The 114749-nt window shown below is 67.9% G+C and carries 96 protein-coding genes and 1 pseudogene (1 of these 97 only partly in view); 41 read left to right on the top strand and 56 right to left on the bottom strand.

Features of this window, described 5'->3' with window-relative positions:
• The 3 genes from F0U60_RS02185 to F0U60_RS02175 all read left to right on the top strand — a co-directional run.
• Window positions 1–1414: the 3' portion of a lamin tail domain-containing protein gene (locus F0U60_RS02185; RefSeq protein WP_395813407.1), read on the top strand. The gene continues 290 nt to the left of window position 1, outside the view; the window shows 1414 of its 1704 coding nt (coding positions 291–1704); its start codon lies off the left edge, out of view; it ends in the stop codon at window positions 1412–1414.
• A gap of 188 nt (window positions 1415–1602) precedes the next feature.
• Window positions 1603–2391 (top strand): crotonase/enoyl-CoA hydratase family protein, encoded by a 789-nt coding sequence (locus tag F0U60_RS02180; protein ID WP_395813405.1) that lies wholly within the window; start codon window positions 1603–1605, stop codon window positions 2389–2391.
• A gap of 310 nt (window positions 2392–2701) precedes the next feature.
• Window positions 2702–3388: a hypothetical protein gene (locus tag F0U60_RS02175; RefSeq protein WP_395813403.1), complete on the top strand. Its 687-nt coding sequence runs from the start codon at window positions 2702–2704 to the stop codon at window positions 3386–3388.
• A 16-nt stretch (window positions 3389–3404) separates the two neighbouring features.
• Here the strand turns inward: F0U60_RS02175 and F0U60_RS02170 are convergent, their stop codons facing one another.
• The 3 genes from F0U60_RS02170 to F0U60_RS02160 all read right to left on the bottom strand — a co-directional run bounded on the left by F0U60_RS02170 (window position 3405) and on the right by F0U60_RS02160 (window position 6238).
• The gene (locus F0U60_RS02170) at window positions 3405–3773 is read right to left on the bottom strand and encodes a hypothetical protein (protein ID WP_395813401.1); all 369 of its coding nucleotides are present in this window, start codon (window positions 3771–3773) and stop codon (window positions 3405–3407) included.
• Window positions 3774–3902: 129 nt separating this feature from the next.
• Window positions 3903–4535, bottom strand: a complete 633-nt coding sequence (locus F0U60_RS02165) for a hypothetical protein (RefSeq protein ID WP_395813399.1) — start codon at window positions 4533–4535, stop codon at window positions 3903–3905.
• Window positions 4536–4546: 11 nt separating this feature from the next.
• Window positions 4547–6238, bottom strand: coding sequence for a hypothetical protein (locus tag F0U60_RS02160; RefSeq protein ID WP_395813397.1), 1692 nt, complete (start codon window positions 6236–6238; stop codon window positions 4547–4549).
• Between the two features lie 155 nt (window positions 6239–6393).
• Here F0U60_RS02160 and F0U60_RS02155 point away from each other — a divergent pair, with 155 nt between their 5' ends.
• Window positions 6394–6990: a hypothetical protein gene (locus F0U60_RS02155; RefSeq protein WP_395813395.1), complete on the top strand. Its 597-nt coding sequence runs from the start codon at window positions 6394–6396 to the stop codon at window positions 6988–6990.
• A gap of 8 nt (window positions 6991–6998) precedes the next feature.
• Here F0U60_RS02155 and F0U60_RS02150 read toward each other — a convergent pair whose 3' ends face one another.
• The gene (locus F0U60_RS02150) at window positions 6999–7886 is read right to left on the bottom strand and encodes an EamA family transporter (RefSeq protein WP_395813393.1); all 888 of its coding nucleotides are present in this window, start codon (window positions 7884–7886) and stop codon (window positions 6999–7001) included.
• A gap of 139 nt (window positions 7887–8025) precedes the next feature.
• Here F0U60_RS02150 and F0U60_RS02145 point away from each other — a divergent pair, with 139 nt between their 5' ends.
• From F0U60_RS02145 to F0U60_RS02110, 8 genes are all read left to right on the top strand, one after another.
• Window positions 8026–8619, top strand: coding sequence for a hypothetical protein (locus tag F0U60_RS02145; protein WP_395813391.1), 594 nt, complete (start codon window positions 8026–8028; stop codon window positions 8617–8619).
• Between the two features lie 105 nt (window positions 8620–8724).
• A complete protein-coding gene (locus tag F0U60_RS02140) occupies window positions 8725–9117 on the top strand; it encodes a BlaI/MecI/CopY family transcriptional regulator (RefSeq protein WP_395813389.1) in 393 nt (130 codons plus the stop codon).
• Entirely contained in the window at window positions 9114–11162 is a 2049-nt protein-coding gene (locus F0U60_RS02135; protein WP_395813387.1) for a M56 family metallopeptidase, read from the top strand. Before F0U60_RS02140 ends, F0U60_RS02135 begins: the two co-directional genes overlap by 4 nt.
• A gap of 114 nt (window positions 11163–11276) precedes the next feature.
• Window positions 11277–12158 carry a 4-hydroxy-3-methylbut-2-enyl diphosphate reductase gene (locus F0U60_RS02130; protein ID WP_395813385.1) on the top strand — a complete coding sequence of 294 codons (882 nt, stop codon included), beginning with the start codon at window positions 11277–11279 and terminating at the stop codon, window positions 12156–12158.
• A 33-nt stretch (window positions 12159–12191) separates the two neighbouring features.
• A complete protein-coding gene (locus F0U60_RS02125) occupies window positions 12192–14759 on the top strand; it encodes a DUF5916 domain-containing protein (RefSeq protein WP_395813383.1) in 2568 nt (855 codons plus the stop codon).
• A gap of 157 nt (window positions 14760–14916) precedes the next feature.
• Window positions 14917–15906 carry a Ppx/GppA phosphatase family protein gene (locus F0U60_RS02120; RefSeq protein ID WP_395813381.1) on the top strand — a complete coding sequence of 330 codons (990 nt, stop codon included), beginning with the start codon at window positions 14917–14919 and terminating at the stop codon, window positions 15904–15906.
• 154 nt (window positions 15907–16060) lie between these two features.
• Complete coding sequence (locus F0U60_RS02115; protein ID WP_395813379.1) at window positions 16061–17716, top strand: hypothetical protein; 1656 nt, start codon at window positions 16061–16063, stop codon at window positions 17714–17716.
• An 8-nt stretch (window positions 17717–17724) separates the two neighbouring features.
• On the top strand, window positions 17725–18378 hold the full coding sequence (locus tag F0U60_RS02110; protein ID WP_395813377.1) for a hypothetical protein: 654 nt from the start codon (window positions 17725–17727) through the stop codon (window positions 18376–18378).
• Between the two features lie 12 nt (window positions 18379–18390).
• Here the strand turns inward: F0U60_RS02110 and F0U60_RS02105 are convergent, their stop codons facing one another.
• Window positions 18391–20169, bottom strand: coding sequence for a DUF885 domain-containing protein (locus F0U60_RS02105; RefSeq protein ID WP_395813375.1), 1779 nt, complete (start codon window positions 20167–20169; stop codon window positions 18391–18393).
• 274 nt (window positions 20170–20443) lie between these two features.
• Here F0U60_RS02105 and F0U60_RS02100 point away from each other — a divergent pair, with 274 nt between their 5' ends.
• Window positions 20444–23152 (top strand): AsmA family protein, encoded by a 2709-nt coding sequence (locus F0U60_RS02100; protein ID WP_395813373.1) that lies wholly within the window; start codon window positions 20444–20446, stop codon window positions 23150–23152.
• 69 nt (window positions 23153–23221) lie between these two features.
• Here F0U60_RS02100 and F0U60_RS02095 read toward each other — a convergent pair whose 3' ends face one another.
• From F0U60_RS02095 to F0U60_RS02080, 4 genes are all read right to left on the bottom strand, one after another.
• Entirely contained in the window at window positions 23222–23860 is a 639-nt protein-coding gene (locus F0U60_RS02095; RefSeq protein WP_395813371.1) for a hypothetical protein, read from the bottom strand.
• A 235-nt stretch (window positions 23861–24095) separates the two neighbouring features.
• Window positions 24096–25088 carry a glutathione S-transferase family protein gene (locus tag F0U60_RS02090; RefSeq protein ID WP_395825930.1) on the bottom strand — a complete coding sequence of 331 codons (993 nt, stop codon included), beginning with the start codon at window positions 25086–25088 and terminating at the stop codon, window positions 24096–24098.
• A 205-nt stretch (window positions 25089–25293) separates the two neighbouring features.
• Window positions 25294–26112, bottom strand: coding sequence for a hypothetical protein (locus tag F0U60_RS02085; protein WP_395813369.1), 819 nt, complete (start codon window positions 26110–26112; stop codon window positions 25294–25296).
• An 87-nt stretch (window positions 26113–26199) separates the two neighbouring features.
• Entirely contained in the window at window positions 26200–26991 is a 792-nt protein-coding gene (locus tag F0U60_RS02080; protein WP_395813367.1) for a hypothetical protein, read from the bottom strand.
• 180 nt (window positions 26992–27171) lie between these two features.
• Here F0U60_RS02080 and F0U60_RS02075 point away from each other — a divergent pair, with 180 nt between their 5' ends.
• Window positions 27172–29064 (top strand): glycoside hydrolase family 5 protein, encoded by a 1893-nt coding sequence (locus F0U60_RS02075; protein ID WP_395813365.1) that lies wholly within the window; start codon window positions 27172–27174, stop codon window positions 29062–29064.
• A gap of 124 nt (window positions 29065–29188) precedes the next feature.
• Here the strand turns inward: F0U60_RS02075 and F0U60_RS02070 are convergent, their stop codons facing one another.
• The 3 genes from F0U60_RS02070 to F0U60_RS02060 all read right to left on the bottom strand — a co-directional run bounded on the left by F0U60_RS02070 (window position 29189) and on the right by F0U60_RS02060 (window position 31602).
• Entirely contained in the window at window positions 29189–29944 is a 756-nt protein-coding gene (locus tag F0U60_RS02070; RefSeq protein ID WP_395813363.1) for a DUF5953 family protein, read from the bottom strand.
• Window positions 29941–30339 (bottom strand): DUF6310 domain-containing protein, encoded by a 399-nt coding sequence (locus tag F0U60_RS02065; RefSeq protein WP_395813361.1) that lies wholly within the window; start codon window positions 30337–30339, stop codon window positions 29941–29943. The genes F0U60_RS02070 and F0U60_RS02065 overlap by 4 nt, the downstream gene beginning before the upstream one ends.
• Window positions 30340–31032: 693 nt before the next feature.
• On the bottom strand, window positions 31033–31602 hold the full coding sequence (locus F0U60_RS02060; protein ID WP_395813359.1) for a sensor histidine kinase: 570 nt from the start codon (window positions 31600–31602) through the stop codon (window positions 31033–31035).
• Window positions 31603–31768: 166 nt separating this feature from the next.
• Between F0U60_RS02060 and F0U60_RS02055 the strand changes: the two genes are divergently transcribed.
• Both F0U60_RS02055 and F0U60_RS02050 read left to right on the top strand, forming a co-directional pair.
• Entirely contained in the window at window positions 31769–32614 is an 846-nt protein-coding gene (locus F0U60_RS02055; protein WP_395813357.1) for a hypothetical protein, read from the top strand.
• Window positions 32614–33516, top strand: a complete 903-nt coding sequence (locus F0U60_RS02050; protein ID WP_395813355.1) for a DUF3396 domain-containing protein — start codon at window positions 32614–32616, stop codon at window positions 33514–33516. Before F0U60_RS02055 ends, F0U60_RS02050 begins: the two co-directional genes overlap by 1 nt.
• Window positions 33517–33689: 173 nt before the next feature.
• On the opposite strand, the gene F0U60_RS02045 is transcribed toward F0U60_RS02050, so the two are convergent.
• Window positions 33690–36059, bottom strand: coding sequence for an ATP-binding protein (locus F0U60_RS02045; RefSeq protein WP_395813353.1), 2370 nt, complete (start codon window positions 36057–36059; stop codon window positions 33690–33692).
• Window positions 36060–36234: 175 nt separating this feature from the next.
• Between F0U60_RS02045 and F0U60_RS02040 the strand changes: the two genes are divergently transcribed.
• Together F0U60_RS02040 and F0U60_RS02035 are read left to right on the top strand one after the other, a co-directional pair.
• Window positions 36235–37689: an ABC transporter substrate-binding protein/permease gene (locus tag F0U60_RS02040; protein WP_395813351.1), complete on the top strand. Its 1455-nt coding sequence runs from the start codon at window positions 36235–36237 to the stop codon at window positions 37687–37689.
• Window positions 37686–38474 (top strand): amino acid ABC transporter ATP-binding protein, encoded by a 789-nt coding sequence (locus tag F0U60_RS02035; protein WP_395813349.1) that lies wholly within the window; start codon window positions 37686–37688, stop codon window positions 38472–38474. The genes F0U60_RS02040 and F0U60_RS02035 overlap by 4 nt, the downstream gene beginning before the upstream one ends.
• Here the strand turns inward: F0U60_RS02035 and F0U60_RS02030 are convergent, their stop codons facing one another.
• Together F0U60_RS02030 and F0U60_RS02025 are read right to left on the bottom strand one after the other, a co-directional pair.
• Entirely contained in the window at window positions 38475–42578 is a 4104-nt protein-coding gene (locus F0U60_RS02030) for a protein kinase (protein WP_395813347.1), read from the bottom strand.
• 182 nt (window positions 42579–42760) lie between these two features.
• The gene (locus F0U60_RS02025) at window positions 42761–46861 is read right to left on the bottom strand and encodes a protein kinase (protein ID WP_395813345.1); all 4101 of its coding nucleotides are present in this window, start codon (window positions 46859–46861) and stop codon (window positions 42761–42763) included.
• A gap of 337 nt (window positions 46862–47198) precedes the next feature.
• On the opposite strand from F0U60_RS02025, the gene F0U60_RS02020 reads away from it, so the two are divergent.
• The 7 genes and pseudogenes from F0U60_RS02020 (at window position 47199) to F0U60_RS01990 (ending at window position 55158) form a co-directional block, all read left to right on the top strand.
• Window positions 47199–48476, top strand: coding sequence for an FAD-dependent oxidoreductase (locus F0U60_RS02020; protein ID WP_395813342.1), 1278 nt, complete (start codon window positions 47199–47201; stop codon window positions 48474–48476).
• Between the two features lie 13 nt (window positions 48477–48489).
• A complete protein-coding gene (locus F0U60_RS02015; protein ID WP_395813340.1) occupies window positions 48490–49842 on the top strand; it encodes a sigma-54 interaction domain-containing protein in 1353 nt (450 codons plus the stop codon).
• 144 nt (window positions 49843–49986) lie between these two features.
• Window positions 49987–50685 carry an MBL fold metallo-hydrolase gene (locus F0U60_RS02010; protein ID WP_395813338.1) on the top strand — a complete coding sequence of 233 codons (699 nt, stop codon included), beginning with the start codon at window positions 49987–49989 and terminating at the stop codon, window positions 50683–50685.
• 28 nt (window positions 50686–50713) lie between these two features.
• Complete coding sequence (locus F0U60_RS02005; protein WP_395813336.1) at window positions 50714–51334, top strand: rhodanese-like domain-containing protein; 621 nt, start codon at window positions 50714–50716, stop codon at window positions 51332–51334.
• Entirely contained in the window at window positions 51331–52287 is a 957-nt protein-coding gene (locus tag F0U60_RS02000; RefSeq protein WP_395813334.1) for a sulfite exporter TauE/SafE family protein, read from the top strand. Before F0U60_RS02005 ends, F0U60_RS02000 begins: the two co-directional genes overlap by 4 nt.
• Window positions 52226–52473: pseudogene (locus F0U60_RS01995) on the top strand (DUF3703 domain-containing protein). The gene F0U60_RS02000 and the pseudogene F0U60_RS01995 overlap by 62 nt, the downstream one beginning before the upstream one ends.
• A gap of 72 nt (window positions 52474–52545) precedes the next feature.
• Window positions 52546–55158, top strand: coding sequence for a GAF domain-containing protein (locus tag F0U60_RS01990; protein WP_395813332.1), 2613 nt, complete (start codon window positions 52546–52548; stop codon window positions 55156–55158).
• Between the two features lie 2 nt (window positions 55159–55160).
• Here F0U60_RS01990 and F0U60_RS01985 read toward each other — a convergent pair whose 3' ends face one another.
• Window positions 55161–56801 carry a methyl-accepting chemotaxis protein gene (locus tag F0U60_RS01985; RefSeq protein WP_395813330.1) on the bottom strand — a complete coding sequence of 547 codons (1641 nt, stop codon included), beginning with the start codon at window positions 56799–56801 and terminating at the stop codon, window positions 55161–55163.
• A 279-nt stretch (window positions 56802–57080) separates the two neighbouring features.
• On the opposite strand from F0U60_RS01985, the gene F0U60_RS01980 reads away from it, so the two are divergent.
• The 3 genes from F0U60_RS01980 to F0U60_RS01970 all read left to right on the top strand — a co-directional run bounded on the left by F0U60_RS01980 (window position 57081) and on the right by F0U60_RS01970 (window position 59791).
• Window positions 57081–57821, top strand: a complete 741-nt coding sequence (locus tag F0U60_RS01980) for a GNAT family N-acetyltransferase (protein WP_395813328.1) — start codon at window positions 57081–57083, stop codon at window positions 57819–57821.
• 3 nt (window positions 57822–57824) lie between these two features.
• A complete protein-coding gene (locus F0U60_RS01975; protein WP_395813326.1) occupies window positions 57825–59219 on the top strand; it encodes a sigma-54-dependent transcriptional regulator in 1395 nt (464 codons plus the stop codon).
• A 125-nt stretch (window positions 59220–59344) separates the two neighbouring features.
• Window positions 59345–59791 (top strand): helix-turn-helix domain-containing protein, encoded by a 447-nt coding sequence (locus F0U60_RS01970; RefSeq protein WP_395813324.1) that lies wholly within the window; start codon window positions 59345–59347, stop codon window positions 59789–59791.
• Between the two features lie 246 nt (window positions 59792–60037).
• Here F0U60_RS01970 and F0U60_RS01965 read toward each other — a convergent pair whose 3' ends face one another.
• The 19 genes from F0U60_RS01965 to F0U60_RS01875 all read right to left on the bottom strand — a co-directional run bounded on the left by F0U60_RS01965 (window position 60038) and on the right by F0U60_RS01875 (window position 77465).
• Window positions 60038–60715 (bottom strand): hypothetical protein, encoded by a 678-nt coding sequence (locus tag F0U60_RS01965; protein WP_395813322.1) that lies wholly within the window; start codon window positions 60713–60715, stop codon window positions 60038–60040.
• A 169-nt stretch (window positions 60716–60884) separates the two neighbouring features.
• On the bottom strand, window positions 60885–62726 hold the full coding sequence (locus tag F0U60_RS01960) for an ATP-binding protein (protein WP_395813320.1): 1842 nt from the start codon (window positions 62724–62726) through the stop codon (window positions 60885–60887).
• Window positions 62723–63880 (bottom strand): sensor protein KdpD, encoded by a 1158-nt coding sequence (locus F0U60_RS01955; protein WP_395813318.1) that lies wholly within the window; start codon window positions 63878–63880, stop codon window positions 62723–62725. The genes F0U60_RS01960 and F0U60_RS01955 overlap by 4 nt, the downstream gene beginning before the upstream one ends.
• Complete coding sequence (kdpC, locus tag F0U60_RS01950) at window positions 63880–64494, bottom strand: potassium-transporting ATPase subunit KdpC (RefSeq protein ID WP_395813316.1); 615 nt, start codon at window positions 64492–64494, stop codon at window positions 63880–63882. The genes F0U60_RS01955 and kdpC overlap by 1 nt, the downstream gene beginning before the upstream one ends.
• A gap of 14 nt (window positions 64495–64508) precedes the next feature.
• Window positions 64509–66569, bottom strand: a complete 2061-nt coding sequence (gene kdpB, locus F0U60_RS01945; RefSeq protein ID WP_395813314.1) for a potassium-transporting ATPase subunit KdpB — start codon at window positions 66567–66569, stop codon at window positions 64509–64511.
• 2 nt (window positions 66570–66571) lie between these two features.
• Entirely contained in the window at window positions 66572–68293 is a 1722-nt protein-coding gene (gene kdpA / locus F0U60_RS01940) for a potassium-transporting ATPase subunit KdpA (RefSeq protein WP_395813312.1), read from the bottom strand.
• A 10-nt stretch (window positions 68294–68303) separates the two neighbouring features.
• A complete protein-coding gene (kdpF, locus tag F0U60_RS01935) occupies window positions 68304–68393 on the bottom strand; it encodes a K(+)-transporting ATPase subunit F (RefSeq protein WP_203409167.1) in 90 nt (29 codons plus the stop codon).
• 113 nt (window positions 68394–68506) lie between these two features.
• Window positions 68507–68719 (bottom strand): hypothetical protein, encoded by a 213-nt coding sequence (locus tag F0U60_RS01930; RefSeq protein ID WP_395813310.1) that lies wholly within the window; start codon window positions 68717–68719, stop codon window positions 68507–68509.
• Window positions 68720–68925: 206 nt separating this feature from the next.
• A complete protein-coding gene (locus F0U60_RS01925) occupies window positions 68926–69435 on the bottom strand; it encodes a PTS sugar transporter subunit IIA (RefSeq protein WP_395813308.1) in 510 nt (169 codons plus the stop codon).
• A 223-nt stretch (window positions 69436–69658) separates the two neighbouring features.
• Entirely contained in the window at window positions 69659–70390 is a 732-nt protein-coding gene (locus F0U60_RS01920; protein WP_395813306.1) for a M90 family metallopeptidase, read from the bottom strand.
• 15 nt (window positions 70391–70405) lie between these two features.
• Complete coding sequence (locus F0U60_RS01915; RefSeq protein WP_395813304.1) at window positions 70406–70945, bottom strand: imm11 family protein; 540 nt, start codon at window positions 70943–70945, stop codon at window positions 70406–70408.
• 35 nt (window positions 70946–70980) lie between these two features.
• Entirely contained in the window at window positions 70981–72324 is a 1344-nt protein-coding gene (locus F0U60_RS01910) for an AHH domain-containing protein (protein WP_395813302.1), read from the bottom strand.
• A gap of 66 nt (window positions 72325–72390) precedes the next feature.
• Window positions 72391–72936, bottom strand: a complete 546-nt coding sequence (locus F0U60_RS01905; protein ID WP_395813300.1) for a DUF6232 family protein — start codon at window positions 72934–72936, stop codon at window positions 72391–72393.
• Complete coding sequence (locus F0U60_RS01900) at window positions 72933–73313, bottom strand: DNA-binding response regulator (protein ID WP_395813298.1); 381 nt, start codon at window positions 73311–73313, stop codon at window positions 72933–72935. The genes F0U60_RS01905 and F0U60_RS01900 overlap by 4 nt, the downstream gene beginning before the upstream one ends.
• 264 nt (window positions 73314–73577) lie before the next feature.
• Window positions 73578–75878 (bottom strand): right-handed parallel beta-helix repeat-containing protein, encoded by a 2301-nt coding sequence (locus F0U60_RS01895; RefSeq protein ID WP_395813296.1) that lies wholly within the window; start codon window positions 75876–75878, stop codon window positions 73578–73580.
• 83 nt (window positions 75879–75961) lie between these two features.
• Window positions 75962–76480, bottom strand: a complete 519-nt coding sequence (locus tag F0U60_RS01890) for a hypothetical protein (protein WP_395813294.1) — start codon at window positions 76478–76480, stop codon at window positions 75962–75964.
• A gap of 192 nt (window positions 76481–76672) precedes the next feature.
• Complete coding sequence (locus F0U60_RS01885; RefSeq protein WP_395813292.1) at window positions 76673–76885, bottom strand: hypothetical protein; 213 nt, start codon at window positions 76883–76885, stop codon at window positions 76673–76675.
• A 107-nt stretch (window positions 76886–76992) separates the two neighbouring features.
• Window positions 76993–77322, bottom strand: a complete 330-nt coding sequence (locus tag F0U60_RS01880) for a hypothetical protein (protein ID WP_395813290.1) — start codon at window positions 77320–77322, stop codon at window positions 76993–76995.
• On the bottom strand, window positions 77322–77465 hold the full coding sequence (locus tag F0U60_RS01875; RefSeq protein WP_395813288.1) for a hypothetical protein: 144 nt from the start codon (window positions 77463–77465) through the stop codon (window positions 77322–77324). Before F0U60_RS01875 ends, F0U60_RS01880 begins: the two co-directional genes overlap by 1 nt.
• Window positions 77466–77644: 179 nt before the next feature.
• Here F0U60_RS01875 and F0U60_RS01870 point away from each other — a divergent pair, with 179 nt between their 5' ends.
• Complete coding sequence (locus tag F0U60_RS01870; protein WP_395813286.1) at window positions 77645–78430, top strand: SIR2 family NAD-dependent protein deacylase; 786 nt, start codon at window positions 77645–77647, stop codon at window positions 78428–78430.
• Here the strand turns inward: F0U60_RS01870 and F0U60_RS01865 are convergent.
• The 8 genes from F0U60_RS01865 to F0U60_RS01830 all read right to left on the bottom strand — a co-directional run bounded on the left by F0U60_RS01865 (window position 78427) and on the right by F0U60_RS01830 (window position 86149).
• Window positions 78427–78714: a hypothetical protein gene (locus tag F0U60_RS01865; protein ID WP_395813284.1), complete on the bottom strand. Its 288-nt coding sequence runs from the start codon at window positions 78712–78714 to the stop codon at window positions 78427–78429. The two genes, F0U60_RS01870 and F0U60_RS01865, sit on opposite strands and share 4 nt — an antisense overlap.
• A 150-nt stretch (window positions 78715–78864) precedes the next feature.
• The gene (locus tag F0U60_RS01860; RefSeq protein WP_395813282.1) at window positions 78865–80211 is read right to left on the bottom strand and encodes an FG-GAP repeat domain-containing protein; all 1347 of its coding nucleotides are present in this window, start codon (window positions 80209–80211) and stop codon (window positions 78865–78867) included.
• Window positions 80212–80264: 53 nt separating this feature from the next.
• Window positions 80265–81635 (bottom strand): sigma-54-dependent transcriptional regulator, encoded by a 1371-nt coding sequence (locus F0U60_RS01855; protein WP_395813280.1) that lies wholly within the window; start codon window positions 81633–81635, stop codon window positions 80265–80267.
• Window positions 81625–83757 (bottom strand): nitrogen regulation protein NR(II), encoded by a 2133-nt coding sequence (locus F0U60_RS01850; protein WP_395813278.1) that lies wholly within the window; start codon window positions 83755–83757, stop codon window positions 81625–81627. The genes F0U60_RS01855 and F0U60_RS01850 overlap by 11 nt, the downstream gene beginning before the upstream one ends.
• 85 nt (window positions 83758–83842) lie before the next feature.
• The gene (locus tag F0U60_RS01845; protein WP_395813276.1) at window positions 83843–84250 is read right to left on the bottom strand and encodes a hypothetical protein; all 408 of its coding nucleotides are present in this window, start codon (window positions 84248–84250) and stop codon (window positions 83843–83845) included.
• A gap of 10 nt (window positions 84251–84260) precedes the next feature.
• Window positions 84261–84608 (bottom strand): helix-turn-helix transcriptional regulator, encoded by a 348-nt coding sequence (locus tag F0U60_RS01840; protein ID WP_395813274.1) that lies wholly within the window; start codon window positions 84606–84608, stop codon window positions 84261–84263.
• Between the two features lie 330 nt (window positions 84609–84938).
• The gene (locus tag F0U60_RS01835) at window positions 84939–85352 is read right to left on the bottom strand and encodes a hypothetical protein (RefSeq protein WP_395813272.1); all 414 of its coding nucleotides are present in this window, start codon (window positions 85350–85352) and stop codon (window positions 84939–84941) included.
• Window positions 85353–85363: 11 nt separating this feature from the next.
• Window positions 85364–86149: an alpha/beta fold hydrolase gene (locus F0U60_RS01830; RefSeq protein WP_395813270.1), complete on the bottom strand. Its 786-nt coding sequence runs from the start codon at window positions 86147–86149 to the stop codon at window positions 85364–85366.
• A 428-nt stretch (window positions 86150–86577) separates the two neighbouring features.
• Here F0U60_RS01830 and F0U60_RS01825 point away from each other — a divergent pair, with 428 nt between their 5' ends.
• Both F0U60_RS01825 and F0U60_RS01820 read left to right on the top strand, forming a co-directional pair.
• The gene (locus F0U60_RS01825) at window positions 86578–88953 is read left to right on the top strand and encodes an alpha-amylase family glycosyl hydrolase (RefSeq protein WP_395813268.1); all 2376 of its coding nucleotides are present in this window, start codon (window positions 86578–86580) and stop codon (window positions 88951–88953) included.
• Between the two features lie 248 nt (window positions 88954–89201).
• Window positions 89202–90317 carry an N-acetylmuramoyl-L-alanine amidase gene (locus F0U60_RS01820; RefSeq protein WP_395813266.1) on the top strand — a complete coding sequence of 372 codons (1116 nt, stop codon included), beginning with the start codon at window positions 89202–89204 and terminating at the stop codon, window positions 90315–90317.
• On the opposite strand, the gene F0U60_RS01815 is transcribed toward F0U60_RS01820, so the two are convergent.
• The 3 genes from F0U60_RS01815 to F0U60_RS01805 all read right to left on the bottom strand — a co-directional run bounded on the left by F0U60_RS01815 (window position 90310) and on the right by F0U60_RS01805 (window position 95338).
• On the bottom strand, window positions 90310–91662 hold the full coding sequence (locus tag F0U60_RS01815; RefSeq protein WP_395813264.1) for a hypothetical protein: 1353 nt from the start codon (window positions 91660–91662) through the stop codon (window positions 90310–90312). The two genes, F0U60_RS01820 and F0U60_RS01815, sit on opposite strands and share 8 nt — an antisense overlap.
• On the bottom strand, window positions 91659–93635 hold the full coding sequence (locus tag F0U60_RS01810; protein ID WP_395813262.1) for a hypothetical protein: 1977 nt from the start codon (window positions 93633–93635) through the stop codon (window positions 91659–91661). The genes F0U60_RS01815 and F0U60_RS01810 overlap by 4 nt, the downstream gene beginning before the upstream one ends.
• Before the next feature lie 383 nt (window positions 93636–94018).
• Complete coding sequence (locus tag F0U60_RS01805; protein WP_395813260.1) at window positions 94019–95338, bottom strand: DUF4032 domain-containing protein; 1320 nt, start codon at window positions 95336–95338, stop codon at window positions 94019–94021.
• Between the two features lie 123 nt (window positions 95339–95461).
• Between F0U60_RS01805 and F0U60_RS01800 the strand changes: the two genes are divergently transcribed.
• Together F0U60_RS01800 and F0U60_RS01795 are read left to right on the top strand one after the other, a co-directional pair.
• Window positions 95462–96223, top strand: coding sequence for an SDR family oxidoreductase (locus F0U60_RS01800; protein ID WP_395813258.1), 762 nt, complete (start codon window positions 95462–95464; stop codon window positions 96221–96223).
• A 5-nt stretch (window positions 96224–96228) separates the two neighbouring features.
• The gene (locus tag F0U60_RS01795; RefSeq protein WP_395813256.1) at window positions 96229–96885 is read left to right on the top strand and encodes a DNA methyltransferase; all 657 of its coding nucleotides are present in this window, start codon (window positions 96229–96231) and stop codon (window positions 96883–96885) included.
• Here the strand turns inward: F0U60_RS01795 and F0U60_RS01790 are convergent.
• On the bottom strand, window positions 96878–97780 hold the full coding sequence (locus tag F0U60_RS01790) for an alpha/beta fold hydrolase (RefSeq protein ID WP_395813254.1): 903 nt from the start codon (window positions 97778–97780) through the stop codon (window positions 96878–96880). The genes F0U60_RS01795 and F0U60_RS01790 overlap by 8 nt on opposite strands.
• Window positions 97777–98679, bottom strand: a complete 903-nt coding sequence (locus F0U60_RS01785) for a halocarboxylic acid dehydrogenase DehI family protein (RefSeq protein ID WP_395813252.1) — start codon at window positions 98677–98679, stop codon at window positions 97777–97779. Before F0U60_RS01785 ends, F0U60_RS01790 begins: the two co-directional genes overlap by 4 nt.
• A 595-nt stretch (window positions 98680–99274) precedes the next feature.
• Here F0U60_RS01785 and F0U60_RS01780 point away from each other — a divergent pair.
• On the top strand, window positions 99275–100636 hold the full coding sequence (locus F0U60_RS01780; RefSeq protein ID WP_395813250.1) for a multicopper oxidase family protein: 1362 nt from the start codon (window positions 99275–99277) through the stop codon (window positions 100634–100636).
• A 73-nt stretch (window positions 100637–100709) separates the two neighbouring features.
• On the opposite strand, the gene F0U60_RS01775 is transcribed toward F0U60_RS01780, so the two are convergent.
• The 7 genes from F0U60_RS01775 to F0U60_RS01745 form a co-directional block, all read right to left on the bottom strand.
• Window positions 100710–102032, bottom strand: coding sequence for an aspartate kinase (locus F0U60_RS01775; RefSeq protein WP_395813248.1), 1323 nt, complete (start codon window positions 102030–102032; stop codon window positions 100710–100712).
• Window positions 102029–102916 carry a class I fructose-bisphosphate aldolase gene (locus F0U60_RS01770; RefSeq protein WP_395813246.1) on the bottom strand — a complete coding sequence of 296 codons (888 nt, stop codon included), beginning with the start codon at window positions 102914–102916 and terminating at the stop codon, window positions 102029–102031. Before F0U60_RS01770 ends, F0U60_RS01775 begins: the two co-directional genes overlap by 4 nt.
• Window positions 102917–102967: 51 nt before the next feature.
• Window positions 102968–104215, bottom strand: a complete 1248-nt coding sequence (locus F0U60_RS01765; RefSeq protein ID WP_395813244.1) for a 3-dehydroquinate synthase II — start codon at window positions 104213–104215, stop codon at window positions 102968–102970.
• A 94-nt stretch (window positions 104216–104309) separates the two neighbouring features.
• Entirely contained in the window at window positions 104310–105533 is a 1224-nt protein-coding gene (locus F0U60_RS01760) for a phenylacetate--CoA ligase family protein (RefSeq protein ID WP_395813242.1), read from the bottom strand.
• 25 nt (window positions 105534–105558) lie between these two features.
• Entirely contained in the window at window positions 105559–106311 is a 753-nt protein-coding gene (locus F0U60_RS01755) for an amidohydrolase family protein (protein WP_395813240.1), read from the bottom strand.
• Window positions 106312–106339: 28 nt separating this feature from the next.
• A complete protein-coding gene (locus F0U60_RS01750) occupies window positions 106340–107647 on the bottom strand; it encodes a phenylacetate--CoA ligase family protein (protein ID WP_395813238.1) in 1308 nt (435 codons plus the stop codon).
• Between the two features lie 185 nt (window positions 107648–107832).
• Window positions 107833–108540, bottom strand: coding sequence for a Coq4 family protein (locus tag F0U60_RS01745; RefSeq protein ID WP_395813236.1), 708 nt, complete (start codon window positions 108538–108540; stop codon window positions 107833–107835).
• 281 nt (window positions 108541–108821) lie between these two features.
• On the opposite strand from F0U60_RS01745, the gene aroQ reads away from it, so the two are divergent.
• From aroQ to F0U60_RS01710, 7 genes are all read left to right on the top strand, one after another.
• A complete protein-coding gene (gene aroQ, locus F0U60_RS01740) occupies window positions 108822–109277 on the top strand; it encodes a type II 3-dehydroquinate dehydratase (protein ID WP_395813234.1) in 456 nt (151 codons plus the stop codon).
• Window positions 109278–109468: 191 nt separating this feature from the next.
• On the top strand, window positions 109469–110374 hold the full coding sequence (locus F0U60_RS01735) for a Dyp-type peroxidase (RefSeq protein ID WP_395813232.1): 906 nt from the start codon (window positions 109469–109471) through the stop codon (window positions 110372–110374).
• Complete coding sequence (locus tag F0U60_RS01730) at window positions 110349–110708, top strand: hypothetical protein (RefSeq protein WP_395813230.1); 360 nt, start codon at window positions 110349–110351, stop codon at window positions 110706–110708. Before F0U60_RS01735 ends, F0U60_RS01730 begins: the two co-directional genes overlap by 26 nt.
• Before the next feature lie 74 nt (window positions 110709–110782).
• On the top strand, window positions 110783–111097 hold the full coding sequence (locus F0U60_RS01725; protein WP_395813228.1) for a hypothetical protein: 315 nt from the start codon (window positions 110783–110785) through the stop codon (window positions 111095–111097).
• Window positions 111094–112446, top strand: coding sequence for a sensor histidine kinase (locus tag F0U60_RS01720; RefSeq protein WP_395813226.1), 1353 nt, complete (start codon window positions 111094–111096; stop codon window positions 112444–112446). Before F0U60_RS01725 ends, F0U60_RS01720 begins: the two co-directional genes overlap by 4 nt.
• Window positions 112443–113171: a hypothetical protein gene (locus F0U60_RS01715; protein WP_395813224.1), complete on the top strand. Its 729-nt coding sequence runs from the start codon at window positions 112443–112445 to the stop codon at window positions 113169–113171. The genes F0U60_RS01720 and F0U60_RS01715 overlap by 4 nt, the downstream gene beginning before the upstream one ends.
• A 78-nt stretch (window positions 113172–113249) precedes the next feature.
• The gene (locus F0U60_RS01710; RefSeq protein WP_395813222.1) at window positions 113250–113708 is read left to right on the top strand and encodes a hypothetical protein; all 459 of its coding nucleotides are present in this window, start codon (window positions 113250–113252) and stop codon (window positions 113706–113708) included.
• Between the two features lie 19 nt (window positions 113709–113727).
• Here F0U60_RS01710 and F0U60_RS01705 read toward each other — a convergent pair whose 3' ends face one another.
• Window positions 113728–114441 (bottom strand): alpha/beta hydrolase, encoded by a 714-nt coding sequence (locus F0U60_RS01705; RefSeq protein ID WP_395813220.1) that lies wholly within the window; start codon window positions 114439–114441, stop codon window positions 113728–113730.
• Window positions 114442–114749 lie beyond the last annotated feature (308 nt).

Below are 114749 nucleotides of genomic sequence, written 5' to 3'. Positions count from 1 at the left end.
CATTCGGGGCTTCGTGGACACCGCGTTCGGCACGAGCTTCTCGTACTACCGCGAGGCCGGCGCGCAGATTCCGAACGGCATCATCAGCCGCTACCCCATCATCGCCGCGGGCGAGTGGGACGACACGCAGGTGAGCAACCGGGACTTCGCGTGGGCGCGCATCGACGTGCCGGGCCCGAAGGACCTCTGGGTCATCAGCGTGCACCTGCTCACCACGAGCAGCACCGTGCGCAACACGGAGGCGACCAACCTGGTCAACTTCATCAAGGCCAACGTCCCGGCGGGCGACTACCTGGCCATCGGCGGTGACTTCAACACCAGCAGCCGCACCGAGTCCTGCTTCACCACCTTCTCCCAGGTGGTGTCCACGGCCAGCCCCTACCCGGCGGATCGCAACGGCAACACCAACACCAACGCGGGCCGCTCCAGCCCGTACGACCACGTCCTCGTGGACAGCGACCTGCGCGCCTACCAGACGGCGGTGGTCATCGGCGCGAGCTCGTTCAGCGCGGGCCTCGTGGCGGACACGCGCGTGTACTCGCCCATCTCGGAGCTCTCCCCGGCGCTGAGCACGGACAGCGGCGCCACCAACATGCAGCACATGGCCATCGTGAAGGACTTCCTCATCCCGTCGGACACCACCACCACGGGCATCACGGTGACCTCGCCCAACGGCGGCGAGAGCTGGGCGGGCGGTAGCACCCACGCCATCACCTGGACGGCCTCGGGCGTGACGAACGTGAAGGTGGAGTACACGCTCAACGGCTCCACCTGGACCACCCTCACCTCCAGCACCTCTGCCTCCACGGGCAGCTACACCTGGACGGTGCCGAGCAGCGCCACCACCACCGCCCGAGTCCGCGTGAGCGATGCCTCCAACTCCGCCACCACCGACACGAGCAACGCGGCCTTCACCATCACCACCTCCGGAGGAGGAGGTACCGCCGCGCAGGTGTTCATCAACGAGGTTCTCGCCAACGAGGCGGGCTCGGACGTGAACGGCGAGTTCATCGAGCTCGTCAACTCGGGAGGCACGACCGCGGACCTCTCCGGCTGGACGGTGTCCGACAGCACGGGCGTGCGCCACACCTTCGCGAGCGGAACCACCCTGGGCGCGGGCGCGGCGATCGTCGTGTTCGGTGCCTCCTCGGGCATTCCCTCGGGCGTGAGCAACGCGGTGGCCTGCTCCACGGGCACACTCGCCCTGGGCAACAGCGGTGACACCGTGACGCTGAAGAACCCGGCGGGGACGACGGTGGATACCACCACCTATACCTCGTCGCTCGCTGGCACGGACGGCGTGTCGATGAACCGCAGCCCGGATGCCACCAGCGGCGGCACCTTCGTGCTGCACACCACGCTCTCGAGCCTGTCGAGCTCACCGGGTAAGCGCGTCAGCGGCTCCGCGTTCTGAGCCGCTGAGCCATGAGGCAGGAGGCCGGTCTCTGCCGAGAACCGAGACCGGCCCCCTCGCAGAGTCTCCTCCGGGCTCGGTTTTCCACAACTTGTCCGACTGTCGGACAGGTTGGAGAAAAGTGCGGCCGGAGGGCAGCGGGGAGGGGCGAAGATGGGCCTCCCTTCGTCTGACCCGGGAGACGACCCATGGAAACGACAGATCCCCGCATCACCCTCGACGTGCGTGGCCCTCTCGCCCTCATCGGCATCAACCGCCCCGAGAAGCGCAACGCCTTCGACCTCGCGATGCTCCGCGCCTTCTCCGCGGCGATGACGAGCGCGGACCGCCACCCCGACGTGCGCTGCATGGTTGTCCTCGCCCAGGGGGACCACTTCTCCGCCGGCCTGGACCTGGCCAACGTGGCACCTGCGCTCTCCAGCGGCCAGTCACTCTACCCGGAAGGCGCCATCGACCCGTGGGCCGTTCATGGCGCGGTGCGAAGCAAGCCGCTCGTCGTCGCGGTGCAGGGCCTGTGTCTCACGCTCTCCATCGAGCTCATCCTCGCGGCGGACATCACCGTCGCCGCGGAGGACGCGCGCTTCGGACAGATTGAAATCAAGCGCGGCATCTTCCCCTTCGGCGGCGCCACCCTGCGCTTCCCCCAGGTGGCCGGCTGGGGCAACGCCATGCGCTGGCTGCTCACTGGCGACGAGTTCGACGCGCGCGAGGCCTACCGCATCGGGCTCGTCCAGGATGTCGTCCCCCCCGGACAGCAGCGCGAGCGCGCCCTGGCCCTCGCGGAGACCGTGGCGAAACAGGCGCCCCTGGGCGTGCAGGCGACACTCGCCTCGGCCCGGCAGACGCTGACCGAAGGCCCCGAGGCCGCCGCGCGGGCCCTGCTGCCCAAGCTGATGGAGCTCTCCACCACGGAGGATGCGCGCGAGGGTGTCCTCTCCTTCGTCGAGCGCCGAGAGGCCCGCTTCACCGGACGTTGAGGGGTGCTCATCGCCGTCAGGTTCTCATCAATGAGGGGCCGGGTGTCCGTTGGAGAGGACACACCCGAGCCAGGGGAACAGGTGTCACTTCGAGGACGCGGACCCACCGTGCAGCGCCCAGGTTGGTTGCTCCCCAGGAGGTGTCATGGGCACCCGGTCCTTGTCTCCAGCTCCATCTCTTCCGAGTCCCCTGACGGTCTCCTCCCCGGACGTGCCGGTCGCGGTCCAGGTCAGGCCGGCCCCAAGAGGGGGCTTCGGCCCGTTCGCTGCCCTCGCGAGCGCGTTCCTCGGCGTGCTGAGGAACCTCGGGATGGCCGTGAAGTGCCTCATGTTCGGGCTCGCGGGGCTCCTCGTGGGGAGATTCGCTCGAGGCGGGCGGAACCTGCGGCGCGCGGTGATGAAGCTCGTGCAGGTGCCCCTGGACGTGCTGCTGGGTCTGGTGGGACGAGTGCTGAGCGGACTGCAGACACCGCTCGGCCTGGAGCCCAAGGGATGCGAGCTCAGCACGAAGCAGCTCGCGGAGCTGCGCAAGGTGTTTGGTGACGGCCTCGACTACGAGCGGGTGCGCCTCAAGGTCGGAAGGCTGGGACTGCTCGGGCTGCCGGGCCGCTCCTTCGTGCTCGGCAATACGCTCTATGTGCCTCGAGACCTTCCCCGGTCGGCTGCCGGTGCGCTCCTGCTCCCCATGCACCTGCTGGTTCGCGGCATGGGACACGTGTGGCAATACCAGACGGGCGGCACGGACCTGGTGTGCGAGACCCTGTGGGCCCGGTGGTTCGGAGACGGCTCCGACTGGCGCACGGCACTAGACGAGGGCCAGAGCTGGCGCGAGCTGGATCCCGAGCAGCAGGCCCGGTTCCTCCAGATGGCTTACGCCCGCTCGGGCTATTTCCTGGCACCGGGCCAGCGGTTCGTCGATGAGGACACCGGCGTGGACTACACGAAGCAGCTCGAGGCCGCGCTCGAGCAGGTCCGCACGAGGCGGGGAGCCCCGTGAGCCACGAGGGAGCCGCCTACTTCGACGTCTTGGGCCGACTCCTGTCCTCGCTCCTGGCGCGCAGCTCGGAGTTCAGGGGCCGCACCGTGCGCAGGCCCGCCGTCGCTGTCAGCCGCGTGATGACCTGTCCGGGCGTGGCCGTGTCCTCCTCCTGCAGGCGCCGGTCGATTCGCTGCTCGATGTCCTCACGCATGCGCCGAGCCTCGACGAGCGCCGCTTCGATGTGCTCGCGCACCTGCACGGAATGCTCGTCCGCGGCAGCGCTGCGATACGGGGCAGTGTCTCGGCGCACCGCGATGCGCCCAGCGGCTCCTCCCGTCGTGCGGCGCCGCCTCACCACCGTCCGCTTTGCCTTCCCCGTTCCTTCCTTCCGCTTGTCCGCCATCCGAGCCTCCTGAAGCACAATCCACCTCCCTCGAAGGTGGGGCGTGCACTCGTGGGCAGGAAGTCCCCCTCCCAGTGCAGTCTCCCTGCGGCCAAGCAGACAATCGTCACGCGCGCCGCCCGCCTCTTCTCACGCGAGGATGCAGTCGAATTTCTCGATGACGGCGCGGATCTCTTCGAGAGAGGCCTCGAGCCGTTCAGCGAGAACGGGGGCGTAGTAGGTCAGTGCCCGGGTCTGAGGCGGATGGGTGTGGAGATCATCCACGATGACGTCACCGACGAGACCCGGCCACTTGACGCTGCGCAGCTCGGGGGCTCGCCCGATGGGATCGAGGATGGTGAAGCAGGGCCACTTGGGAAAGCGAAGGGTGGATGGGTCAGAGCCCATGATGCGACAGGCATCCATCCGGGCCTCGGAGAAGTCGCAGTCCTCGATGGAGCCGTGCTGATACCACGGGTCACTCCCATATTCGGGCCAGTGCCCAAAGTCGCACCCCGTCAGCCGCCCCTTGAAGCGGCAGCCCTTCAGGTAGGCAGATACCCAGCACTGATGGTTCTTCAACTCCTGTTTCACCTCGAAGGTGCAGTCGATGAACCGTGCCTGCTTGATGATGAGGCGACTCGCGGGCACCTTCAGGACGATGGTGCAGTGACGCAGGGTCAGGCCGGTGCTGAGAAAATAGAGCGAGTTCTTGTCGGTCAGCTCCAGCCGCTCGTTTTCAATCTCCTGGTTCTTGAAGATGACGTTCTCGAGCCACGCCATGACCGTCCCACTTAGAAGATGATCATCCGGAAGAACTCGCCCGCCATGCGCCTGCCATGCCGTGCCAGGTTCGATTCGCTGCCGGAGAGAATCTCGTACTTATAGCCGCCTGGCGACAGGTCAACCACATCTACACCCTGGTGATTGAATCGAAGGGGCCCGTCGAACTGTTCTTTCAGCCTGGCATGCACGTAGCGCCCGCGGGCCTCACGCTCCAACAGCCGCGCCAGCCAGTACTCACCCTTCTTCCGAGCCTCACCAATGGCCTGCTTTTCGGCACCAGAGAGCCTGTGGAGTCCCCACTCATTCGCGATCTTGGTAACGGCATCCTGAAGCATATCCCCCACTTTGTCCTCGGAAGGGATATCCGCAGCCGACTTGCCACGTGGCAGGTGCCAGCGTTGGCCGTCGCTGAGTTCCACCTGCCGGTTGCCACCTCGATGACGAATGACAGTTTCGTAAGAGCGGCCCCCGGAGGTCGTTCCCGCCCCCGTGCCCTGCCTCTTCTTGAGCATTACCACGGCCAGGGGACCCCGCGGTGAGGTGGTCACCGTTTCCACAGCCGCCACCGCCTTGACCAGGGCCCCCTCCGTCGCGAACGCCGTCTCCACGACCTCCACGCGCTCCATGACGGCGGCGCCGCCCTGAGCCTCGAACCGAGCTCCCGCGAGGTTGAAGCCCGGAAGCGACTTCACCCGCGAGGCCACCTGTCCCAGCGTGTGCCCGCTGAGTGTGGCCACTGCGAGAATCATGGCCCGCGCCGCGTCCTCACCCAGGAGCTTCCCAAATTCATCCCCCGCCGCGCGCAGCTCTTCAAAGGTGCTGGCGTGGTGCGCCGTGTCGGCCAGGCGGGCCCACCCGTCCATCAGCCCGTACACCGTCTGGAGGCCTAGCCACCCCATGAGGATGAGAGTCAGCGTGGCGGCCAAGGCCTTGGTCGTCGGCTCGGGCACCACCCACATCATGCAGTAGAGCGCCACCGTCCAGACGACCAGGGACACGAGGGCTCGCACGTCCAGCAGCTCGCGCCCCAGGGCCTCGCGCGTCTCATCGAGCACGGTGCCAAAGGCCAATGCCAGAGCAAGCGTGCGCCGATCGTCGGTGCGCAGGTAGTGCCCGTCGTCCAGCAGTCCCAGACAGTCTCCGCCGCCCTGGTGCGCACACCACTTGAGGTACTTCTCCTTCAAGGCTTCATCCGCCTCGGGCATGAGGCGAACCGGGCCGTCCTGCTTCTGTGGCACGAGGGTGTAGCCTTCGCCCCGGTACGTCTCCAGGCTCCAGTCACCCGTGCTCGCGACCGTCTCGACGTCCTGTGGCGGCAGCTGCAAAAGACTCAGCAGCTCGCGGGCGGCCTCCTTGGGAGTCCTCCGCGCCAGGCGCACGTCGCGCGAGAGGAGGAGAAAGGCCCGCTGGAACTCGGCCTTGTGGATGGGCACGGGCCGGGTGGCGACGACGCCGGGCGCCATGAAGTCCACGACGTATACGGTGGCGGATTCGAGGCCGAGCTCCGCCGTGACAGCCACATGCGCTTTCGGTGCCGATGGGGGCGTGAGCGAGTTGTCGTGGGAACCCACGAGGAAGCTGCCCCGTGGGGCGCCTGTGGCACACGCAGACTGGAGGAAGAGGACGAGGAGAAACCAGCCGCCCAACAGGGGTCGCAGCCGTGCGCCAGGTGGGCGCGGACCAACAAGACGGGTGGACACAGCACACCTCCGGAAGTGCTACGGGCGAGCGGTGGATGGAACCAAATGCAGTCACATCAGTGGATTGCAGCCATACTGACGAGCGAGAGTTTTCCAAAAGATGTAAGTCAGTTCCCTCGCGCCGAGCATGGGCCATCCCGGTGTAACGTTTGCCCATGCCCCGCCAAACCTCGTTCGTCCTTGTGCTCGCATTCGCAGCCATCACCGGCACCTCTTCCTGCGCACCACCCGACAGCCCTCCGGCTCCCTCGGATCCCCGGTTGTGCAACGGACCGCTCGGCACTCGGGCTCAGCTCACGACGCCCATCGGGGCCACCGAGGGCCCGAGGATCGACGAGCCGCTCGAGTGCAACAAGGGAAGCAACGGCATGGACAAGGGCGCCTATATCCGCATCCATGGACACGGGACGCGCCGGATCGTCATGACAAACGCGGCCGGCAAGCAGACCTGCGTGCCTCCACGCGGGGCAAAGTCAGACGTCTGCCCCGAGGTCCCCGCCCATGAAGTGGCCGAGGAGATCAAGAAACGGCTCCAGGCTCGCGGAATCGTGGTCAACGGCATCGGCGAGGGTGTGTGCGCTCAGCCTCTCGGGGATGATGACGAAGCCTGGGACTACTCGGTCGGCATCACGGACTGGAAGGATGCCGACGCCGCCGTCGCCATCGTCGACGAGGTGCTCCGAACGTGGGGCATCGGCGACTCCTTCGGAATCTCCGTGTGGGGAATGAGCTGTGACTACGTGCTCTACTGAGGACCCACTCAGGTCTCCACGGGCGGAGGCACTCGGCGCGCGGTGAATGCAGCACCCGCGGACGCGGCACTCACGAACACCAGCGCCAGCCACTGCGTCACCGTGAGCTGCTCGCGCAGGAACACCAGGCCAGCGAGCGCCGCGACCGCTGGCTCCAGGCTCATCAGGATGCTGAAGGTGCGGCTTGGCAGGACGCGCAGCGCCATCATCTCCAGCGTGTACGGCACCGCGCTGGAGAGGAGCGCCACGGCCAGGCCCGCTGCGAACAGCGCAGGCGTGAGGCGCACCACGAGTCCCTCCGCAAACGAGAAGGGCAGCACCGTCAGAGCCCCGAACAGCATTCCCGTCGCGACGCTCTGCCCTCCCGGGAACACCCTGGACACACGCCCGCCGAGCACGATGTACGCCGCCCAGCACGCCCCCGCGAAGAGCGCCAGCAGAACCCCCAGGAGATCAAGCGAGCCCACACCCCCGCGCCACGGAGCGATGAGGGCAATGCCCACCGCCGCGAGCACCACCCACAGAAAGTCAGAGGCGCGTCGCGACCCGAACACCGCGAGCGCCAGCGGCCCCACAAACTCCAGCGTAACGGCCAGCCCCAGCGGGATGCGCTCGAGCGCCTTGTAGAAGCTCAGGTTCATCGTGCCGAGCACCACCCCGTACGGGATAACCGCAACCCACTGCGCACGCGTGAGTCGCGCGAACGGCGGACGGAACACCGCGAGCAGCATGAGCGCAGACAGCCCGATGCGCAGACCCGCCGTGCCCGCCGAGCCGAGCACTGGGAACAACTCCTTCGCGAAGGCCGCGCCGCCCTGCACGCTCACGACGGCCAAGAGCACCGCGGGGATGGGAGGCAGGATCAGCGGACGACGGACCGAGGAGGCTTCACTCATGCGCGCACCCTAACCGCCCGGTGACGCCGAATGCAGTCACATCGGTTGATTGCAGCGAGACTGACGAGCACTGGTTCACTGGACGTAGCTCAGCTTAAGCGCGGGCTGTGCGCGCGCTGTCCCGGTGTAGCGTCCGGCCATGCTCCGACAAACCCCCTTCGTCCTCGTCCTCGCCGTCACCACCGTCGCCGGCATGTCTTCCTGCGCATCCGTCAGCAATCGGAGTCCCAACAAGGACCCGCTGTGCGACGGGCCGCTCGGCACTCGGGCACAGCTCACCACCCCCATCGGGGCCGCCCAGGGTCCGAGGATTGATGAGCCGCTCGCATGCACCAAGGGAGGCAGCGGCATGGACCGCGGCGCCTATATCCGCATCCACGGCAACGGAACGCGCCGGCTCGTCATGGAGACCGCAGCCGGCGAGCAGCTCTGTGTGCCTCCACCCCAGGCCGCGCCAGACGTCTGCCCCCAGGTCCCCGCCGATGCGGTGGCCTCGGAGATTTCAAAGCGGCTCCAGGCGCGCGGAATCAACGTCAACGGGATGGGCGCGGGCGTGTGCGCTCAGCCTGTCGGGCAGGACTTCGACACCTGGAACTACTCGGTCGGCATCACGAACTGGAAGGATGCCGATGCCGCCGTCGCCATCGTCGACGAGGTGCTCCGCGAGGGGGGCATCGGCCACCACTTCGGTATTTCCGTGCGGGGAATCGACTGCACCGCTGTCCCCCTCTAACGGCGGCCTGTCCGTCCAGGGCCCGACCCATCTACGAAGCCCTTCGTTGACATCTACGAATCGCTTCGTATATTTCTCCCATCGAAGCTGACGGGAGGGAGAGCGATGAGTGAACCGAAGCTGCCGCGTCCCACGGACGCGGAGCTGGGCATCCTGCAGGTGCTGTGGGAGCGAGGCCCGAGCACGGTACGCGAGGTGCACGAGGCCCTGAACAAGGGCTCCGAAGGCACCGGCTACACCACGGTGCTCAAGCTGATGCAAATCATGACCGACAAGGGGCTCGTGCAGCGCGACGAGTCCCAGCGGGCGCACGTGTACACCGCGCGAGCCACGCAGCAGAAGACACAGCGGCAGCTCGTGACGGACCTGCTGGACCGAGCGTTCGGCGGCTCGCCCGCTCAGCTCGCCATGCAGGCGTTGTCGACGAAGAAGGCCTCGGCGGAGGAGCTCGCCGAGCTGCGCAAGCTGCTGGACACCCTTGAGGAGGAGAAGCCATGAGCGAAGCCGTGTCGCAGTCCCTGGGCTGGGCGTTGCTGCATCTCCTCTGGCAGGGCGCACTCGTGGCGGCGGCGCTGGCTGTAGCGCTGCGCGTGCTCGACCGTCGCGCGGCGTCCGTGCGCTACCTGCTGGCCTGTGGCGCACTGGCGCTGATGCTCGTGCTGCCCGCGCTCACCGGCTGGCAGCACTACACCTCTCTCCAGAAGGCGGAGCCACTCCCCGAGGCTCCCGCTCCGGTGATGACCCACACCCAGGAGGCGATGATCGCTCCCCTCCCCGCGCTGAAGCCGGAGACCCCGCGCGCCTTCGAGCCCACGCCCGTGTGGGAGCGGGCATTGTCGCGGGTGGGCGAGCACATGCACTGGTTGGTGCTCGCATGGGGACTGGGCGTGGCGGTGTCGTCGCTGCGGCTGCTCTCTGGGTGGCTGAAGCTGCGCCGCCTGGTGCGTGAGGCCGAGCCCGCCCCCTCCGAGTGGCAGGAGGCGCTGGAAATGCTGTCCGAGCGCCTGGGCCTGACGCGCTCGGTGCGGCTGCTGCGCTCGGCGGCGCTGGACGTGCCCGCGGCGGTGGGTTGGCTGCGGCCTGTGGTGCTGCTGCCTGTAACGGCACTCACCGGGCTGTCGGCGCGCCAGCTCGAGATGGTGCTGGCTCACGAGCTGGCCCACATCCGCCGCCACGACTTCGTGGTGAACCTGGTGCAGACGCTGGTGGAGACACTCCTCTTCTACCACCCGGCGGTGTGGTGGATGTCGCGCGTCATCCGCGTCGAGCGCGAGCACTGCTGCGACGACATCGCCGTGGGCACGAGCGGCAACGCGGTCTCCTATGCTCGCGCCCTCACCGCGCTGGAGTCCCTGCGCGTGATGCCCCTCGAGTCAGCGAGCCCGGCGATGTCCGCCCTCGGTGGCTCGCTCACGGATCGCGTCCGTCGGCTGGTGGTCGCGCCCGCGGCACGCTGCTCCTCACGGTGGGTGGCGGGCGCCTCGGTCGTCACGCTGATGAGCGGCGCGGCGGTGGCGGCGCCCCTGGCGGCCCTCGTCCTCCCCGAGCATCCCGCGGCCTTGGCCGAGGCTCCCGCGCCCCTGGCGCCCCCGAGCCCTCCGCAGGCGGCCGCAGGCCCCGCCTCCCTCCCTGTTTTCGAGCAGGAGGTGGCCAACCTGGCCCAAGGCGTCGCCGCCACCGTGGTGCCGAGCGTCCTGTCCGCGCTCTCCGCCCAGGGCCCGGTGATGATGCGGGAGCTCCTCGCCCAGGCTCCCGCGCCCGCTCCGGTTCCGGTTCCCGTGCCGAAGCCGGTGAGCGCCGGCAAGCAGGACTCCGCCGACAAGGACGAGGACAACACCCGTGTGGGCGACAAGCCGCTCTCGGTGGATCAGCTCGTCGCGCTCAAGGTGGCCCGTGTCACCCCGGAGCGCGTGAAGGAGCTGGAGTCGCTCGGCTACGAGCCCACGGTGGAGAACCTGGTGCAGTTCGGCCACGCCCAGGTGACGCCCGAGTTCGCCAAGGAGATGACGGGCCTGCTGGGCCGCAAGCCCACCGCCGACGAGCTGGTGCAGATGCGGCACCTCGGCGTGACGACCGAGCGCGTAAAGGCACTCGAGGCGGCCGGGTACGGCAAGCTCTCCGCGGATGAGCTCACGCAGGCGGCGGCGCTCGGCGTGGATGAGCGCTTCATCAACGAGCTGAAGGGTGCCGGCTACGACAAGCTGCCCTTCGACGACCTCATCGAGCTGCGCGCCCTCGGGGTGAATGGCACGTTCGTCCAGGGGCTGAAGGCCGCGGGCTACGACAAGCTCCCGGCGGACGAGCTGGTGCAGTTCAAGGCGCTCGGCGTGACTCCGGAGTACCTCCGCTCGCTGCGCGAGGCCGGGCTGGACAAGCTCCCCGCGGATGACGTGGTGCAGCTGCGCGCGCTCGGCGTGAGCGCGGACTTCATCCGCAAGCTGCGCGATGAGGGACTGGACAAGCTCTCCGTCGATGAGCTCGTCCGTCTGCGTAGCAGTGGCGTGGACGCGGACTTCATCCGCGAGCTGCGCAAGAAGCAGTAACCCGCCGTTCCCCTCCCCTCACCTTCCACGGGCCCACGGCCGCGCTTCCCGCGCGCGCCGCCGGGCCCCCTTTTGCCCGAAGCAACCCGAAGTGCCTCGTCAGGAGCCTGAACCATGCGAATCCCCAGGAATCCCTTTCCTCTCTTCGCCGCCGTGCTGCTGTGGACCCTCTCCGCGCTGGCCGCCTCGCCAAACACCGGCACGTGGACGGCCACGGCGCGCGAGGACACGCTGAATCTGAGCTTCCGCTTCGAGGAGCGCAGCCAGATGGGCATCACCGTTCCTCGCTCCGCCTTCCAGGGGTTGAACACCGCGGACGGCGCGAACACGAAGTTCCAGCTCGTGCGCGAGGCGGGCACGCTGAACTTCGAGGGCCGCTTCTCCGGCGGCGAGGGCGCGGGCCACTATCAGTTCGCCCCCAATGCCGCGTACCTCCAGGAGATGGCGAAGCTCGGGTACACGGAGATTTCTCTGCTCGAGCAGTTTCAGTTCGCCATCTTCGACGTGGGGCCGGCCCGGGTGAAGGCGTTGGCGGAGCTCGGCTATACGAAGCTGTCAGACGACCAGTTGCTCCAGGTGGCCATCTTCCAGGTGACGCCCGAGCACATCCGCGCGATGAGGGCGGCCGGCTACGACAAGCTCACGATGGACGAGCTCGTCGCCTCGCGCATCCACGGAGTGACGCCCGAGCACATCCGCGAGCTCGCCGGGTTGGGCTACCGCAAGCTGTCCTTCGACGAGCTGCTGTCCACGCGCATCCACCGCATCACCCCTCAGTTCATCAGCGAGGCGAAGGGCCTGGGCCTGGGCGAGCTCTCCCTGGAAGACCTGATGACGATGCGCATCCACCGCGTCACCCCCGAGTACGTCCGGGAAATCCGGGAGGCCGGCTACCCGGACGTCACGCTGAAGCAGCTCGTGGAGATGCGCATCCACGCAATCGACGCGGACTACGTTCGTTCTCTCTCTAGGAATAAGAATACGCGCGGGAAGTAATAGCGGTTCGACGCACCGGAGGGGGTCTCTCACATGCCGCGGGAATGGACGCTGATCACGGGAGTCGTGTGGGCGGGGATCGCGTCGGCGGCCGTCGAGGGACCGGGCCGCAACCAGTTCCTCCACGCAGCGCGGACAAACGGGCCGGTGGTGGTGGACGGCCGGCTGGACGAGGACACGTGGGCAAAGGCCCCCGTCTTCGATGGCTTCGTGCAGCGCTTCCCGGACGCGGGAAAGGCCCCCAGCGAGCGCACCGAGCTGCGCGTCCTCCACGATGACCGCAACCTCTACGTCGCCATCACCAGCCACGACTCCGAGCCCGCGCTCCTCAACCGCAACCTGGGGCGCCGGGACAGCGATCCGTACTCGGACCGGGTGAAGGTGCTGGTGGATCCAACGCATGATCACCGCACGGCCTACGTCTTCACGGTGAACGCGGGAGGGGTGCAGTCGGACGGCCTGTACTACGACGATCGCAACTACACCACGGACTGGGACGGGGTGTGGGACGCGGCGGTGGGCAGTACCGACAAGGGCTGGGTGGCGGAGCTCGCCATTCCCCTGTCGCTGCTGCGCTTCCCCGAGGCGCCCGTGCAGACGTGGGGCTTCTCGGTGCGGCGGGACATCGCGCGCCGCAACGAGGAGCTGGAGACGGTGCTCAACCCGCGCACCAGCAACGCGGTGGTGTCGCGCCTGGGGCACCTGACGGGCCTGGAGAACCTGAGGCCCCAGCGAGCGGTGGAGCTGGTGCCGTACCTGGCGGCGCGCACGCTGGCCCGGCCGCAGTTCTCCGACGCGGCGCGACCCTGGCCGCGACTGATGGATCCGTCGATGGACCTGGGGTTGGACTTCCGCATGGCCCTCACCAGCAACCTGGCACTGACGGGCACGCTCAACCCGGACTTCGGCCAGGTAGAGGCGGACGAGCTCATCCTCAACCTGTCCACCTTCGAGACCTTCTTCCCGGAGAAACGCACCTTCTTCACGCAGGGAATGGAGCTGTTCAACCAGGTGGGCGGGGAAGGGATGCCGCAGACACTCTTCTACTCGCGGCGCATCGGGCTGGGGACGCCCATCCTCGGGGCGGCGAAGCTGACAGGCACGGTGGCCGAGGGCGTGGAGGTGGGCCTGCTGGACGCGGTCGTCACCGGCCCCTGGCAACGGGACGCGGACGAGGCGCGGCCGGACCGGAACGTGAGCCTGTACCTGACACGTCCGCTGCACCTGGGCCCCAACGACGCGCTGCCCACGGAGCCGGAGGTGCCCATGAACTACCTGGCGGCGGTGGTGCGCGGGAAGGTGGGCGCGAGCTCACGCGTGGGGGGCATGGTGACGATGGCCACGCCCCTCGTCGGTGGCTGCTCGCGGGAGGACGCGGCGCTCGACGAGGACAAGCAACCGGCGCCGTGCCTGGCCCGGGGCGGAAACGCCGCGGCGGTGGACTTCGACCTGAAGACGGCGGACGGGAAGTACGGGTTGATGGGGCAGCTGGACGGCTCGCAGGTGGTGGGAGGCCTGCCCGAGCGCACCCTGCGGGATGGCACCGTGCTGCGCCGGGGGGACACGGGCTTCGGCGGCTACGTGCGAGCGGGGAAGTACGGCGGCGAGGGCTTCCGCTGGGACGTGGGCTACGACTTCACCTCGCCCCGGCTGGACCTCAACCCCAGCGGCTTCCTGCGCACGCAGAACGAGCACGCGCCACGCGCCGCGCTGCGCTACCAGCGCCCCAATGGCCTGGGGCCGCTGAAGTCCTACTCCGCCAACCTCTCCGGAGGCACGCGGTGGACGACGGATGGACGAGGCCTCGATCGGGGAAGTTGGATCAACTTCAACACGGTCGCGCAGCTGCCGAGCTTCGACTACGTCGGACTGGAGACGGGTGCGAACCTCGGCGGTTGGAATGTGCGCGAGTTGGAGGGCTCGGGCGTTCCGCTGGAGAACGAGAACATGGCCTTCCTGGCGCTCATCGTGGAGAGCAATGAGAACCGGCCGGTGTCAGCGGGAGGCTACGTGTTGGCGGCGCGCCACTTCCAGGCGGGCCCGGTGGCGCCGTCCTGGGGGTGGACAGCGGACCTGTATGGGACGGTGCGGCCCCACCCGGCGCTGGAGACGCGACTGGAGCTGCTCCTGGATCGCACCACCACCGCGCCGCGCTTCATCGAGGACCTGGGTGACAACCGCTTCCTACTGAGCCCGCTGCTGTCGGACACGCTGTCGCTGACGCTGCGGCAGCAGTGGGTGGTGACCCCAAGGCTGACGCTCCAGGCCTACGCGCAGCTCTTCACGGCCTATGGCACCTACGGCACGTATTACGAGGGCATGTCCGACGTGAGGCACTCGCCCATCCGCTTCGCCAGCCTGGTACCGGTGGAACACGAGAACACAGACGACTTCCACGACGTGGGGCTGAACCTGAACGTGGTGCTGCGCTGGGAGTACCGGCTGGGCTCGACGCTGTACGTGGTGTACACGCATGGGCAGCAGCGCCTGCCAGTAGCGGACGGCGTGCGGCCTCCGCGCACGCTGATGCCCCACGGACTGCTGGCGGGCGCCGCCCAGGACGCGCTGATGTTGAAGTGGTCCTGGTACTGGGGCGCATGAACCCGGCTGGACGAAGGGCAGGCAGCGCGGCGCGTCGGGTTGCGAGTGTGAAAACTTTTGGTGAACAGACGCGTCATGTCACGGCGTCGTCACATGACCTGCCTAGGTTGGCATGAGTGCGGCGTGGTCCACCTCGCAACCGATGAGCGCGTCAACCATGGCACCTTCGACCTCTCAGTCCGTCCTCGCCGCCATCGACGTGGGAACCAATGCCGTCCGCCTGGAGCTGGCCCGGCCTGTCGATGGCGCTCTGGAGAGATTGCACAAGGAGCGTGACCCGATCCGCCCGGGAGAAGGCGTCTTCACCAGCGGGAGGATGCCGCGGGAGACGGCGGACCGACTGGTGTCCACGTTGCGGCGCTACGCGGTGCTGTGCCAACGGCACGAGGCTCGGGTGCGAGCGGTGGCCACCAGCGCCATGCGGGATGCCAAGAACCAGGCGGAAGTCATCCAGCGAGTCCACAACGAGACGGGGCTGCACCTGGAGGTCGTGAGCGGCGAGGAGGAGGCGCGCCTCATCTGCCTGGGCGTGCTGCACCGTACGCCGGCGCGGACGCGCTCGCTGCTGGTGGACATGGGCGGAGGCTCTACGGAGGTGGCCGTCGCCACCGGGGAGCGACCCGAGGAGCTGTGGAGCCTGCCGTTGGGCGCGGTGCGGCTGACGGAGCTCTTCGAGACCTCCGGAACAGTGTCGCCCGAGCGGCTGCGACTGATGCGCGGCTACGTGGAGGAGGCGCTGCGCGAGGAGCTCCCCAAGAACATCCCCCAGCTGCCCCGGTTGGCGCTGGGCTCCTCTGGCACCATCAAGGCCGTGGTGGGCTTCGCGGCCAGCCGGGGCGGCTCGCACGCGTCCGTGAACCAGCTTACGCGCGCGGTGGAGCTGCTGGCGGTGATGACGCCGGAAGAACGGCACGAGCACTTCGAGCCCCGGCGCGCGGACATCATCGTCGCGGGCGCCACCCTCCTCGAGTGCGTGCTCCGACACCTGGGCGTGGAGAGCGTCATCGCCGTCAAGCAGGGCCTGCGCAAGGGCATCCTCGTGGACCTGCTCTACCGACAGGACGCAGCGAACGACGCCACCCCGCTGACGGGCGCGGTGCTGGCCACGAACCAGCGCCTCGCCTTCAACGAGAAGCACGCGCGTTGATGCACGCGTGAGGCCCCACGGCCTCAGCTCCACCGGCCTCCGGCAGCACTCTTCGCGGACTTGTCCAACAGTTGGACAAGTTGCTGAAGAGCGAGCCCGGAGGGTGCCTGCGCTCGACTGAGTCCTGGCAGGCTGGCACGACATGAGACGGGGAATGGCGCGAACCGCGGGGTGCATCTGCATCCTGGCCCTGGTGCTCCAGGCCTGTGCAACGACGGGAGCAATGGACGCCCTCGACTCCGAGGAGGACGTTCCCGCGAGCGCGGAAAGGGAGGACCTGCGTCCACAGTGGGAGTCACGCAACGCGGAGGCGGACACAGAAGCGCGCCAGGCTGAGGCCTCGGCGGCCCTGTCGAGCATGCGCGGAGTGCTCGGCCAGGTTGAGGAAGCAGGGGTTGAGCTGACCTTCCGCTTCTGGGCGCAGAACGGAGCCCTGACGCTGCTCTCCTGGAAGCGCGGAGCCGGAGAGGCAGACCTCACCAAGAAGGTGGACTCGTTCATCCCGGGTTTCGAGGGCCACCTGCCCACCTACGTGGGGCCGCGTGCCGGAGAGGTGGTCCTCACCTTGCGCCAGGAGCGGCGGGGTTGGGCTCTGCTGTCCTTCACCACCGCGGAGGGCCCCAAGCCACTGGAAGCCAGAACGTTGCCCGTGCGGGGTATGGGTGTAACGGCAGACACCCTCGCCCAGGCGCATGCCGTGGCCTCCCAGCTGACCAGAGGCCTGCGAGTCCCCGTGGGAGGCCGTGCGACTCTGTTGGCGGATGTCTCGTTGGATGACGACCGAGTCCTCAGCGCGACGACTGTTCGCTATGAGTCCCGGGGCGGCCCGCCTGTCCGAGAGCCCTCGCCAGGTCTGGTCGAGCAGATTGCCCAGGCACTCCTGCCATTCACCCACGGCATCGGACCGCGCACGGTGCGGCTGAGCCTGGAGGCGGAGCATCACCGGACGGAGCGTCATGCGCGCTGGCGCGTGAGGGAGGCCGGGACACTGCGCGCGGACCCGCGAGCCCCACCCGACCTCATCGCCGAGCACTACGCGCTCTACGAGCGCATCCTTCGCGAGTGGAGAGAGGAGACAAGGGACGCCTTCATCCAGGCGGGGCTCTCCAGCACGGAGTTCCTCGCCACCTGGTTCGTCAGCAGCCTCGCGATGCGAGGTGGACTCGCGCTCTTCGAGGCGGTGGCACCCAGACTCGCCCCCATCCTGGCTCGCGGGGGCTCGGAGGCCGTGGCCTGGTTCCGCTCCTTCCTCGCCCGGGTACGCCCGGCGGAGCGGGAGCAGTTCCATCGCCTATGGACGAAGGCCCAGACACAGGGACTGTCGGCAGCGGAGATGGCGCAGTTGCGCAAGCTCATGGCCCGCTTCGAGAAGCTCCTCGACACGAAGCTTGACCGAGGTGTGAGCAAGGATCTCAGGAGGATGGCGCAAAATGACTTCTACGAGAAGCTCCATACCGACCTGGCGAAGCTCCTGCTGGATGAACGTGGGAAATACTACCCCGTACATCATCGTATTCCCCTCGAATACGCTCATCTCTTCGAGCGGTTGAATATCAATGCACGGGAGAATCTTTGGGGGGTGCACGATCTCGTGCACACGAAGATCAACAAGGTCTGGACGTCGTTCCGGCGAGCGAAGAGCAAAGCCACCTCGGAGGACGTGCGAAAAGTGGCGACCCTCGTTGACCGGCACTTTGGCCGCTGGCTCAACCAACGATATGAGGCGGGTCGCTCCGCATCAGAGCTCGCCAGAGCCGAGGCGGACGCCCTCGAAGAAGTAAATGTTCTGGTAGACCTCCTCCTGAAATGAGCACGACCATGAACGCGGAGATTCCACTACCTGGGCTCGACCGGCTGATAGAGGTGTACCGGAAGCACGGGCTGCCCATGAAAATCTGGCCACCGGGACGCACGCCCCCCCTAGCTGGAGAACTCGTGGCCGGACACCCCTTCGACCCCGTACTCGCAGCCGTCTACAGGCGTCTTGGCAGGGCAGATTTTGGAGAGAAGCTCCTGAGAGAACTCGACCTCGACCAGGTCGATGACCAGTTGAACGGAGTCGTACTAAGGACAGAGGGACTACGCGACAAGGAAGAACCCTTCCACTCCTCCGTGATCTTCGCGTCTGTCCCTGAGCTCGCCTATTACTACGCCGTGGTGCCAAGGTTGGCCGATGAGCGGGGCCGCCAACCCGTCATCTATATCGATGCGTACATGGACAGGTACGTCCTGCCCATTGCCTCGGATGTGGATCGCTTCTTAGACACCTTCTCGCGCTACATCGAAATACTGGTGAAGAGCGATGACTATTTGTTGGATGGGATACGGGAAATTGAATTTCCCGAGAGTGCCCCCGAGCTCATCGCCCAGGACCGGCGACTGGTCGAGATGATCGTCGCCGGGCGCTTCGACTCCATCATGAACCTCGGGGACGAGTACCAGGACTGGCTCGCCCGGGTGAAGTCGGCCTGAGACGCAAGTTCCTCACTCCAACGAGGGCCCCGTGTCCCCGGGCATCAACGCCTGCCGCGCGAGCGACACCGGCAGCCCGAGTTGCAGGAACCGGTCATGGAAGTCGCGCAGCGAGAATGTCTGTCCGCGCGCCTCCAGGTAGCGCTTGTAGTCCTCGCGCAGCTTCAGAATCTGCATCCGCCCCAGCGCGTAATAGAGGTACGTCGGGTTGAACGTGCCGCGCTGCACCTCGCGCAACGCCGGGAAGGGCTCGAAGTAGGCAATCTCCGCGTAGCGCTTCGCCGCTCCCTCCACCGACTCGCCGAAGGCGTGCATCGACAGGCCCGCGTGCCACCGCGCGTGCCGCTGCAGCGCTCGCCGCAACTGTCCCAGCCTCACCGCCGGGTCTCCCCCGCCGAAGCCCTCGTCCACCATCATCTGCTCCACGTAGTGCGCCCAGCCCTCCACCAGCGACGCGGGCGTGAACACCTTGCGCACCTCCGTGGGAATCCGGGCCTCGTACAGCAACTGCACGAAGTGTCCCGGCATCGCCTCGTGCACCGTGATGCCCAGCAGCCCCGCGTGGTTGAAGTACGTCAGGTGCTGCGCCTTCTGCTCCTCCGTCCACCCCGGCTCCACGTTGGTGATGTTGTAGAAGGCCTCCGTCGCCCGCGTCTCGAACGGCCCCGGCGTGTCCATCGACGCGAAGCCCATCCGCGCATACGGCGGCGTCTCGCGCACCGTCGGCAGCCGCTCCGACGGCAGCGTCATCAGCCCCTTCTCCAACACGAACCGCTGGCACGCCTCCAGTTGCTTGCGTGCCGTGGGAATGAGCTCCTCCGCCGTCGGGTGGTCGTGCACCAGCGCGTCCATCACCGCCACCGGTGACTTCTTCGCGTCCACCCGTGCCGCCTCCGACGCCACCTTCGCCTGGTACTCGCGGATGGCTCGCTCGTTGATGTCCCGGAGCTGCTCGGCCGTCAGCGACACGTGCTCCTCCAGCGCCAGCTTCCGCTCGAAGAGCGCCCGCCCCAGCCGGAAGTCCCCGTTCGCCTTCGGCAACAGCTCCTGCTCCTGCCACCGCGCGAAGCCCTCCACCTCAGCCGTGGCCTTCGCCAGCGCGCTCGAGAACTCCTGCCGCAGCGCCGCGTCCACCCGCTCCAGCCCCTGCGCCTCCAGCGCCTTCGGCAGGTCCGTGCGCAGAAAGCCCACCGTGCCCCGCGTGTCGCGCAGGCCCTGCTCGGCCCATGGCTTCGGCACATCCCGCAGGTTCGCCTTCGCCGCGGCCACCACCTCGGGAAGCTGTGCCATCCGCGCCATCAGGCTGCGCATCCGCTCCTCCACCGGAGCGAACTCCCGCTGCGACAGTGACGAGAGGCCACTCGCGAGGGTGGAGTTGTAGAGCATTGGGTCGCGCTGCCAGCCCCGCTCCTCCTCCAGCTCCAGCAGCTCCGCGCGGATGGCGTTCTCCAGGATGCGCACGTCGAACACCGCGTCCCCGGTCAGCCCCGCCCGGTCCAGCCGCTCCAGCCGCGCGAGCCAGCCGTGCAGCTCTCCGGCCCGGCGCTGGAAGGCTCCAGCCGACATGTCCGGCAGCCGCGCGTCGTAAGCGTGCAGGCCCAGGTTCGTCGCGCGCACCGGATGGGCGGCGTAGTACCAGTCGAGGTACTCGCGGGCGAAGCGGTTGTACTCGGCATCGGCGGGAGTGGCGGCCATGGCGGACGTGGCGGCGGCTGGCCCGGCTCCCGTGCGAGGGGCACACGCGAACGCCAGGAGCAGGGCGGCACAGCAGAGGGGAGTGCGAAGAATCACGGGGTCTCGGACGAAAGGTGGAGCCCCCAGTGTCCCCCCGCCACCCGGCACTCGCAACCCGGGCAGCCGGGCGGGCGTGCCTTGGGAGCCACAGTGCATACCCGTGGCCCCATGGCGTCCAAGCCCGTGAATGCCATCTTCAACATCCAATCTCCAGCACCCGTGCACACGGAACGTGCGGGTTGGGTCCTCCTGGGCTATGGGTCCCTCCTGCATGCCAGTCCGGGCTCCGAGAAACCCTTCGAGGCCCGCTCGCTGGAGGAGGTAGCGAGTCATGTCTGAACAGCTCCCCAACAAGAAGAAGCGCTGGCCCTATGTCCTGGGCGGCATCGTCCTGCTCCTGGTCGTCGTGGTCGCCGTTGCCCTGTGGCGGCTCGACGCCTTCCTGCTCCAGCGCGCCCGCCTCGAGGCCACGAAGTTCTCGCAGACGCTCGGCCGGCCCGTGGAGATTGGCGACATCAGCACGCAGCTCGTCCCCCACGTGGGCGTCGAGGTGGAGAACGTGGTGGTGGGCGCCGCCGAGGGTGAGCAGGTGCCACTGGCGGAGCTGAAGCGGCTGGACGTGTCCGTGGCGCTCTGGCCCGCGCTGACCTCGCGCGGCCAGGACATCCAGGTGAAGAACGCCGAGGTCTCCGGGCTCACCGTCAACGTCGTCCGGCTGCCAGACGGCACCACCAACGTCTCGCGGCTGATGGAGAAGCTCGACCCGCAGCAGCCCCCGGAGGAGCAGCCCCCCGCCGAGGAGCAGCCGACGGACCTGTCCGCGGTGCGTGTGGACCGGGCGGCGCTCACCGACGCCACCATCCGCCTCATCGACCGGAGCGAGGCGCAGGCGCGCGAGCTGGCCATCTCCGACCTCGACGTGGAGGTGAAGGACCTGCGCGCGGGCAAGCCGCTGGAGGTGCTGCTCCACGCCGCGGTGCTGGCGCAGAAGCAGAACTTCCACATCACGCTGAAGACGACGCCTCTGCCGCCCACGCTCATCCCGGTGCCCGAGCGCGTGGTGATCAAGTCCGAGCCCATCGACCTGTCGCCGCTGGGGCCCTTCCTCGGTCCGGACGTGGGGCTGCAGGCGGGCACGCTGAGCGCGGACTGGACGGCGGAGCTGGGCGCGGCGGTGCCCGGTGGCAACGGGCCCACGAAGCTCCAGGGCGGCCTGCGCGCGCAGGGTCTGCGCTTCGCCGGGGCGGAGGGTGGCAAGGCGCTCGACATGCTGCTGGACACCGACGTGACGGGCGACATGAAGACGGGAGACCTGTCGCTGGGCAAGCTGCTGATGGAGCTCGGCCCGGCACGGCTCACCGGTAAGGGGCAGGTGAAGGGGCTGCTCACCGAGAAGCCCGCGGTGCAGGACTTCGAGCTGGTGGGCCAGAACCTCGACCCGGCGCTGCTGGCCGAGTACTACCCGCCCCTGCGCAAGCAGCTCGCCAACCAGATCGCAGGCCCCATCGGCCTGGTGGTGAAGGGCGGTGGCACGCAGGAGGCCCAGGCACTCACGGCGGAGATGGACCTGACGCCGGTGCGGCTGCGCATCCCCGAGCAGCTCTCCAAGGAGGCGGGCACGCCCATGCAGCTGACGGCTCGGCTCACGGGCGCCGCGGCCAGCGGGGGCGCGCTGCGCTTCGACGCGAAGGCGAACCTGGCGGGCGTGGACATGCGGCCGGGGCTGCTGCTGGACAAGCGGCCGGGACAGACCTTCACGGTGGACACGGCGGGCACGTACCAGCCGGCCAGTGGCAAGGCACCGCTGAAGGTGGACCTGAGCCGGCTGAACGTGGCGCTGCTCGAGTCCACGCTGTCGGGCAAGGCCTCCGTGGCGCTGGCGGGCGAGGGCGCGAAGCAGACGACGACGTTCTCCCTGGCGCTCAAGAGCCCGCGGCTCGATGCGGACGAGCTGCTGATGACAGACGAGGAGATCGCCGCCGTGGCCGGTCCCGCGGGCGCGCCGAAGGAGGGCGAGGAGGCGCCCGAGGATCCCAAGCGCTTCAACGGCATGCGGGGAGACATGCTCTTCGAGATTGGCGCGCTGCGGATGAGCGGGATGGAGCTGTCCAACATGGTGGCCGAGCTGAAGATGGTGGACGACCTCATCACGGTGGAGCGCTTCACCACGGGCGTGTACGGCGGCACGGTGTCGGCGGGAGGGAGCTCGGTGCGGCTGGGGCCTCCGGCGGCGCAGCGACCCTTCGAGCTGAAGGCGGAGGTGCGGGGCATGAACGTGGCGCAGGCGCTGTCCGACCGGGTGCCGCGCAAGGTGCTGGATGGGAAGTTCGACGGCCAGATGAACCTGTCGGGCGTGGGCTACGAGATGGAGAGCCTGAAGGAGCGGCTCGTCGGGGCCATCGACGGCAACCTGCTGGGCGGGGCGTTCGTCGGCCTGGATATCCCGGCGGCGGTGTCTGGTCCCCTGGTGAAGGCGCTGCCGTTCGCGGGCAAGGCGCTGAACAGTGAGGGCGTGACGCAGCTGGCGGAGCAACTGCCGTTCGGGGTGACCATCAAGAACGGCGTGGCGCAGCTCTCCAAGCCCATCACCTGGACGCGGCCGGAGGCGGCGATGAGCTTCGACGGAGGCATCCGGCTGGACGGAACGCTGGACCTGGCGGGGACGGTGAACCTCGGGCCGCCGCTGGTGCAGAAGCTGACGCTGGGCCGGGCGACGCCGAGCGAGCCCATCCCCGTGGCGCTGAAGCTGACGGGCAAGGCGTGGAGCCCGGAGGTGACGGGGCTGGACGTGAAGCCGGCGGCGGTGGCGATCGCGAAGATGGCGGCGGCGGGCGCGGCGACGGAGCTGCTGGGAGACAAGGGCAAGGAGGTGGGGAAGATCATCACCGGCGGCACGGACGCGGCGAAGCAGGCGGCCCAGGCCGAGGTGGAGAAGCGCAAGCAAGAGGCGGCGGAGAAGGCGAAGCAGGAAGCGGAGGCCGCGCGCAAGAAGGCGGAGGAGGAGGCGAAGAAGCGCCTCAAGGGCATCTTCGGACGCTAATCCCCCTCTCCCGCTGGGAGAGGGCCGGGGTGAGGGTATCCGCCCCCGTCCTCTCCCCGAGAGCCCGCGTCACGAAACCACGGAGGACTCGCGGGGGCCATGAGCCCTCGGAGCCACGGACCCGCGCTGCCGGGACACGAACTGCCGGAGGACCTCGGTCTTCGGCGCGGTGCGAACGAACACATCCAGGGGCGCGTCGCGCAGCAGGCCCACGTTGAGCACGTGCTTGCAGTAGCCCCAGTGCCCCGTCTCCCAATACGGGATGCGCTCGTTGTAGACGCCGCGTGCCCACTCGCCGGGGCGAAGTCGGAACAACTCCTCGTGGCGCTCGCCCCGAGACGAACCGCTCCACTCGAGCCGTCCGGGCGTCCCCATCTGGCCATGGTCGAGCAGCACCCGAGCGCCCTCCGCCGAGCGCTCGATGTGAAAGGCCTCCACCTCGACGAAAGCTCTGCTGCGCACCTGCGTCCACTCCCGGGGGAGGAAGCGCCGCTGCTCGGAGAAGTACACCTGGTGGAGCAGGAAGGCCGAGTCCTCGGCGCCGCTCCAGGCGTCTGGGAGCACCCATGCGGCGGGCGTGGCGTTGCGCCGCTGCGCACCCGGGCGTCCACGGGATTCCGTTGTCCACTCGGTCGTGAGCAGTTGGATGAACAGCCCGGAGACTCGCGTGCCCGAGCGGGGAGTGCGTCTGCTTCGGTGCCGGACCATGGTGTGGATTCCAGACGGGGCGTGTACCCGGAATGGACGAGAGGCCCCCTGCCCTCGAGCTTCCCCGGGGATCACCCACCCGGCCCTCCGCTCTAGGGATCAGATAATCCGCAACCCGCGCAATACCGGCAATCCCCCCAGGTCCTGTCCTGGACGAAGTGGGCGCTCAGCGTTGGAGAACCAACACTGCATCCGCCAGGAGCAGGACGCTGCCGAGGAGCTTGGGCGAGCAGGCTCAGTGGCGCGTGACACCCGGGGCGGGAGCCAACGCGCGGGGGCCAAGCCGGTCCCTGTCATGCGGCGCGAGCAGGTCGATGCAAGGCCCCATCGGCACAATGCGCGAGGGGTTCACCGTGTCCTGGCTCCAGTAGTAGTGCACCTTGATGTGGTCGATGTTGGTCGTCTCGGCGAAACCAGGCGTCTGGTACAGGTCGAGCAGGTAGTTCCACAGGTTGGGGAAGTCCTGCAGCCGCGCCAGGTTGCACTTGAAGTGCGAGTAGTAGACGAGGTCGAAGCGCACGAGCGTCGTGTAGAAGCAGATGTCCGCCTCGGTAAGCACGTCGCCGCACAGGTAGCGCTGCCGGTCCAGCACCTGCTCCCAGTGCGCCAGCGCGGTGAACAGCTCACGGCACGCCAACTCGTACGCACCCTGGCTCGTGGCGAAGCCCGCCTTGTACACGCCGTTGTTCACCGGCTCGTAGAGCGCGTCGATCGTCTCATCCACCTGCTCGCGCAGTTCCTCGGGCCACAGCGTCACCGGGTGCTCGGCGAAGGCGTCGAACTCGGTGTCCAACATCCGCAGCAGCTCGCGCGACTCGTTGTTGACGAGCGTCCGCTCGCGCGTGTCCCACAGCACCGGCACCGTCACCCGTCCCGTGTAGTGCGGCTCCGCCATGAGGTAGAGATCCCTCAGGTAGCGCGCACCGTTGAGCGTGTCCTCGTCCGAGCGCGGATAACACCCGAAGCCCCACCCGTTGCGCCCCATGCGTGGGTCCACCACGGTGACGCCCACTGCCTTCTCCAGCCCCTTGAGCTTGCGGATGATGAGCGTGCGCGACGCCCACGGGCAGGCATAGGAGACATAGAGATGGTAGCGGCCCGCCTCCGCCGGGAAGCGCCCTTCCCCGCTCGCGGTCACCCTGTCATGAAAGCGCGTTCGCGGACGCACGAAGCGTCCGGCCTCGTCCGGGGCGTACCAGTCCGTACGCCACTCTCCGTCCACCAGCATTCCCACGAGAGCTCACCTCCGATGGGTGAACACTCCGCATGCCGCGCTCGGAGGACAACCTCCTGGGCTTGCGGAAGGACTGGAGCGAGCCCGCTCGTCCCCTCACCGGGGGCCCGGCACCTCCCTCCAGGGCAGTGTCCATTCGACTTGGTCCTTTTTTGCTCCCCTTGGCTCCCTGCCGAGCGGCTCCAGAGGATCCGCAGTGCTACTCGGTGGAGCGTTGAGCCCGCTCCAACTCCCTGTCCCAGGTGGCCAACTGCACGGCCACCGAATATTTTTCGGCGCTGGAGACATCCTCGAACGACTCCGGCGGAAGCGCGCGAATGCGCTCGCGCAGGAAGTTCGGGTCGCTGAGCACCTCGGGGTGCTTCAAATCGTTGTCCCCCTCCACGAGGACAGGAATCACCCGGAGCAATGCCTCCAGGCTCTCTTCCCGAGTCGCACGAGCCATGCGCTCCACGGTGAGGGCCAGGTGCTCGCGGACCGAAGCGGGGCCTCCGGGGCACCAGGCCTCCAGCGTCTTGCGCCAGAGGTCCTCCATGAGTTCTTCCAACGTGTACTTCTTGCCAAACCAGAAGGCATAGCGAGGACCCTGGAGCACGTCCCAGAAGCGCAGTAGCGAGACGAGCCGGTTCGCCATGCGCGCAGCGCTCCACGGCGGCGGCGGCGACACGGTATGGTAGAGCGCCCCCCAAGGCGTGTTCAGGCAGAAGGACTCGAAGGCTCCCGCCATACGCTGGCGCTCCTCCTTCTGGACGCCTTCGTCCAAGTGGGTGAAGACCTCGGCGAGCAGGTGCACCCGCCAGCGCGGGTGGGCCCAGTCGAAATCCTCGGCCCCCGAGTGCATCACCAACACCTCGCCAGGCGGCACCGGCCGCATCTGCCGGGGCATGGGGAAGGCTCCGGTCTTGAGGTACTCCCGGGCCCACCAGCGGCCTTCGGCTCTCGCCTTGCGGAGGATGGCGGCGGTGGTGTCATAGAGCCATGCGGGAAACTCGAGCACCGGGGTCTGTTCCGGGGTCATGGCCTTTCGCCCTACTACAGCGGCCGGATGCTCCTCAAGCGCTCGTCACGTCGCGTACTCCGAGGGCGGCGGACGCCTGCCACCCATTCAACGGCAGTCCCCCGGCAGGTAGACCTGGCCCTGGAATCCCGCGGGGCGTTCGCCTCCTTCGTAGGCGGCCCGGATCGCCTGCTCGGCCAGCTCACCGCGCTGTTCTATCTCTTCCACGGGTAACGCCTCTGCCTTCTGGACCATCCGCTCCTTCCAGGTCGCATTGGGTTTCTTGCGCCGGTAGCTCCAGCGGTACAGCGTCACTCCGGGCTCGGGCGTGCGCCAGGACAACTGCCAGAGTGCTCCCCCGTTCTCGAATTCGAGGAGGAGGGAGCCCTCGAACCCAGTGCCTCCCACGAGTTTCTTGTCAGGGTCGACAGCCGCATTGAGGGCCGCCAGGTAGCGCCTCGCCTGTTCTCTCCCCTCGTCGCGTGACTCCTCTTCGTCTGGCTTCACTTCGAACAGCACGAGGAGGCGGGTATCGGTGATGTCTGGGCGCAAGAGCCTCACGAACTTCGGAAGACGCTCGGGGTCCCCAAGCTTCCCCTCCCTCACGATTCTGGAGAGGTTGGCCGGGTCGAGGAAGACGCGGTTGGAGGGATGCTGCACGCGGTACTCTCTGCCGATGGCTATATGTGCGGCCTTGCCAAGAAAGGCGCCCCAGGGTTCCCGGGAGTCCGGTTTGCGGCCTGGAAGCGTGAAGGAGGGCGGCTCCGCACGAGCGCCGAGGGCCGCCACGAGCACCAGGAGAAAAACCGCCAGCTTCCAGGTGCTCCGCGTTCTGGTTCCATGCGCTCTCCTGGCCAACATGCTCCTCCCGGCGCGGTGTGAGGTTGAGGAGGGAACCATGAGGGACTGGCCCGGAAAAGGTGTCAGATGTGTCAGGAGGGGAGGGCGGGCCGGAAGTGCACCGGCGCGGAGGTATCAGAGGATTCCAGCCGGAAGCGTGCTTCCGGGCTTTCCGGCTGGACCTCTCCCGGTGTTCGGGAGTTCAGTCTCCGGCTCCCCTCACACCAGGAGCCGTTCCCGATGAAGAACAGTCCCCTGCTGTTGATGTTGGCGGCGCTCCACCTCTGCGGCACCCCCGCCCTGGCTCGGACCGGAATGTCCACCGCCGAGTCAGCCGGCCTCGAAGGCACCGCGAGCGCCGGGCTGGCCGCGACGCAGTGCAACCCGCTCGTTCCGCTGAGCACCCGGGGCCGGTACGTCGTCGACCGTTGCGGAGAGCGCTTCAAGCTGAAGGCATTCAACTGGTTCGGCGCGAGTGATCTGCTCGAGGTGGTGGGCGGCCTGGACCAGCAGACGCTGTCGGACCTCGTCACCGGAATGAAGGCGCTGGGCTTCAACACCGTCCGCCTGCCGTTCTCCAACGACATGCTGCACCCGGACGACAACAAGCCCGCGGCGCAGCGGTGTCTGGAGAAGCACGGCGTCACGTGCATCAGCACCGTGAAGAATCCGGAGTTGGTGAACAAGACGGCGCTCGAGGTCTACGACGCCGTCGTAGCGGAGCTGACGCGGCAGGGGCTGGTGGTCATCCTGAACAACCACACGACGAAGTCCATGTGGTGCTGCGGCTGGGATGGCAATGGCTTCTGGGACAGCAGCCAGTCCTTGCAGCGGTGGCAGGACGACTGGGTGATGATGGCCGGGCGCTACAAGGACAACAAGTGGGTGGTGGGAGCCGACCTGCGCAACGAGGTGCGCCCGGACGGACTGGACAGTCCCAACTGGGGTTGGCGCAACCAGCACGACTGGCACATGGCGGCCCAGACGATGGGCAACCTGCTGTTGCGGACGAACCCAGACCTGCTCATCGTCGTCGAGGCGGTCAACTGGTGGGGGCTCCTGGACGGAGAGCGCCCGCACCTGAAGCCCGTGAGGCACAGGCCCATCGCCCTGCTGCGCGGAGACAAGCTCGTCTACGCCGTGCACAACTATGGTTACACCGGGCCGAAGCAGTCCGGAGGCGCGCTGGGCAGCGGCCCGAAGTACAGCGACATGGACAAGCCGACTCTCTACGGCACGCTGGACCAGGAGTGGGGCTTCGTGCTCGCGGCGGATCAGGCGTACACCGCGCCGGTCTGGATGAGCGAGTTCGGCATTGGCTACAACGAGCAGGCGGCCAACTCCCGAGCGTGGTTCAGCAACCTCGCGGACTATCTGATCGACAAGGACGTCGACTGGGCCTACTGGGCCATCAACGCGGCGAAGCTGCAGAGCTCGGTGCAGGGCGAGGAGGAGACATACGGCCTGTTGAGCTATCCGGACTGGAGCGGCGTGCGGAGCGGCGACTGGCGTCTCGGGACGGGTCCCCTGGGCCGGCTGCTCGGAGCGGAGGGGCGGACGGGCGCCGTGGATGCGACCCGCTTCCTGCCGATGACCGTGCTCCTGAAGGACGGGAGCTCCTCCTACTACGTGGACAACAACTCGCTGGATTTCGACTGGCACTCGGGCAAGGCGAAGCTCAGCTGTCCGAGGGGCTTGCGCATGGTGGGGGTGAGCGCGAGCTTCTCCATCCTCTGCACCAACGCGGGAGCCGTTCCCGCGCAGCAGGGCACGGAGAGCTACCAGACGGTCACCCAGGAGGTCTCACCGCTGCGTTACCCGGGTGACTGGGCCCACCAGAGCATCAAGTTCGAGTGCCCGGTGGGCTCCTACGCGGTGGGCATCTCCACGGCGAACCCGTTCGGACTGGAGTTGGCGGGCCTGCTCTGCGAGCAGAACACCGGTGGAATCCCTCTCAACAACAGGTCGGCGAAGAACTTCTGGGGAGGAGACCAGCGGGCATCGTTCTCGGGAGGCGACTGGAGCGTGAGCCAGTACAAGGGGCAGTGCGCCGACAACCAATACATCATCGGGGTGGCACATCGCCGGAGCGGACTCGCGGACCACCCGTCGGTGGTGCTCTGCTCCAACTGAGGGCGCGCAGGGCCTCGAGAGCGTGAGAGCCAACACGGTGATGGACCAAGGAGGGAGCATCACCTGCATGTCTCGGAGAAGCCCGAGGGCCCACCGGCGTAGCCGAGCACCCGGGCACTGAGCCTCAAGGGGTGGAGCGCCCGCCAATCTCCGGGAAGCGCTCGTAGGCCCGTTTAAGCGCGTCCAGGTGGGCGGGGTTGTCCAGGTCGAGCGGCGCATCGGTGAGCCGGACAACCCACCCGCCCGTCGCGGTACGCCGTGAGCGCGAGAGAAGTTCCGCGTCACGGACCGGGTCCGGAAAGCCGATGGCTCGTGCGGCTGCTTCCGACCAATAATTCAACCACCCGAGGTAATAAGGAATCTCCGGCGCGCGGATATGCTCAAAGAGCTTGAGGGCGGGCAGACCCCGAGGCGGAGACGGCGGCCCTTCCAGCGTGGGAGCTGTTTGATTTGCGATGTCCAAAGCAGCACGGTCCGGCGTCGCATGCCCCCACAGCGCACGCGCGCCCTCTGCCATGGCGTCAAGCACATCTGCCGCCGCTGCGAGGCCAACAGCATCCAGCGGCAGCTTTGCGTGGACATCGAGCAGCGGCTGACTGCCCGGGGCGTGGCGGGCGGATGTTTGTACCCCATAAACCGTCACGGGGAAGCTCTCATCGCCGTTGCACACAAGAGGGAATGCCCCGTCCTTGGTCCCCTCGATGAGCCATGTATCGCGCTGCGGCAATGCGATGAGGCGCCCATCTTCGGAAACCCCCCACTCCATGCGCAAACCAGGGAGCGCCCGTTCCATCCCCTGGACAATAGCGAGCGTGCGACCGTCGTTGCCGACCAGTGCAGGAGCGTAAACGATAATGCCGAGTTTCTTTCGCGTAGTCATCGTTTGCATCCAGTGACGACGATTTTAAGGAGCCGCTCCTCTCGCAGCAGCGCGGCCTTATGCTCCTCGGTGCTGACCCCAACGACGAAGTCATATCCGCAGTCTCGCGCAGCGTCGCGCTGCTTGCGCAATTGCTTTATTTCCTTTGCAATCTCCCGTTCCTGGATAAAATCAGGGTACGTGTCAAATTGATGGGTTTTGATTTCCCACAGCAAACGCACGCCGACTTGCAGTGCATCGAAGCTCACACCGCCCACGAGCACATCCATTCCGGGATAACGGTTAGGCGGAAACTTATCGGCGCACTTGTTATGCGCGTCATCCTCGCCCGCGTGCGGCACTGGGATGGGTTCGCACCTGCTGCGCTCTCGATCCGAGGTGTCGGTTGTCCCCACGGGAGGGAGATCCGGCCCTTTTGGCTCCGGCTTGAGCCTTTTTTTTCGGCGAGGGTTTCTGCGGGGCGGGAGCTGTTTCAGGCACGGGCTTCGCTTCTGGCAAGGGCCTTATCTCGGGGTGACCCATATCCAGCGCATACGCATCCAACGCTTCTTTGATGGCGAAGCCCACCACCACCACGCCCGCGACGATCACCGCTCCCACGGCGATCTCCGGGGCCGCGAGGACACAGACCCCGAGCCCCACGGCCGCAGCGCCAACAGAGGCCACCGCGCATCGTCCCGTGATGTCGTGAAACTCGATCCGGTCATGGTCGAGGGCATCAAAGCACCGCTCCGCCAGCACGGGCCAGGGCTCGGAAGCCTCTTGGACGGCGCACCGCCCCCCGTCCGTCCACGGCAGCGTCGCCGCTCGCTGGAGGTTGGCGAACCTTGGGTCTCGGGCCGCTGGCTCTCTCGGGCTGGGCGCTGACGTAGCGCAGGCTGCGACAAAGAGCAGAAGTGCGAAGCACGTTCGGCAACGCATGGTTGCGTCCTCCAATCAATTCAAGACCAGTTGGGTCCTGTCGGGGCTGTTTTGGAGTATGCCAACGCGCCCCGCATCCCGGGTAGGTGGACAGGTCCTCCCCCTCGACCGTTCATTCTGGTTCGAGGGCGGCTTGCGGAAGGACTGGAGCGAGCCTGCTCGTCCCCTCACCTGGGGCCCGGCATTTCTCTCCAGGGCAGCGTCACCGTGAAGGTGGCTCCCCGCCCCGGTGCGCTCTCTACCTGGATGGAGCCCCCCAGGGCCGTGACAATCTCCCGGGTAATCCACAGCCCCATCCCCAAGCCTCCGTAGTGCCGGTCGCTCACCGCACGCTCGAAGCGCTCGAAGATGCGCTCTTGGAGGGCGGGGTCGATGCCGATGCCCTCGTCTCGCACCTGGAGGAGGACCTGCGTCCCGGAGACGCGCAGTGCCACCTCCACGGGGTAGCCCGCGCCGTACTTGAGCGCATTGGACAGAAGATTGCTCAGCACCTGCTCCAGGCGCAGGCGATCCCACCGGGACACCACGGGCCCGGGCACCTGGAGACGCAGCTCACAGCCAACCCGCTCGGCTTCAGGTCGGATGCGCTCCACCACTTCCCGGACGAGCTCGGCCAGGTCCACATCCTCCAGGTGCAGCACCAGCCGGCCCGAGGTGATGCGGGACACGTCGAGCAGTTCGTCCACCAGCACGCTCAGACGGCCCACTCCCCGCTCCATCCCCGTCAGCCGTGACACGAGCCGCTCGGACCAGGCCGCCTCCCGGCGCGCGCAGAGGTACTCGGTGCATCAGGCGGCGGACTACTACACAGGTGCACTCCCCGCGATGAGGGATGGTTCGTCGAGAGTTCACCTGAATCCACTACGCTCGAAGTACACCTACCCTGGAAGAGAAGGTCGAGGCATGTCCACCCGGCCCCCCACGTCCGGCATACCGCTGCTGCTCATTCTCCTGTTGCAGGCCGGATGCGCCACGGGAGGTCCGGTGGTGAGCACGCTGGGCCCCACCCGTGCTCCGGTCCAGTACGCACAATCCACGGACTCCGCGACGGCCGGCTGCCTGCGCAACCCCGCCTGCTACAAGACCCTGCCGGGCGAAGAGGCGATCATCCCTTGGGTGTCACGCGCCGTAGACGCCGCTCACGCCGCTACCACCATGTCGGTGATGCTGGAGGGCGCGGATATCAAGGTCGTCGAGCAGGTGTTGACCGACTGCGCCCAGAAAGCCAATGAGAAGGTCAACAAGGAGGATAAGGAACTCCAGGGTCGGGAGCCCACCAGGGAGCAATGCAGGAAGGTGGTGAGTATGGAGGGCGGGAAGGAAGTGACGCGCGCCATGGAACTCGGAGTCAGGAAGCACGAGGTTGCCCTCGAGTGCGCGCGGAAGGCATTCGCGGAACGCTTCACGCAGAACGTCAGGGTGGAGCCCACCTACCAGAAAGACTCCAGTTCGGGGCTGTGGCGATGGGTTGACCCCAAGCAAGTGGAGGAGTGGCTGCAACTCGGGTTGACCAGCATGCTTTGGGGTGCACTGGTGCCCGATGTCGTGATTCACGTGTCGGGAAATCCGAACCAGGTTCAGCGCATCTACGACCTGAAGTTTCCTTGCCCGCGCAACAACAGGCCTTCGTGGCGGCAATCCACTGAGGGCCAGCCTCATTATCCAAATGATCAAGGTACGATGTACAAAGAGGCACTTCTTGATGGAAAGCTCGATGCCAGCTTTGTCACGCCCAAGGGGGTTCAGTGATGAATGAGCACTATCCGCGTGTTCGCCTCTACTCGGTCATCAGCGGTGAACAACGTTCCCTGTACATCCGGGAGAGCGTGAGCCTCACCTTCTACATGAAGCGCCCCCACCAGGAGATCGTCCAGGAGGTGATGCGCTGCCTGGAGGTGTACCTCCGTGCCATCGGGCCCCAGGTGCTCGGTTGGTATGCCGACCCGTACAGTGGAGACTGGGAGGAACTCGATGACAAGGGCTGGGCGTACATTCGGCGATTGATGCTCGAGGAACCCGTCGCCCAAATCTGGCTGAGTGAGTCCCCCAGTGAGACCACGGGGTATGAGTTTCTCTACAGGGGCCGGCTGCTCAAGAAGAATGTGACAAGCGCACTGTCCTTCATCCTCCCCACGGAATACCTGGAAGCGCACGGACCGGGACACGTGCGGGAACTGGCGCTGGAGCTGGCGGCGAAGTTGCCCCTCTCCTCCGGACATGGGGGCTTGTGCTTCAACTACCCGGAGAGCGTCGTCGGCACGACCGATGCCATTCGTGACATGTCCTTCCGTCATCCTGGCCTGGACATCCCAGGCTTTCATTTCGACTCGTTCTCCATCGGCACCCGGGTGAAGGGGGTGCATTGGCTGAACTTCCTGGGCCAGCCCGTGTTGGGCGAGCTCGGGGGCGCCGCGGGCCTGCGCGCGCGCCTGCGCTCGCCCGGCACCACCGTGCAGGAGCTCGATGGCGAGCGGGCCGTGGTGACGCTGGGGACATGGCCGGAGGCGGGTGACACGGAGCAGGGCCGCACGTTGCCCGAGTACCGCGAGCTGGCACACGTGCTGGAACCCTGGCTGTACATGGACCGTGGCAACTGGGGTGGCTTCTCCGACGAAGACATGCGCCGGTGGGAGCGCCGCTTCCTCGACTGACGCCTCATCTGGACCAGACGAGCTCGATGGCCTCGAAGGGCTCGGCGCGGACCCGTTGCTCTCCGGCGAAGGCATCGACCAGGAGCCAGTGGTTCTCTTTGAGCCGGAACACATCGAGAAGGACTGGAGCGAGCCCGATCGTCCCCTCTCCGTGAACAGGGAAGCGGGCGAGGTCAGGCCTCCGCGCCCGGCATCTCCCTCCCGGGCAGCGCCACCGTGAAGGTGGCTCCCTTCCCCGGTGCGCTCTCTACCTGGATGGAGCCCCCCAGGGCCGTGACAATCTCCCGGGTAATCCACAGCCCCATCCCCAAGCCTCCGTAGTGCCGGTCGCTCACCGCACGCTCGAAGCGCTCGAAGATGCGCTCTTGGAGGGCGGGGTCGATGCCGATGCCCTCGTCTCGCACCTGGAGGAGGACCTGCGTCCCGGAGACGCGCAGTGCCACCTCCACGGGGTAGCCCGCGCCGTACTTGAGCGCATTGGACAGAAGATTGCTCAGCACCTGCTCCAGGCGCAGGCGATCCCACCGGGACACCACGGGCCCGGGCACCTGGAGACGCAGCTCACAGCCAACCCGCTCGGCTTCAGGCCGGATGCGCTCCACCACTTCCCGGACGAGCTCGGCCAGGTCCACATCCTCCAGGTGCAGCACCAGCCGGCCCGAGGTGATGCGGGACACGTCGAGCAGTTCGTCCACCAGCACGCTCAGGCGACTCACCCCTCGATCCATCCCCGTCAGGTGTGACACGAGCCGCTCGGACCAGGCCGCCTCCCGGCGCGCGCAATTCAGCAGTACCTGCGCGTTGAGCTTCAGCGAGGTGACGGGCGTGCGCAGCTCGTGCGCAGCCACCTGGAGGAACCCCTCGCGCAGCTCAATGGCCTTCTGCGCCTCGCGGTAGAGCAGCGCGTTGTCCACCGCGAGCGCCGCCCGGCGCGCGAGCTCCTCGGCCAGCCGCAGCTCCTCCTGCCCGTACCGCAAGCCGGACTCAGCACGTACGAGCGTGACCGACCCCAGCACCCGCCCGCGCGCGCGCAGCGGTACGATGAGCAAGGAGCGCAGCCCCAGCTCGCGCAGGTAGCGCAGGTGCTCCGCGTCCTTCGCATAAAGGACAAGCGCCTCGTCGGTGAGCTCCTCCACCAGCAGCGGCACTCCGGTGCGCAGCACCTGGTGGGGACCGGACTCTTCCTCCTGTCCTTGGGGATAGCGCTGGTGCATCTCATTGCCCAGCCGCACCTTCTCCGGCTCCCTGTGGACGGTGATGAGCCGACGCAACTGCCCCTGCTCCTCCATGTCCACCGAGCACCAGTCGGCGAGCACGGGCACGGACAGGGTGGCCACGCGCCGCAAGGTGTCCTCGTAGTCGAGCGAGGCGGCCAGCGTCTCGCTCGCCTGGGCGAGGAAGCGCAGGTTGTCCTCCAGACGCCGGCGCTCGGTGACGTCCATCACCGTGCCAATGAGGCGCACGGCCTGGCCCCGCGCGTCGAAGAAGGACCGGCCCTGTGACGCAATCCACCGCTCCACGCCATCGCGGAATCTCCGGATGCGGAACTCGTCACGGAACTCCCCGCTACCACCGAGCACGAACGCCTGCTGGACCTTGTCGTCCACCCGCGGCCGGTCCTCCGGGTGGATGGCGGAGGCGAACGTGGCGTAATCCACCTCCGCCTCCGCTGGCAGCCCGAAGAGGGCCTTGCACCGCGTGTCCCAGCGCAGCGCGCCCGCGACGGGGTCCAGGTCCCAGGTTCCCAGTGCGGCCGAGTCCAACGCGAGCCGCAGGTGGGTCTCGCTCTCCCGCAGCGCATGGGTCTGCCGGCGCAAGGTCTCGGAGAGCATCTCCGCGCGATGGCCCGCCTCCGCCGCCTCGAGCAGTCGCCGCTCGCGCTGCTCCCGCTCGCTGCGCACCCGCTCGCCGTAGTGGACGAAGAAGGTCCCCAGCCGGGGCTCCTCTCGGAGCAGAGGGCCCAGGTGCTCCCGGGCGCGCGGGTCCTCCTCGAACGACAGCTCCGGGTGGGCCTCCACCCACAAATGACACGACTTCACGTAGGCGAGGAACAGGGTCAGGTGCGCGTAGAGCACGGGGCCGAGTAACCGTCGCACCCGCTCCCGGCACCGCTCCACCTGCGTCTGTTGGACGAAGAGGAAGACGCAGCAGCGGAACAGGTCCTCCTCCAGCGCCGAGCCGGGCTCAGGCCAGGTGCCAGAGGCCTCTCCCAGGGTCTCCATACGGGCGAGCGTCTCATCGATGGCCCCGTGCGCGGGCGGAAGGGCCTCGAGCAGCTCCAGCACCTCCGAGCCCTTCATGCCCAGGGGCCTCAGCGCACAGGAGTGGCACACCAGGCAGTAGGGTGCCTCGCAGTAACGCGACAGGTAGGCGAAGAGCTTCTCGCGGAAGAGGACAGGGAGAGGACTTTCCACGTAGGCCTGGAGCGTCTGCTGCCACAGGTTCTCCAGCACCTGAGGGTCGCTCTCAGCGGGCGCGTAGAAGGGGGGGAAAAACCCGAAGCGTGTCTCGATTTCCTTCCGGATTTCCCGTGAAGTGCGCATCCGTGAACCGCGGTGAACAGTGGCCTGAAAGCTTCATCGTGTAACAAAGCGAATCTCCAAGGCATCTAGAACAACTCGCCCGCCTGGAGCGCCTCCAGGAGTCCCGGGGTGTACATTTTCGTCTCCCGTGCTTGCAGCCCTCCGAGGGGAGCGCTCATATCGGTGCCTCGACGACATGATGATGCGATCGGGTCTCGTGACAGCCTGTCTCTTGCTGGCGGTCCTTCTGGCGAGCCCCGCCGCTGGGCAGGAGCCGCGCGCCCTGGAGCGCATCCAGAGCTCCGGAGTGCTGCGCGTGGCCATCGACGCCACCTACCCGCCCATGGAGTACCTGGAGAACGGCCAGCCCGTGGGCTTCGACGTCGACCTCGCCCGAGAGCTGGCGCGCCGGCTCGGCGTCACCGCACAGTTCATCGTCATGGACTGGGACGGCATCCTCGCCGGGCTCACCTCCGGCCGCTACGACATCATCCTGTCGTCGATGAACATCACCCCCGAGCGCCAGCAGCAGGTCGACTTCGTCGAGTACGCGCGCATGTCCCAGGTGTTCGTCACCACCCGAGGCCAGAGCGTCCGCACCGAGGAGGAGCTCGCGGGCAAGCGCGTGGCGGTGCAGACCAACACCACCTCGCAGCGGTGGGTGGAGCAGCGCGCGGCGCGAGGCATCGCCATCCGGGAGCTCCAGGCCTTCCCGGGTGCCATCGAGTGCTTCACCGCGCTGAAGTCGGGCCAGGCCGACGTCATCGTCATCGACGAGCCCGTGGGCCTGTTCTTCTCCCGGCGGGATGACACCTTCGTCGTCACCGGACGGGCGCTCGAGGCGGAGCCCATTGGCATCGCCATCAACAAGCAGGACGCGGACCTGACCGCCGCCATCGCTCGGGCCTTCGAGGACATCCGGCGCAGTGGGGAGCTGAAGCGACTCTCGGACCACTGGTTCGGGGGGGAGCTCGGACAGGCCCAGAAGCCCCAGGGGTTCTGGACGTTCTCCCGCGAGGTGGTGCTGCCCCGGATGCTCCAGGGCATGGGGGTGACGCTTCAGCTCACGCTTGGGTCCGGAGTGCTCGGCCTCGCCCTGGGGTTGCTTGTGTCGCTGGCGCGCATCTCCCGCCGCTCGGCGCTCCGAGGCGTGGCCACGGCCTACATCACCCTGTTCCGAGGGACACCGCTGCTGCTGCAACTCCTCTTCATCTTCTTCGCGCTGCCGTTGATGGTGGGCGTCCGGCTCGGGCCCATGGCCGCGGGGCTCACCGCGCTGTCGTTCAACGCCGCGGCCTACATCGCGGAGATCTTCCGGGCCGCCATCGAGTCCATCGACAAGGGACAGATGGAGGCAGCACGGGCGCTGGGAATGAGCCACGAGCTGGCCATGCGCCGGGTCATCCTGCCGCAGACGTTCCGCCGCCTCATCCCGCCGCTCGTCAATGAGATGGCGGCGCTCTCGAAGGACACCTCGCTGGTCATGGTCATCGCCCTGCCCGAGCTGCTCTACGAGACGCGGCAGCTCGCGGGGACGTACCTGCGCCCGGAGGTGTATGCCTGGGCGGCGATTGGCTACCTCCTCATCGTCGTGGCGCTGTCGGCGCTGGCCCAGCGGCTGGAGCGTCGGCTGGAGGCGCGAGGCACATGAGCGGTCCCATCATCCGCGTGGAGGGGCTGCGCAAGTCCTTCGGCGAGCGCGAAGTGCTCCGGGGCATCGACCTGGAGGTGGCCGCTGGCGAGGTCGTCGTCGTCATCGGGCCGAGCGGCTGTGGCAAGTCCACGCTGCTGCGCTGCCTCAACCACCTGGAATCGCCCACGCAGGGACGCATCTGGCTGCGCGGCGAGCTGCTGGGACTCAGGGAGAAGGATGGACGGCTCGTGCCCCGCCCCGAGGCCGAGGTGGATCGCCAGCGGACCCACATCGGCATGGTCTTCCAGCGCTTCAACCTGTTCCCCCACATGACAGCCCTGGGCAACATCATCGAAGCGCCCATGCGAGTGAAGGGCCTGTCGCGTGCCCAGGCGGAGGAGCGGGGCCTGCGGCTGCTGGAGCGCGTGGGGCTGCTCGACAGGAAGGACGAGTATCCGGCGCGGCTCTCGGGAGGCCAGCAGCAGCGGGTGGCCATCGCCCGGGCGCTCGCCATGGAGCCGGAGGTGATGCTCTTCGATGAGGCCACCTCCGCGCTGGATCCCGAGCTGGCCGACGAGGTGCTCCAGGTGATGCAGGACCTGGCGCGCGAGGGCATGACCATGCTGGTGGTCACCCATGAGATGGGGTTCGCGCGAGAGGTGGCCCACCGGGTGATCATCATGGACGCGGGCGTCGTCCTGGAGCAGGGCCCGCCCTCGGTCATCTTCACCCGGCCCACGCAGCCCCGCACCCGGGAGTTCCTCCGCAAGGTCCTGCACGTGCGGCCAGACGACGCGGGATGATCATCCGTACGGCAGGGTGCGCTCACACTCCGTCAGCAGCGCCCGGGCCTCCTGGAGGTCGAGGAACTCCCCCTCCCCCTCGAACCGGCCACACACCCGCGCCAGCATCCGCCGCGCCGCCTCCGGCCGTCCCCTGTCCCGCAGCAGCCGGCACAGGCTCACCGTCGCGCGCAGCTCATACAGGCCAGCCCCCTGCTCACGCGCGACCGCGATGGCGCGCACGAAGCTGGCACTCGCCTCCTCTTCCCGCCCCAGCCGCCTCAGGGCCTCGCCCCGGAGTTGGTGCAACCAGGCCTCGATGATGACCTGCCCCGTCTTCGCGATCTGGGCCAGCGCTTCATCGAGCGCCGCCAACGCCTCCCGGGCCTGCCCCAGCTCCAGGGAGCATGTCGCGCTCACCGCCAGTCCAAAGGGAATCCCGTCACGATTGCCGCGCGCGCGCCAGGACTCGAGGACGCCCCGCACAAACGCGAGTCCTTCCCGTGGCCGCCCCAACTCGGCCAGGGCATGACCTAGAAGGATCGTCTCCCAGGAAGGCCACTGCACGAAGGTGCTGTACTGGCTCGCGAATCCGATGAGCTGATCCGCCAGCGCCAGGGCTTCCCGTGCCTCCCGGCGAATCATGCAGGCAATCGTCACATAGACCTGCACGAAGACCAGGGGGTGGGGATGAGCAATGCGACCGGCCTGCTCCAGCGCCTCCCGCGCCCACCGCCGCGACTCCTCCACGTGGCCCATCACCGCGTGCACCATGGCTCCCGAGGCCAGCGCCATCGAGCGGGGAGCGCCCCCTTGCTGTAAAGGCAACGCCCCGTGCTCCTCGAGCGTGACGTCCGCGCAACCCAGGACACGTTCCAGCTCTCGTACAGCCTCCTGAGGCCGTCCCCGGAAGAAGAGGATGAGCGCGCGCATCCAGAGCCCCTGGCCCCACAGCCCTGGCTGCCCCTGGCGCTGCCCCAAGTCCATGAGCCGCTCCGACACCTCCAAGACCCGGTGGTACTCGGAGCGCGACAGGTAATAGGCCAAGAGACTCCAGAGGGTCAGGCCGCTCCGCGGCAACGCGTCACCCATCTGGAGAATGAGCTCCCAGATGCGGGTGAACATCCCCTCCACCTCGGGCGCGTCGAAGCCATGCACCTGCAGCATCGCGAAGCCCTGGGCCATGCGAATCCTGAGCTCAGCCTGAAGGCGAGGAAGGGCCCCCTCCAGGAGGGGCAACAGCTCCAGGGCCCGGTTCAGATGACCCACCGCCTCGACGAGGTCCAGACGCGCGAGGGCAAGCTGACCGGCCCGCTCCCAATAACCGATGGCCCGCGCCGCATCCCCTGCTTCCGTGAGCTGGTGCGCGAGGGCCTCGGGCCGCTTGTCCACCACCTGGGGGAAGTGTTCCTCCAGCACTCGGGCGACGTGCTGATGCTGGCGTCGCCGCGCACTCCGGGACAGGGACTGGTACGCCGCCTCCTGGAGGAGTGCGTGCCGGAACTGGTACGCGCGCTCGTCCGCTCCCACCTGCTCCTGCAGGAGCCCCGCCTCCAACAACCCGGAGAGCTCTCGCCGCAGCAGGGCTTCCTCCCCCTTCGACACCGCCGCGAGCAGGGCGTACGAAAAGTCGCGTCCCAGCACCGCGCACAGCTGCGCCAGGGCCTTCTGCCGCGAAGGCAGCATGTCCAGCCGGGCCAGCAACAGCTCGTGCAGGGTGATCGGGATGGATGCCGCCCCGCCCTCCAGCACCATGCGCGTCATCTCCTCAATAAAGAGCGGGACCCCATCCGTCCTCTCCACCAGCGACTGGACCGTCTCCTCTGGCAGCTCGCGCGCCCGGGCCACCTCCCGCACCAGCTCCTCGGCGGCTCCGGCCGACAGCCGCTCCAACTCGAGCCGGTGGAACCCAGGACGCTGGGCCCAGGCCGGCTGGAACTCCGGACGCGCGCTGAGCACGACGAGGACCCCCGCGCTCTCGACCCGCTCCACGATGGAACCCAGCAGCGCCAGGAGCGAGGAGTCCGCCCAGTGCAGATCCTCGATGACCAGGAGCTTCGGTGGGTCCTCACAAGGACAGCGCAGCAGGAGGGTGACCAGGGATTCAAAGGTCTTCTCCCTGCGCGGCTCGGGCGTGAGCTGGAGCACCGGTGAGTCCTTGGGAATGGGCAAGGCCAGCAGCAGCGCCAGCAGGTGCGCCTCCTCCTGAGGCATGCGCAGCCTCCGCAGATGCGCCTCCAGCTTCTCGAGACGCGACGAAGCAGGCTCCTCCGGCCGGATGCCCACCGCCAGCTGAAGCAGCTCGACGATGGGATGCAGGGCATGGGTGCTGAACCGGGACCAGCACTGCACCCGAATCAGAGAGGACGACTCCGCCGCCCGCTCACACAGCGCCTCAATGAGACGCGACTTGCCAATGCCCGCCTCGCCGCTCACCAGAACGACGGAGCCCTGTCCCCGCAGCGACCGTTGCCAGTGCTCCAGGAGCCACCCCAGCTCCCGCTCTCGTCCCACCAGCGGCGAGAGGCTCCTGGCCACACGCGCCCGCTCGAACCGAGAGGCTCCCTCCCGCTCTCCCACCACCTGGTGGAGCTCCATGCGCACGCTTCCCGAGAGCCCCTCGAAGGCCTGGAAACCGAGCGGCTCGGAGAGAAACGCACCACGCACCAGCGTCCAGGTGCTGTCGCTGACAACGACCCCATCAGGCCCAGCCCGCCGCGCGAGCCACGCGGCCACGTTTGGGGCATCTCCCTGGAGCCGCGCGCCCACCGCCATCAGCTCCGTGTGGACACCGCTGCGCACGAGCAAGCCGGAGAGGGACAGGTGCGGCAACCGGCGCTGGAGCATGCCCCGCAGCTCCCCGGTGAGTTGAAGCGCCGCGCGCACCGCTCGCTCTGAGTCGTCCTCTGAGGCTTGAGTCCAACCGAAGCTCGCGAGCACCTCTCCGCCCATGAACAAGGCCACGGAGCCGCCGTGCCGCTCGATGAGCTCCACGCAGGCCTCGTGGAAGGCCAGCTCCAGCTCGCCCACGTCCTCGGCGTCGAGCCGCGCTCCGCCTTCTGCGAATCCCCCGAGCTGGCAGGACACCAGCGTCACTTGCCGCCGCTGGGGCTCGACGGTGGCGTCCCGCCCCGGGCGTCCGGCGCTGAAGAGCCGCCCGCGCAGCTCCCGCAGCTCCTCCCGCAACTCCAGCGCCGAGGCAAAACGCCGCGCGGGCTCCTTGGCCAACGCGGTGGCCAGCAGCACCTCCACCTGCCGCGGCACCTCCGGGTGGCGCACGCGCACCAGCGGCGCCGGCTCCGGGGACGTCACCCGCTCGCGCAGCTCCGCCATCGTGGCCGCCTGGAAGGGGGGCTCGCCCGTCAGCATTTCGTAGAGCACCACTCCGGCCGCCCAGATGTCCGTGCGTGCGTCCTGCACCTCGCCCCGCCACTGCTCCGGCGCCATGTAGGCCGGCGTGCCTCCGATGGGCTGAAGCTCGGAGCCGACCGGCTCCACGGCCAGGTACGACAGGCCGAAGTCCAGCAGCTTCACCGCCCCTTCCCGAGTGAGGAAGACATTGCCGGGCTTGAGGTCGCGGTGGACGATGCCTCGCTCGTGCGCATGCGCCAGACCCGAGGCAATGGCCTCCAGCATCTCCAGCGCGCGCCGGAGCGTGGGGCGCTCACGATGGAGCAACGCGGCAAGAGACTCGCCTTCCAGACACTCCATCACCAGGAAGGGCACGCGGTCCTGCCCAGGCGTGCGGCTCCACTCCGCCACGTCGAAGATGCGGACAATGTTCTCGTGGTCCAGCCGAGCCACCGCTCGCGCTTCGGCGAGCGCCAACTCCTCGAAGCCCGGACGAGGTAGCAGGAACTTGAGCGCTACCTCGCGTCGCAACGTCTCATCCCGTGCGCGGAACACCTGCCCCATGCCCCCTCGCCCCATCGGCGCCAATATCTCGAAGCGCCCGCCCTCCGGGCCCCCCAGCCGCTCACCCAGGACCGGCAAGCGCGACGACGGCTCGACCTGGAGCACCTCCTTCAGGAAGGAGTCGCCAGACTCGGAGGCACCAGAAGAGCTCCCGCGCACGCCCAAGGACGTCCACACCCGCACGTCCTCCTGAAGAGCCTCCTTGCTCATCTCGCCTCCCCCTGCCTCTTTCGCCGCTCCCCCCTCCCTGGAGAAGGAGAGGCGCACTCCAGGAATTTAAGGATTCAGGTGAGACCGTGCAGAGTGCGGCTCTCCCCCAGGGGGAAGCACGACAGGCCCTTTCCTGGCCGAGTGTCTCTGGCTAACACGTGAGGCCAGACAGCGCGGAATGATCATCCGTACGAGAGGGTGCTCTCACAGTCCGCCAGCAGCGCTCGGGCTTCTTGGAGGTCAACGCACTCCCCCTGCCCTTCGAACCGGAGATAGACAGGCTCCAGCATCCGCCGCGCCGCCTCCGGCCGGCCCCTGTCCCGCAGCAACCGGCACAGGCCCACCGTCGCGCGCAGTTCGTACAAGCCAGCCCCCTGCTCACGCGCGAGCGCGATGGCGCGGACGAAGCTGGCACTCGCCTCCTCTTCCCGTCCCAGTCGCCTCAGCGTCTCGCCCTGGAGTTGGTGCCGCCAGGCATTGGCCATGATCATTCCCGTCGTCGCGCTCTCGGCCAGCGCCTCATCAAGCACCGCCAACGCCTCGTGGAGCTGCCCCAGCTTCAGATGGAGTTGCGCGATCACCACGAGGCAGTAGGGAATCCCGTCACGCATGAGGCGCGAGCGCCAGGAATCGAGAACGCTGCGTGCGAGCGCGAGACCTTCCTGCGGCCGCCCCAGCTCGGTCAGGGCCTGACCGCGAAGGAGCGTCGCCCAGGAGGGCCCCCGCATGAAGCTGGTGCGCTCACGCATGAAGACGACGAGCCGCTCCGTCAGCGTCAGGGCCTCCCGTGCGTCCCGACGCGTCACGCAGGCAATGGCCGTGTAGAGCTGCGCGAGGAGCAGGGTGTAGGGATGACCGATGCGCTCGGCCCGCGCCAGGGCCTCCCGCTCCCACCGCCGCGACTCCTCCACGTGGCCCAGCACCGCCTGCATCGCGGCCCCCGAGGCCAGCGCTATCGGGCGGGGCGCCCCCCAATAATAGGGATGCTCCTCGACGGTGAGGTCCGAGCACTCCAGGACGCGGTTCAGCTCTCGTACGGCTTCCCGCGGCTGTCCCCAGTAGAAGAAGATGAGCCCACGTATCCAGAGCCCCTGGCTCCACAGCTCTGGCTGCTCTTGGCGCTGCCCCAGGTCCACGAAACGATTGGCCACCTCCATGATCCGTTGGTAGTCGGAGCGAGACCGGCAGTAGGCGAAGAGACTCCAGAGGATCAGGCCGCTCCGCGGCAACGCGTTACCTATCTGGTGAAGGATCTCCCAGCCGCGCTCGAACATCCGCTCCACCTTGGACGCATCGAAGCCCCTCTCCAACATCGCGAGGCCCAGGGCCATGCGGATCCTCAACTCGTATTGAAGACGAGGAAGGTCCTCCGTCAGAGCAGGCAACAGCTCGAGGGCCCGGTTCAGATGGCCCAACGCCTCGAAGCAGTCCAGACGCAAGAGGGCCAGATTGCCGGCCTGCGTCCACAAGTCGAGCGCCCGCGCGTGCTCACCCGCCTCCGTGAGGTGGTGCGCGAGGACCTCGGGCCGCTTGTCCACGACCTCGGGGAAGTGTTCCTCCAGCACCCGCGCGACACGCCGGTGATGGCGTCGCCGCGCGCTCCGAGACAGGGACTGGTACGCCGCTTCTTGGAGGAGCGCGTGCCGGAACTGGTACGCGCGCTCGTCCTCTCCCACCTGCTCCTGCAGGAGCCCCGCCTCCATCAACTCGGAGAGCTCTCGCTGCAGCAGGGCTTCCTCCCGCTCCGACACCGCCGCGAGCAGCGCGTGCGAGAAGTCGCGCCCCAGCACCGCGCACACCTGCGCCAGGGCCTTCTGGCGCGAGGGCAGCATGTCCAGTCGGGCCAACAGTAGCTCGTGCAGGGTGAGCGGAATGGATGCCGCCGCCCCTCCCTCCAGCACCATGCGCGTCATCTCCTCGATGAAGAGCGGCACCCCATCTGTCCTCTCCACCAGCGCCTGGACCGTCTCCTCTGGCAACTCGCGCTCTCCGGCCACCTCTCGCGCCAGGGCCGCGGCGGCTTCGGCCGGCAGCCGCTCCAACGCGAGCCGGTGGAACTCGAAGCGCCGGGGCCAGTCGGGTTGGAACTCCGGACGCGCGCTGAGCACGATGAGAACCCCCTCGCTCCCAACTCGCTCCAGGATGTAGCCCAGCAGCTCCAAGAGCGAGGAGTCGGCCCAGTGCAGATCCTCGATGACCAGGAGCTTCGGCGGGACCTCACAAGGACAGCGCAGAAGAAAGCACCCGAGGGATGCGAAAGTCCTCTCTCTGAGCCGCTCGGGCGTGAGCTGAAGCACCGGTGAGTCCTTGGGAACAGGCAGGGACAGCAACAGGGCCAGGAGGTGCGCGTCCTCCTGGGGCATGCCCAGCTGCCGCATCCGCTCTTGCAGCTTCTCCAGGCGCAGCGCGGGAGCATCTTCCGGCCGGATGCCCACCGCCGCCTGAAGCAGCTCGATGATGGGATGCAGGGCGTGGGTGCTGAACCGGGACCAGCACTGCACCCGAATCAGAGAGGACGACTCCGCCGCCCGCTCGCACAGCGCCTCGATGAGACGCGACTTGCCAATACCCGCCTCGCCGCTCACCAGGACGACGGAGCCCTGTCCCCGCCGTGCCTGCTCCCAGCGCTTCAGCAGCAACCCCAGCTCGCGCTCTCGTCCCACCAGGGGCGAGAGGCGCCCGGCCTCGTGGGTCCGCTCGAACCGGGAAGCCCTCTCCCGCTCGCCCACCACCCGGTGGACTTCCAAGCGCACACTTCCCGAGAGCCCTTCGAAGGACTGGGAACCCAGCGGCTCGGAAAGGAAGGCCCCACGCACGAGCTTCCAGGTGCTGTCACTGACGACGACCCCACCACCGGGCCCGGCCCGTCGCGCGAGCCACGTAGCCACATTCGGAGCATCTCCCTGGAGCCGCGCGCCCACCGCCATCAGCTCCGTGTGGACACCGCTGCGCACGAGCAGTCCGGAGAGGGACAGGTGCGGCAACCGGCGCTGGAGCATGCCCCGCAGCTCCCGGGTGAGCTGAAGCGCCGCGCGCACCGCTCGCTCCGAATCGTCCTCGCGGGCCTGGTTCCAACCGAAGCACGCGAGCACGTCTCCGCCCATGGACAAGGCCACGGAGCCGCCGTGCCGCTCGATGAACTCCACGCAGGCCTCATGGAAGGCCAGCTCCAGCTCGCCCACATCCTCGGCATCGAGCGGCGCTCCGCCCTCGGCGAGCCCTCCGAGCTGATAGGACACCAACGTCACCTGCCGCCGCTGGGGCTCGGCGGTGGGCCCCCGCCCCTGGCGCCCAGAACTCCCCGTATTGAAGAGCCGCCCGCGCAGCTCCCGCAGCTCCTCCCGCAACTCCAGCGCCGAGGAGAAACGCCGAGCGGGCTCCTTGGCCAACGCGGTGGCCAGCAACACCTCCACCTGCCGCGGCACCTCCGGGTGGCGCATGCGCACCAGCGGCGCGGGCTCTGAGGATGTCACCTGCTCGCGCAACTCCGCCATCGTGGCCGCCTGGAAGGGGGGCTCGCCCGTGAGCATTTCGTAGAGCACCACTCCGGCCGCCCAGATGTCGGTGCGTGCGTCCTGCACCTCACCCCGCCACTGCTCCGGCGCCATATAGGCCGGGGTGCCTCCAATAGGCTGGAGCTCGGAGCCGACCGGCTCCACGGCCAGGTACGACAGGCCGAAGTCCAGCAGCTTCACCGTGCCTTCTCGGGTCAGGAACACATTGCCCGGCTTGAGGTCGCGGTGAACGATGCCCCGCGCGTGCGCGTGCGCCAGGCCCGAGGCAATGGCTTCCAGCATCTCCAGCGCGCGCCAGAGCGTCGGGCGTTCGCGCCCGAGCAATGCAGCGAGTGACTCGCCCTCCAGGCACTCCATCACCAGGAAGGGCACCCGGTCCTGCCCAGGCGTGCGGCTCCACTCCGCCACGTCGAAGATGCGGACGATGTTCTCGTGGTCCAGCCGAGCCACCGCCCGCGCCTCGGCGAGCGCCAACTCCTCGAAGCCCGGACGAGGCAGCAGGAACTTGAGCGCCACCTCGCGCCGCAACGTCTCATCCCGTGCGCGGAACACCTGCCCCATGCCCCCTCGCCCCATCGGCGCCAATATCTCGAAGCGCCCGCCCTCCGGGCCCCCCAGCCGCTCACCCAGGACCGGCAAGCGCGACGACGGCTCGACCTGGAGCACCTCCTTCAGGAAGGAGTCACCGGACTCGGAGGCAACAAAGGAGCCCCCCATGCCCAGGGACGTCCACACCCGCACGTCCTCCTGAAGAGCCTCCTTGCTCATCTCGCCTCCCCCTGCCTCTTTCGCTGACACACCCCTCCCTAGAAGAAAGAGGGGCGCACTCCAGAAAGTGAGGGAGCCGGGTGATGCCGTGCGGGGTGCGGCTCGCCCCCCAGGGAAGCACGAGGGCCCCTTTCCCTGGTCGGAAGCCTCCGGCTGGCCGATGAAACACCGTGAAACACTTTCGCGACCCTCCGCTCGACACAGGACCTCTCGAATGGCTTGCGTCGGACGCTGGCACGAGGACTGCACAAATCCGCGTGAAACCCACTGGGCTCCAGTGAGAGGGAGTCGGGTGTTTCACGAAACATGGGCTGCCCCTTGGGGGCGGGAGGCCGCGATGAGTGAAGTGGTGACCGAGCAGGTGTGCAGGGATCCCGTGATGGTACCGGTGGCTCGGGTTCCGGGGACCGAGCGGCACCGGGTCCTCATCATCGGAGGAGGAACAGCGGGCATCTCCGTGGCGGCCCGCCTGGCGCACGCCGGGCAGAAGGACGTGGCCATCCTCGAGCCCAGCACGCACCACTACTACCAGCCGCTCTGGACGCTGGTGGGCGCAGGCGAGGCCCGCGTCGAGGACACCGTGCGCGACGAGGCGAGCTACATCCCTCGGGGCGTGACGTGGATTCAAGACTGGGCCGAGGAGGTGGACCCGGTTGCCCGCGTGGTGAGCACCCGGGGTGGCAAGCGCATCGAGTACGACTTCCTCGTGGTGGCGCCCGGCATCCAGCTCGACTGGGACAAGGTGAAGGGCCTGCGCGAGGCGCTGGAGCAGCGGCCCAACGTCTCCAGCAACTACGACGTGCGCTATGCGCCGAAGACGTGGGACATGATTCGCGCGTTCCAGGGTGGCACGGCCCTCTTCACGCACCCGTCCACGCCGGTGAAGTGCGCGGGGGCACCGCAGAAGATCATGTACCTGGCCGCGGACCACTTCCGGAAGCAGGGCCTCACGGACAAGTCGCACGTCCTCTTCGCCTCGGCGGGCAAGGCCATCTTCGGGGTGAAGGAATACGCGGCGGTGCTGGAGCAGGTGGTGAAGCGCTACGGCATCGACACGCGCTTCCAGCACAACCTCACCGAGGTCCGCGGCGACAAGAACGAGGCCGTCTTCACGCGCACCCTGGCGGACGGAGCCACCGAGGAGGTGGTCCTCCCCTACGACATCCTCCACGTGTGCCCGCCGCAGAGCGCCCCGGACTTCATCAAGCGCAGCGCGCTGGCCTGGCAGGACGGAGGTACCAAGGGCTGGGTGAAGGCGAACAAGTACACGTTGCAGCACCCGGACCACCCGGAGGTCTTCGCGTTGGGGGATGCATCGGACCTGCCCACCTCGCGCACCGGCGCGGCCATTCGCAAGCAGGCCCCCGTGCTGGTGGAGAACCTGCTCGCCGTCATGGCGGGCCGAGCCCCCACCGCGAAGTACGACGGCTACGCGTCCTGCCCGCTCACCACCGGCTACGGCAGGCTGCTGCTCGCCGAGTTCGACTACGACGGCAAACCCACGCCCAGCATCCCGCTCATCGACACCCTCAAGGAGCGCAAGGACATGTGGCTGCTCAAGAAGTACGGCCTGCCGCAGCTCTATTGGAAGCTGATGTTGCGCGGACGGGCTTAGTTAGCATGCGGGTGTGCCCACCTCTCGCTCCACGCTGTCCGCCGGTTCCCCGCTCGTGCTCCCCGCCCTGGAGGCCCTCGCGGGCCCCGTCCTCCTCGTCGATGCCCACCAGCGGGTGATGGTCGCCACGCCCGAGGCGGAGACGCGCCTGGGCCCCGCCTCCGTCCGACCGGGGACGCCATTGCTGGAGGCGCTCAACCTGACCGAGGGCGCGAAGGGACTCGAGGCGCTGCTCACCCAGGGGCGCCAGGTGGAGGCCACGCTGCGCGCGGATGGGCGCGTGCACGTGATGCAGGTGCGGGCGCTCACCCTGGAGCAGGGGGCCAGACGGCTGGGGTGGGTGGTGCTGCTCGGCGCGGAGACGGAGACCGAGGGCACGGAGGGCGGTACGGAGGAGACGTTCCACGGCATGTGGACGCGCGACCCGGGGATGAAGCGCCTCTTCCGCATCGTGGAGAAGGTGGCGCGCACCGAGTCCAGCGTGCTCGTGCGAGGCGAGTCCGGCACGGGCAAGGAGCTGGTGGCCAATGCGCTGCATGCCATCTCCACGCGGCGCAAGGGCCCCTTCCGCGCCATCAACTGCGCCGCCCTGCCGCCCAGCCTCCTGGAGAGTGAGCTGTTCGGCCACGTGCGAGGCGCCTTCACCGGCGCAGTGCGAGACAGCCCGGGCCACTTCCGCCTGGCGGACGGGGGCACGCTCTTCCTGGACGAGGTGGCGGAGATTCCCCTGGAGCTCCAGGGAAAGCTGCTGCGGGTGCTGGAGACGCGCACCATCATCCCCGTGGGAGGGCGCTCGCCGGTGCCGGTGAACGTGCGCATTGTCGCGGCCACGCACCGGCCGTTGCGGCGCGAGGTAGAGGCAGGCCGCTTCCGCGCGGACCTCATGTACCGGCTGCGCGTGGTGCCCCTCTTCCTGCCGTCGCTGCGCGATCGCCGCGGGGACATCCTGCCCCTGGCCCGACGTTTCCTGGACGAGTTGCAACAACACGGCCCCCGGCACGTGGAGCGCTTCTCCCCAGGGGCCCGACGGCTGCTGGAATCACACGGCTGGCCGGGCAACGTGCGCGAGCTGCGCAACGTGATGGAGTACGCCTACGTCATCGGCGAGGGCCCGGTGCTGCACGAGGCCGACCTGCCCCCCGAATTCTCCGAGCCCCACCCACCACGGGCCGCCGCGCCCACAGCCCGGCAGTCACCGCCACAGGAGCTCCCGAGCGCGGAGGGAAAGGAGCACAACCCGGAGGAGCTGAGGGCGGCGTTGGCGAGGGCGGGAGGAAACCGAACGGAGGCGGCTCGGCAGCTGGGCATCAGCCGCGTGACGCTCTGGCGCCGGCTCCGAGCGGCGGGGGAAACAGGGAAACAGTAGACCGTTTCACCTGTTTCACGAAACGTTTCACGGTGCCAATCCCCTCTCCCTCCGGGAGAGGGTCAGGGTGAGGGTATCTCGGGAGCCACTGTGCCTCCGCGAGCAGTCGCGAAAGCTGGCACGGCGCTAGCACAGCCCTGCCCCATGCTCTTCCGACAACTCTTCGACGCTGAGACGTGGACCTACACCTACCTCATCGCGGATGAGACGACGCGAGAAGCGGCGCTCATCGATCCAGTGCTCGAGCAGGTAGAGCGAGACCTCCAGCTGCTCACGGAGCTGGGCCTCAACCTGACGCTGGTGCTGGAGACGCATGTGCATGCGGACCACGTCACGGGGGCGGGCCGGCTGCGCGAGCGGACCGGAGCGCGGGTGGCGGCCAGCCCTGCGGGAGCACCGTGCGTGGACCTCCAGGTGAAGGACGGAGAGGAGCTCACACTGGGGGGCCTGCGCATCCAGGTCATCGCCACGCCGGGGCACACGGACGACAGCCTGAGCTTCCTGGTGGGCAACAAGCTGTTCACGGGAGACACGCTGCTCATCCGGGCGTGTGGGCGCACGGATTTCCAGAACGGAAACGCCGGCCAGCTCTACGACGCCATCACCGGGAGGCTCTTCACGCTGCCGGACGAGACCGAGGTGTACCCGGGCCACGACTACACGGGCCAGATGATGAGCACCATCGGCGAGGAGAAGCGGCACAACCCGCGACTGGCGGGCAAGAGCCGCGAGGCGTTCATCGAGTTCATGAACAACCGCAAGCTGGCGCCGCCCAAGAAGCTGGACATCGCGGTGCCCGCGAACCGCGCCTGCGGCAAGACCGTCAACCAGGCCACGGCGTGACGCCACCCGACCGCAGGGAGAACACACCATGAGCGAACTGTACGAGAAGGGGACGCCGCGCGCGGAGGGCTACCGGGATGTGGAGGTAACGGCCCTGGCGGCGGCGGGGGACTCGGCGTGGCGGGTGGACGTGCGGGAGCCGTCCGAGTTCAACGGCATCCTCGGGCACATCGCGGGTGCGGAGCTCATCCCCCTGAGCACGGTGGAAGCGACCGCCGAGCGCTGGCCACGCGAGGCGGAGCTGGTGGTGGTGTGCCGCTCTGGAGCTCGCTCGGGCCGGGCGGCGGCGCAGTTGGCGCGCAAGGGCTTCACCCGGGTGATGAACCTACGAGGGGGCATGCTCGCGTGGAACGAGGCGGGACTGCCCGTGGTGCGCACGGAGCCCGAGCCCCAGCTCGCGGTGACGGACGTGCTGGACACGCTGCTCGCGCGGATGCGGGAGCTGGGCGGCGGGGTGCCCGCCACAACGCTGCACGGGATGCTCAAGGCGCACGGTGGCTCGCCCACGCACGTGCAGCTCCTCTCCGTGCTCGAGCTGCTCCAGACGGCTGGGCAGGTGGCGGTGAAGGACTCGGGCGCCTTCGAGCGAGTGCTGCGCGAGTGCAGGGACCTGCTGGCCGTGTCGCGCCCGGAGGCCCGAGCCGGATGATGGTGCTCGGCATTGCCGCCTCGCTGCTCATCGGGGTGTCGCTGGGGCTGCTGGGAGGCGGCGGTTCCATCCTCACCGTGCCCCTGCTGGTCTACGTCCTCGGCGTCGAGCCGAAGCTGGCCATCGCCATGTCCCTGCTGGTGGTGGGGGTCACCAGCGCCTCGGCGGCGGTGGTGCATGCCCGTGCCGGGCGGGTGCGCTGGCGCACCGCGTTCATCTTCGGAGCGGGAGGCATGTCGGGCGCATTCCTCGGCGGGCGCGTGGCGCGGCTCCTGCCGTCGGGAGTGCTGTTGCTGCTCTTCTCCCTCGTCATGGTGGCGGCCGCCGTGGCCATGCTGCGACGCAAGGAGGCCCTGGCCGCGCCCGAGGGCACGAAGACCGTCGGAGAGCAGACGCCCACCAACATCCCCGTGCCGCGCGTGCTCGCCCAAGGCCTTGCCGTGGGGGTGCTCTCGGGGCTGGTGGGCGCGGGAGGCGGCTTCCTCATCGTGCCCGCGCTCGTGCTGGTGGGGCTGCCAACGCAGGTCGCCATGGCCACCTCGCTGGTCGTCATCTCGCTCCAGTGCTTCGCGGGACTGCTCGGGCACCTGGGCCATGTCCACCTGCCGTGGGGACTCACCGCCGCCGTCATAGGCACCGCCGTCACGGGCAGCTTCCTCGGCGGGCGACTGGCGGAGCGCGTCTCCCCGGCCATGCTGCGCAAGGGGTTCGGCGTGTTCGTGCTCGGCGTCGCCTGCTTCTTGCTCGTGGCGCAGTTACCTCCCGAGGTGAAGGAGTACGTCACGCCGCTGCTCGCGACGCCGTGGCCCTGGCTGGGGCTCCTGGGCATTGTAGGGGCCGTGGCCGTGCCCTACACGCTGCTGTTCCGGGGTCTCGGAGTGGCGGCCCGGCATGAGAAGAAGCGAGGAAGTCATGCCGATGAAATCGACGCTGCGCGACGCCTTCGAGGCTGAGCTGCGCCAGGCCACCGCAGCGGAGCGGGACGGTGAGCTGCCGCGAGCGTGGCGTCACCTGGAGCGGGCCCACATCCTGAGCCAGGCGTATGCCGGGCCCCGCTCGGCAACACCGGGGGCGCCAACGTGTGCATCCTCACGCCCATGCCCATCCCCGAGGACCTGAGGGCCCTCCTAGAAGCTTGAGGGAGCGGGCGAGCAGGCGCTGGAGCCATCACCCGCCCTCCCGTCATCAAGGGGCGTCCGCATCTTAGGGCCATGTCCCAGCGCGAGCTTGAGTCGCAGGGCAGGACGCGCCTGTGCGACTTCATCCGGGAAAACCAGCCCCACATCCTGGCGGAGTGGGAGCAGGAGGTCCGCGCCTGCGCCTCACCCCAGGGCCTCTCCCGCCCTCGGCTGCTCGACCACCTGCCAGAGATGCTCGACAAGGTGGCGGCCCTGGTGGAGACGATCCACACCGGCGAGCACGAGACGTTGGATCAACTGCCCGAGAGGCATGCGCTGGAGCGGCTCGAGGTGGGTTACGACCTGGAGCAGGTGGCCCACGAGTACGCCCTGCTGCGCGCCTGTGTCCTCCGGCGCTATGAGGCCCACGCCGAGCAGGTGGGCGTAGGGGAGCTCGCGGTCATGCTGCGCGAGGTGCGGTGCTTCAACCAGATGTTCGACGAGGCCGTGTCCGCTGCGGTGTCCTGCTACGCCCGGACGCGTGAGCGAACCCTGGTGGCGCTCGATCGCCTCTCCGAGGCGGCACTGGGGACGGAGGACCTGGACACCTTCCTCCCCCGGCTGCTGCGCATCATCCTGGAGTGCACCGGCTCGGTGGACGCCGTCACCCTGCTGCTGCGCGAGGGGGACATGCTTTGGGAGCGCGCCGCGGTGGGAATCGCCGAGGGCGCGGCCTGCGGCTTCCACCTCAAGGTCGGCGAGGGCTTCGCCGGGCTCATCGCCTCCGAGCGGCGCCCACTTGAGGTGCGCTCGGCGGCGACGGATCCGCTGGTGAAGAGCCCCACCCTGCGAGCCCGAGGGACACGTGCCCTCTATGGGGTGCCGCTGCTGCACGAAGACGAGGTCATCGGGGTGGCCCACATGGGCAGCCTCACGGCCTTCGAGTTCTCCAATGAGGACAAGCTCCTCTTCCGGACCATGGTGAGCCGGGCCACGGGCCTCATCGTCCAAGCGCAGCTCGCCACCCGCGAGCGACAGGCGCGGGAGGAGTCCGAGCGGGTGCTGGCGCGCATCCGTGCCCAGGAAGTACGCACGGCGCGACTCCAGGAGGTGACGGATGCCCTGTCGCGGGTGCTCACCACGGACGAGGCGGCCCGGGTGGTGGTGGAGAAGACCGTGCGGGCCTTGGGGGCCGCGGGCGGCTCCATGGGCCTGCTCTCGCCGGACGGCCGGTATTTCGAGATGCGGGTGAACACGGACTACCCCGAGGAGGTGACACGCCACTGGGTGCGCTTCCCGGCGGACGCACCGGTGATGTTCAGCCAGGCGGTGCGCACGAGAGCCCCCGTCCTCTACGAAACGAGGGAGGCCTTCCTGGCGGACTATCCGCAGTGGGCGGAGGACCCGGCGATGCAGCACTACAATGCCTTCGCCACCCTGCCCCTGCTGGTGGAGGGCCGTGCGCTCGGGGCGCTCGGGCTGAGCTTCCACGAGCGGCACACCTTCAGCAAAGAGGAGCGGGACTACCTGCTCGTGCTCGCCGGGCAGTGTGCCCAGGCCCTGGAGCGCGGGCGCCTCTACGACGCCGAGCAGCAGGCCCGCGCCGAGTCGCAGCTGGCCCTGGCGCGGCTCAACTTGTTGATGAACACGGCGCCGGTGGGCCTCGGCTTCTGGGACACCGAGATGCGCTACGTGCGCCTCAGCGAGCGTCTGGCGGAGATGAACGGCCTGCCCGTGGCCGAGCACCTCGGGCGCCGTGTACGGGAGGTGCTGCCAGAGCTCGCCCCCACCCTGGAGCCGCTCTTCCGCCGGGTCCTGGAGACAGGCCAGTCCCTGGTGGACATGGAGGTGACGGGGGAGACGCCCTCGACCCCAGGAGTGCTGCACCACTGGCTGGTGAGCTACTACCCGATACGGGACGTGGATGGCACCAACCTGGGAATCGGCGGCGTCGTGGTGGAGATCACCGAGCGCAAACGGGCCGAGGAGGAACTGCGCCGGGCGGCGGAGTTCCGAGAGCGCTTCCTCGGCATCGTCAGCCACGACCTGCGCAACCCCCTCAACGCCATCCTCCTGTCCGCCAACGCCCTCATCCGCGCCGAGGGCATCCCCGAGCGGCAGATGAAATCCATCCAGCGCATCACCACCAGCGCCGAGCGGATGTCGCGGATGATCGCCGACCTGCTCGACTTCACACGCGGGCGGCTGGGCGGAGGCATCCCCGTCACCCCGCGGCCCACCCACCTGTCCCCCCTGTGCCGGCATGTGGTGGACGAGCTAGAGGCCGGCCACCCCGGGCGACAGCTGCGGCTGAAGGCGAAGGGGGAGCTCCAGGGCGAGTGGGATCCGGATCGGCTCGCGCAGGCGCTCGGCAACCTGGGCGCGAACGCGCTCGACTACAGCCCCGAGGACACGCCGGTGGAGTTCGTGCTCCAACAGGAGGAAGAGGAAGTCCGCATCGACGTGCACAACCAGGGCCCGCCCATCCCACCGGAGCTGCTCCCGCACGTCTTCGAGCCCTTCCGGCGGGGCTCGGAGGAGAGCACCCGGCAACCCTCGTCAGGGCTGGGGCTGGGCCTCTACATCTCCCAGCAGATCGTCCAGGCCCACGGAGGCACCCTCACCGTGCGCTCCACCGACACGGAAGGCACCACCTTCACCGTGCGGCTGCCCCGAAAGAGCACCCCGTCACGGGGTTCCGGCTGAGCTCAAACGCGGAAGCTGGCAGCCACCTGCTTCAGCCGCTCCAGCGAGGCATTCACCTGCACCACCGCCTCCTCCGCGTTCATCGTCGACTCCACCACGTCGCCCATCATCTGCGAGAGCGTCGTCATCACCTCGGTCATCTGCGCGATGCCCGTGTTCTGCTGCGTCACCGAGGAGACGATCTGCTTGGCCGCCTGGCTGCTCTCGTGCACCACCGTGGTGATCTCCCGCAGCCGGTCCGCCGACGTCAGCACCTGCGTAATCCCCGCCTCCATCTGCTGGCTGTCCTGCTCGGCGATGGACACCGCGCGCCGAATGGCATGGTTGATCTCCAGCAATATCTTTCCGATGCGCTGCGTGCTCTGCACGGACTGGCCGCTCAGCGCCCGCATCTCCCGCGCCACCACCGCGAAGCCCCGCCCCTCCTCGCCCGCGCGCGCCGCCTCGATGGACGCGTTGAGCGCCAGCACGTTCGATTGGTCCGCCAGGTCGCGCACGCTGCCGATGATCTCTCCCGCGCGGGCCGCCTGCTCGGACAGGTGCGCCACGCTGCGCATCAACGCCTCCACACGCGCGCGGAGCTGCTGCAACCCCTGCGCACTGCTCTCAATGGAGTTGCGCCCCGACGCACTGAAGGCATCCGCCTGCGCCGCGACCTTCAACACCATCTCCGCCCGGCTCGCCGCCAGGTTCGACGTCTGGGCAATCTCCGTCATCGTCGTGCCCGCCTCGGACAGGCTGCGCGACTGGTGGCTGAGGAACGCGAGCTGCCGCTGACTGGCCTCGGTGAGCCGCGCCGCCGCCTGCGTCAGCTCGTCCACCGTGCTCTGCAGCGTCACGGGCACAGTGCGCAGCCGCGTCACCAGCGCCTCGATGCCACGCGCCAACTGCCCGAGCTCGTCCCGAGAGTCCACGTTGATTCGCTGCGTGAGGTCTCCCTCGGTGGCGATGCGCGTGGTCACCTCCGTGAGCCGAGCGAGCGGCCCCACCACGCCCCGCACCAACCAGACCGAGAGCAACCCCAGGGAGAGGATGCACAGCACCACCAGGGAGAGGACCCACCCCTGCCGCCACCGCTGCATCACGCGTATCTCGTCGAAGGACTGCTCCAGTCCGGCCTGGGCCCATTCACCCGTACCGCGCAGCAACTGCTGCAGCGTCGCGTAGCGCTCCAGGGCCAGGAGGAAAGCCGCCTCCGAGCCCGGCTCCCCCCGAGCCGCCAGCTCCACGGCACGATGGCCCTCGAGCCAGAACATGTCGAAGGCCTCCCGCAGCGACTGGAGCCGCGAGGCCTCCATCACCGGGTTCTGCTCCCCGTGCGACAGCTCCGCCAGGAAGTCCGCGGCCCGCTTCTGCATCAGCCCCAACCGGGACACATCCCGCGCCTGGTACGCATCGCGCAGGTCCCACTTGAGCGCGGCCGCCAGCGAATCCAGGCTGCGCACCGAGGCGAGCACCGGCGTGTACCCGTCGACCATGCGCACGCCCAGCCGCGCGGCGTCCTGACCGACCCGCAGTGACAACAGGAGGATGGCCAGGAGGAAGAGGGTGGCCACCACTGGCAGGAGCGTGACCTTCTGCTTGAACGTCATCGTCCCCCCCTGACACGGGGCGAGCAACGCCTGGACATGACTCTCCTTCATCCGCGGGCCGGGCGGCTCCGCACGCCTACGACGGTGGCGGGTGTCCACCGCGAGGACAGCAGGATACCGGATGCGCTCCCCTGACGCCCGCCGACCCACTGCCCGTCTGGTTCCCCCTCACCCCCGGGGTGTGGTTGACCCCCACCAGACTTGGGGACGCCCTCCCGCCCGGCCGGTCGCTGACCTCCGGGGACAGCACTCGGCTCAATGGTGGGCAGTGGGAAGTCTCGTACGGTTCCTCGGGCATCGTGCCTCCGAGTCGGCTAGGACTGGAGGTCTATGAGTGAGACGAAACCTCCCTCGCGCAAGAAGAAGGACACGCTGGAGGTGCGTGTACGGCGCATCCACCGGCGCGATCTCAACCGGGCCTGGGAGTTCCTCAAGCTCGTCTTCCGGGACGTCAACCGGGAGACGGTGGAGTACCAACGGCCCCGCTCCAAGCGGCGCTTCCTCGAGGTGTATTCCTCGGAGTGGATAGAGCAGCTCGTCTACGAGGTGAACGGGGAGATTGTCGGCTACTCCGAGTGCGCCTTCGAGGCCACGGGTGACGACAACTGGGTGAACCCGCGCTGGTTCGAGAAGCGCGGCATGCGGCCCCTCTTCGTCGAGGAGCTCGCCGTGCACCCGGACTACCAGGGCCGAGGCGTGGGCAGCTTCATCATGGAGCAGCTCCAGCACCTGGCGCGCACCCGGGGCTGCACCCACCTGGTGCTCGAGGTGGCCGAGAACAACGAGTCCGCGCTCTCCTGGTACCGGGCCCGTAACTTCTACAAGCTGGACGCCGCCATCTTCCTCGCCCAGAAGGTGCCCGGCGAGCCGGACCTGCTGCCCCCGCGCCGCATCAAGCCCCGCACCGCGCGGACCGAGGGCACCCCCACCACGGGCCTCATGCCCGAAGAGGTCAGTGGCCCAGCGCTGCTCGGCAAGAAGCCCCGGGCTCCCCGCGGCGCCGCCGGGGGTCCGCGGAAGAAGACCGCCATCGTGCCCGTCAAGGACGCGCCCGAGCCGGACACGGAGTAGGACATGGAGGCCGGACCTGTCGCGCCCGTGGTGGAGCCCCGCCCCATGCGGGTGCTGGTGGTGGATGACGAGCGGAACATCCGCACCACGCTGCGCATGTGCCTGGAAGGGCTCGGCTGTGAGGTGCGCGAGGCCGCCACGCCCGACGCCGCGCTCGCCGCGCTCGCCCAGGCTCCGGCCGACCTGGCCTTCGTGGACCTCCGCCTGGGCACCTCGAGCGGGTTGGAGCTGCTGCCCCGCCTGCTCGCCGAGTCCCCCACCCTGGACGTCGTCCTCATCACCGCCTACGCCACGTTCGACACGGCGGTGGAGGCGATGAAGCGCGGGGCGCGCGACTACCTCCCCAAGCCCTTCACGCCCGCGCAGATACGCCACCTCGTGGAGAAGACGCGGGCGCACCGGGAGCTGAGCTCGCAGTTGGGCAACCTGGAGGGCCAGCTCGCGCAGTCCGTGCCCGAGGCCACCCTGGAGACGGCGTCTCCCGCGATGCACGCGGCCCTCGCGCTCATCACCCGGGCGGCGGCGTCGGACGCGGCGGTGCTGCTGCGCGGGGAGAGCGGAACGGGCAAGGGGGTGCTCGCGCGGGTGCTGCACTCGCTGAGCGCGCGGCGCCGCCGGCCCTTCGTCACCGTCAACTGCCCCACCCTGTCCGAGCAACTGCTGGTGAGCGAGCTCTTCGGCCACGTGCGCGGGGCCTTCACGGGCGCGGTGAGGGACCAGCCGGGCCGGGTGGAGCAGGCCGAGGGCGGCACGCTCTTCCTGGACGAAGTGGCGGAGATGAGCCCCGGGCCGCAGGCACAGCTGCTGCGCTTCCTCCAGGAGAAGCAGTTCGAGCGCCTGGGCGAGGGACGCACGCGCCGAGCGGACGTGCGGGTAGTAACGGCGACCAACCGAGACCTGGAGAAGGCGGTGGCCGAGGGGCACTTCCGGGAGGATCTGCTCTACCGGCTCAACGTCATCGAGGTGAAGCTGCCGGCGCTGCGGGAGCGGCCCGAGGACATCCTCCCGCTGGCGCGGCGCTTCGTGGCCTTCTTCGCGCGAGCGGCGCAGCGGCCGGCGCCGGAGCTGTCCCCGGCGACGGAGAAGATGCTGAGGGCCTACGCGTGGCCGGGCAACGTGCGCGAGCTGCGCAACGCCCTGGAGCGGGCGCTCATCGTCTGGCCGGCGGAGGTGCTGGAGCCGCAGGCCTTTCCGGAGCGGATCGCCGTGGCGACGGGATCGGGGGTGGCGCTGGGCGGGCCACACACGCTGGAGGAGGTAGAGCGCGAGCACATCCTCCGGGTGATGGCGAGCGTGCCCACGCTGGACGAGGCCGCCCACATCCTCGGCATCGACGCATCCACGCTCTGGCGCAAGCGCAAGAAGTACGAGACGGCGGGCCCGAGCGGCACGGAGTGAGCGGGTGAAGGCACCGCGCCCAGTGTCTCCCCAGCCGAGGGAGCAACCTTTCAGGTGGTTGCGTTTGGGACGAATATTCGTACATTCATCCCATGCCACGCTCTCGCAGAGCCCACACGCCGGACATGATGGATGCAGCAAGCCCGGTCTCAGCGTCCGAGCACGCATTGGCCGAGGTCGTCGAGCTCGCCCGCCTCATGGAAGCGAAGCGGGTCCAACGCCCCAAGCTGATTGGCCCCGGGGGAGAAACCCTCGAGCTACCCGAGCCCGTCTTCCACCTTCTGCATCAGGTGGTCACCGTGCTGGCCCGTGGGGACGCCGTGACGGTGGTGCCGGTGCACAAGGAGCTCACTTCGCAACAGGCGGCGGACCTGCTCAACGTGTCCCGCCAGTACCTCGTCCGGCTGCTCGACCAGGGCGTCATTCCCTACAGCAAGACGGGGAAACACCGGCGCATCCGAATCAACGATCTCCTCACCTACAAGAGGAAGCGGGATGCCCAGCGGCAGGCGGACCTGGACGAGCTCTCGCAGATGAGTCAGGACTTCGGCGGTTACTCCCAGTGTAGTTGACCTCCGAGGTAGGTACAGTTAGGGTGTCCCTGTCGTCGCTCCCAGCATCGAGGCGCAGCACCCGGACGAGTTCCTGGTCAATCTGTTCGACCTGGAGCCCTCCGGGATGCTGACACTCTTGAGGAAACAAGCCGCGGCACTGCGACGTCCCCCCATGGAGATTTCTCAACTCCTCAATGGGCTCGCAAAGACAGTGCCGGAGTTCGCACGGCTCATACGGAGCGAGCTCGGCGAGTGAGTCGGCGATTAGAACGCCCAGCCCAGACCCACCGTCATGCGAGGAGCCACCGACCAGCTTCGCAGGGAGGGCAGACCCAGACCGCCCGCGAGGCCACCCAGGCTCCCCTCGTTCTTCAGACGGAAGTTCGCGGTGCGGCTCGTGAGCGCCGCGAGGCCCACGCCCACCTGGACGGTCAATCCAGGGCCCACGATGGCGGTATAGCCCACACGCGCGCTCCCTCCGTACTCGACCGTCCGTGAGCTCAAAACGTAGACATCGTCCTTATCCGGGACCTCCCACATGGGGAAGAGCAGGTTCTCAGCGGAATGGCGGGACATCGACATCTCGACGTGCGGCCCCACCCAGAAGCCCTCCGGGGCATGGCCGGTGACGTAGAAGTGCACGCCCGCATCCACCCCCACACCCCAGTTATGGCTGGAGAGGTCGAGCCCCGAGGGAAGGTAGGTTTCATTGCCCACGGATGATGACCCCCAGGCCTTCGCCGCTCCCGCGAGCGCCACGTGAGAGCCTATCGCTTGCTCCACGCCGACCCCCACCTGCTCCGATAGACCCGACATCGGCAGAGCCATCACCAACGTGCGCCGCTCCCCCTTCGCGTCCTCGAGCTCCACGGCCTCCTGAGCCCGACTCGTCATCGGCACCAGTCCCAGCCCCACGGCAACGACACACACAGTCCAACGCATCCACGTCCGCATCTCATTCGCTCCCATTCACCGTCCGGCCAACGGCATGCAGCGAACGATTGCAGCGCACATGCCACGAGCACTCTCCGAGGGAGAGCACCCCTCTCGCGCATCCCAGGACTGACAGAATGGCCCGCGTTCACTCCGGGCGCGCATGACACGCTGTCACTCAGCCCTGTCCTTCCTCGCGCGCAGAGCCCGGCAGGGTGAACCAGAAGGTGCTCCCCTGTCCGGGCTGGCTGGAGAGACCTATCTCCCCGCCATGCGCCTGGACGATCTCCTGAGCGATGGACAATCCCAGCCCCGCGCCTCCACTGTTCGCACCTGGGACTCGGAAGAACTTCTCGAAGATGCGCTGCTGGTGCTCCGGTGCGATGCCCTCGCCCGTGTCCGCCACCTCGAAGCGAACCCGCGCCCCGTCGTGCCGAGCCCTCACCACCACCTCGCCCCCACGTGACGTGTGCCGCACGGCGTTGGCCACCAGGTTGGACAGCACCAACTGCAACCGCTCGGGGTCCGCCTCCACCCGCGCCAGCTCCAGCCCGCACTCCGAGGACAGCCGCACGCCTCGCTCGTCCGCCACCGCCCGGTGCGGGGCCAGGGCCGACTCCAGCACCTCCTCCGTGGAGACCGGCCTCACCTCCAGCTTCAACCGCCCCGATTGCAGCTTCGACAAATCCAACAAGTCATCCACAATGCCTTGCAAACGCTCGCAGTCCTCGCGCGCCGCGAACAACAGGTCCGCCTGTTTGGGCGTGATGGGGCCCGCTACCTCCTCCAGGCACAGGTGGATGGCCATGCGCAGCGAGGTGAGCGGCGTGCGGAACTCGTGCGCCACCGTGGCCACCAGGTCGTTCTTCAGCTCGTCGAAGCGGCGCAACCGCGTCACGTCCTGGAGGATGACGGTCGCCCCCACCACGCCCCCGCCCTCGCCGTACACCGGGCTGCCACGTGGTAGCAGCCACCGGTCCGCATCCGGGCCCTCCAGCCGCACCGACTCCTCATAGCCCCGAGGCAGGTAGGGCCCCTTGCCTCCCAGGACGTGCGAGCGCACCCGCTCCAGCACCTCACGCACCTCGGGAGACACCTGACCCAGCGCGCCACCACCCTCCAGCGACAACCGCAGCACCTCCTCCGCGGCGTGGTTGATGTTGAGCACGCTCCCGTCCAGGCCGAACACCACCACCGGATCCGGCAGACTGTCGATGGCGGCCTGGGAGGAGGCCTGGGCCTGGAGCAGCTCTCCCAACGAGCTCTGCCGGTATTGCAGCAGTGCCTCCGCCATGCCGTTGAAGTCCCGGGCGAGCTGGGCGATCTCATCCCGCCCTTCCACCACCGCGCGCGTGGCCAGGTCTCCCTGCCCCAGTCGCTGCACCGCCTGCGAGAGCACGGACACCGGCCGCAGCGCCCGCTGGGTGAGCGACGCCGAGGCGAGGAAGCCGCCCACCAGCGCCGCCACCACCGCCAACACCATGAGCGTATTCACCTGCCGGCTCTGCCGCCGCAGGGCGTCGCTCTTTCCCACCATGGAGTCCTGATTGAGCGCGAGGATGACCTGGGTGGCCCCCTTGGCCTCGCGGAAGGCCGGTGCCAGCGCGTCGAAGTAGGCCGAGCGCCGGGCCTCGGGCGTCTCCGCGGTGGCGAAGGCCTCGTACGCGGAGCGGTAGCGAGCCCAGGCCCGCCGCAGCTGGGAGGTGGCCTCGGCCTCGCCGGACTCGGTGATGTTGTTCTCCTGCACCTTCAGCTCCGCCTCGAGCGGCTGGAGGTGCGCATCCGCCAGCTCCAGACCCCGCCGCCGCTCGTCCACGACGATGAAGAGGGCGGCACTGTCCATGCGCTCCAGGTGCTCGATGATGCGCTGCATGGCCAGCACGCTGCGGTAGTTGTCGGCGAGGATCTCCTGCCCCGCGCGCCCCAACCTCCCGAGCGTGCTGACGCCCAGTACGCCGAGCAGCAGCAGCGCGAGCGCCAGCGGCACCTGCGCCAGGAGCAGCTTGTTGCGAAGGGTCATGGCCGGCGCTCCTCCTGCGGCGACTCGAAGGACACCACGTGGAGGTCGAAGCCCTCGCCCTCACGCAGCAGCCGCACGTCCGAGGCGTGCCCCAGCACCCGCTTCCACCAAGGCTGGCGCGAGCGGCCCACGATGATGTGACCCACCCCGTGGGAGCGGGCGAAGTCCAGCAACGCCACCACGGGATCCGTCCCCTTCAACCGCACCACCTCCGCGCCCAGCTCCTTCGCCAGCTCGATATTGCCCAGCAGATGGCGCTGGGCCTCGGCGTCGATGAGGTGCGGGGCCTCATGGGGCGTCTCCACGTAGACGACGAACCAGTCGGTGTTGAGCCGCCCCGCCATGCGCGAGCCGCGACGCAGGAGCGTGGCCGCGTGCGGTGGGTTGCTGCTGAGCGCCACCATCACCCGGCCCCAGCTCCCGCCCTTCTGCTGCGGCTCCCCGCCTGGACGGGCCCGAGTACCCGTGGCCCGGTCCAGGCTCTCGGCCACCTCGCGAAGCGCCAGCTCGCGCAGGGTGGACAGGTTCTCCTGGCGGAAGAAGCCCTCCAGCGCGTGCCGCACCTTGTCCGGCGCATAGATTTTCCCCGCCTCGAGCCGCTCGTGCAGGTCCTCCACCGCCAGGTCCAGGTTCACCACCTGGTCCGCGCTCTTCAAGAAGCTGTCGGGGAGCGTCTCGCGCACGCGGATGCCGGTGGCGCGCTCGATGAGATCATTGAGGCTCTCCAGGTGCTGCACGTTGAAGGCGCCGATGACGTTGATGCCGGCGGCCAGCAGCGCCTCCACGTCCTGGTAGCGCTTGCGATGACGCGCAAGAGGAACATTGGTGTGAGCCAGCTCGTCCACCACGGCCACCTGGGGCTTGCGCGCCAGCACCGCGTCCAGGTCCATCTCCTCCACGGAGACGTCGCGGTAGGTGAAGACCTTGCGAGGCACCACCTCCAGCCCCGCGACGAGCGCCTGGGTTTCGGCGCGGCCGTGGGTCTCGATGAAGCCGAGCACCACATCCACTCCACGTTGGCGGAGCGCGTGCGACTCCTCGAGCATGCGGTACGTCTTTCCCACGCCGGCGGCGAAGCCGATGTACAGCTTCAGTCGCCCGCGCCGGCCGCGCTCGACCAACTCGAGGAAGTCCTCGGCGCGCCCCCTCGCCATCAGTGCCCTCCCGACATCGTGTGCACCGGATGGGAGGCTTCGCCGAATTGACGGTCCAACGCCAGATTGAGCAGGAGCACGTTCACGCGAGGCTCTCCGAGGATGCCGAAGGTACGGCCCTCGGTGTTCGCCTCTACCACGGCGAGGATGCGCTGGGAGTCCACATGGCGAGCGCGGGCCACGCGGGGCACCTGCCAGCGCACGGCCTCGGGAGACAGGTGCGGATCCAACCCCGAGCCGGACGCGGTGACGAGCTCAGCGGGCACGGGGCCCGAGGCATCCGGGTTCTCCTGGCGCAGGCGCTCGGCGTCGGACACGGCCCGCTCGCGCAGCTTCTGGGAGGTGGGGCCCAGGTTGCTGCCCGAGGAGGCAGTGGCGTCATGTCCATTGCCGGCCGCAGACGGGCGCGGTTGGAAGTAACCGGCCCGCGAGAAGCCCTGGCTGATGAGAGCACTGCCCACCACCTGGCCCTTCTCGCGCGAGACGAGCGAGCCATTGGCCTCGTCGGGGAAGAGCACCTGGGACAGGCCGGTGACGGTCAGCGGATAGAGCACGCCTGTGAGCACCAGGGTGACGAGGCAGGCACGCAGGGCGGTGACGAGTGTGGAGACCATGAAGGTGATTCCTTTCAGACCAGGCCCACGGCGGTGAGCAACACGTCGATGACCTTGATGCCGAGGAAGGGAACGATGACGCCGCCCACCCCGTAGAGCAGGAGGCTGCGCCGCAGGAGCGCCGCCGCGCCGAGGGGCCGGTAGCGCACGCCGCGCAGGGCCAGGGGGATGAGGGCGATGATGATGAGCGCGTTGAAGATGACGGCGGAGAGGATGGCGCTGTAGGGCGAGGACAGGCCCATGACGTTGAGGGGGGCAATCTCCGGGAACACGCCCATGAAGAGCGCGGGGAGGATGGCGAAGTACTTGGCCACGTCATTGGCGATGGAGAAGGTGGTGAGCGTGCCGCGCGTCATGAGCAACTGCTTGCCCACCTCCACCACCTCGAGCAGCTTGGTGGGATTGGAGTCCAGGTCCACCATGTTGCCGGCCTCCTTGGCGGCCTGGGTGCCGGTGTTCATCGCCACGCCCACGTCGGCTTGAGCGAGCGCGGGAGCATCGTTGGTGCCATCCCCCGTCATGGCCACCAGCTTGCCCTTGGCCTGCTCGGCGCGAATGAGGGCCAGCTTGGCCTCGGGGGTGGCCTCGGCGAGGAAGTCGTCCACACCGGCCTCGCGGGCGATGGCCCCCGCGGTGCGCGGGTTGTCGCCCGTAATCATCACCGTGCGGATGCCCATGGCGCGGAAGCGGTCGAAGCGCTCCTTGATGCCGCCCTTCACCACGTCCTTGAGGTGGATGATGCCCAGCACGCGCGCCCCCTCGGCCACCGCCAGCGGCGTGCCGCCCTGGTCACCGATGCGCGCCGCCGTCTCGCGCAGCTCGGACGGGACGCTGCCGCCCTGGGCCTCCACGTACTGGATGACGGCGTCCACCGCGCCCTTGCGGATGCTGCGCGGGTGCGGCTCCACGAGGTCGCAACCGCTCATGCGCGTCTGCGCGGTGAAGGGCACGAAGGTGGCATGGTGCGCCTGGAGCTCACGCGGACGCATCCGGTAGGTGTCCTTCACCAGCACGACGATGGAGCGGCCCTCGGGCGTCTCATCCGCGAGGCTCGCGAGCTGCGAGGCCTCGGCCAGCTCCTCCAGCCGTACGCCCGGCAGGGGCAGCAGCTCCGTGGCCATGCGGTTGCCCAGGGTGATGGTGCCCGTCTTGTCCAGCAGCAGCGTGTCCACGTCGCCCGCGGCCTCCACCGCGCGACCGCTCATGGCCAGCACGTTCTTGCGCAGCAGCCGATCCATGCCGGCGATGCCAATGGCAGACAGCAGGCCGCCGATCGTCGTCGGAATCAGACACACCAGCAGCGCCACCACCGCCGTGCCCGACAGCTTCACGCCCGAGTAGAGCGCCATCGGCACCAGCGACACACACGCCAACAGGAAGACGAGGGTGAGGCCCACCAGGAGGATGTGCAGCGCCACCTCGTTGGGCGTCTTCTGGCGCGCGGCGCCCTCCACCAGGCCAATCATCCGGTCCAGGAAGGACTCGCCGGGGTCCGCGGTGATGCGCACCACGATGCGATCGGAGAGCACCTTCGTACCGCCGGTGACGGAGGAGCGATCGCCGCCCGACTCACGGATGACAGGGGCGGACTCGCCGGTGATGGCGGACTCGTCCACGCTGGCGATGCCCTCCACCACCTCGCCGTCACCGGGGATGGTGTCACCCGCCTCGCACACCACGAGGTCGTCCTTGCGCAGGCTGGGGGCCGGGACGCGCTCCTCCTTCCCATCCACCAGACGCCGGGCCAGGGTGTCCTTGCGCATCTTGCGCAGGGCGCCCGCCTGGGCCTTGCCGCGGCCCTCGGCCACCGCCTCGGCGAAGTTGGCGAAGAGCACGGTGAACCACAGCCACAGCATCACCGAGACGGTGAACCACGTGGGCGTGGCCACCGGCCCGGGCGTGACGAGGTCCTTCACCACCAGCACCGTGGTGAGCAGGCTGCCGGCCCACACCACGAACATCACTGGATTCCTGGCCACGTCCCGGGGGTGCAGCTTGCGCAGACTGTCCAGGGAGGCCTGCTTGAGGAGCGCCGGCTCGAAGAGCGAGGCCGGCTTCGCGGAAGGGGAAGCCATGATCAAAACACCTTTCCGGCCTGGCCGAGGGAGTGCTCGACGATGGGGCCGAGAGAGAGCGCGGGGAAGAAGGTGAGCGCGCCGACAATGACGACCACGCACACGAGCAGCCCGGTGAAGAGCGCGCCGTTCGTGGGGAAGGTCCCAGGACCCGGAGGCACCACCTTCTTGCCCACCATGGAGCCAGCAATGGCCAGCACCGGGATGATCATCAGGAAGCGCCCGGCGAGCATGGCCATGCCCAGGGAGATGTTCCAGAAGGGCGTGTTGGCGTTGAGCCCGGCGAAGGCGCTGCCGTTGTTGCCCGCGCCGCTGGTGAAGGCATACAGGATTTCCGACAGGCCATGCGGCCCCGCGTTGTTGAGCGAGGACACGCCCTGGGGAATCACCACCGCCACCGCGCTCATCCCGAGGATGACGAGCGGGAAGATGAGCACGTACAGCATGGCGAGCTTCATCTCCTTCGCTTCGATCTTCTTGCCCAGGTACTCGGGGGTGCGGCCCACCATGAGGCCAGCGATGAAGACGGCGAGCACCACCATAACGAGGATGCCGTAGAGGCCCGCGCCCACGCCGCCGAAGATGACCTCGCCGAGCTGCATGTTCACCAGGGGCACCAGTCCCCCGAGCGCGGTGAAGCTGTCGTGCATGGCATTGACCGCGCCACAGGACGCATCCGTGGTGACGGTGGCGAAGAGGGCCGAGGCGGAGATGCCGAAGCGAGCCTCCTTGCCCTCCATGTTCCCGTTCTGCGCCACCTGTGCGGCGGCCACGGCGGGGTTGGCCTGGGACTCAGCGGCGTAGGCCGCGGTCACGCCCACGAAGAAGAGGAGGCTCATGGCGGCGAAGAGGGCCCAGCCCTGCTTCGTGTCCCTCGCCATCTTCCCATACGTGTACGTGAGGGCCGCGGGGATGGCGAAGATGGAGAGCATCTGCACCAGGTTGGTGAGCGGCGTGGGGTTCTCGAAGGGATGAGCGCTGTTGGCGTTGAAGAAGCCGCCGCCGTTGGTGCCCAGCATCTTGATGGCCTCCTGCGAGGCCACCGGACCCATGGCGAGCGTCTGCTTCACGCCCTCCAGCGTGGTCAGTTCCAGGTACGGCGCGAAGTTCTGCAGCACGCCCTGCGACACCAGGAAGAGCGCGTAGACGACGCACAGGGGCAGCAGCACGTAGAGCGTGGCGCGGACGAGGTCCACCCAGAAGTTGCCCAGCGTCTTCTGCCCCTCGGGGCCGGGGCGCCGGGTGAAGCCACGCGCGAGCGCCAGCGCCACGCCCATCCCCGCCGCCGCGGAGGTGAAGTTGTGCCAGGCCAGCCCCACCATCTGGCTGAAGTAGCTCAGGGTGGACTCACCCGCGTAGGACTGCCAGTTGGTGTTGGTGGTGAAGCTGGCGGCCGTGTTGAAGGCCAACTCCGGCCCCACGGCCGGCAGGCCCTGGGGGTTGAGCGGCAGCACATGCTGCAACCGTTGAATGGCGTAGGTACCGAGCATCCCGAAGAGGCTGAAGGCCAGCAGCGCGAGGGCGTACTGGCTCCACGTCTGCTCTCGTCGCGCGTCCTTGCCGCCGCACAAGGCGAGAAACAGGTGCTCCACCGGTCCGAGCACCTTCGGCAGGGGCTGGGTAGGCGCCTCGAAGACGTGAAAGAGGTACGTGCCCAGCGGCTTCGTCACCGCGAGCACCAGCGCGAAGAACAGAACGATCTGCAACCAACCAATGAGAGTCATGGCGAGGCCCCTAGAAGCGCTCTGGCCGCAGCAGGGCGTAGACGAGGTAGACGGTGAGCAGCACCGCGAGCGCGGCGCCGGCGACGTATTCGAAGCTCATGGGACGGCTTGCCTTTCAGAGGCGCTCGCAGCCGTGGGTGTAGGCCCACGCGAGCGCGAAGAAACCGACGGTGACGAGCACGAGGACGAGGTCCATGTGAGGGTTGCTCCGGGTTAGAAGAAGGCCTCGGCGCCGTGCACCACCTCCATCGCGGTGCCAATGCCCACCAGCGCGCGCAGGTCCACCGGCTCCGGCTCCAGGCTCACGCCCAGGCTGGCCAGGTTGAGGACGAGCGACTCGAGGACAGAGGAGGACGCCGGCGCGGGCGGCTCGGACTGGCCGGGCAGCGCGGAAGAGAGCAAGCAGGGGAGCGAGAGAAGGGACATGAGCACCTCGTCCCCCTCGCTAGAGCACCCGCTGTACCAGGACCCGGGTCCACCACCTCTTCAAATTCCGCGGGGTTACGCGTCAGGGTCTCCCCTCGCGGTTGCAACCTGCACGATGACCCCTCACCCGCCCCTGCGTCCTGAAAGATGGCCGCGCTCCCACGGAGGGAGGGTGAGGAAACAGGCGTGAACGGAGGTGCAACCGTTCAGGGGCCACTGGCGTGCTGGCTGACGTCGTGACGAGGGGCCTGGCTGGCCAGGTAGGCGTCCTCGGCCTGTACCAGGAGCGCGCGGATGGCGGCGGGAGAGCCGGCCTCCACCAGCGCCTGCCGCAACCGAGCATCCCTCAGCAGCGCCGCGATGCGCGCGAGCACGCTGAGGTGCGTACCCGGCGCGTGCGTCGGCGAGGCGAGCGTCACGAAGAGTCGCACCGGCCTGCCATCCCGGGCGCCGAAGTCCACCCCCTCGGGGTCCACGGCGACACAGGCGGTGATCTGCCGCAACCGGTCGAAGCGGCAATGGGGAATGGCCACCCCCTCGCCAATGGCCGTACTGGAGATGCGCTCCCGAGCCGCGAGCTGCTCCTCGAGCATCTGCCGCGGGGCCTTCGTCCTCGCCGCGAGCAGACCGGCCAACTCGTGCAACACCCCCGCCTTGTCCTGGACCCTCAGGTCCGGACAGATGCAGTCCTCCGACAGGTAATCGGTGAAGCGCATCTCACACCTCCCAGGAGAGCACGCCATGCGACGCGATGCGCGAGCGGCTCGAGCAGAGAACCCCCCATCGAGCGCTCTCCAGCACATGCTCGGACTGGTGAGACGCATCGGCAACCCCCACCGTTCCGAGGAAACGTCCCACCGTGTTCCGCTGTCCGCTGGCGCACCCGCACGGCCCCGAAGCGAGCAGCAACCCGAGCGTTCCGTTTGCTCGTTGGTGTTCCTACATTCCGGACGTTGGGTCTCCACCGTAGAAGCGCTTCAGCTCGGCGTAGAGGTCGGGCGTCTTCTCGCGCATCTGAAGGGGCTTCTCGAAGAAGGACTCGGTGGCCACGGCGAAGAACTCAGCCTCGTTGAGGGCGCCGTAGTCGTCCAGCACCTGACGCTCGAGACGCCGGCCCTGGCGCAGCTTGAGGAAGTGCTCGCCCATGACCGAGGCCCACGCCTGGTAGTGCGAGTAGCGACGCAGCTGGGGCGTGCCGTCGAAGGCGCCGTCCTCCCGGTCCAGGACATGGGCGAACTCGTGCGTGGCGGTGGAGTGGCCATCATGGGGGTTGCTCAGCCCCGCCAGCACGGACTGCCATGAAAGGATGACGGTGCCCCAGTTCTTCGCCTCGCCGAGCACCACGCCAGTGCGGTCCGGAATCCGGAAGGCATCCGGGTAGACAATGACCTCACGCAGCCGGTCGTAATAGGAGAGGTCCAGGTGCAGCACCAGGCGTACGGCCGTGGCCGACACCACCGCACGCACCTCCTCGGTGATGGAGAAGCCGCCGGCGCCGATGAACTCCTTCTCCCAGGCGAAGACCTTGAGTTGCTCGAGGAAGTGCTCGCGCAGGGGCGAAGTGAGCTCGCGGAAGAAGGGGACGCGTTGCTCCAGGAAGCCGAGCCACTCGGAAGGAAACGGACGGCGCAGCAGACGGCGGCGGCGCAGGGTGCGGAAGAGGCCGGACATGGACGCGAGGGTAGCTCAGACTTCAACGAACCTGGGGCCGGTGAGCCCCTCGCGCTCCATGGCCAGCTTGACGCGCTCGGAGACGATGAGGATGACGGTCCAGCCCCAGGGGCGGAAGACGTTGGCATCTCCGATCTTTTCAGGGTCCACCCTCAAACCACTGACATCCCGGTACTGGCCTTCCTTGTCCGGGCGATTGTCCTCCGGGAGCCAGTACAGCACCTCGTCGCAACGGGCATCGTCGATGCAGCGGATGACTTGCAGGGTATTGAGAACGAAATAGGGCTCAGACTGCCCCTCCACCACAGCCGGAATGAGCTGCACCTCAGACGTCACCACCCCCAACTGTTCGAGAAGAGAGGCGACCCGGCCGTTGACGACAGGAATCGAAAAAGAAGCCAGAGTGAAATCAAGCGCGGAGCCAGATGGATTCACAGGGAAATGAATCACCCTCTTCGTATCGAGAGCGAGCCCCTCCGTGAATGGCCAGGGCTCGAGCAACTGCCCCTGCGCATCAACAGGGCTCCTCAGATGCCAGCGGCCGGGAATGCGCATGTCGTCCCGCAGCGCGAAATACCTGGTTCGAGCACTCATGGCTTCCTCGTCGCGAGCTTGTTGAGCCTCGAACCGGGTTTACAGATATCAGCCGCGAGCTGATCGAGTTCCGCCGTGAGCCTACTCCGGCATTCCGCTTTCGTCCCACATTGACCCAGCGCGAGCTGCAACCGCTCGTAGACCTTCTGATGGTACTCCTCGGGATGGGGCCCTACATGACCGATGAGATGAACGATGTTCGCGGGATCATCGAGGCTCATCCCCGCTCGGTCGAAAAGGTCCTTGAACCGTGGCGTCCACGGACCACCGCTGGCATCGGAGACATCGTTCTTGTCGGTGGCGATGTGGTGGCCCTTGGCATCGCCCTTGTCCGAAGCATCCCGACAGGCCCCCGTTGTCCTGGCCAAAGTACTCGCTGAGGCCACCGCGGCGCCCGTCGTACCCGCGGACACGCCCATGAGCACCACCGTGCCATTGGCCACGCTCACCTGTGCACGGGCCTTCGCCCCCACCTTCACACCTCCCGCCAAAACGAAGCGTGGAGGCGACAGGCGCGCCCACATGCCTCCCTTGGGCACCTCGGGCAGGCCCCTGGCCAGCTTCGCCCCCGCCACTGTCACCAGCACCCGGAGCCCCACTCCCCCGAGCGCCTTCCCGAAGCGTTCAGCCACCGCCTCCAACTGCGCCTTCGTCCTCGCCGCTTCCGCCTCCCGGTACAGCGTCAGGCAGGCCATCCCCACGGCGTAGAGCTCCGCCGCCGTATAGGTCAGCATCAGCCCGAGGGTGACTGCTGCGGCCAACGCCTTGGAAAAGACGGGCTCCGGCGCCGCCCACGCCATCATGTAGAGCATCATGGACAGGGCCACGGAATACGCGACCGTGGGCGAGCCGAGCAGCTCCATCGCAGCCTCGCGCACCCCCTCGCCCATGTAACGCGGCGAGAGCTTGAGCGCCTGAAACCACCGGCTGTCCTCCAGCGAGTCGGGCAGTGGCAGCGAGGCGGCCCCGAAAATCTCCTCATGGCTTGCACGCAGCCTGCGCTCCAGCTCGGAGGCTCGCGACTTCCCCGGTGGACAGGGCGAGAGGATCGGGCTTAGCCCACACCTCGAAAGTCTTGCCAGATGACGTGGCCCTGCTCGCGGCGCCTCGAATGCCGCCTCCAGCTCCGCCACAAAGGCGCGTGCGTCCTCGACGGTGAGCTGGGCCAGGGCCAGCTCTGGCGGGAGGCGCTTGAAGCCGAGCAGGAGCGCTCGGCCATGAACGGGCTCAAGGTGCTCGCGCACCCTCACGACCTCCAGCGCCGGAAGGTCGTACGGGCCTGCCCGGGCCGGGAGTGCCACCAACAACACACAGAGGGAGAGCACGACATGAGCGGTCATGTCGTTCCACCCTACTCCTCTGTTCCTGCCCGGAGAAGCGCGCTCCTCCTCCCAAGGAGGGGCGCCTCAGCGCACCAGGGCCAGCCGGCGAACCGGCATTCCGGGCCCCGGCGTCACGGGCCGCGGCTCGGGGGGCGCGAGGACCTCGCCGAGCGCCTCCACCACCCGGGCGAAGAGCTGATGATCATGGCTGCACAGCACCAGACGCTCGCCCTCGGCGGTGCGCACGGTCAGCCAGTAGGTGTCCGCCGCCATCACCAGCCGAGCGATGGAGGAAAAGACGAGCACCGTGGCCACCGCGAGCGCGGCCGTCACCCGGAACGAGCCCGGCTGCAACAGCAGCGCCGGCACCACCAGCGCCGCCCCCGCGCCGAGCGCCAATGGCAGCTTGAGGCCCGGGGCCGCGTGCCGCGTACCGAAACCACGCAGCTCCTCCAGCCGCCACGAGCGACCCGCCGCCTCCAGCCGCTCACTGGTGAGCCGAAAGCCCTCGGCCGAGACCAGCACCCGCTCGCCCGAGGGGGTGAGTGGCTCCGGCGCCAGGGAGGGAACCAATCTCAGCACGGGCCTCGCACGCGACTGCGCCACCGGCCAGCTCTCCCGCTCCATCATCGTGCCTCCCCGCGTTCACCCCGCGTACGCCAGGCGTCTGCCACGCTCCGCAGCAGCCCCTTCAATGACTCCAGTGGCGTGCCCAGCGCGTAGCAGCCCTGTGCGCCCAGGCTCATCGCCAGGCGCCGCAACCGCTCGTCCTCGAAGGGCAGCAGCGCGAAGACAGGGGCGGGTCCCGCCTCATTCCCGGCGACCTGCAGCACCCGCGACACGCTGTCCTCACGCTGCACCAGCGCGAGCACCACGTCTGGCCGCTCCTCGCCACCCCAGGGACGCAAGGCAATGCCCATGTCGCTCAGCACATCGCTCAACAGCGAGCGCAGCGACTCGTCCGCATCCGGCGCGAGAATGACGCAGCACGGCAAGGGGTGGTGCATGGAAGCTCCGCCCCCATGCATCAGCAAACCACATGCCTGTAGCCGCCCCTCGGGAGCGTCCCGACGCACCGCGGCGCGACGTGGCAGCCTGCAAGGCAGCCCTGGCGGATTGCCACGCGGCCCGAATGACGCCAGTCCCGGAGCCCCTCCGGGCGCGAGCTTCCGCCACTTGTCCGACTGTCGGACAGGTTCGCGGAAAGTGCGGCCGGAGGACGGAGGCCCTGGCGCTGTGAGGAGTCCCTGACGGGACTGACTACGGATGGATCAGCGGATGATCTGGTCCTGAGAGACCGGGCTCAGGCCGCCGCCAGCCACCTGCACCGTCACCGTGCCCCGCTGCGAGGACTTGAAATAGAAGGTCGCCTCCGCCTGCGGGTTGGAGAGGTCCACGGAGGAAATGGCGGCATCGGTGCAAGCCGGGTCGGCATGGAAGGTGACGCCGGGAGCCGCTGAACCCGTGGCCGTCAGGGCGAACGATCCCGTCGAGGGCTTGAGGTTGCCGACAGAATCCTGGCTCTGCACGGTGACCTTCTTGGAGCAGACGTCGGTCGTGATGTCATACGAGGACGTGAGGAACGAAAGCTGCGACACCGGCAGCGGGGTGTACACATCCACGGAGAAGGTGACATCGGGCGCCGTCTTCGGGTTGTAGCCAACTCCCGTGATGAGATTCGAGGTGATGACGCTCCCGGTTCCGTAGTAGTCCGAGATGGCGGCCTGGTAGATCGGATTGGACACCACGTCGCTCTGGAGCACGTTGTTGGAGACCCACGCGCGCGCCGCCTTGTCGGGCGGGTCTCCCGCGTCCTGCTCGAGATAGATGCCAATGTCGTTGTCGATGAGGATGTTGCTCTCGATGACAGGTCCGAGCACCAACGGCTTGCCCGTGCTCGATTTGACCAGGACACCCGTGCCCACGGTGTCGGAGCCGGTATAGGCGTTCCCGGAGACCTTGTTCCCCAACACCCGCGCCTTGGCCCCATCGCTGATCTGGATGCCATTGCGGGCGATGTCGCTCACGGCTCCTCCACCCTCCACCGAGTTGCCGTCGATCGTCACATCCACGGCGCCAGTCGCCAGGATGCCGATCTTCTCGTACTTCGAAACATGGTTGCGCAGCACCTCCACCCGGAAGGGGCCGCGGCTCATGTCGTCATTGCGGATTTCGATGCCAAAACCTTCCTGGCAGCCGCTCGTCCCCGAGCCCCTGCTGAGACCACTCACCCAGCTGTCGACGACTTCTCCCGAGGCGCCTTCGAGCAGGATGCCACGCAGACGCTTCGCGCCGGCTTCACAGGCATCCTTCAAACCGCTCGTGGTCACGGTGACGCCACGCACGTACGCGGTGCTCCCCCGGTTGCGGATGACGGCTCCGGTGAAGGTTCCGCCCGAAGGGTCCACCGCCGTGACGGTGTGGCCCTGACCATCAAAGGCGAAGGTGTCCGGGATGAACAGCGTGGAGTCCGTGGTGCAGTCGGCAGCCGCCGCGAGGCGCCCCTTCTCGAGCGAGAAGGCACACAGGGGCCGCGTGCAGACAGGGCCCGTCCAGACGACCGGGAAGGTGTGCGAGGTGCTGAGCCCCGCGCTGTTGGAGACCGTCACCGTCACCGTGTGCGGCACGTCGGCGGGCAGGCAGGACGGAGACACCCAGAGGGTCTCGCTGGAGTCGGCGGCCCCCTCCGGCGGGCTCATGAAACCAGCGGTCGTGCTCCACGAGAAGGACGGGACACCGTGCGCGACCGTGGCGGTGACCCTCAGGTGCAGCAGCTCCCCGGGGCCCACGGACGCGGGCGACGCGAAGACCTCCCGGATGGAGGGAGCCGTCGGAGAGAGCTCGCGGAGGACGGCACGCACCGCCGGATTGCGCGTCCTCCGCTCCTTGACGCTGAGGGTGAGCTCCAGCACCACCCCGACGCCGCTCGGATCCGTGACCGTCAGGCTGAGCGTCTGCGGCCCCTCCGCATTGGGCGCGGTCCACACGGTCGAGGCCGAATGGGTGTCAGCGAAAGAGCCGCTGGTGGCCGCCCACGAAACGGTGAGGACATCGCCCGTGTTGGGGTCACGCACCTCGGCCCGGAGCGAGAGCATACCCCTCGGCTCGACCTCATCCGCCGACGCGACGAGCGAGTCGATGAGGGGAGACACATTGCCGGTGGGCGGCGACGGAGAAGGCTCGCGCGCGGTGAGCAGGACGAGCGCCGTGTTCGAGCGCGGGATGGTGACATTCGTGGCCCCGGCCACGAAGCGCTGGAAGCCCAAGGCCCCCCATCCCTCGGCGGTGACCTCATGGCCGCTCACGGCCCGGAGCCCGTTGATCCTCCCGTTCCACTGGCCTTCCGCGTCGGACAGGAGGACGGAGCGGGTCCCGCCCTCGGGGAGGGAAGTCGTCACCTCCACGCGCTCCACGCCCACGGTGGAGAACGACGGCGGGACGACGATGAAGAACCGGGCCGCGCCGAGCGGCGCATAGGTGACGGGGAGAGGACCTTCCTCACTACAACCCACCACCCCCAGCGCCAGGCTCATGACGAGGAGGGCCAGGTGCTTCGCATCCGCTCGGCTCATGGTCACGCGACTCCCATTCCATGCTTGAAACAGGAGTCACCATATAAGTGGGCCCGCGCCCTTCACAAATCCAGAGTCCAGCCTCAGCGGGCCCGAGTGACCAGCTCTGGACGCCCGATGGGGCTCACCCCCCGGGTCAGGAGCTGCCTGGCGGCCAGGACGGACACACAATCATCTGTGCTGTGGATGTCACCGTAGAAGGTGAGCAGAGTGGCTGGCTCCACCACGCGCACGTCGCCCACCTGAACCCAGGGGACATGCCTCACGAACACGTCCAGGATGACCTTGGCCTCCTGCACATACTTCGCGTAGCGGTAGAAGTGGGTGGAGGTGGCGTCGAAGCGGCTCCAGATGCGGTGGAAGCCGCGGTCCGTGAGCAGCTGCACCAACTCCGGGAAGCGCTCGGGCTCCACGAAGAGGTCCACGTCCTTGTGGTCGTGGAAGATCTTCAGCTCCTCGTGGGGCGGAGCCATGAAGTGCCAGGCCCAACCTCCCGAGAGGGTGACCAGCGGCGCGAGCGCCCGCAGCTCGGTCTCGGCGATACGGATGCGGTCGAGGTTCCAGGGCTCATCCGCCCGTTTGGGGTTGCGTGGATCTCCCATGACGTCTCCTCCAGAGGTGCGGCGCAGAGGACGCGACCGCGCCTGGGAAGCTGACGGACCGGGCAAGATGCGCTGCATGGACACCCTCGACAAGCCGCTCGAGGACCCCCTCTCTACTGGAAGGACGACGCGCTCCGCCGCTTCACCCCATCGGCTGTCGGCGAGCGCATCTCCCTTTGAGCGCCGTGGGGCTCACTCCGTCGACGACTCGGTGGGCGTGCCGAGACGCTCGGTGAGGTTGTCCTTGTCACCCTCGCCCAGGTCACGCCGCACGCTCATGTCCCGATGCTCGGGCAGGCCGCTCCGCTGCTCGCTGGTGCTCTCGCTCGCGCCCTCGCGCTTTTCGTCGGAGCTCGGAGCCGGGCCCTGTCCCCTGCTTCCGGATTCATTCCGTGGATCCGCCATGTGCCATTCCTCCGCCAGGGCTCCTCTGAGATGGAGCCTGTTCACCTCGGACAAAGGTCAGCCCCCCGGCGGGGAGGGACAACCCGGACACGGTGCCGCCCGTCCGGCTAGGGCCCTGGCAGTCGGAGCGACGGGCCCGCAGTCAGGTGATGCGTGTCGAATGCGTCGCCGATGGCGGCCGCCACGTGGGGAATCACGAGCCCAGCCCCCGCGCCCACATAGGGCTGGAGCCGCCCGGTGCAGCCGGGCTCGGGACACGCGTTCCACCGGTGCACTACGTCCAGCGTGAGGTAGTTCATCCCGTGGGACATGTTGAAGCCCCGGACGGTGGAGCCCAGCGTCTCCGTCACGTCCACCGGCTCGCCTCCTCGGGTGCCCGTCACCCGGACGGGCTTCTCCGTCTCCGCGTACGCCTTGTCGTGGAAGAAATCGAGCATCAGCCCCCACTCCGGCCGGGCCCCGAAGTGATGGGTGAGACGCACACCGTGTACAGCAGCAGGGTGGTCTCCGCGCGTGCGGCCTCACTCCCCGCCAGCAACCCGATGAGGGTGACGGCGACGCACTCCATCCTCTTCCCCATGAGCCACCTCCCCGAGACGTCGCGCCTCGCGAAGTTGCGCACGGCCTTGGGCGAGGCCACACCTCGGCCAGGGGCCTTCCCGCCCGATCGCTCCGGAAATGCTCAGCGCGGGATGTGCCGGCCGGCCTCGTGGGTTGCCACCTGTCTGGCCTTTTTCGCTGGCCAGCCAAGGACCGACCATGAGCGCCCACCTGAAGCAACAGATTGAAAAGGCCGCCGAGTGGATCGCCGCCAGCCAGCACCTGGTGGCCTTCACCGGCGCTGGCATCAGCACGGACTCGGGCCTGCCCGACTTCCGCGGCCCTGATGGCGTCTGGACTCGCCGCGACGCCGGCCTGCCTCCCCCCAAGTGGGGCAAGCCCGCCTCGCAGATCCGGCCGAACGTCGCGCACTACTCGCTCGTCGAGCTGGAGCGCCTGGGCAAGCTGCGCTTCCTCATCTCGCAGAACGTGGACAACCTCCACCTGGAGTCCGGCTTCCCGCTCAACAAGCTCGCGGAGCTGCACGGCAACGGCAAGCTGATGCGCTGCCTGGCCTGCGACAGCCGCTACACCCTCGAGCAGGTGGGCTGGGACCGGCGCGTATGGGGCGAGGGATACCGCACCCAGCGCCCCCTGAAGGGACAGCCGCGCTGCCCCGCGTGCAAGGGCCGCATCATCTCCTCGGTGGTGAACTTCGGGGATCCACTGCCCGCGCGGGAGATTGAGCAGTCCCTCGCGGAGTCCGAGTGGTGTGACGTGTTCTTCGCCATCGGCTCGTCGCTGGTGGTGTCACCCGCCAACGAGATGCCGCGCGTGGCGCTGGACATGGGTGCCCGGCTCATCCTCCTCAACCGCGGCGAGACGCCCTTCGACGAGGAGGCCCACCTGCGCATTGAGGCGGGCATCGGCGAGGTGCTGCCCCCGGTGGTCGAGCGCGTGAAAGAGCTGCTCGGCGCGCAGGCTCACCCCTCCAGCACGCATTAGGACTCGCCGAAGAGCCCCTTCACCCGCTCCTGCTGCTCCTCGAGGTACTGCGGCGAGTGGGTGTCCACCTGGAAGTGGAAGACGGACTCCCGGCCGCAGTCGTTACAAACCACCTGCAGCCTGTCCAACTTCAGGTGCTCGGGCAGACCCGGGCTGGAGCCCACGGTCTGCCGCACCAGGGACCACGCGCCACCACACGCGCAGGGGCTGTCTCGGAGCCAGGCGTACTCCTCCGACACGGCCGCCACGGGGATGAGCCCGGGTGCTTCCCGGGGCACAGCCATGGACGTCCCCTTCGCAACGGCTTCGTTCTTCCCGAATAGCCGCGAGAGAAAACCCATGGCGGCCCCCCGTTCTCATGGACAACAAGCTCGGCCTGGGAGGCTAACCGAAGCGACTTCCTCCGGACAGCCTACCCACCGCCGAACGTGGAACTACCGGCAGCTGCCCCACAACATTTGGATGCCGTTGTGGGTGAGCACAGCCAGGTCCTGGGCTCTGTCCTTGTCGAAGTCCGACACCATCAGCCCCTGGAGCTCCATGTCCTGGGGCAAGGCCGTGATGGGCACCTGCTGGGCGAAGGTGCCACCCGGCTGGCCCATCAGCAGGCTCACCTGGTTGCCCGTGGCACTCGTGACGAGCAGATCCTGCACGGAGTCCCGGTTGATGTCCGCCAGCACCATCCGCGAGGGCGCCTTGCCCACGGCATACGCGGTCGGCGCGTAGAAGGAGCCATCGCGCCTGCCGCGGAGCACGAGCACCTGATTGTTGCTCGCATCGGCAACCGCCAGGTCCAGCAACGTGTCGGAGTCGAAATCCGCCGCCACGAGGCCGCGCGGAGTTCCGCCTGTAGACGTGAAGCGCTGCTCCTGGAACGTGCCATTCCCGTTGTTCAACAGCACGCCCACCGACTGGCAGCTCTTCTCCGTCGGCGCGCTACACCTGGCCGGGTAGGAGAGGGCAATGTCCCGCGAGCCATTCCCATCAAGGTCCGCGACCACCATGGCGTAAGGGTTCACGGACGCGGGGGAATCCACCGCCTTCTGCAACGAGCCATCGTCATTCACATGGAACAGGGAGAGCTTGCCCGCGGAGCCACGAACGAGGGCGACGCTCATGCTCCCGGCGCCGAAGTCCGCGACCGCCAGGTCATTGAGGTTCAGGTCTCCCGCCGCGTAGGTGACCGGCGCATGGAAGGAGGCCTTGCCCTTGCCCCGGTACACCCCGAGCGTGGAGTCACCGCTGTTGGCGACGAGCAGCTCCAGGTTGTCGTCACCATCGAGGTCCACGAGCGCCACGACCGAGGGATCCTTCCCGGCCGCCCACAGGCTGGGCTTCTGGAAGCGGCCCTCGCCCTGATTGAGCAGGACGGCCACGGATCTGCCATCGTTGTTCGCCGTGACGATGTCGGCTCGGCCGTCATCGTTGAGATCGCCAACGGCAATGGCCGTCGGGTCCCCGGCGAACGCGTACTCCACGGGGGCCAGGAAGCCGCAGTTGCCCGCGCAGCGGGTGCTGCCGTCTGGGCAGGCGCCCTCGCACGTCGCGCCGCTCTCGCACGAGGGCTTCGCCGCGAAGGAGCTGCCGTCGCTGGGAATCACGAGCCCACCATCCGACGGCGTGCCCCCGTCTTGATTGTCGCTGGGGTTCTTGACCGGCGGCGGCGGCGGGTTGCCATCGAGCGGTGGCGGCCGATTCGGCTCACAGGCACTCGCCAGCACGAACAACGCGCTCAGCACGCCCATGAGGATTCGAGATGTGGCGTTTCCGGGCAGGGACATGTCGGGCCTCCAACGAAGAAGAGAGACCCGAAGTGTTATCACCGCGCCTGCGCTTACGCGCTGTTTCCGCTCCGCTCCCGCTCGCGGCGGTGAATGGTGGAAACGTCAATGCCCAGGATTTCCGCTGCCTTCGTCTTGTTGCCACCGCATTGCGCCACCACGTACGCGATGTACTCGCCCTCGAGCTGTCTCAGCGGAATCATCCGCGCCTGCGCGCGTGACAGGGGGTGGGCATCCACCGTCACACCGGGCGCGTGGAGCTGGAGCGTGGGCAGGTCCACCGTCTCCTGCACGGTGACGACGGCGAGCCGCTCGACGAGGTTCTCCAGCTCGCGCACGTTGCCGGGCCACGGAGCGGTGGCGAGCGCGGCGAGGGCCTCGGGGGTGAAGCCGGTGAGGCGCGCGCGGGGGTTGCGCTTGCGCGACTGGGCGACGAAGTGCTCCACCAGGAGGGGGATGTCCTCGCGCCGCTCGCGCAGGGGCGGCACGAAGAGCGGCACCACGTTGAGCCGGTAGAAGAGATCCTGACGGAACTTCCCCTCGCGCACGCGCGCCTCCAGCTCCTGGTGCGTGGCGGCCACCACGCGCACGTCCACCTTGCGCGAGGCATCCGCGCCCACCGCGCGCACCTCGCCGTCCTCCAGCACGCGCAGCAGCTTGGCCTGGAGCTCAGGCGCCATGTCGCCAATCTCATCGAGGAAGAGCGTGCCCCCGTCCGCCTCCAGGAAGAGGCCGCGCCGAGGCGTGGTGGCGCCGGTGAAGCTGCCCTTCACGTGGCCGAACAGCTCGCTCTCCAGCAGCGCGTTGGGGATGGCCGTGCAGTTCACCGCCACGAAGGGGCCCGCCTTGCGAGGTCCCTCGAAGTGCAGCGCGCGCGCCACCAGCTCCTTGCCCGAGCCGCTCTCGCCTCGCACCAGAACTGGCGCGGGGGAATGCGCCACGCGCTCGATGAGCTCGTACAGGGTGCGCATGGGCGCGCTGCGGCCAATCAACGCGGCGAAGGCCGAGCGGTCTCCCACCGCGCGACGCAGCGCCTGGTTCTCCTCGCGCAGCCGGCGCTCGGCGATGGCGCGCTGCACGTACAGCAGCACTTCGTCGAGGCGGAAGGGCTTGGTGAAGTAGTGCGTGGCGCCGCGCCGCATGGCCTCCACCGCGTTCTCCACTCCGCCGAAGGCCGTCATGATGAGCACGGGCAGCGCAGGGTCCACCTCGCGCACGGTGGCCAGCACATCGAAGCCGTCCACCTGCTCCATGCGAAGGTCGCACACCACCGCGTCCAGCACGCGCCCGCGCACCACGGCGAGCGCCTCCTGCCCGCTGGTGGCCACATCCACCGTGTAGCCCGCGTCCGAGAGGTAGTCGGCCAACAGCCGAGCCATCTCCACGTGGTCATCCACCACCAGCACTCGTCCCTCAGACGGCATGTCGCTCCTCGCTCGGCAGAGGTGTAGCGGGCCACCACAGCGTGACGCACGTGCCCTGGCCGGGCTCGCTCTCCAGCTCGATGCGGCCTCCGTGGTTGCGCACGATTTGAGCCACCATCGTCAAGCCCAACCCCGTGCCCTGGCCGCGCTTCTTCGTGGTGAAGAACGGGTCGAAGACGCGGTTGAGGCTCTCCGGCGGAATGCCGCACCCGTCGTCCCGCACCGTCACCCGCACCCCGCTCCACGCTCCTGGCTCGCCCGGCGCCTCCACGTGGGCCCCGAGCCGCACCGTGCCCCCCGGCTCGCACGCGTCACACGCGTTGAGGGCCAGGTTGAGCACCACCTGCTGCAGCTGATCCGGGTCCGCCGACAGCGGCGGCAACCCCTCGGGCACCTCCACCTCCACCTTCACCTTGCGCCGCTCGGCCTCGCCGTGCAGCAGCTCCTGTGCGCCCAGCAGCAGGGGCCTCAGCGCCACGCCCCGCACCAGCGCTGGCTGCACCCGAGAGAAGTCCAGCAGCTGGCGGATGGTGCGGCTCACCCGGTCAATCTGCTCGATGATGACCTGCACGCCCGCGGCCTGCGGGTGCTGCGCGCCCAGCTTACCCAGCACGTACTCGGCCCGGCCGCGGACCACGCCCAGCGGGGTGCCAATCTCATGCGCGATGCCCGCGGCGAGGATGCCCACCGTGGCCAGCTTCTCCGCGCGCAAGAGCTGCGACTCGAGCGCGTGCACGTTGCTCAAGTCCTCCACCACGAGCAGCACGCGCACCTCGGCGTCCAGCCGCTCCAGGGGGACGGCGTGGATGCGGTACTGGCCCTCCTCGCCGAAGAGGGGCAGCGGCTCACCGTGCAGGCTGAGGACGCGCTCGGCGGAGCAGGCCCCCTCCACCAGCGAGGTGAGCCTGTCCACCACGGCGGCGGGCGCGTGGGGGAAGGCCTCGGGGAGCGAGGCGCCCACGGCGGTGGGAGGCAGCCGCTCGCGCAGGGCCTGGTTGACGGCGGTGATGCGCCCGGTGGCGGAGAGCGCGAGGACGCCTGTGGGGATGTTGTCGAGAATCTTCTGCGTCTTCTCGTGCAGGTGGGCCAGTCGGTCCGCGTGGCGGCGGCTCTCCTGCAGCGCGACGGCGCGGCGCGAGGCCACGATGACGTAGGCGCCGAAGACGACGAGGAAGAAGGTCACCAGGATGGCACCGGGCGCCACGCGGAGGATGACGCCGCGCTCGTGGGCACGCAGCTCCTCGGTGGTGGCGAGCGTGGCCACGGCCCAGTGGACGCCGCCGCGCATGCGGATGGGGGTATAGGCGGCGATGGCATCGGCCGCGCCCAGGCCCAGCCACGCGGCCTCACCCTCGGGGATACGCACCGTGCCGCGCTCGCCTGCGCGCATGTGCCGCACCAGCTCCGCGAAGGAGGGGACGCGGCCCGCCTCGGCGTCCAGCCGCTTGTACCAGTCGATGAGGGTGGTGTCGCTCGCAGGGGTGGGCACGCCGTGCGCGCCAATGAGCAGCAGCTTCGCCTCAGGCTCCGTGGCGATGAGCTTCAGGGGCGCGAAGAAGGGCTCCGTGTCCACCAGCACCGCGACCGCGCCGCCGGGCCCGTCCTCGGAGGGTGCGTAGGCGGTGGCGAAGACGCGGGACCAACCTCCGGGTGCGGCAGCCACGGGAGGCGAGGTGAGGATGTCTCCAGGCTTCCGGGAGAGCGCCTCGCGCGCCGTCTCCGTGAGGACAGTGCCCACGGCGCCACGGGTCACGGCGGGCCCCGCGCGCCTGTCCATGATGGCAAAGCGCTGCGCCCCCTCCGAGTCCAGAACGAGGATGGCCTTGTACTGGCCCACCACCTCCAGGAGAGCGAGCAGCTCGCGCCGGTGCTCGGTGACGGAGCCGGGCCGAGAGAGCAGCTCGCCGGCGAAGCGGAGGTCATCCGCCGCGTCGTCGAGCGCATCGGCGACCTCGCGCGCCGCGGCCTCCACCTGGGCCTTCCGGTCCGCGGCGAACTGGTCCACCAGCGCCGCGCGGTCCCGGCGGATGAGGTGCACCACGCCCACCACCACGCTCGCGAGCGCGATGCACAGCAGGAGCACGGAGGCGACGGCGTTGCGGGTCATGGGCGTCGGACGCATCAGTCTAGCCCGCGACTCCGGACCTGGCAGGAAGGGTTTCGATGCCACACACGCCCTGGCCGTCCGGGGGGCAGGCGCACACGGACTACGTCGCCGCGGGGTGACAGGACACGGCCAGCGGCACACCGAGGCCGGAGATCTCCACCAACTCCTCGGGCGAGAGCTCGAAGTGGCACGGCCCTTCGTAGGCGACGACCAGGAAGAGCGACACCCCGGTGACCCCTACGGCCCGGAGGTCCGGCAGCCGCGCCTTCAAGGCCCGGAGGGGCTCCAGGGCGGAACCACCCGGCTCCAGGTCATCGTCGAGCAACACCAGCATGGCGCTCCCATACGGCAGGGCCTTGCCGTCATAGCGTCCGGAGGGAGCCACCTCGCCGGGCTCGTTCTTGTCCACCAGGAGGAGTCCCGTGCGCTCCTCGGCGAGCGACGGTGAGAAGGAGTCGCCCTGCAGGAGGCAGTACAGGAAGCGCCGAGCTGGGAGCCGCTGGCTCATGTGCCGCACCTCACTCCACGTCTACCCGGAGCGCCAGACGCCGCGTCTGGCGTGTGCGCGAGTGGGAACCCGGACGTTGTGGGGACGCGGGCGGCCTCGGACGGCTCCTGCCGGAGGACGGCTTTGCCGCCGGACGTGGGGCCTCGGTGCCCTCCGGACCTAGCAGGTCGTGCAGCGAGCCACACAGCACCTCGTACATCCGCCGCAGGGTCGGAGCGCTCGGCACGATGCTCGGGCTGCCTCGCTCGAAACGACCGTAAGCCTGCGCGCTCATGCCAATGCGCTGGGACATCTCCGCCTGGGTGAGCTCCGAGAGCAACCGGACGGAGCGAAGGGTCTTCCGAATGGCCTGGGCCAATCGTTTCCGGACTTCGAGGGGCACATGACTTGGCATGGTGGCAACAACCCTATCTACCCCGCACGTCAAGTCAACCCGCATCCTATTTTGCCGGTCACTTCTTCTTCTCCCACCTCTTCAAGTAGGGTTCCCCAGCTCCCTCTCCCTCTGGGAGAGGGTAGGGGTGAGGGTAATCGTCACCGTGGTTGCAGCCGGTGGCCCCTTCGAGGCGTACCTGTGGCCCAGTTACCCTTCGGAGTCACATAGGGGGAGCACACAGGGAAGCCACACAGGGCGGAAATACCCTCACCCTCGCCCTCTCCCAGAGGGAGAGGGGACGTACACGGTGACTCAGACGGCCTTCTTGCCGGAGGGCGAGCTATTGCCCCCCGCTCGGTCTGCCAGCAGCGCCTTCAGCGCCTCGTCGCGCGAGTTGTAGACGTTCACCGCCGCGCCGTTGATGACGCCGCTGGTACTCACGAACATCTTCGTCATCTCGTCGCCACCGTAGCGGAAGGAGCGCTGGGTGTAGCGCGCCAGCACCTCGGTGCGCTCGCGCCCGAAGACCCGGCCCGCCGTGTACTTCACCACCAGCCCATCCAGGTTGATGAGCAGGTCCACCTTCGAAGGGTAGCGCGACAGGTGGCCCTCCACCTCGGTGCGCCAGCGCGCCACGTCCAGCGCGTTGTTGAGGACGCAGTCCTCGAAGGTCGCCGTGACGACGTCGTGCACTTCGTCGTAGTCGAAGGACATTCTCCAAGCCATGGGGATGCCTCCTACTGCTGACCCAGCCCGGCCAGGAAGGACGTAAGGAGTGCGGCCGTCTCCGCGGGGCGCTCTACCTGCGGGTAGTGCCCCGGCCCCGGCAGGTACGCCAGGCGCGCGCCGCGGATGAGGTGGACCACCTTCTCGCGCAGGAAGGCCGGCGGCAGGAAGGGATCGTCCGTGGCCAGCACCAGCGTAGGCGCGGTGATGGAGGCCAGCTTCGCCTCGAAGCCACCGCCCGTCCACGCATCGAAGCTGCTCTGAATGGACGCGGGGGCCACTGCACCCGAGTCCTTCAACAGCCGCTCCAGCGCCGCCTCCGACAGCTGCTTGCACGCCAGCCCGAGGATGGTCTTCTGCTTCTCCCTGTCCCCGGCCGAGGTCCGGAACAGCCCTACCGCCTCCGGCGGCAGCTGCATGCCCGAGGCGGGCACCGTGTTGAGCAGCACCAGGCCCTCCACACGCGAGGGCTCCTGCGCCGCCACCCACTGGGCGAGCTGACCGCCCATGCTGTGACCCACCACGGTGAAGCGCTTCAGGCCGGCGTGATCCGCCACCGCGAGCACGTCACGCGCGTGCTGCTCGAGCGTGTAGCCGCTCGCGGGGGCTCCAGAGCCACCCGAGCCGCGCAGGTCCGGAATCACCAGCCGCAGGCCCGCGGTGTCCAACTTCTCCACGAGCTCGTCGAATACCGCGCCCGACACCATCCACCCGTGCACGAGCAATACACTGCGAGGTCCGTCTCCAATGACACGGTAGTGAAGCGGCGTCTGATCGCTAGAAACCAGAGTCGGCATGAGGGTCTCCTCAAGGGGGGATTCCGCGGTGGGGGAGCCGCGGCGAGGGACAACCAAAAGGGGCGCGAATGCTACGCGAAGTCCTTGGCCGGAGTGTAGCCCGTCCACCGTGATGAGTCGTCCGCACGGGACCCTACGTAGCCTGACACCGTGCGACATGGTGCCGCACCAGAGTGCCGCACCAGAGTGCCGCACGATGACGAGCACCAGAGAGCACTGTCCTCGGGGAACTGACACGGCGCGGCATCCTCGCGACTCCGGGGTTCGCCGCCTGCTCACAAGCGGGCAGAGCCCCAGCGCTGGACAGAGTCCGCGGCGCCCCAGATTGACTCTCAGGTCAGAGGGGTGTGGAAACTGGAGCGGACGGGTAGGCGCGGGCCCGCACGTTCGACTGTTACCCCCCCATCACCGCGCCTGGGAGTCACTCCATGAAGCTTGCTACCCGAAACCGCCGCTCGTGGCGGGCCTTGCTCACTGCGGGCCTCTTCGCCACCCCCTTCCTCTCCTGCGGCCCGGCCCCGGAGACCGAAGTCCGGCCCCTCGAGGGCAGCCAGGAGGCCACGGGAGAAACGCGGCAGGGAGCCATCTCCTGGACGCTCGGCGCACAGTACGACGCGACGAAGAGCAACATCACCTTCAACGTCTACTCGTCGCGCGCCACGCGCATCGAGGTCTACCTCTACCAGACGCCCTACGGCGCCCAGGAGGTCGCGAAGTACGCCCTCACGAAGAACGAGACCACCAAGGTGTGGACGGTCACGCTCCCCGTCTCCACCATTCAGAGCAAGATCACCGGCCCGGTGTACTACGGCTACCGCGCCTGGGGCCCCAACTGGACGTACAACAGCAGCTGGACCAAGGGCTCCAGCCTGGGCTTCGTCGCCGACGTCGACGCGCAGGGCAACCGCTTCAATCCGAACAAGCTGCTCGTCGACCCCTACGCGCTGGAAATCAGCCACGACCCGACCAACGCCAACAACACGGACGGCACCCTCTTCGCCTCCGGCCCCAGCCACCGGCTCAAGGACAGCGGGGCCCATGCGCCCAAGAGCATCGTCCTGGCGCCGGACACCACCAGCTACGGCACCAAGCCCACGCGCGCGCTCAAGGATGACGTCATCTACGAGGTGCACGTGCGCGGCCTCACCCAGGGCGACTCGAGCATCACCTCCTGCCGCGGCACCTACGCGGGCGCCGCGCAGAAGGCCGCGTCGCTGGCGGCGCTCGGCGTCACCGCCGTGGAGTTCCTCCCCCTGCAGGAGACGGACAACGACGACAACGACGTCAACGCCACCTCCACCGCGGACGACAACTACTGGGGGTACATGACCCTCAACTTCTTCGCGCCGGACCGCCGCTACGCCTGCGACAAGTCGCCGGGCGGCCCCACGAAGGAGTTCAAGGCCATGGTGAAGGCCTTCCACGACAAGGGCATCAAGGTCTTCATCGACGTGGTCTACAACCACACCGGTGAGGGCGGCGCGTGGAGCTCCACCGACAAGAACACGTACAACCTCATCTCGTTCCGCGGCCTGGACAACCCCACGTACTACAGCCTCACCAGCGACATGCAGAACAGCTGGGACAACACGGGCGTGGGCGGCAACTTCAACACCCGCAACGAGACGGCGCGCAACCTCATCATCCACTCGCTCAAGTACTGGAAGGACGAGCTGGGCGTGGACGGGTTCCGCTTCGACCTGGCCTCGGTGCTCGGCAACACCTGCGAGCATGGGTGCTTCAACTACGACAAGACGAACGCCGAAACGGCGCTCAACAAAATCTGGAGCAACCTGTCCCCGCGGCCCGCGGCCGGCGGCACCGGCGCGGACCTCATCGCCGAGCCGTGGGCCATTGGCGGCAACAGCTACCAGGTGGGCAACTTCCCCAGCGGCTGGTCCGAGTGGAACGGCAAGTACCGCGACACCTTCCGCAAGGACCAGAACCAGATGGGCCTCGAGGCGGTGACGCCGGGCGACCTGGCCACGCGCTTCGCGGGCTCCTCGGACCTGTACTTCGATGACGGCCGCAAGCCCTACAACTCCATCAACTTCATGGTCGCCCACGACGGCATGACGTTGAAGGACCTCTACAGCTGCAACAGCAAGAACAACAACCAGCCGTGGCCCTACGGCCCATCGGACGGTGGCGAGGACAACAACCACAGCTGGGACCAGGGCGGGGTGGCCGCGGATCAGCGCAAGGCGGCGCGCAACGGCATGGCCTTCCTGATGATGAGCGCCGGCACGCCCATGTTCACCGGCGGCGACGAGTTCCTGCGCACCCAGTACTGCAACAACAACGTGTACAACCTGGACTCGAGCGCCAACTGGCTGAACTACGCGCTGAACACGGACCAGGCGAACTTCAAGACGTTCACCCAGCGGCTCATCGCCTTCCGCAAGGCGCACCCGGCGCTGCGTCCGGCCAACTTCTTCAGCGGCTCGGACACCAACGGCAACGTGATGGAGCAGATGCGCTGGTTCCAGCCGAGCGGTGCCGTGGCTGACACCGCGTACATGGGCAACAGCGGCAACCACGCGCTCGCCTTCCGCATCGACGGCACCGAGTTCGGCGATCCGGCCGCCGCCATCTACGTGGCCTACAACGGCTGGAGCGAGCCGGTGGAGTTCAAGCTGCCCTGGCCCTTCGCGGGCAAGAACTGGTACCGCGTGACGGACACCTGCCCCTGGGCCGAGGGCTCCAACCAGGTGGCCAGCCCCGGCACCGAGGCGCTCATCGGCGGCGAGCACACCGGCTACACCGTGTGCGGACGCGGGCTGATCGTCCTCATCGCGAAGTAGCTCTCACCCAGGCAGCGCAGGACCTTTTCGCGGGGCGCGGCGCCAACACGGGCCGCGCCCCGCTGTGTTTTCCCCGAGCAGCCACACTCCGTGCGAACCACCGTGGGACATGGCGTCTGGGACGCTCCAGATTGTGAGACGGTGGGAGTAGGTGGGGACGCAACTTTCGTGGCGCTTCGGCGACAATTCCACCGTTGTCATTGATTTTCAGTGCGCCCCCCCGGCTCCCCCCCTCCGGAGTTGACCCCGTGAGCACCGTTACCGCCTCGTCCCGCACCAACGTCCTCCGCACCACCACTGCTGCCTCGTCCGCGCCGACCCTGCCCACGGGCACGCTCTCCAAGGGGGCCTCGGGCACCGCGGTGAAGCAGCTCCAGTCGGCCCTGGTGAAGCTGGGCTTCATGACGCAGGCCCAGATGAACACCGGGCCGGGCACCTTCGGTCCCCAGACGGAGGCCTCGCTGAAGAAGTACCAGGCCGCGAACAAGCTGACGGCGGACGGAATCTACGGCCCGAAGACGCGCGCCGAGATGCTCAAGGACCTCACCCCTGGCAAGCCGGCCACCTCCGTCACGGCTCCCGCGGCGGGCCTGGAGCGCGGCGACAGCGGCGCCGCGGTGAAGCAGCTCCAGACGGCCCTGGTGAAGCTGGGCTTCATGACGCAGACGCAGATGAACTCCGGCCCGGGCGTCTTCGGCCCGCAGACGGAAGCGTCCGTGAAGAAGTTCCAGTCCACGTGGAAGCTCGGTGTGGATGGTGAGTACGGCCCCAAGACGAAGGCCGCGCTGGAGAAGGCGCTCGCTGGCCAGAAGCCGCCCACGTCGTCCCCTGCTCCCTCCACGCCCGCTCCGTCCACGCCCGCCCCCGGCAAGGTGACGAAGCCGGACATGAAGTGGGTGCCCTCGGCCAACTACGGCTCACGCAACGGCGCGGACATCGACAGCATCATCCTGCACCACACCGCCTCCAACAACACCGCGGGGGACCTGGCGACGCTCACCAAGAAGGGCACGGACGTGAGCGCGCACTACCTCATCGGCAAGGACGGCACCATCTACCACCTGGTGGATGACAAGATGGCGGCGTGGCACGCGGGCAAGTCGTCGCTGCACGGGGACACCAGCCCCAGCGTGAATGCCCGCTCCATCGGCATCGAAATCACCAACGACGGCAGCGGCAAGACGCCCTTCACCGAGGCCCAGTACCGCGCCCTGGAGAAGCTCGTACCGTACCTGGCCAAGACGTACAACGTCCCCATGAAGAACATCCTGGGCCACAAGGACGTGGCCCCGGGCCGCAAGATTGACCCGGCGGACAACTTCGACTGGGGCCGCGTCCGCCGCGCCACCGATGCGGTCATTTAGAACTACAACGCCGATGCCGCTCCGCCACGCGATAGAGTTGGGTGAGGGAGAAGTCCAGCAAGGACTGGCACGAGCGCATGTAGTGGCGAGCCCGCAGAAACGGAAACCATACACGGTTGCCTACGAGCACCTGCGCCTCATCGAGTTTCTGGCGAGGTATCCACGTGCCACCCAGGTTGCGCACCAGCACCTCGCCCAGGTATGCGCCAATGGCGGGCACGGCGTGCTCGTCGATGGCTTCCCGCAGGCGGCTCTTCGGGAATTCCTCGCGCCAGAAGTAGAAGTCGGCATCCGTGAGCGACTCTGGCGTTGCATCGAAGACGGAGGGCACCTCCGTGTGCAGCAACGCCACGAGGTGCTCGGCGTAGAGGCTGTACTGCTCGAGAGCCCGCTCCAGGTTGTCCACGTCCGGGGGCAGGGCGGAGTCGGCGGGGCGCCACTCCTCGGGCTCGGGTGGTTGCCACGCGTTGAGCTCGGCAATCCTGCGCTGGCGCACGTGACTGGCGGCGCGGTCCACCACACGCGAGAGGAGCGGGGCCAGGTCCGGGTGGAAGCGGGGCTCCACGGGGGCGAGCATGGCGCTGCGCTCATGCAAGGTGCGCAGCACGGTGTCGAAGTCGAGGTCCGGCCGCAGGTGAGCGTGGGCGCGGGCTTGCGCGAGCCGGGCCTCCTTGCTCGCGAAGTCCGCAGCGGTGGGCCATGTCACCAGGAGGACGGAACCATTGGGCAACTCATCTACCCGGTGAGCCGGCGTGGACAACATGCGCTCGCGACCGACGGTGTCCACCAGCTTTGGACCAAAGACGTTGAGCCAGAACACCTCGTAGACTTTGTCGAAACCGTCTCTGCGCCGAGTCTCGTCGTCGCGGCCGAAGTTCGGCGAATCCGTAAATTGCGTGTCATCAGTGCTGTGGGCCTTAGCGTGGGAGACCGGGTAGCGGGAGGCCCAGGCGCGCACCATCTCGATGAACTGGCGACAGCGCTCCGCCTCCACGAAGAAGGAGAGCGGCTTCACCTTGATGATGATGTCTAGTTCGGGAGTCCGCGGTGGGAGCCACAGCTTAAGGCGGCTGTCCAGCGCGGGCCACTCCGTCCGGTAGAGCCCCATGGCCGTGCTGTCCCCATCGCGCCGCTCTTCCAGCGCCTTCCAGATGGCGGCGCGGGCGTACTTACGTTGCCGCTTGCCGTTAACGACGTCCGGCATCCATCCGTCGGCGTACTCCTCAAGCGCGTCGAAGAAAGGCTCCAACTCGCTCTTTAGTGCCGCTTGTGGGTCAAACGCACCATTGAAAGTGAACCAAAGGCAGTCCTCCGGCTTCAAATCGTGCACGCTCAGCACCTTCATTGGAACAGCACCTCCACGCCCGGAACCTCTTTCCTGGCTTCCTCCACGGCTGCCTTCAACTCGTTTACATCCGTGGGCTTGAGATCGCCGCCCTCGTAGACGAGGCGGACCCGCTGGACGGGCACCTTGCTGTTTTCAGGGAAAATGGACTGGAGGGAGTCCCGGCGGATATCCAACCTCTCTCCGTACTTCTGCAGAGCCTCCCTCGCGTCCTCAATCATCTGCGCTTCCAGGGCTTCGTACTTCAGCCCCGAGAGGTCGCGGCTCTTGAAGCTGAACGTCTCCACGCGCCGTGGGTGCCCGGCGAGCTCGCCCTCTTCGATGACGAGCACAACCGCATAGCGCAGGCCGGAGCCCGCCTTCCTCACGCCCACGTTCGTCTCGATGCGGGGATTATCGAAGTCCCCGAGGAAGCTGCGCTGGGCCCGAGGCTTCTTCGCGTCAGCCTTCAGCAGATTCACCATGTCGCGCTCGAAGGCCATCCCCCGGGCAAACCACGCGCGCATCCGCTCGTAGCCCTCCCATTTCAGGGGGCCCTTGGTAGCCGTGCCCTTCTCCACCTCATTTAAGCGCTTCTCATAGTAGTCGACGTACTCGCGCCAGCGCGGGTTGCCCCGGGCCTCGGGCGATGAAGCATCGACGAGGGGGCGGTGCTGCTTCAGCACCTTCGCGTCCTTGGGAAGGCGAGGGCCCATTGCCTCGAGCTCCGCCGCAGCGAGCTTTGCCTCCACTACAGACGGCGTGTGGCCCACCCTTTCGTCCACCAGCGAGGCCAGGGTGCCCTGGCGCTCCGTGGCCGAGGCCCTCATAGGAGAGGGGCGTGCGACCTCGTCGGCTGCGGCGGCAGCTTCTCCAGCGCGGGTCCCCGCACCGCTCTTCACGGGCGGGGAGCCCGTGGCCCCGGGCCTGGCCTTGGACATGAGTGGCCGAGCCTTGGCCATGTCCCCCCGGGCCTCGTACAGGGCCAGGGCGGCGTCCACCCCTCCCACGGCCACGAAGCGTCCCGCCTCACGTCTGGCTTGTATGTAGCGAGCCAGCTCTCGCAGGCCCTCCACGCCCGCGCCCAGCCGTGCTTGCAGTTCCCGCGTCCTCGCCGCGAGGAGACTCACTCGCACCCGCACCGTCTCGAGTCCCCGCTGGAGTCCGGCTCCTCCTCCCCGGGCCTCGTACAGGGTGCGCACGCCCTTGCCACCCACATACAGGGTTGCCAGCAGCGCGACGGGCGTTAGCTCGCGCACGGCCTGCTCGTACTCGCCGTGCGAGAGCGAGTACAGCCCGTGGCCCGTACCCGCCCCGAGGTAGTAGAAGCCCAGCGGCACGCCGAAGGTGAGGTGGTCCACGCTGCCCAGCACCACGTTGCCCGCCGAGTAGTGCTGCGTCGCCGCCTCCCGCTCCACCTCGTCGAGCTCCTGCTGGTAGGACGGTGGGAGCTGGCCTCGTTGCCGGGAGTAGTGAGTGTACCAGGCATTCTTCTCCTGCTCATGGGTGAGCAGGTCGGTGACGGCGCGGCCTGCCCCCCGCATCAGGTCTCCGGGTTGGAAGTCCCTGTCCGGACGGGCCGAGAGCTTCAGGCTCCGCGCGTCCAACTCCGCACGAGCCCTGGGCATCAGCCCCAGCGTGGTGTCCAGCCGCTTGTCCCGGGCCAGCCAGAAGAGAATCTCTCGCAGCTCATCGTCATAGGCCGAGTCGAGGAGGAAGCGGACGAACACCTCGGCATGGGCGACTCCATACTTGTCCGTGGCATGAAGGATGAACGCGAGACGCTTGCGGTTGAGAGTGTCGGCCGCGTCCTCTCGCACGGGCCCCAGCGCGCCGAGTCGCACGGCATCCCAGTCCGTGAGCGACTCCACCAGCCGGGGCATGTCCACGTACTCCTGGAGTGCAACGTATTCCGCGGGCGAAGTGCACGAGAGGAAGGGGGCGAGGAGTGCTTCGCTGTTGTTGGAGAAGAAGTCGGGCCAGCCCGGGGGCACGGCCTGCCCTCCGCAGGAGGGCGCCTTGCCCGGACTCACCAGGGCAGCGTCCGCACCCAATCCGCGGGCGCCACGGCGGCGGTGCAGCCGCTCCTGCTCACCCGCCTCGGCGAAGAAGACATGCTCGCCCAGCTCGGTAGACGCAAGAGGAGAGGGCGCCTCGAGCGGGGGCGCAGTGGCCGCGGTGTCTCGCAACGTGGAGAGGGCGTGGGGGCCCTCCGCGGGGCTGCCGCCTTGTCGCTGCGGAAGCGTGACGCAGCCGGTGGAGAGCAGCACAGCCCCCAGCAGCGCCGCCCACCTGTGCGCCAGGGCCTCAGCACGCATTGTCCACCCCTTGCGACCGGTGAGCATCGCGTTGGCCGACCTCTGAACGGAACAGGCGCTTAGCGGAGGCCTTCTCGGTGGGGGGCCGGGGCGGGCTCGGCCTCGGCCTCGGCCTCGGCTTCCACGGTGACCAGCGGAGCATTCGCCGAGCGCAGCAGCGCCAGCGCGGGCTGCTCCTTGCGCAGGGCCACGTAGCCCTTCACCGCCACCTCCAGGCCCACGTCCCGCTTCGCCCGCTCCGACAAGAACCACTTGTGCTCCAGCACCTGGCAGTAGATCTCCGCCTCGTCCGCCGCGGGCCCGAGCTCCTTCTGCAACCGGCTCACCGTGGGCCGGAAGCGCTCGTCCAGCCAGCGGAACGCCGCCACGCTCAGGGGCACGCTCCGGTTGACCTCGCGTGTCAGCGTGGCCTTCATCTCGCGGATCTCGTTGAGCAGAAGCGCGGCCTGCCGCTCCTCGGCCACCACGCCCGTGAGGTTGTGCAGTTGGTGCCGGTGGTACTCGCGGTCCGTCACGATGGTCCGCATCCGGAGCTGGCTGCCATCGCCGCTCGCCACCAGGTCCACCTCGCCCACCGAGAAGCCCAACTCGTTCAGCGCGCGGATGCGCTCGTGGATGCGATAGCTCTCGCTCGGCGAGATGGAGATCTCCTTGTGCGTCTCCGTCCACAGACGCTCGTAGCGCTGGCGGATGCTCGGGGCCGTCGCGTACACGTCGAGCGTCGAGGGCAGCTCCACCATCGCCGCCAGGTCCGCGAGCCCCCCGGTGACGTTCTCCTCCATGATGAGCAGATCCAACTCGCGCTGACCGTCGGAGAGCTTCGTGTGCAGCTCCGAGGTCTCCGCGTCCACCGCGTACGCCTGGAGCTCGCCCGCATCGCGGCGGAAGAGGACGTTGGACAGGGAGCAGTCACCCCAGAAGAAGCCGCCCAGGTGCAGCCGCACCAGCAGGCTGGCCATCGCATCCAGCAACCGCTCGCGGTAGCGCTCCAGGCCCCTGTTCATGAAGAGCACGCGGTAGGGCAGCGACGATGGCAGGTACTGGGTGATGAGGATGGCCTGCTCCTCCCCGGACCGATCCGTGGCCCGCACCCGCGTGAGCCCCACCGCCGTCACCGCGGGCAACCGACGATCCTCCAGCCCGCGCAGCACGTCGTACTCGCGCTGCCCCACGGACACGGGCAACTCCTTGAGGGCGTAGATGTCCGCGCCATAGCTGACGAACACCACCGTGTGTCTGGAGAGACCCCGAGGGACCTCCACCAACCGCGAGCACACCTTCTGGTTCCACTCCTCCAGTGGCAGGTGCCACGGCAGGTCCAGGAAGTCGGGGTGGCCCTGGCGCAGATGCAGCGCGGTGAGCCCTCGGGATGGCGTCATGTGCGCCATCCTATCGCGTGCCTGTCCCCGGAAACCCCGCTTCTCGGATTCATTCATGAAATGGACTCCACCCAACACACGGGGGCGTGCACTCTCTGGACGGCTCAATAGAATCCGCGCCCCATGCAGACCCTTCAAGGATGGACAGCCCTCGTCACGGGGGCCAGCGCGGGAATCGGCGAGGCCTGTGCCCTCGCTCTCTCCAAGGCCGGAGCGCGGCTCGTGCTCGCGGGGCGCCGGGGAGACCGGCTCGAGGCCCTGGCGGCGAAACTTCAGACGCCCGCGCACCCGCTCGTCCTCGACGTGCGCTCGCGCCAGGACGTCGAGGCGTCGCTCGCCTCCCTGCCCCCCGAGTTCGCGGACGTGGACGTGCTCGTCAACAACGCAGGCCTTGGCCTCGGCCTCGAGCCCGCGCACCAGGCGTCGCTCGACGACTGGGAGACGATGATCGACACCAACTGCAAGGGGCTCGTCTACGTGACGCGCGCGCTCCTGCCCGGCATGGTGCGACGCAACCGCGGGCACGTGGTGAACCTCGGCTCGGTGGCCGCCACCTACCCCTACCCCGGCGGCAACGTCTACGGCGCCACCAAGGCCTTCGTGCATCAATTCACGGAGAACCTGAAGGCCGACCTCGCGGGAACGCGCGTGCGCGTCACGGACATCCAGCCCGGCATGGTGGAGACCGAGTTCTCGCTCATCCGCTTCAAGGGAGACGCCGGCCGCGCCAACAAGGTCTACGAGGGCATGGAGCCACTCACCGCGGCGGACATCGCTGACATCGTCCAGTGGTGTGTCACCCGCCCCGCCCACGTGAACATCAACGTGGTCGAGGTCATGCCGGCGGACCAGGGCTTCGGCCCCTTCAACGTCAAGCGCCGCTGACAGGCATGGCCTCCGACGAGAGCAAGAGGACGGTTCACTGCGCGGACGCCCTGGCGTGGCTGGAGGGCCAGGGCGTGCTCGCCGGGTGCTCGATCATCACCTCGATGCCCGATGTGTCCGAGTTCCCCTCGCTCTCCCTCGCCGAGTGGAAGGACTGGTTCATCCGCACCGCCGCGCTCGTCCTCTCGCGCTGCCCCGACGACGGCGTCACCATCTTCTACCAGACCGACATCAAGAAGGACGGGACGTGGGTCGACAAGGGTTACCTCGTCCAGAAGGCTGCCGAGCAGCAGGGACACGCGCTGCTCTGGCATAAAGTCGTCTGCCGCGCGCCGCCCGGGGGTGTCACCTTCGGACGGCCGGCGTACTCCCACATGCTGTGCTTCTCAAAAGGCATTCGCGCCGACCTCGCGAAGTCCACCGCCGACGTGCTTCCCCAGGCGGGCGAGGTGACGTGGACGCGCGGCATGGGCGTCGAGGCCTGTCTCGTGGCCTGCCGCTACGTGCTGGACAACACCCCCACGCGCACCATCGTGGATCCCTTCTGCGGCCATGGCACCGTGCTCGCCGTCGCCAATGAGCTCGGGCTCGAGGCCGTGGGCGTTGAGCTGAGCGCCAAGCGCGCCAGGAAGGCGCGGACCCTGCGCATGCCGCTCAAATGAGCGGTCCCGGAATGAACGGGACCTCGCCGTCCCGCTGCTCCGCGCCCTCCAGCACGGGCCGCATCTCCATGCCGAGGAAGTCATACAGCGCCGTCATCACCGCGTGCGGCTGATCCCACATCACGTAATGCCTTGCGTGTGCCACCCGCACCAGCTTCGCGCCCGGAATCTCCCACGCCAGCCGCTCGCCCCATTTCACTGGCTGGAAGGTGTCGTCCACGCCCCACACCAGCCGCGTGGGCACCGCCACGTGCGCCAGCTTCGCCGCCAACTCCTGCGTCTGGTTTGTGTCCAGCGCCGCCGCGTTGCGCACCAGCGACGTCTTGCCCACCTCCGTCGCATACGGCTCCAGCAGCCCCTCCAGAACGCCATCCGGTGGCGCCGTTGCGAAGCCCGTCCGCTTCAGCGCCATCCTCAACGCCCGGTGCACCACCTGCGCTGACAGCCTCCGGGCCACGCGCGGGTGCCCCAACTGCACCATCATCTCGATGGGCCACGAGTCGAAGCAGATGCTGTTCATCAGACACAGCCTCGACACCCGCTGGGGAAACCGCACCGACAGGTGCTGCGCCACGCCTCCACCAATGTCGTGCCCCACCACCACCGCGTTCCTCACCCCCAGCCGCTCCAGCCACGCGTCCATTGCCTCCGCCTGCCGGGCAATGGAGCGATCGAAGCCCTCCCGCCGGTCCGAGAACCCGTACCCCAACAGGTCTGGAATCAGCACCCGGTGCGTCAGGGAGAGCGCCGGCAGCAGCCCGCTCCACAGAAAGCCCCACGTGGGAATCCCATGCAGGAGCACCATCGGCTCGCCCTGCCCTTCATCCACGTAGCTGATGAAGCGGTGGCCCAGCTCCACCACCCGCTGCCTCGCTTGATAGTCGCGCCAGTTCATCGCAGCTCCTCCGCCACCACGAAGTCCGGCACCAGACGAGCCTCGGCCGGGAAGGGCAGCCTCCGCTCCAGGTCTCCCACGTCGCTCACCAGCGTCGCCATCCCGAGCACCAGCACAGGCAGCCGCCACTCGAACTGGTCCGTCACCCGCTGGATGACCTCCACGTCCTCGCGCAGTACGACCAGCCGCTCCCTGGACAGCGCCACCTCGTACGGCAGTCCCCGTGCGAGCCGCCGGGACGTCGCCAGCAGCGCGTCACAGGCACGAGCCCACGGCTCCCCCTTCATCCTCGGCCGCAGCCGCTCCCACGCCGCTTCCAGGTACTCCGGCCACAGCGCCAGCCCCCGGAACTCCCCCGGCACCGATGGGGGGCCCACCGTCTCGAGGATGTCCGTGAAGAGCCGCCGCAGCCGCGCGTCGTCCGGCCACTCCGGCACCCACTCCATGGCCATCATCCGAGGCGGAGGCCCCCGCGCTATCCGCTCCGCGCTCCCCAGGGGCTGCAGCGCACCTACGCGCTCGTCCTGCAACGCCAGCTTCACCGCCGAGGTGAACACCAGCATCTTCGGATTCAGGTAGTGGTACAGCTCCAGCGCGCCGCGCAGCTGGTAGCGCTGGCTCTCCCCCAGGCGCACCGCGTCCCACGCTCCCAGCCGCCCGAGGCGATTCACCGCCGCCACCGCCTGCGCGCGCACCTCGTCCGCGGCCGACTCGAAGGCCCGCGTCTCCGTGTTCGGCCCCATCGCCTCCCACATCCCCACCAGGAAGCGCTCAAAGCCCGCCCAGGTGCGCACGGTTACATCCAACCCCGTCACCCGCAGGGACTGCCTCATCTCGTAGAGCACCCGCTCGACGTCCCCGTGCGCCTCGCGCTCGCTCACCTGCTTGGGTCCGGCCATGGACGCACCTCCTCCGGTCGGAAGATGGGCTGTGCATCCATGGGTGAACAGCGCGGCCTGCCTGGCTGCTCGCTCTACCCCGAGTCAGCTAGCGCTTGAACGTCACCTCCTCCAGGACTAGAGCGCCGGGGCAATTCAATATCATCTTCACATCGCATGACAATGAATGTTCCAATCACGCACGCTGGGGCCGTTTGCTAGAATAAGCTCTCGCGTTTCTCCCCGAGCGCGACACGAAGCGATCTTTAATCTGCGTCTTCCCATGTCTGGTTGAATTCCAGAGGGAGAAAGCGCAGGAGTGAAGTTGGGCCTCGAGAACAAGCGGACTGAGGAAAAGCGAGAGCGGCACGACATCCATGTACGTCAACCAGTACAGCGGTGGCTATTGACTCTCAAGAGTTGTGGCACTCTGTTGTTAATCATTGGATTACTGGGAGGCGTGACGGCCGTTGCCGAAGAACGACCACGAGCCTGGCCGTGGCCTGGTCCATATCCATGGCCAAGTCAGAACGTTTATCAAGAATTGGTAGTCCAGTACGCCACCAACCGTATCTGCCGGATCATGGATCAAGGCACGTGCAAGGAATGGGATACGGTGAAGCTCCGCTCCTACAACGGCGGGCTCGTCGGCCCCATCATCGAGGTGCGACCTGGGGACACCTTGCACGTCCACTTGAAGAACCAGCTCCCGCCGGAGCCGCGTCCCCCCACGCCCGATCCCAACGTCCCCCACGGCTTCAACGTCACCAACCTCCACACCCATGGGCTGCACGTGTCTCCGGCCGGAAACTCGGACAATGTGCTGCTGGCCTTCGGTCCCCAGCAGGAGTTCGAGTATGAAATCAAGGTCCCCACCGACCACCCCGCCGGAACCTACTGGTACCACGCCCACAAGCACGGCTCGGTCGCCATCCAGGTCTCCAGCGGCATGGTCGGCGCGTTGATCGTCCGCGGCGACATTGACGAGCTCCCCGCCATCAAGGCCGCCCAGGAGCGAATCTTCGTCTTCGAGCAGATTCCCTACGCGCTGATCGACGATCCCTACGTCCCTGGCACGAAGGCCAACATGATCGAAACCTACCAGGTGTTCATTCCGGACCGCTGGGAGCTGTCCGGCCGGCGGACCCTCATCAATGGGGAGTTCATCCCCACCTTCAAGATGAGGCCCGGAGAGGTCCAACGCTGGAGGTTCATCCATGGGGGCACCATGGAGGCGCTTCGGCTCAAGCTCGTACGCGAGAGTGACGCGCGGAGCGTGATGATGCAGCACCAGATCGCTCACGATGGCATCACCAGCGGCCGGCTTGACTCCGTCATGGAGACGGAGATGTTCCCCGGCTACCGGGTGGACATCATGGTGAAGGCCGACCAAAGGCCGGACACCTACCTGCTGATAGACGAGGCGAGCCCTCCCGAGCGTGCTCTCAATGGTCGAGCCGAGACGCGCAAGGTCCTGGCTCGCGTCGTGGTGGAGGGCCAGAGCGTCCAGATGTCGCTGCCCGACGAGCAGGCCCTCGCCGCGCTGGTGCCCCTCACGCCCATCTTGAACGAGGAGCTCACCGGTACCCAGGAGGTGAAGTTCGACGTGGATCTCAGCGTCAACCCTCCCAGGTTCCTCATCAATGGCAAGCCGTATGACCCGAACGCCCCTCCCCGGCGGCTCGTGCTCGGAAAGGTGGAGGAGTGGATTGTCTCCTCGTCGCGCGTCCAGGGCCACCCCTTCCACATCCACGTCAATCCCTTCCAGGTGATGATGAGCAACGGGAAGCACATCTGGAAGGACACCCTCTTCGTCGGTGCGAACCAATCCGTCCGGTTGCGCACCCGCTACGAGCGCTACGTTGGAAAGTTCGTGATGCACTGCCACATCCTGGACCACGAAGACCTGGGCATGATGGAGCTGCAGGAGATTGTGCCTCCAGACTCGGGGGGCGGCGGACACCACCACCAGCACTGAGCCTGAAACACACCGGGCTGCCCGGCAGGGAGTGGCCGGACAGCCCGGTGCGAGAGCGCCATGCCTCCGCGGCTTAGGCCGGAGCGCTGGAGGTCATGGGCTCCATGACGGGCGCCTCGCCAGCGAGCCCGAAGAGGTCATGCAGGAGGCGGACGGCCTGGTCCGCAGCCGCCGCATCCACCAGGCAGCTCACCCGCAGCTCGTTCACCACCAGGCCCGACACGGAGATGCCGTGCTGATTCAGGCAACGGCATAGGCGGGCGGCGATCCCCGGATCCGAGCGGAGGCCAATGCCCACCAACGAGACCTTGGCCAGGCCGTCCGACACCCGCAGCTCACGGGCCCCCAGCCGGGTCGTGAACTGCTCCAGGGACTGCAGGGAGCGGCGGAGGTCTCCCTCTGGAAGAGTGAAGTTGATGTTCGCCTGGGTGCTCTCCGGCGAGCAGCGGGCATGGCAGAGCATGTCCACGCTCACGTTCAGCTCGGCCAGCAGGTCCGTCAGCTCCGCCACCTGCTCCGGGCTGCACTCCACCCCGAGCAGCTCCACCCGCGCCTGTCCCCGCTCGCAGGCCAGGCCCGACAGCCTCCTGGCTTCGAGCACCTGCTCCCGCGGAAGAATCCGCGTCCCCTCCTCCTCCGAAAACGAGCTGCGTACGTGCACGGGAACCTCGTATTTCATTGCAATCTCCACACTGCGCACCTGAAGGACCTTGGCGCCCAGGGACGCCAACTCGAGCATCTCTTCGTAGGAAACGGCACTCAGCTTCCGGCCGGAGGGGCAGACACGGGGATCTGCCGTGTAGACCCCGTCCACGTCCGTGTAGATTTCACAGACGTCCGCCCTCAGCGCCGCCGCCACCGCCACCGCCGTGGTGTCCGAGCCGCCTCGTCCCAGGGTGGTGATGTTGTTCTCGGCATCCACCCCCTGGAAGCCAGCGACCACGGCGATCTGCCCTCGCGCGAGGGCCCGACGGATGGGGCCCTGCTCCACCCACTGGATACGGGCCCGGGTGAAGGCCTTGTCGGTGAGCACCGGGAGCTGGTGTCCCAGCAGGGAGAAGGCCTGTCCTCCCTCCGCCTGGATGGCCAGGGCGGTCAACGCCACCGACACCTGCTCCCCCGTCGCGGCAATCACATCCAGCTCTCGCGAGTCCGGCAAGGGGAGGAGCTGGTGCGCCAGCTTCAACAGGCGATCCGTCTCGCCCGCCATGGCACTCACCACCACCACCACGTCATTGCCGGCGCGCTGGCACTCCAGCGCGATGCGGGCGATCCTTCGGATGCGATCAATCCCCGCCACCGAGGTGCCCCCGAACTTCTTGACGATCAGGGGCCGCCGCTGACCTAGCGGCACCACGCCACCTCCCAGCGGCGACCCAATCACCGTGGGCTTCATTTCACCACCTCCTCCACCACCGGGGACCACTGGACGTGGGCACGGTTCGGTTGGTTCGGGTGGTTCGGGTGCTCCCAGGAGACCTGAGGCCTCGGCTCCCCGTCGATGAGCCCGCGGCTCCCCAGGATGATCTCCTGCAGGCGGGTGAGCGTGGCGCGAGCGGACTCCCGCTGGAAGATGTTACGCCCCACGCACAGACCGGTGGCGCCGCAGCGCACCACCTCCTCCGCCAGGAAGAAGATCTCCTCCTCCGAGCGCACCGCCCCTCCCGCGAAGAACACGGCCGTGTGTTCCACGATGCCCTCCAACAGCGTGGGCATCAGCGAGAGATCGTCAGGGGCGGCCAGCTTGAGTGCATCCGTCCCCAACTCCACGCAGGCCCGCATCAGGTGCCGCTGCCTGGCCAGCCGGTGCTCCAGCTTGTCGCTGGGGACCTTGTCATAGAGCATGGTCAGCACAGGCAGGCCGTAGCGCTGGGCCTCGTCCACGACCGTCCCGAGCATGGTCAGGTTGTGGGCGTCGTTCGTCCCATCGAAGTTGACCTGCAGGGAGACCGCGTCCGCCCCAAGCCGGAGCGCCGCCTCCACCGACGTCAACCGCTCCTTGCGGTCCGGGCTCGAGGCCAACGACATCATGCCATTGAGATGGACCATGACGCCGATGCCCTTCAACAACTCACTGCTCCCAAGCCGATCCACCATCCCCTTGTGGGCAATGATGCCCGTGATGCCCGGGTGCCCAATCCAGCGGGACACCTGCTCAACACTGGCCAGCCCCTCCACCGGCCCGATCGACAGTCCATGATCGATGGGCACGATGATCCCCCTACCACTCCGCCGGTCCAGGAAGTGCGACCAGCGGATCTGCTTGGCAACGCCATTCATTTTATTCAGCCTCCAAATCCCTAGATGATGAGGTGCCGCGCCATGCACCTCTCAGGTCTCGATGATGTGCTCGTCGACCTTGATGCCCACGTGGCGGCCGGGCCGGGCCAGGTGCGCGAGCACCTTGTCACCGGGGCGCAGCTCGGTGATGTTCAGCGGCTTGGCGTCATCCGAGAAGATTCGGACGTGCCAGTCGTCCTGCATGAGGATGTTGATGTGCTCGCCGCTCTGGAACGCCGCCTCGATGAGCCGCAGGGGGCGGACCTCCGTCTTCATGCGGCCCACGCTCGCCCGGCGCGCCTTGCCGGTGCGATCCACGATCATGATCTGCGAGCCCGCGCGCAGCTCACTCATGTAGTCCGTGCGGTTGCCGAAGTTGTACACGTAGCTGTGGACCGCGCCGGCGTTCACCCGGAAGGGACGCAGCTCCATGTACGGCAGGAAGAAGACCTCCGGGCAGCAGAGGATTCCGCCCTGCGAGGTGGAGCCCACCAGCATGCCCTCCGTCGGGGAGAACAGCGTCGAGGTGTCGATGCAGCTGCGGTAACCCATGCCCACGGGCACGCTGCGCACCAGGGTGGCCACCTCCAGCTTCACGTCCGAGCGCTCCAGCTTGCCCAGCCGCGAGGTGAACTCGCTGAGCACCTCGTGGGAGCGCGGCGAGAACATGACGCCGTCCGCGCCGACCTCCATCACGCCCAGGGTGACGATGGCGTCATCCACGTCCGTCGGCGTGTTGATCTCCTTGATGAGCACGGTGTGCGTGGCCTGCAGCGAGGCGATCACCAGCTCCAGCGGGATGTTGGTCGGGTCTCTGAAGCGAACGATGAGGTAGTCGTGGCTGGCGCCGTCCTGGATGGACTGGTGCAAGCTGGCCCCGTCATCCACGTAGGAGCGGAAGCACGTCTTCAGCCCCAGCTCCGCGGCCTTCTGCAGCACCGTGTGCTCGGAGCTGGCCACCACGACGTCCCCGCCGAGCTGCTTCAAGGCCTTCAGCCGCTCGAGGTCCTCGATGCTCCGGGCGTTGAAGACCTTGAGCATGCGCGCCGGGATGGCGGGCGCGAGCGCCTCGATGTTGTCCGGGTAGAGCAGCACGCCGGTGTAGGACAGGTTGACCACCCGCGCGAGCAGCCCCGCGTTGTCATTGGGATTGGTCAGGCCGGCCGTATCGAACCAGACGATGAGGGCGCTCGCGTCTTCCACGCGGTTGCGATCGCCCTCGATGCGTTCAAGCCGGATGCGCTCCCGCTTCTGCATGGACACGGCGTCAGTGACATTGTTGCTGATGGTTGTGGTCATGATTGTGTTTCCCCCCCGGCGCTCCATTGGATGTGTACCGCCCGCGGCGTCTGTCTTGCCGGGATGAGTACCGCGAACGGAATCCTTGCTCCGGCTACTGCTGCGACGTGGACACGTAGATCGGCTTGCCTGCCATTCCGAAGGAGATCAGCTCCTTGCGGTCATAGAGGGTCCCCTTGGGGACGAGCTCCACGTTCAATCGGACGTCATGGTGCTCCTCCAACCGGGACAGGAGCGTTGGCATCAGCGCGTCCCCGTCCCGCTCCTTCTCCACCACGAAGTGCAGCCGCCCGTCTGGCTCGGTATTCACCCTCCAGAAGCGCCGGCTGGGCAGCTGGGAGACGATCTCCTCCAACTTCCAGAGATCGAACGGCTTGCCCTTCACCCACAGGAGGTCATCCTCCCTGCCGCGGATCCGCAGGGTCGACGTCTCACCACATCCGCAGGGCTTCTCCAGGAGCTGGACGCGGTCCCCGGTGATGTAGCGAATCATCGGCGAGGCCCTCGGGGTGAGCGACGTGACGACCAGGTTCCCCGTCTCGCCCGGTGCCACCTCCTTCTCGAACCGCTCATCCAGCACTTCCATCCAGAAGTGACCCCGCCAGGGATGGAGCTGCTGCTCCCGACAATCCATCGCCTGGGGCCCCGTCTCGGTCATTCCATAATTGTCATACACGGGGACACCCCAGAGTTCCTCCAGGAGCTGACGTCGGTACTGAGTCAGGGGCTCCCCAGCGCAGCAGATGGCTCGCAGGTGCGGAAAGTCACGACGAGGCTCGAACCCCGCCATCTCAGCCGCCTCGGCGATCATCACCGCTGACAGAGAGATGGTGGCGAGCACTGTGACTTGCAACTTCCTCATGAGCTCGATGACTCGCGGCAGCGGGGTGATGCTCGTCCGGCTGTCCGCGGGGATCACGCAGGCGCCCTTGTACTGAGCGGCGCCATGCACGAAGTGCCCGATGGTGGAGAGCGCATAAGGGAAGCGGATGAGCACCCGATCCCCGGGCGTGAACCCAACGCCCCACTCCGAGAAGCGCGAATGGATCTCCTCGAGGTCGTCACCGCTGAACCAGGAGGAGACAGGCGTACCCGTGGTCGCGGACGACTCGTGGTACTGCCGCAGCTCCTGAGGCGGAACACAGACGAGGCCGTGAGGTGACTGTTGGCGCAGGTCTTCCTTCGTCGTGAAGGGTAGCCGCTGGAACTCCTCCCAGGAGCGAAGCGGTGTGTCTGGAATGCGCTCCCTGTAGAAGGCGGAGCTGCGCGCATGCCGCAGCACTTCATTGATGCGCTCCAGGCGTTCTGACATCTCCATGAGTCGGATCCCCCCGTGTTCGTGTTCAGGCCAGGTGGAGCAGCCCGCGGATGTTCCCGCCGAGGATCTGCTCGCGTTCACGGTCCGAGAGGGGCAGCAGGAAGACCTTCTGCAGCTCCAGGGCCGGATGGGAGAGCGGGTACTCGGAGCCGAAGATGACCTTGCTCGCCCCCGTCTTCTTCACCGTCTCCGAGACGTGCAGGTAGCTGCCGAGCGACGTCTCCAGGAAGAGGTTGTCCAGCTCCGCCGCCGCGTTCGCCGCCTCCACGTCCGTGGGGAGCGCGCCCATGTGCTCCAGGATGAAGTTCGTGCGAGGGAACTTCTTGGCCAGGAGGACGTAGTCGGCGGTGTTCGCCCCCGGCCTCCACCCATTGTGGGAGATGATGGGCACGCCGCGCTCGCCGCACAGCGTGGCCAGGGCGGCCATGTTGTCATCCGGGAACGAGAACTTGTGGACCAGGGGCGACACCATCAAGCCTCGGAAGCCCTGCTCCAGGTACTGCTCTAGCTTCTCGACGGCCTGAGGATCGCACGGGTCCACACAGGCCATTCCGATCAGCATGGGACTGGACTGGACGGACTGGCTCACATAGTCGTTCTTCGGGACCGCGTCTGGCTTCTTCTGGCCGGACACGTACTCGCTCATCTTCCTCACATCCAGCATGGCGCCCGGGCAGATGACGGCCTGCTCGATACCGCTCTGCCTCAGCACCTTGAGGTACTGCTCCGTGGCGCCGTAGGTGGTGGGAGAAACGTGTGCATGTGCGTCGATAATCATGAAAGGACTCCTGAGACTGCCGGGTGAATCACTCACGGACGACGCGGGTGGCCTTCGCCGTCGGGCGAGGCAGGTGATCGACGAGCTCGATGTCGAAGAGCAGGCCGGTCGAGGCCTCCATCCTGTTGGCGATCATCGCGGCCAGCTCCGAGGAGGGCTGGACGCCGTCCGCCAGCTCGCAGCGAATCTTGATGCGCGCACTGTCCGAGGCCGGCATGACGAACTGGAACCAGTTGCCCACCTCCGGAATCCTCAGCAAGAACTCCTCCACGAAGAAGGGGGAGAACGGCTTGCCGCGGAAGTAGATCTGATCGAACGCGCGGCCCTTCATGTGGAACCGGGTGAGTGTGGAGCCGCAGGAGCACGGGGCGGTCTCCAGGCAGCCCAGGTCTCCCGTGCGGAACCGGATGATGGGGCTGTCGTAGCGCAGGAGCGCCGTTACGACGATCTCCCCAATCTCTCCCGGCGGCAGCGGTGCCCCGGTCTTGGGGTCCACGATCTCCATGAGGACGTGGGCCTGGGCCAGGTGATACCCACTCTGGGCATCGCACTCGATGCCGAGCATCCCGCACTCGAGAGAGCCGTAGAAGTAGTTGGCCGTGGTCCCCCAAATCTTCTCCACGCGCTTGCGGAAGGCAGGCGAGCATCCCTCGCCGGTCAACCACATCTTCTTCATCCCCAGACTCGTCAAATCGAACCCGCCTCGTGCCGCCTCCTCCGCCAGGATCATGGACCAGGAGGGGCTGGTGACGACGACGTTGGGACGCAAATCCCGGACCATCTTGAGCGTCTTCGCAGGAGTGGAATACGCACCACCCTTCCCGGCCGGGATGACCGTGGACTGGTAGCCGTCCATGAAGGTCTTGTGGAAGGCGAGGCCCGCCGTGCTCATCTCGTACGGAAGGGCATTGAGGCACACGTCGCCAGGTCCAACTGGGAACAGCCTGGTGTACCGCGGGGAGAGATCATTGAGCAGGTAGTCATTCCACGTGTACGCCATGTAAATCTCTTCACCGCCCGTCGTCCCGGTGGACACCTGCATGAGCACGACGTCTTTCTTGTCGCAGGTCAGCAGGAGCCAGGGCTTCCCGCGGAGCTCGTCCTTCGTCAGGAAAGGGAGCCGGGTGATGTCCTCCAGCGACTCGATGTCGTCAGGCGAGACCCCAACCTGGCGCATCTTTTCCCTATAGAAGGGAGAATGGTCATACGCGCGCCGGACCACGGCCTCGAGGGCTTCGCGCTGATACCAGGCCAACGTCTCGGGAGGCATGCAGTCCGCCTGTCCCTCCCCAGAGAAGTAGCGAGAGATGACGGGAGGCGTCTGAAGGCCGTGCAATCTTTTTTCAAAACTGAAACGCATAACGGGCACCTTTCTCTGCAAGCCAACGCGTGGGCCTTTGGCGGGGGACAATCTGGACACGACTCAGCCCCGCGCTACGGGGCCCAGCTCGACAGGCAGTCCCCGTCCGCGAGGCAGGAAGACTTTGGGGAGGGGCTACAAAGACTCACTCCCCTGAGGCCTCAAGCGGATGCAGCCACCACGGAAAGCTTGGCGGCTTCGCTCTCCCGCAACACCTTGTCCACCCAGTCGAGCTCCAGGTTGAAAGCGGCGCGCACTTCCGCCAGCGGTCTGTCCATCAACCGCTTCCAATCCGTACCGAACAGCCGCTTCGCCCGTCGCCCCAACAACCACCCTCGTGCCACTTGTGGCATCACCACCTCACAGAGCTCGAATCGGCTCAGGAAGGTGAAGACCAGCCCCACCACGAAGACCCCCATCGACACGCGTGAGCCGTTCTGCGCGAAGTAGAAGGCCTGCAGCCCCATCTCTCCCGCGGAGTCCGGACGGAAGCCCGTCACCACGTGCCAGAGGTCGTGCGTCTCGAAGAGGTGGGCTTTCACGTAGCTGGCCGCGTCGGGCGCCTCTTGCACGCGCAGCAGGTTCGGATCCAGACGGTACTCGCGCAGCAGCTCCACGAAGGCGCGCCCCAGAGTGCCCTCGGGCAGACGGCTCAAGGCCTCCACATCCACGTGACCCAGCCGGGGGCGTTCTCTCAACACTTGAGCGAGCACAGGGTCCCGAGACATTCGCTCCACGACCTTCCGGGCCGTATCCGTCGAGGCATACATCGCTTCGATCAAATCGAAGACCCGATTGGCGTCATCGGCGTTGCGGACCATGCCCAGAACAGCACGGCTGACACGAAACAGCTTTAGGATACGACGCATGACGTACTTCCTCCTTGCATGGTGAAACACGCACCCCAGCCAACATCCGAGCCTCCCCGCGGGGAGGGAGCGCCGGAGCTTCGCTGCCTGTGCATGGGCCGGGAATCATCTCGACGAGCTAGGGACAAGCTGGGTCGAGACAAGACGCGAATCAACTCAGCATTCCTCTGAAGCTCGGTCCCTCGCGGGTTCCTGGCTCAATCTGAATTTTCAGCCCCAGGGGGCAATTGTCTCTCTTCCGCGAGCGGGCTACACGCCCACGGCCCACGAAAGGAAACACCATGGCGAGAATCCTGGTCATCCATGGCCCCAACCTGAACCTGCTCGGAAGGAAGGAACGGGAGATCTACGGCTCCGATACACTGGCGGAGATCAACCGCCAGCTCTCGGAGGTTGCCCGGCAGCACGCCGTCGAGTTGGAGTTCTTCCAGTCCAATCACGAGGGGGCGATCATCGACAAAATCCAGGAGGCGATGGAGACCGCCAGAGCGGGCATCCTCATCAATCCGGGAGGCTTCACCCACTACAGCATCGCCATTCGAGACGCCTTGAGCGCGGTGGCCCTGCCCACCGTCGAGGTCCACCTCTCCAACGTCCATGCCCGAGAGGAGTTCCGCGGACGCTCGGTGATCGCCCCGGTGTGTATCGGACAGGTCGGTGGGTTTGGAAAACAAAGCTATGTGCTGGGCCTCCTGGGATTGTTGAAGCACCTCGAGCGGGATGCTGCCACCATGTGAGCGCCCGCTCGCGAACAATCCATGGGGCTCTCATTTCCTGAGGACGACGCGAAAGCGACATTTCACTCAGACACCGTTTGACTTGACCTGACTGGCCGGGTTCTGCTTGCCCATGCGTGGCAAGCAGTCCTTGCCCACGCACACACAGCCGTCGAGCCAGGACGTCGGCGCGACGGTGGGGGGATACAGCGATGATGCCGCAGGAAGGGATCTTCCACTCGCCCGGCGCGTTCAGTGGCGTGGCCGTGCTCCGGCTCACCCGGAACGCGGCCCTTCCGCAGTTGCGGGAGGTCGTCTCCTCCATCCACGAGGAGCTGAGCACGACACAGGGGCTGCGCCTGGTGCTCGGCCTGGAGCCCGCGCTGCTCCCCGAGGCCCCCACGAGCCCCGTGCTACTACCTCGGGAGGGGCCCACGGCGCGCTTTCCCTCCAGCCAGGCTCACGTGCTCGTCCAGGTGTCCGCGAACGAGCGAGAGCTGCTGCTGTTCGCCCTGCGGCGTGTCCTCGCGCTCTCCAAGGGCGTGCTCTACCTCGAGGAGGAGCTGCTCGGCGGCCGTATTGGCGAGGGGAGGGAGCCCTTCGGCTTCCGTGATGGACTGGCGAGGCCCACCCGAGATCAGGTGCGGCGCACGGCCCTCGTGCCCTCGGGTCCGCTGGCAGGCGCCTCCTGGCTGCTCTACCTGCGCTTCCAGCAGAACCTGGATCTCTTCAGTCGCCTCAAGCCGCAGGCCCAGGAGCGCGTCGTGGGCCGCACCCGCGAAGGCGAGCTCGTCGTGGATGCACCCGCCGAAGCCCACATCCACCGAGCGCGTGCCTCCGGCGCTGGGGAGAACCAGCTCCTCATCCGCCGCGGCTTTCCCTTCCGACATGCAGGCGAGGAGGGGCTGGCCTTCCTGGCCGCCGCCGCGGACCCGGACAGCTACCGGCGCTCGCTGGATGCGCTGCTGGGCACCGATGGCCAGACGCCAGACGCCCTGCTCCGCTACGCCACCGCCGTGGGAGGCGGCCTCTACCTCGCACCGCCTCGTGGCTGGTTCCACTGCTCCGCCTTACAGGAGAGGAGGCCGTCACATGAAGGTATTGGTACTGGACTGTGATGCGCGGGTATCCCGCGGGCTGGAGCGCACCCTTCAGGTGCTCGGCCACGAGGTGCGCTGCCCCACCTCCGCCGCCGAGGCGCGCGCCCTCCTCCAGCAGGACCCGGCCGTGGACATCATCCTCGCGGCCCAGCACCTGGATGCGGGCGAGCGAGGCACCGAGTTCCTGCGCTGGGTCGAGCACAACGCTCCTCGCGCGCGGCGCGTGCTCATCTCAGGCACGCACTGCCCTCCGGACTTCGTCGAGGAGCCCGGCAGGCAGTGGTTCCAGGCCAAGCCCTTCGGACGCCGGGAGCTGGAGGCCCTGCTGACCCGGTCCAGTCCGAGCCCCTGAGCAGAGTGTGCCCCCTTGCCCCCCCTTCACGCAGACAACAGTCCAGCCGTCCAGCTGGCGGAGGAACCGCAGCAATGAGCTACAACGACATCCGAGGACCCCGCGTGGTGGGGTTGTCCGTGGCCTCTTCTCTCAACGAGTACATGATGCGCATCCAGGAACTGGGCGCCGTGGAGGGCCCTGACGGGGCGATGGACATCAGCCCCGAGGTGAAGCCGATATTGGAGGCCCTCCACCAGGTGCTCTCCGGCGGCACGGTGGAGGTGAAGGTCGTCCACCGAGGCAATCCTGATATCGTCAACGAGCTGAACCGCCGCGTGCAGCAGGTGGGGCAAGAGGCGAACGCCATCAACAAGGCGGCGGGCTTCTATCTGACTGCGACCCTATGAGCCTCCTCGTCCGCTGGCGCCGACTCGTTCACGAGTCCTTCAAACATTGGGTGCGCTCGCAGGACACCCACGAGGTGTTGGCCGCATCGTCGCTGCGGGCCTGGCTGCTCTCCGCGCTCATCATGCCGGCAGTGCTGGCACTGGCGACCTGGGCCCCGGGGGCAGAGCGCTTCTTCGGCCTGCCCTTCGTCAAGGCACTGGCATGTCTGGCGCCCTCCATGGCGCTGGGCGTCGGCTTCGCCCTGCTGCACCGGGGCCGGCAGCGCATTGAGACCTGGGGCTGGCTGTACCTGCTGACGGGCACGGCCGCCCTCCAGTTCTCGCTGGCGGCGCTGATGTCCCTGGCGGTGATGCCCGGAGCCATGGTGTTCGCGGCGGTGCTGCTCTTCGTCGCGGGCTACTACGGCCGGCTGCACCGCGTGGCCCCCAGCCAGCCCTTCGTGGCGCTGGGCTCCGTGGTGGCGCTGGGCCTGGCGGCGCTGATGGCCCGGACGGATGATCACCTGGCGCTCTTCGCCGTCATGGGGCCGCTGGCCATCATCCTGGAGATGTACACGGGCGCCTTCGCCTTGAAGCATGATCAGGCCCGCGCCGAGGCCGAGCAGCTGCGCGCCGCCGTGCAGGCGCAAATCCTGGAGCAGCAGGAGCGCGACGTGGGCCGGCTGTCCCAGGCGATGGTTCAAATCCTCGGCTACAACCACGACATCAACAACACGTTGATGAGCGTGAGCGCGGCGGCAGACATGCTCTCGGTCATGGGGGTGCAGCGCAACACGCTGCCGCGCGCTGAGTTCGAGGAACTGGTGCGCGAGCTCAACGAGGGCCTCGCACGCATCCGCGAGATGGTGATTGAGATCCGCCAGAAGGGGCGGCGCTCCGTGAATAGCGAGCCGGAGAACGTGCACGTCGTGCCCGTGCTGGAGTCGGTGCGCACCAGCCTCGGGTGGCGCTTCCCGGACGTGAACATCCAGGTGAAGGTGGAGGACCAGGCCTCGCACGCGCTGGTGCGTGGGGGCGTCACCACGCTGCGGCGAGTGGTGGAGAACCTGGTGCTCAACGCGTGCGAGGGCGATGGCAAACAGGGTGCCGCGACGGTGAACATCCTCGCGCGCACCGAGCCGTACAGCGGACGGTTGGAGCTGCTCATCGCGGACGACGGGCCGGGCTTTCCCCCGGACAAGCTGCGGGCCCCCATCGAGGGCCTGTCCACCACCAAGCCAAACGGTACGGGCCTGGGCCTCTACACCTCCGAATGCCTCATCCGCGCCAGCGGGGGCACACTGGAGCGCCACAACCGCATCCCGGCGGGCGCACAGCTGCGCATCCTGCTGCCGCGAGAGCTGCGATGAGCGCAGGCGCCGTCTTCCAGGAGACCCTGCGCGCGCTGCGTCGGCAGGAGCTTCCAGAGGACGCCGAGCGGGAGGTCCTTCGAGCCCTGGAGGCGGGCCGGCCCGGGCCGCTGGCCCTGCTGTACGCAGCGGGGACGGAGGCAGGGCTCGAACGCGAGGTGCTGCTGCGGCGCGCCTCGGGGCTCTTCCTCTGCTCCTGCGCGGCCAACCTCTCCGACGACCTGACAGACGGCGAGTGCACGTACCTCGCGGAGCCTCAGCGCGTGGGCCCCGGAGTGCAGTTCGCGCTGCAGTCCCTCTGCTTCGCCACGCTGGCACGAGCGGACCTGCCCGCACCGGTGCTGGCGGAGGCGGCGGGGAGGATGGTGACGGCTGCGGGACTTCAGGTGCTCGAGGTGCGCACGGCCACGTGGACGGCGCCGCGCTTCAAGCAGGTGGCCGAGGGGATCGCCGGAGCGCAGTGGGCGCTGTACCTGCGGGTGCTGTGGGAGGGCACGGCGCTGGCGGCGCGCGCGGCGGAGGTGGGACGGAACCTGGGGGTGGCGGCGCACGTGGCCGAGGACATCCGCTCGGGAGATGTGCGCTTCCACAGCATGACCGCGGAGGATCGGAGTGACGTGGTGTCCTGGGCGAGGGAGGCGGCCGAGGCCGTGCGCCAGCAAGGACTCTCATGCCTGGAAGCGGTGCTGCGCACGGTGGAGCCCGTGTTGCACCCCGCTGCGTAGGCCCGTCAGGACACCAGGCAAGCAAGTCATTTCGAGCGAGCGTTCCCATCTTCTTCCTTCAGAGCACCGGAGGAGCACATGGAGGCAGTCGAGGAGCTGAAGCTGGAGCAGGATCCCCTCGCATCCGGCCTGGGCGTGGCGCAGGGAGCCTTCTACATCGCCACCGGCGTCTGGCCCATCGTCCACCTGCGCAGCTTCGAGGCCGTGACAGGCCCCAAGCTCGAGGGCTGGCTGGTGAAGACGGTGGGGGCGCTCATCGCCGTGGTCGGCGGCACGCTGCTCGCCGCGGGCCTGCGCCGCCGCGTCACCCCCGAGCTCATGCTGCTGGCGGCAGGCAGCGCCGCCTCGCTCGCGGCGGTGGACGTCGTCTACTCGCCCCAACGCATCTCGCCCGTGTACCTGCTGGATGCGCTGGCCGAGGGCGTCCTCGTCACCGGCTGGTGCGTGGCCGCCGCGCGCGCTTGGAAGCACCGGGACGTCCAGCCTCCCGCGCCGCGCTACACCTCTCCGGAGGACGCGGCCGGCTTCCCCACGTAGCAAGGACGCTGGCGCGCACTCATGGCGCGAGGAACCAGGCCAATGCCTCGCGCGCGATGTCGTCGGGGATGGTGTGGGGCCCGTCGAATTCGCGGTAACGCACCGCATAGCCCGCCCCCTCCATGCGCGGGACGATGCGCCGGCTGCACGGGTCGATGTGCAGCACCTCGTCCTTCACCCCATGGGAGATGAAGAGCTTCGGCTCGCCCCGCCGCGCCGCTGTTTCGAGGAAGCCCGGTGAGAACGCCACCACGTGAGTGAACAGGTCCCCGTTGGTGACGCCCAGCGACAGGGCATACGACGCCCCATCCGAGAAGCCCTCGATGGCGATGCGCCCCGGATCCACCGCGTAGTGCGCGAAGACATACGCCAGCGCCTGGTCGATGAAGGCCACATCCGACCCGAACCCCTCCTCGCTGATGAGGTCCCACGTCGGCCCTCGGGACTCCGGCGCGAGCAGAAGGAGGCCCACCTCGTCCGCGAGCATCCGCCACGGGCTCAGCGCGTGGCTCGCGTTGCCTCCCGCTCCGTGCAGCATCACCACCAGGGGCATGGGCTGGCCCGCCTGGTACCCCTTGGGAACATAGAGCAACCCGTCACGCCTGCCGCCAAGGCCCAGCGACCTCAAGCCCCGCTCCGGCGCCCCCACCGAGAGCAGCTGCGGACGCGCGTGCAGCCGGCCTTCCTTCGTGTCGTCATGGAGGGCTTCCGCCCGTGTTCCCATCCTTGCCATGTCCTTCGTTTCCTTCGAGTTGCTCAATCCACACGCGAGGAGCAGCAGGGCCCCGACCCCGCCCAGGCGGGCGAACGCGGACCCACGCCCTCCCCCCATTCTACGAGTGGAGTCTGGCTTCATATCGGCACGGTCTCCGTCTGCCAGGCCGCTGCTGGCATGACCTGAACATGAGGAAACACCCGACGAGGACCTCTTCTCCCCACCTACCCTGGCTGCTTGCTCGGCGACCCTCCTTGCAGGCCAGGGCGTCCTGCCGCCGACAGGAGCGCCACTCCCTGACACAGGTGGGTTGTCGGCACACCCCG

The sequence above is a fragment of the Archangium minus genome (assembly GCF_044360475.1).
Taxonomy (GTDB): Bacteria; Myxococcota; Myxococcia; order Myxococcales; family Myxococcaceae; genus Archangium; species Archangium minus.
This window is presented reverse-complemented; position numbering and strand designations above follow the sequence as displayed.

Excerpts from the sequence above, each read along its gene's own strand:
- F0U60_RS02180 (WP_395813405.1), top strand. The coding sequence starts at position 1,603 with ATGGAAACGACAGATCCCCGCATCACCCTCGACGTGCGTGGCCCTCTC.
- F0U60_RS02175 (WP_395813403.1), top strand. The coding sequence starts at position 2,702 with ATGGCCGTGAAGTGCCTCATGTTCGGGCTCGCGGGGCTCCTCGTGGGG.
- F0U60_RS02170 (WP_395813401.1), bottom strand. The coding sequence starts at position 3,773 with ATGGCGGACAAGCGGAAGGAAGGAACGGGGAAGGCAAAGCGGACGGTG.
- F0U60_RS02165 (WP_395813399.1), bottom strand. The coding sequence starts at position 4,535 with ATGGCGTGGCTCGAGAACGTCATCTTCAAGAACCAGGAGATTGAAAAC.
- F0U60_RS02155 (WP_395813395.1), top strand. The coding sequence starts at position 6,394 with ATGCCCCGCCAAACCTCGTTCGTCCTTGTGCTCGCATTCGCAGCCATC.
- F0U60_RS02150 (WP_395813393.1), bottom strand. The coding sequence starts at position 7,886 with ATGAGTGAAGCCTCCTCGGTCCGTCGTCCGCTGATCCTGCCTCCCATC.
- F0U60_RS02145 (WP_395813391.1), top strand. The coding sequence starts at position 8,026 with ATGCTCCGACAAACCCCCTTCGTCCTCGTCCTCGCCGTCACCACCGTC.
- F0U60_RS02140 (WP_395813389.1), top strand. The coding sequence starts at position 8,725 with ATGAGTGAACCGAAGCTGCCGCGTCCCACGGACGCGGAGCTGGGCATC.
- F0U60_RS02135 (WP_395813387.1), top strand. The coding sequence starts at position 9,114 with ATGAGCGAAGCCGTGTCGCAGTCCCTGGGCTGGGCGTTGCTGCATCTC.
- F0U60_RS02130 (WP_395813385.1), top strand. The coding sequence starts at position 11,277 with ATGCGAATCCCCAGGAATCCCTTTCCTCTCTTCGCCGCCGTGCTGCTG.
- F0U60_RS02125 (WP_395813383.1), top strand. The coding sequence starts at position 12,192 with ATGCCGCGGGAATGGACGCTGATCACGGGAGTCGTGTGGGCGGGGATC.
- F0U60_RS02120 (WP_395813381.1), top strand. The coding sequence starts at position 14,917 with ATGGCACCTTCGACCTCTCAGTCCGTCCTCGCCGCCATCGACGTGGGA.
- F0U60_RS02115 (WP_395813379.1), top strand. The coding sequence starts at position 16,061 with ATGGCGCGAACCGCGGGGTGCATCTGCATCCTGGCCCTGGTGCTCCAG.
- F0U60_RS02110 (WP_395813377.1), top strand. The coding sequence starts at position 17,725 with ATGAACGCGGAGATTCCACTACCTGGGCTCGACCGGCTGATAGAGGTG.
- F0U60_RS02100 (WP_395813373.1), top strand. The coding sequence starts at position 20,444 with ATGTCTGAACAGCTCCCCAACAAGAAGAAGCGCTGGCCCTATGTCCTG.
- F0U60_RS02095 (WP_395813371.1), bottom strand. The coding sequence starts at position 23,860 with ATGGTCCGGCACCGAAGCAGACGCACTCCCCGCTCGGGCACGCGAGTC.
- F0U60_RS02090 (WP_395825930.1), bottom strand. The coding sequence starts at position 25,088 with ATGCTGGTGGACGGAGAGTGGCGTACGGACTGGTACGCCCCGGACGAG.
- F0U60_RS02085 (WP_395813369.1), bottom strand. The coding sequence starts at position 26,112 with ATGACCCCGGAACAGACCCCGGTGCTCGAGTTTCCCGCATGGCTCTAT.
- F0U60_RS02080 (WP_395813367.1), bottom strand. The coding sequence starts at position 26,991 with ATGGTTCCCTCCTCAACCTCACACCGCGCCGGGAGGAGCATGTTGGCC.
- F0U60_RS02075 (WP_395813365.1), top strand. The coding sequence starts at position 27,172 with ATGAAGAACAGTCCCCTGCTGTTGATGTTGGCGGCGCTCCACCTCTGC.
- F0U60_RS02070 (WP_395813363.1), bottom strand. The coding sequence starts at position 29,944 with ATGACTACGCGAAAGAAACTCGGCATTATCGTTTACGCTCCTGCACTG.
- F0U60_RS02055 (WP_395813357.1), top strand. The coding sequence starts at position 31,769 with ATGTCCACCCGGCCCCCCACGTCCGGCATACCGCTGCTGCTCATTCTC.
- F0U60_RS02050 (WP_395813355.1), top strand. The coding sequence starts at position 32,614 with ATGAATGAGCACTATCCGCGTGTTCGCCTCTACTCGGTCATCAGCGGT.
- F0U60_RS02045 (WP_395813353.1), bottom strand. The coding sequence starts at position 36,059 with ATGCGCACTTCACGGGAAATCCGGAAGGAAATCGAGACACGCTTCGGG.
- F0U60_RS02040 (WP_395813351.1), top strand. The coding sequence starts at position 36,235 with ATGATGATGCGATCGGGTCTCGTGACAGCCTGTCTCTTGCTGGCGGTC.
- F0U60_RS02035 (WP_395813349.1), top strand. The coding sequence starts at position 37,686 with ATGAGCGGTCCCATCATCCGCGTGGAGGGGCTGCGCAAGTCCTTCGGC.
- F0U60_RS02030 (WP_395813347.1), bottom strand. The coding sequence starts at position 42,578 with ATGAGCAAGGAGGCTCTTCAGGAGGACGTGCGGGTGTGGACGTCCTTG.
- F0U60_RS02025 (WP_395813345.1), bottom strand. The coding sequence starts at position 46,861 with ATGAGCAAGGAGGCTCTTCAGGAGGACGTGCGGGTGTGGACGTCCCTG.
- F0U60_RS02020 (WP_395813342.1), top strand. The coding sequence starts at position 47,199 with ATGAGTGAAGTGGTGACCGAGCAGGTGTGCAGGGATCCCGTGATGGTA.
- F0U60_RS02010 (WP_395813338.1), top strand. The coding sequence starts at position 49,987 with ATGCTCTTCCGACAACTCTTCGACGCTGAGACGTGGACCTACACCTAC.
- F0U60_RS02005 (WP_395813336.1), top strand. The coding sequence starts at position 50,714 with ATGAGCGAACTGTACGAGAAGGGGACGCCGCGCGCGGAGGGCTACCGG.
- F0U60_RS02000 (WP_395813334.1), top strand. The coding sequence starts at position 51,331 with ATGATGGTGCTCGGCATTGCCGCCTCGCTGCTCATCGGGGTGTCGCTG.
- F0U60_RS01990 (WP_395813332.1), top strand. The coding sequence starts at position 52,546 with ATGTCCCAGCGCGAGCTTGAGTCGCAGGGCAGGACGCGCCTGTGCGAC.
- F0U60_RS01985 (WP_395813330.1), bottom strand. The coding sequence starts at position 56,801 with ATGAAGGAGAGTCATGTCCAGGCGTTGCTCGCCCCGTGTCAGGGGGGG.
- F0U60_RS01980 (WP_395813328.1), top strand. The coding sequence starts at position 57,081 with ATGAGTGAGACGAAACCTCCCTCGCGCAAGAAGAAGGACACGCTGGAG.
- F0U60_RS01975 (WP_395813326.1), top strand. The coding sequence starts at position 57,825 with ATGGAGGCCGGACCTGTCGCGCCCGTGGTGGAGCCCCGCCCCATGCGG.
- F0U60_RS01970 (WP_395813324.1), top strand. The coding sequence starts at position 59,345 with ATGATGGATGCAGCAAGCCCGGTCTCAGCGTCCGAGCACGCATTGGCC.
- F0U60_RS01965 (WP_395813322.1), bottom strand. The coding sequence starts at position 60,715 with ATGCGTTGGACTGTGTGTGTCGTTGCCGTGGGGCTGGGACTGGTGCCG.
- F0U60_RS01960 (WP_395813320.1), bottom strand. The coding sequence starts at position 62,726 with ATGACCCTTCGCAACAAGCTGCTCCTGGCGCAGGTGCCGCTGGCGCTC.
- F0U60_RS01955 (WP_395813318.1), bottom strand. The coding sequence starts at position 63,880 with ATGGCGAGGGGGCGCGCCGAGGACTTCCTCGAGTTGGTCGAGCGCGGC.
- kdpC (WP_395813316.1), bottom strand. The coding sequence starts at position 64,494 with ATGGTCTCCACACTCGTCACCGCCCTGCGTGCCTGCCTCGTCACCCTG.
- kdpB (WP_395813314.1), bottom strand. The coding sequence starts at position 66,569 with ATGGCTTCCCCTTCCGCGAAGCCGGCCTCGCTCTTCGAGCCGGCGCTC.
- kdpA (WP_395813312.1), bottom strand. The coding sequence starts at position 68,293 with ATGACTCTCATTGGTTGGTTGCAGATCGTTCTGTTCTTCGCGCTGGTG.
- kdpF (WP_203409167.1), bottom strand. The coding sequence starts at position 68,393 with ATGAGCTTCGAATACGTCGCCGGCGCCGCGCTCGCGGTGCTGCTCACC.
- F0U60_RS01930 (WP_395813310.1), bottom strand. The coding sequence starts at position 68,719 with ATGTCCCTTCTCTCGCTCCCCTGCTTGCTCTCTTCCGCGCTGCCCGGC.
- F0U60_RS01925 (WP_395813308.1), bottom strand. The coding sequence starts at position 69,435 with ATGCGCTTCACCGATTACCTGTCGGAGGACTGCATCTGTCCGGACCTG.
- F0U60_RS01920 (WP_395813306.1), bottom strand. The coding sequence starts at position 70,390 with ATGTCCGGCCTCTTCCGCACCCTGCGCCGCCGCCGTCTGCTGCGCCGT.
- F0U60_RS01915 (WP_395813304.1), bottom strand. The coding sequence starts at position 70,945 with ATGCGCATTCCCGGCCGCTGGCATCTGAGGAGCCCTGTTGATGCGCAG.
- F0U60_RS01910 (WP_395813302.1), bottom strand. The coding sequence starts at position 72,324 with ATGACCGCTCATGTCGTGCTCTCCCTCTGTGTGTTGTTGGTGGCACTC.
- F0U60_RS01905 (WP_395813300.1), bottom strand. The coding sequence starts at position 72,936 with ATGATGGAGCGGGAGAGCTGGCCGGTGGCGCAGTCGCGTGCGAGGCCC.
- F0U60_RS01900 (WP_395813298.1), bottom strand. The coding sequence starts at position 73,313 with ATGCACCACCCCTTGCCGTGCTGCGTCATTCTCGCGCCGGATGCGGAC.
- F0U60_RS01895 (WP_395813296.1), bottom strand. The coding sequence starts at position 75,878 with ATGAGCCGAGCGGATGCGAAGCACCTGGCCCTCCTCGTCATGAGCCTG.
- F0U60_RS01890 (WP_395813294.1), bottom strand. The coding sequence starts at position 76,480 with ATGGGAGATCCACGCAACCCCAAACGGGCGGATGAGCCCTGGAACCTC.
- F0U60_RS01885 (WP_395813292.1), bottom strand. The coding sequence starts at position 76,885 with ATGGCGGATCCACGGAATGAATCCGGAAGCAGGGGACAGGGCCCGGCT.
- F0U60_RS01880 (WP_395813290.1), bottom strand. The coding sequence starts at position 77,322 with ATGCTCGATTTCTTCCACGACAAGGCGTACGCGGAGACGGAGAAGCCC.
- F0U60_RS01875 (WP_395813288.1), bottom strand. The coding sequence starts at position 77,465 with ATGGGGAAGAGGATGGAGTGCGTCGCCGTCACCCTCATCGGGTTGCTG.
- F0U60_RS01870 (WP_395813286.1), top strand. The coding sequence starts at position 77,645 with ATGAGCGCCCACCTGAAGCAACAGATTGAAAAGGCCGCCGAGTGGATC.
- F0U60_RS01865 (WP_395813284.1), bottom strand. The coding sequence starts at position 78,714 with ATGGCTGTGCCCCGGGAAGCACCCGGGCTCATCCCCGTGGCGGCCGTG.
- F0U60_RS01860 (WP_395813282.1), bottom strand. The coding sequence starts at position 80,211 with ATGTCCCTGCCCGGAAACGCCACATCTCGAATCCTCATGGGCGTGCTG.
- F0U60_RS01855 (WP_395813280.1), bottom strand. The coding sequence starts at position 81,635 with ATGCCGTCTGAGGGACGAGTGCTGGTGGTGGATGACCACGTGGAGATG.
- F0U60_RS01850 (WP_395813278.1), bottom strand. The coding sequence starts at position 83,757 with ATGCGTCCGACGCCCATGACCCGCAACGCCGTCGCCTCCGTGCTCCTG.
- F0U60_RS01845 (WP_395813276.1), bottom strand. The coding sequence starts at position 84,250 with ATGAGCCAGCGGCTCCCAGCTCGGCGCTTCCTGTACTGCCTCCTGCAG.
- F0U60_RS01835 (WP_395813272.1), bottom strand. The coding sequence starts at position 85,352 with ATGGCTTGGAGAATGTCCTTCGACTACGACGAAGTGCACGACGTCGTC.
- F0U60_RS01830 (WP_395813270.1), bottom strand. The coding sequence starts at position 86,149 with ATGCCGACTCTGGTTTCTAGCGATCAGACGCCGCTTCACTACCGTGTC.
- F0U60_RS01825 (WP_395813268.1), top strand. The coding sequence starts at position 86,578 with ATGAAGCTTGCTACCCGAAACCGCCGCTCGTGGCGGGCCTTGCTCACT.
- F0U60_RS01815 (WP_395813264.1), bottom strand. The coding sequence starts at position 91,662 with ATGAAGGTGCTGAGCGTGCACGATTTGAAGCCGGAGGACTGCCTTTGG.
- F0U60_RS01805 (WP_395813260.1), bottom strand. The coding sequence starts at position 95,338 with ATGACGCCATCCCGAGGGCTCACCGCGCTGCATCTGCGCCAGGGCCAC.
- F0U60_RS01800 (WP_395813258.1), top strand. The coding sequence starts at position 95,462 with ATGCAGACCCTTCAAGGATGGACAGCCCTCGTCACGGGGGCCAGCGCG.
- F0U60_RS01795 (WP_395813256.1), top strand. The coding sequence starts at position 96,229 with ATGGCCTCCGACGAGAGCAAGAGGACGGTTCACTGCGCGGACGCCCTG.
- F0U60_RS01790 (WP_395813254.1), bottom strand. The coding sequence starts at position 97,780 with ATGAACTGGCGCGACTATCAAGCGAGGCAGCGGGTGGTGGAGCTGGGC.
- F0U60_RS01785 (WP_395813252.1), bottom strand. The coding sequence starts at position 98,679 with ATGGCCGGACCCAAGCAGGTGAGCGAGCGCGAGGCGCACGGGGACGTC.
- F0U60_RS01775 (WP_395813248.1), bottom strand. The coding sequence starts at position 102,032 with ATGAAGCCCACGGTGATTGGGTCGCCGCTGGGAGGTGGCGTGGTGCCG.
- F0U60_RS01770 (WP_395813246.1), bottom strand. The coding sequence starts at position 102,916 with ATGAATGGCGTTGCCAAGCAGATCCGCTGGTCGCACTTCCTGGACCGG.
- F0U60_RS01765 (WP_395813244.1), bottom strand. The coding sequence starts at position 104,215 with ATGACCACAACCATCAGCAACAATGTCACTGACGCCGTGTCCATGCAG.
- F0U60_RS01760 (WP_395813242.1), bottom strand. The coding sequence starts at position 105,533 with ATGGAGATGTCAGAACGCCTGGAGCGCATCAATGAAGTGCTGCGGCAT.
- F0U60_RS01755 (WP_395813240.1), bottom strand. The coding sequence starts at position 106,311 with ATGATTATCGACGCACATGCACACGTTTCTCCCACCACCTACGGCGCC.
- F0U60_RS01745 (WP_395813236.1), bottom strand. The coding sequence starts at position 108,540 with ATGCGTCGTATCCTAAAGCTGTTTCGTGTCAGCCGTGCTGTTCTGGGC.
- aroQ (WP_395813234.1), top strand. The coding sequence starts at position 108,822 with ATGGCGAGAATCCTGGTCATCCATGGCCCCAACCTGAACCTGCTCGGA.
- F0U60_RS01735 (WP_395813232.1), top strand. The coding sequence starts at position 109,469 with ATGATGCCGCAGGAAGGGATCTTCCACTCGCCCGGCGCGTTCAGTGGC.
- F0U60_RS01730 (WP_395813230.1), top strand. The coding sequence starts at position 110,349 with ATGAAGGTATTGGTACTGGACTGTGATGCGCGGGTATCCCGCGGGCTG.
- F0U60_RS01725 (WP_395813228.1), top strand. The coding sequence starts at position 110,783 with ATGAGCTACAACGACATCCGAGGACCCCGCGTGGTGGGGTTGTCCGTG.
- F0U60_RS01720 (WP_395813226.1), top strand. The coding sequence starts at position 111,094 with ATGAGCCTCCTCGTCCGCTGGCGCCGACTCGTTCACGAGTCCTTCAAA.
- F0U60_RS01715 (WP_395813224.1), top strand. The coding sequence starts at position 112,443 with ATGAGCGCAGGCGCCGTCTTCCAGGAGACCCTGCGCGCGCTGCGTCGG.
- F0U60_RS01710 (WP_395813222.1), top strand. The coding sequence starts at position 113,250 with ATGGAGGCAGTCGAGGAGCTGAAGCTGGAGCAGGATCCCCTCGCATCC.
- F0U60_RS01705 (WP_395813220.1), bottom strand. The coding sequence starts at position 114,441 with ATGGCAAGGATGGGAACACGGGCGGAAGCCCTCCATGACGACACGAAG.